Consider the following 113,789-nt stretch of genomic DNA (forward strand, 5'->3'; position numbering starts at 1 on the left):
CTCCACATCGGCGTCAGCGATCGTGCGGGGCCGCCCCGGGCGTGGCTCGTCCAGCAACCCTTCGAGCCGATCTGCGGCGAACCGGTTACGCCACTTAGTCACCGTGTTCCGGGAGACCCCGAGTTCCTCGGCGATCACCCCGTTCGGCGCACCGGCCGCATCCGCACAGGCCAGCACCACCCGCGACCGCATCGCAATCGCCTGAGCGCTCGACGGACGCCGTAACCAGGCAAGCAACTGCTCCCGCTCATCATCAGTGAGCACGATCGGCACAGCTATCGAGGACGGCATACCACCCACCGTACCCACTGACAACGATCTAACGACTCAGGACACTAGTGGGCCTCGCGCACGGTCAGGACGCCGGCCAGGTCGACGTCGGCCGACTGACCGCCGTAGCCGCTCTCGGAGATCAGGCGTGCACCGAAGACGGTGGTCCAGAAGGTGCGCGCCTCGATGGCGGCCGGACGGTCGATCACCCAGCCCCGGCGAGCGAGGACGTCGAGCAGATAGCGCTCGGCCTGGCGGAACAGCACGGACAGGCTCTGCTGGACCGAGGCGTGCAGTTCGGGCCGGAGCCGGCTGACCGCCATCGCGTGCACGGCGACGGGCACGGCGGGCAGGGCCAGCGCCGTACGGGCCAGCGCGATCCGGAACGACTCGGGTGTGCGCCGGCGCAGGCCGATCGGCTCCAGGCGCTGCGCCTGGTGGAGCAGGAGCCGGAACGCGGCCTCGACGAACAGGGCGTCCTTGGAGCCGAAGTAGTACGTGATCTGGTGCGGGTGGGCGCCGGCGGCGCCGGCGATGTCGGCCACGCTCACCGCGGCCAGGCCGCGCTCGGCGAACAGGTCCTCGGCTGTGCGCAGGATCGCATCGCGGGTGCGGCGGCCGCGTGCGCGTGGGGGCTCGGTCATAGTTGTACGCTATACAACTATGACGGATGTTGTGATCACCGGGCTGGGTGCGACCACCCCGCTCGGCGGGGATGTCGACTCGCTCTGGCAGGGCATGCTCGAGGGCCGCTCGGGTGTGCGGCGCATCGACGACGTGCTGGCCGGCTACGCCCACCTCGACGAGCTGCCGACCCGGATCGGGGCGCCGATGGCCGTCTCGCCCGACACGGTGCTCGAGCGGGTGCAGGCCCGCCGGATGGACCGCTGCCAGCAGGCGGCGCTGGTCGCGGCCCGGCAGGCCTGGTCCGACGCGGGCACGCCGGGCGTCGAGCCGGAGCGGCTGGCCGTGGTCATCGGCACCGGCATCGGCGGCGTCAACACGCTGCTCGACCAGGACGACGTGATCGAGGAGAAGGGCCCGCGCCGGGTCTCCCCGCTGACCGTGCCGATGATGATGCCGAACGGCGCCGCCGCGTGGATCAGCATCGAGCTCAAGGCCAAGGCCGGCGTCTACACGACCTCGGCCGCCTGCGCGTCCGGGGCCGAGGCGATCGCCCAGGGCGTGCGGCTGATCCGGTCGGGCGAGGCCGACGTGGTCATCGCCGGTGGCTCCGAGGCGTGCATCGCCCCGATCACGGTCGCCGGGTTCGCCCAGTCCCGCACCCTGTCCAAGCGCAACGACGAGCCGGAGCGGGCGTCCCGGCCGTTCGACGTCGACCGTGACGGCTTCGTGCTCGGCGAGGGCGCCGGGGTCGTGGTCCTGGAGCGGGCCGAGTTCGCCGCGGCCCGGGGCGCGCGGCCGGTGGCCCGGGTGGCCGGCTTCGGGGTGACCGCCGACGCGTACCACATCACCGGCCCCGAGCCGTCGGGCGAGGGACAGATCCGTGCTCTTCAGGCCGCGCTGCGCACGGCCGGCCTGGCCCCGGGCGACATCGACCACCTCAACTGCCACGCCACCTCGACCGTGGTCGGCGACGTGGGCGAGGTGGCGGCGATCCGGGCCGCGCTCGGCGACGACGTGGTGCTCACCGCGCCGAAGGGCGCGATCGGTCATCTGGTCGGCGCGGCCGGCGCGGTGGAGAGCATCATCACGGTGCTGTCGGTGGCCGAGGGGCTGATCCCGCCGACTCTGAACCTGGAGAACAAGGCGCCCGAGGTGACGCTCGACGTGGTCACCGGCGAGCCCCGCAAGCAGGCGATCAACGCGGCCATCTGCAACTCGTTCGGCTTCGGCGGCCAGAACGTGTCGCTGCTGTTCACCCCGGCCTAACCGGCCTCGCGGCGGGCCTTGGCCCGCCGCTTCCCCTCGTGCATGGCCTGCACGCGGGCGACCGGGATGGTGCGGCCCTCCTCGATGAGCCCGGCGTCGAGAGGCTGGGGAGCGGGCATGGCTTCGGCCCAGTCGTGCCCGCTCGCCAGCAGGCCCGGTGCGGTGTGGACGGTGAAGTCGGCGGGCGTCACGTCGTCGAGGTCGTCCCACGCGACCGGGAACGAGACGGGGACGCCGGGGCGCGCCCGGGGGCTGTAGGCGGCGGCCACCGTGGCGCCGCCCGAACGGGTGGCGTCGAGGAAGACCTTGCCGTGCCGGTCCTCGCGGATGAAGGCGGTCGTGGCCAGCTCGGGGTCGAGACGCTCGGCTCGCGCGGCCACGGCCCGGGTCGCCGCGGCGACCTCCTCGGCGTCGGCCTTGCCGTCGAGCGGGACGAAGACGTGCACGCCCTTGGAACCGCTCGTCTTCACCGCGCCCGCCATGTCGATCTCGGCCAGGGCGGCGCGGACGAGACGGGCGGCCTGCACGGCCTTGTGGAAGCCGTCGCCCTCCGGCGGATCCAGATCCATGATCAGGTGGGTCGGGTGGTGGTCGCCGGCGAGCATCAGCGCCGGGTGGTATTCGATGGCGCGCTGATTGCCGAACCAGAGCAGGGTCCGGCGGTCGTTGCACAGCGCGTACGTGATCTCGCGATGCGACGCCTCGGCCCACACCGCCGTCCGCGGCACCCAGTCCGGCGTGTATTTCGGCAGGTTCTTCTGCATGAACTTGTCCTGGCCGCGGAGCAGCCGGATCACCGACAGCGGGCGGTCGCGCAGCACCGGCAGCATGCGATCGCTGACCGCGTCGAGATAGTCGATCAGGTCGCGCTTGGTGGCGCCCGCGCCCTCGTACAACTCCTGATCGAGGTTGGTCAGCGTGACCCCGTCGCGTTCCTCGCCCTTGTCGGCCATGAGGCCATCGTGCCCCATCTTTAGCCGAGCTGGGCGATTCCGGCCGCCGGAAGAGCCATGAGCAGGGTGAGTACGACGTAAAGCCCACCCAGACCGAAACGGCCGTTCTTGGTGGCGAGGGCCGCGGCGGTGAACGGCAACGCGACGATCAGCACGGTGGCCAGGGTGAAGGCGCCGCCGGTGCCGGTGATCAGCCCGTACAGGACGACCAGCGGGACCACTACCAGCCAGGCCAGGGTGACCGCGATGATCCAGAGGTGGAGCGTCGTACGGCGTACGTCATCAGCCGGGTCTTTGTGCAGGGCGTAAGCCATGCGCGCGGCGAAGCCGTCGACGTCCTCGGTGGTCACGAACCAGAACCTTAGGGCCAACCGGGGCCGGGCGCTTCGCCCCGAATGGGTGAGAGACCAAACCTTCACCGGAACTTGTTGCTGGAGGCTTCCCGGCGTGCCTTTTGGTCGCGCCGGGAAGCCGTGCCGGGTTCAGCTCTTGACCGAGCCGGCCATCAGACCGCCGATGAACCAGCGGCCGAGCAGGACGTACACCACGAGGGTGGGCAGCGACGTGATCAGCGCGCCCGCCATCGAGGCCGCGTAGTCCGGCGACTGCGCGCCGGCCAGCGCGTTGAGCGCGATGGTGATCGGCCCGTTCCTGGTGTTCGACAGGAAGATCGCGAACAGGTAGTCGTTCCAGGCCGACGTGAACTGCCAGATCACCGTCACCACGAAGCCCGGGATCGAGATCGGCAGGATGATCCAGCCGAACGTGCGCAGCAGGCCCGCCCCGTCGACCCGGGCCGCCTCCACGAGCTCCTCCGGAACCGTGGTCGCGTAGTAGTTCCGGAAGATCAGCGTGCAGATCGGGATGCCGTAGACGCAGTGCACGAAGACCAGCGTCGGAATGCCGGGCGGGATGCCGATCGTCGTGACGATGTCGCGCAGCGGGATCATGACGGCCTGGTACGGGATGAACATGCCGAACAGGATCAGCGTGAACACCAGGTCGGCGCCGGGGAAGCGCCAGCGCGACAGCACGAAGCCGTTGGCCGCGCCGATCACCGACGAGATCAGGGCGACCGGGACGGCCAGCTCGAACGTGCGGATGAAGGACGCGTGCAGGGAGTCCCACGCCTTCTCCCACGACTTGAGCGTCCACGTCTCGGGCAGGTTCCACTGGCTCGTGACGCCGATGTCGGAGCCCGACTTGAAACTGGTCACGATCAGCACGTACATCGGCATCAGCACGATGATCAGGAAGAGCAGGACCAGCGCGTACTTGACGATCGAGCCCGGGCCGAAGGCTCGGCGCGGCTTGGTGCGCGGCTTGAGTTGCTCCAGCGCTTGCTGGGGTGCGGCGACGGCGGTCATGCGTTCTTCTCCGCCCGGTTGGTGTAGATCAGGTACGGGACGATGACGACCGCCACGAGCAGCAGCAGGATGATCGAGATCGCCGCGGCCTTGGCGTAGTCACTGGTCAGCAGCGTCTGCCAGACGTAGACGGCGGGCACCTCGGTGAGCCACTGCGGCCCCGAGACGCTCATGATCAGGTCGAACATCTTCATCGACATGTGCCCGAGGATGATCAGCGCGGAGAGCGCGACCGGCGTGAGCTGCGGGAAGATCACGTTGCGGTACAGCCGGTACGTGCTGGCGCCGTCCATGGCGGCCGCCTCGCGCAGCTCCTGCGGGATGCCGCGGAAGCCGGCCAGGAACAGGGCCATCACATAGCCGGAGAGCTGCCAGATGGCGGGCATCGCCATGGCGGCCATGCCCCAGTTCGGGTTGGTCCACCACTTGTTCTCGAGGAAGTCGAGGCCGAGCGCGCCGAACACGGCGTTCAGACCGCCCGCGTTCTCGCCCGTGTTCGGGTTCATCAGCCAGCGCCACACGACGCCCGAGGCCACGAAGGAAACTGCCATCGGGAACAGGTAGACCGTACGGAAAAAGCCCTCACCGCGAACGCCGCGCTCCAGCAGGAAAGCCCAGAGCAGGCCGAAGAACATCGCACCGACCAGGAACACCACCGTGAAGATCAGCAGGTTCTTCAGCGAGTGGGTGAAGCGGTCGTTGATGTCGTCGGTGAACAGCTTGGTGTAGTTCTCCAGGCCGACGAAACCCTTCGAACCCAGGGCGTTGTGCTCGTCGGAGACGGAGACCTTCGTGGTCCAGGCGATCAGGCCGTACACGAAGACGGCGAGCAGGATGAGCGAGGGGGAGAGCAGGAGCAGTCCCGGTCCCCACTGCCGGAGTCGGCGCATAAGGGCTCCTTGCAGGCGAAGGCGGGGCGGCTTCTCGCCGCCCCGCCCCAGATCTCTACTTCTTGACGAACTGCTGCGCGGCCGAGGCCAGGGCCTTCTGCAGCGCGGCGGCGTCCTGGTTGGTCGAGAACGCGCCGAGGGCCGAGTTGGCCGCGCCCTGCCAGCCCTGCGAGCAGGCCGAGCCGTGGGCGCAGGACGGGACCTGGGTCGCCGACTTCCAGTCGGCCATGGCGGCCTGCTGGTACTTGGGGTAGTCGGTGGGGTTCGCGTCCGTACGGGCCGGGATCGAGCCCTTCTTGGTGTTGAACGCCTTCTGGCCCTCGGCCGAGCCGACCGTCTTGAGCCAGCACTTGGTGCCGTCGGCGTTCTTGGCGCCCTTCGGCAGCACGAACGAGTCGGCGAGCCACTGGAAGGTGGTGCCGTTGCCCGGGAAGGTGAAGTAGCCGTAGTCGGTGAACTTCTTGGCGTCCAGGTCGGCCGCCTCCCAGTCACCCATCAGCTGGTACGCGGCCTTGCCGTCCATGACCAGCTTCTCCGCGTCCGTCCAGTCGAGGGCGTCGCGGTCGGTGTTGGTGTAGGTGAGCAGCTTCTTGAAGTCGTCGATCGACTTGGTGACGCCGGCGTCGTTCCAGTCGGTGCTGCCGTTCCACAGGCCGGTGAACTTCTCGGGGCCCAGGTCGGTGATCAGGACCGACTCGAACAGCATCAGCTGCGTCCAGTCCTTGCCGATGGCGAGCGGCGCCTTGATGCCCTTGGCCTTGACCTTGTCGAGGTCGGCGAAGAAGCCGGCCAGGTCGGTCGGGTCCTTGGTGATGCCGGCGTCGGCCACGACCTTCTTGTTGGTCCAGACCACGTTGGCGCGGTGGATGTTGGCCGGCACCGAGTAGATCTTGCCGTCGACCGTCAGGTTGTCGATCAGGCCCTTGGGGAACGCCTGCTTGAGGCCCCACGAGTCGTAGTCGGCGCTGATGTCCTCGACCTGACCGGCGTTGATGTAGTCCTGGAGCTCGGCGCCGGCGTGCGCCTGGAACGTGTCCGGCGGGTCGCCCTGCTGGAGCCGGGACGCGAGCACCGACTTGGCGTTCGCGCCGGCGCCACCGGCCACGGCGCCGTTCTCGAAGGTCTGCCCGGCGCACGCGGTGCCGAACTGGGCGACGAGGCCGTCGAGGCCGGCCTTCTCACCGCCGTCGGCCCACCACGTGAAGACTTCGACCTTCTTGGAGCCGGAGTCGCCGCCACTGTCGTCACTGGACCCACAGGCCGTGGCCGTCAGGAGCGCGGCGACACTGACGGCCGCCACGGCAGCCCGTCGAGTGAAGCGCATAGTTGTCTCCCATCGAGATATTGACATCGTTGTCACACGATTCGGGAGTACGGTGCCGCCTGAGCGCACAGGTGTCAACGACTGTTTCCGTGTCGTTACGTGCGAACACTGTGGATAGATGATCGTCTACCGCGGAGGGCGCTCGCCCGACCCTCTAGCAATGATGGATGTCGAAATAACGATCGTGCGAGCGGGCCCGGTGTGGCCACTGATCCGCTCATGCGCGAGCCGGGCCGCCTCCCGCCCGAGGGCGGTCATGTCGTGGGCGACAACGGTCGTGCCGAGCACGTCGGCCAGGTCGAAGTCGTCGAAGCCGACCAGTGCAGGCTGCTCCCGGATGTCCCGCATGCCGCGCAGGGCGCCGGTGGTCAGCCGGTTGTTCGTCGTGAAAATCGCGGTGGGCGGAGGGTCAAGGGCCAAGAGTTCCTGTACGGCGTGTTCGGCGTGCCGCACATCGTGCACGTCGGTGCGGACATACGGCTCCCACTCGTTGTTGCCCGCGGCGTGCATCGCCTTGACGAAGCCGTCGATGCGCCCTTTCTGCGGCGCCATCCGCTTGAGATCGGCGACGAGCGCGATCTTCCGGTGCCCGCGGCCCAGCAGATGCTCGGCGGCCGACCGGGCACCACCCGCGTTGTCTATCAACACGGCGTCCGCGGCCAGCCCGTCCGGCGGCCGGTCGAGAAAGACGAAGGGCACACCACGGTTGCCCTCGATGGACAAGTATTCGTGGTCGCTGCCGCTGGGAATGACGAGAAGAGCCCGCACCCGCCGTTCGAGAAAGGCGTCGACAAGGCTCCGCTCGAGGGCGGCGTCCTCATCGTTGTTGGCGGTGATCAGCAGAAGCCCGTGCTGGCGAAGCTCCCGCTCGATCCCACTGGCCACGGCCGAGTAGAACGGGTTGGTCAGATCACCGCTGACCAGCCCGACAAGAGCCGACGTGGCCCCGCGCCGCAGCTCCCGGGCGATCCCGTTGAGCCGATAGCCGAGCAGGTCGGCCGCGTCGAGCACCCGCCGCCCGGTCGAGGGCGCCACGTTGGGCTCCCGGTTGAGAGCACGCGACGCCGTCTTGAGGCTGACCCCCGCAAGCTCCGCGACCTGGGTCAACGTAGGCCGGCGCACACTCGCATCGTCGGCGGACATAGCGCTCCGAGCCTCTCAACCAGCGGGGACGCCCCAGTATGACATCGACACAGGTGCGATCCACCGTCCCAAGACCCCCGACTCACCCCCACGACCTCCCACACCACCCTTTCCGCCCCCAGGTTCCACCTCCGCGCCCCCGCCTTCCGCCCCCGCCTTTCGCCTCCGCGCGGCCTCGCCTTCCGACGACCAGCGGCGCGCCGGCGAGCGGTGTTCCGGCGTCTGCAGATGAGCGTTGCTCACTCCCTCTTTTGCAAGCGCGCGACGATCTCGGCGGGGGTGAGGTCGCGGTCGTTTTCGGGGTCGTCGTCGGCCAGGCGGGTGGAGGCTACGTCGGCGAAGACGGCGGCCATCGCGGCGAACAGATCAGGACTCAACCCCGCCTCGGCCTGGGTGGCGGACACCTCGCGCATCTCGTCGACGTAGCGATGCGCCTTGGTCGCGGCCCGAGCGACGCCGTCGCTGTCGGCCAGCCCGTTGCGCGCGAGATCGTCCACCACGGCATCGAGCACACCGTGCGCGCCGGCCGTGCGCATCGCCTGGGTGAGCAACCCCATCAATCCTTTGTAGACGCTTCCGGTGCACATCTTGAGCGCGCTGGCCGCCCCGACCCGATCACCGAGCACGACCGGCTCGACCATCCCCGCCCACGGCAGCCCGGCGATGATGGCGGCATCGGGCCCGGACAGATAGATCCGAGCCCCCGGCTTGACGCTGGGCGGCGGCCCCGAGATCGACCCGTCGACGACCCTCACCCCATCGAGCTCCCGCGCCACCCGCCCCATGGTTCCCGGCGACACAGCGTTGAGGTCGGCCACAACCAGCCCCGGCCGCCTACCGCCACCGGTGGCGGCGATGGAACGGGCGGCGTCGACGGCGGCGGCCGGTGGGGTGACGGAGAGGACTACGTCGGCGGCGGCCAGGGCGTCGGCGAGGGTGGGGAGGATTTCGAGGCCGGCCGACTCGGCCAGGCGGCGGGAGCGCTCGGAGCGGCCCTCGAGCGTGGTGACGACGCGGGCGCCGCCGGTGAGCAGGGCGGCGCCCAGGCCCGAACCCATGAAACCCGCGCTGACGATGGCAACGGTCGGCATCGAAGGACCCCTCTTCATTGATCGCTCAGGTGGCTGACAGGTCCAACCTAGGTCGGCTTGGTTGGCTGCTTCGAGCGGACGGCCGGTGACCTGGGCATACCGAACCCAGCCGGGGTCGTCGGCCGCCCGCTGCGGATGACTCCCGCCTTCGGCCTCCCAACACACCCGAAGGCGGGCCCGCGGCCGTGCCCCGCACCGGCTCACACCGCGCCGACCCGGGTCGCGCGGGCACGGCCCCGAAAATCAATCACCGGCCCGGCCGCCGCACCAGGGCCGTCTCGCCGACCCCGGCCGAGGCGTTATGTCGGGCGCGATGAGGTGGTGTCGCCGAAGCTTCAAGTCGGCCCGATGTGTCGCCGATCTGGTCGAAATGTCATGCCGGGCCACCGTTGGAGCGGGTCGTTACGCCAGTCTTGGTAGGTAGGCCGACCAGACCTTCTTGGGGACGACCATGCGCCAGGCGTCGAGTACCAGCTCGGTCATGCGTTGCTCGTCGAGAGGGTCCATCCAGGCCTGGACCCAGTTGAAGCGCATGTCGGACTCTCGGGGCAAGTGGAAGATCTTCGGCTCGGAGGCGACCAAGGCGGCCCGCTCCTCTTTGGGGAAGCCGAAACCCATGACTGTCTCGTCGCGGGAGAACGCCACGTAGACGATTTTGCCCACGCGGAACTTGACCCGGTCGTTTATCAGGTGCTCTGAGCTGCGGGGCAGGTCGCGCGCTACCTGCCGCACGTCGTCGACGGTGACCATGTGAGGACCCTACGGCGGGGGTGTGACACTTTCGGGGCGCTGAAAGATCAGGAGCGGCGGGGCTTCGGGACCGACAAGGGAGTGGTCGGTTCCTCGGGCAGCGGCTTGTTGTCGGGGACCTTCGCGCGGAAGACGCGGTCGGGTGGCAAGAGGTACGTCTTGGCCTGTACGAGTTCGTCCGGGACCGTGTGCCGCCCGGACGGCCTGGGTTCGGGTGCGCCGGCGGCGGGCGCCGGCGGCGGCGCGGGGCCCAGCATCGGAGCCGGGACGGGTGCTGTGTCCTGTTCGGGAACGGCCGGGCGAGGGTTGGGGAACGGCTGGTAGGTCACCCCGCCTACCGCGGCCGGTTCCACCCGCACGTGGGGCGGCGGAGGCGGTGGCACAGGAAAGCTGCCTTGGGAAGGTGCCACCGGTGGGCCCGCAGCTGGACGGGCCGCCGCTTGAGGTGCCGCGGCTCGAGGAACCCCCAAGGAAGGCGGCGCCACGAAAGGGCTTCCCACGGGCGGCGCCGTCATGGAAGGGCTTCCCACGGGCGGCGCCGTCATCGATGAGGGAGCAGCTTGGGAAGGGGCGGCCGGCTCGTTTGCGGCGGCGCGTGGGGGAGCGGGGCGGAACGGGCGGTTCGAGGCTTTCTCGTAGCCCTCCCGGTAGGCCTCTTCGCGGTCGTGTACCGACTGGCGTTTCTGGTGGGACCGGCCGGCCGCGTAACCGCAGCACGCGAAGAAGACGGCCACGAGAATGAAGATCAGCACTGAGTCGCCGGGCGCGGTCATGTACTGATTCTGACTAAAAGGATAGACCGGAAGCTATGGCCCGTTTGACGTACCCCATTCGAATTAACTGGAAGGCTCAACCATCAGCGCCGCCGCGCACGCCCGGACCTCCGCCGCGAACAGCGCCGGCTGCTCGAACGCCGCGAAATGCCCGCCGCGCCGGCTCGTTCCAGTAGCGGATGTCGGTGAAGCGCTGTGAAGCCCATCGCCGCGACGGCCGCGGGTTCTCCTTCGGGAAGATCGAGCACCCGGTCGGCACGGAAACCGTTTCGCCGCCGCCCGACCGGAACAGTTTCTGCACCTCGCCGAAACTCTCCCAATAGAGCCGCGCCGCCGACGCCCCCGTTCCCGGCAGCCAATACATCATCAGATTGTCCAGCAGTTGATCGCGGGTCAGAGGATCCCCGTCGGCCTCGAAGTCGTAGCCGGAAGCCCAGTAGTCGCACAGCTCCCGCGTATAAGACAACGGCGTCCCCTGCTCCCACCGGTGAAGGCTCCGGCCGCCGCGGCCGCCCCCGGAGATCGCCGATCGCCGCGGCGTCGAACGGCACCGAGAACGGCGTGATCATCGGGGTGGTCCCGCCGCGATCCGTTCGCGGATCTGCGCCATCCGTTCGGCGCTGTGATGTGGCATCTCCCACCGGGTTTCCATCCACCACGTGCAGCCCGCCTCTTCCCAGGCCGCGACGTCCGCCCCCGGCGTCTCCCCTTCCGCGATCACGTCGACCGTGGCGGCGGCGCCGTGGGAAAGCAGCCAGGCTCGCATCTCCCGTACGGACGCGGGCGTCATCTCCCCGCCCGGCACCACGCCGTCGCACTTCAGCACCCGCCGCATCGACTTGGGCCGCGGCCACACACCGACCACCCAGATCGGGATCCGCTCCTGGACGGGCCGCCCGGTGATCGCGAGATCGTTCCGCTCGACCGCGTACTGATAGTGCTGCCCGGAATAGTGGGACTCGCCGGCCCATAACGCCCGGATCAGGTCGATGCCCTCGTCCATCATCGACGCCCGTACCCGCAGGTCGGTCTCCTCGCCCGTCAGCGGAAGATCCGTCGTCAGCGCCCCCACACCCACCGTGAGGATCGCCCGCCCGCCGGAGAGCTGATCGAGCGTGGCCACCTGGCTCGCCACCTTCCAGGGCCGTCGCCACGGCAAAGGCGTCAACATCGTTCCCAGCCGTACGCGAGAGGTCGCCACCGCCATCGCCGACAGCAGACCCCAGGCGTCGACCCCGTACGCCGCCTCCCAGACGAAGACGCCGTCCCAGCCCGCCTGTTCCGCGAGCACTGCCTGCTCCAACTGCTCGGCCGCCGTGCCGCCGGGCAGGATCACCGCGTACCTGATGAGTCAGCCTCCGATCGTCTCCCCGGCCGCCACCGCCTCCTGGAGGCCGCGGGCGGCCAGACGGTCGGCCCGCTCGTTCTCCGGGTGGCCGGCGTGGCCCTTCACCCAGTGCCACTGCACGTCGTGCCGGCGGACCGCCTCGTCCAGGCGCTGCCACAGGTCGACGTTCTTGACCGGCTGCTTGGCCGACGTCTGCCAGCCGTTCGCCTTCCAGCGGGGCAGCCATTTCGTGATGCCGTCGCGTACGTAAATGCTGTCGGTGTAGAGCTTGACCGTCATCGGCGCCCGGTTGAGCGTCTCCAGCGCCCGGATCGGCGCCATCAGCTCCATCCGGTTGTTCGTCGTCGAGTCGGCGGAGCCGCCGCACAGGTCCTTCTCCTTGGCGCCGTACCGCAGCACCGCGCCCCACCCGCCCGGTCCGGGGTTGGGCGCGCAGGCCCCGTCGGTGTAGATCTCCACCACGCTCATGCCAGCACCTTATTAGCCCGCGAAGGCCGGGACGTAAGGTAGGGAAGTTGCGCTGAGTGAGGGTGTGCGGTTTTGACTGACGACGCGGTCCAGGTACGGGACGTGGTCGTGCGCTACGGCGACACGACCGCGGTCCACGGTGTGTCGCTGACCGTGCCCCGTGGCCGGGTTCTCTCGCTGCTCGGGCACAACGGCGCCGGCAAGACCAGCCTGCTTCAGGTGTGCGAGGGCTTCCGCCGGGCCGACGGCGGTCAGGTGCGGGTGCTCGGGCTCGATCCGATGGACGACCACGACGAGCTCATGCCGCGTCTGGGCATCATGCTCCAGTCGGGCGGCGTCTACCCGTGGGCCACGGCCGGTGAGATCCTGCGGCTTTTCGCCTCGTTCGCGGCCCAGCCGCTCGACGTCGACATGCTGCTCGACCGTCTGGGCCTGAGGCGCTTCGAGCGTACGAGGTTCCGGCGGCTCTCCGGCGGCGAGCAGCAGCGGCTTTCCCTGGCCATCGCGCTGGTCGGCCGCCCCGAGCTGGTCTTCCTGGACGAGCCGACGGCCGGCATGGACACCGAGGCCCGCCACACCACCTGGGAGCTGATCGAGGAGTTGCGCGCCGACGGCGTGTCGGTGCTGCTCACCACGCATCTGCTCGACGAGGCCGAGCGGCTGGCCGACGAGGTCGTCATCATGCGCAACGGCCTGGTCGCCGCGACCGGCACGCCGGCCGAGCTGACCGCCGCGGCCGGCATCGACCTTCTGGAGGTGCGGGCCGAGCCGGGGCTGGTTCCCGGCGACCGCCTTTCTCCTCTCAAGGTCACCGAGACAAGCCCGGGTGAGTACGCCGTCACGGGCGCCCTCGACGCGGCGACCATCGCCGAGGTGCTCGGCTGGTTCGCCGGCGTGGGCGCCACGGTCACCTCGCTGAACACGCGCCGGCGCACCCTCGAAGACGTCTACCTGGCCCTGACCAAAGCGGAAGCTTATCGATGAGTACCTTCGCACCGGCTCCGGGCCGGGCTCCCATGCGCACCGTGCTGTCCAGCCAGATCAAGATGGAGCTGGTGCTGACCGCCCGGCGCGGCGAGGCCGTCGTGCTCGCCATGGGCGTGCCGCTGCTGGTGCTGCTCGGCGCCGGCCTCACCAAGGTCACCAACGTGCCGGGCGACGACCGGCTGGCCTTCGTGGTACCGGGGGTGCTCGCGCTGACCGTGATGTCGACCGCCTTCACCGGCCAGGCCATCACCACCGGTTACGAGCGCAGCTACGGCGTACTCAAAAGACTCGGCGCCTCGCCGCTGAGCCGTCCCGGTCTGCTGTTCGCCAAAACCGCCGCCGTGCTCGGCCTGATCGTTCTCCAGCTGCTGGTGCTGGCCGTGGTCGGCGTCGCGGTCGGCTGGCGCCCGCACTTCGGGCAGATCCTTCCGGCGCTCGGCATCACCGTGCTCGCCACCGCGGCGTACAGCGGCCTGGCCCTGCTTCTGGCCAGTGTCCTGCGGCCGGAGACCACGACCGCCGCCGCCACCCTGATCTATGTTCTGATGCTCGCCGCCGGCGGCATCATGTTCGCCGCGCCCGACCTGGGCACGTTCGGCTGGTTCGTGCTGCCGCTGGCCGCGCACGCCGAGGCGCTGCGGGCCACGCTCTCGCACGACGCGCCGATCCCGCTGTCGATCTGGCTGAGCCTGGCCCTGTGGGCCGTCGTCTTCGTGACCGCCGCCGCCCGCAAGTTCAAATGGGAGTGAGTGTCTGTCCACCGATCGGTTGACACCTACTGACGGCCACCCGGTCGTTCCGGAGAGGCGACGGGAACAGCCACTATCAATGGCATGAACGCCATTGAAGTACGGGGGCTTCGCAAGTCCTACCGCGGCCAGGAAGTCGTCCGCGGGATAGATCTCGAGGTGGCCCGGGGCGAGGTGTTCGCTCTGCTCGGCCCGAACGGCGCCGGCAAGACGACGACCACCGAGATCCTCGAGGGGCATCGCAGGCGGGACGGCGGCGACGCGAGCGTGCTCGGCGCCGACCCGGCCACGGGGGGCCGGGAGTGGCGGGCCCGGATCGGCATCGTGCTGCAGGACGCCGACGACGCGGCGGACCTTTCCGTCGCCGAGATGGTGCGGCACATCGCCGGCTTCTATCCGGGCCCGCGCCCGGCGGCCGAGGTGATCGAGCTGGTCGGCCTGACCGCCAAGAGCAAGAGCCGCATCCGGTCGCTCTCCGGCGGTCAGCGCCGCCGCCTCGACGTCGCGCTCGGCATCGTCGGACGGCCCGAGCTGCTGTTCCTGGACGAGCCGACCACCGGGTTCGACCCGCAGGCGCGGCGGCAGTTCTGGGACCTGATCCGGGAGCTGGCCGCCGAGGGCACCACGATCCTGCTCACCACCCACTACCTGGAGGAGGCGGAGGCGCTGGCCGACCGGCTGGCCGTGCTGGCCGACGGCCGGATCCTGGCCGAGGGCACGCCGACCACCCTGGGCGGCGGAGCGCAGACCACCAAGGTGACGTGGCGCGACAACGGCGTACTCAAAGAAGAGCAGGTGACCGACCCGACCGAGCTGATCCGCAAGCTGGTCGCCACCGAGGCCGACCTGCGCACGCTGACCGTCACGCGGCCCACCCTCGAAGACATCTACCTGAACCTCATCAAGGGGGACAAATGAGCACGGCCACCATGGGGTTCAGCCGCGGGCACGTCGAGGTGCTGATGTTCCTCCGCGACCGCACCGCGGTGATCTTCACCTTCGCCTTCCCGGCGATGCTGCTCCTGCTCTTCGGCACGATCTTCGGCGACCAGTACACCGACGCCGGGGTCAGCGCCAGCAACGTCTTCTCGGCCAGCATGATCGCGTACGGCATCCTCTCCACCGCCTTCGTCACGATGGGCGCGGGCCTGGCCATGGACCGCGAGGACGGCACCCTGAAGCGGTTGCACGGCACACCGATCACCGCTACGTCGTACGTCCTCGGGAAACTGATCCTGGTCTTCGCCCTCAGCGTGGCCGAGGTGATCCTGCTGGTCGGCGTGGGCGCGCTGGTCTTCGACATGCCCCTGCCGGACGCGAGTCACTGGCTGACCTTCACCTGGCTGTTCCTGCTGTCGGTGATCACGTGCTCGCTGCTCGGCATGGCGGTCAGCGGCATCGTCAAGCACGCCCGCACGGCCGGCGCGATCCTGAACGTGCCCGTGGTGGCGCTCCAGTTCATCTCGGGCGTGTTCATCTACCCGGTGACGCAGCTGCCGTCGTGGCTGATCAACGTCGCGGCGATCTTCCCGGTGAAGTGGATGGCGCAGGGTTTCCGCTACGTGTTCCTGCCCGACGTGATGAAGGACCAGGAGCCGGCCGGCCAGTGGGAGCTGGGTCGCATCGCCTTGGTGCTGGGCGCCTGGTGTGTGATCGGATTGGTTCTGTGCCTGCTGACCTTCCGCTGGAGCCGCGACAAGTGACCTCCACCGAGGTTCACAACAGCTACCCCGGGGCTTGGGAGACCTTCCTCGGGGTGGTCACGGCGGTCGTCTCGCTTGCGGTCTTCTTGTCGTACGGCTTCTCGCTGTGGCAACGCCTCGTCGCGATCGGGGCGGTCGCCGCCATCGTGGTCCTGCACCTGGTGTGGGGCCGCGCGGTGATTCGCGGCGAGCGCGGCAACGTGCCGTTGCTGGCGGCCGAGCTGGCCCTGTTCGCGGTCGCCATCGTGACCGTGCCGGTGATGAACTGGCTGCTCTTCGCCATGATCCCGCTGATCTTCCAGATGGTCCACCTGCGCGCGGCCGTCATCGCGATCGTGGCGATCGTCCTGGTCCCGCCGGTGGCCGACCTGTTCCTGCGCCCCCAGCAGATCATCGCCGACCTGATCATCGCGGTCATCTCGGCCGCCTCCGGCATCTGGCTCGGCTTCTGGATCACCCGGGTGATCGAGCAGAGCATCGAGCGCCGCCAGCTGATAGCCGACCTGGAGGCCAGCCGCACGGAGATCGCCCGCCTGTCCCGGGAGGCCGAGCGCACCCACCTGGCGGCCGAGATCCACGACACGCTGGCGCAGGGCTTCACCAGCATCATCACCCTGCTCCAGTCGGTCGACCCGGCGCTGCGCGACGAACGCCTGGCCCTGGCCGTCCGCACGGCGAAGGAAAACCTGGCCGAGGCGAGGGCCCTGGTCGGGGCGCTGTCACCCTCGCCGTTGGCTTCGGCTTCACTGCCCGAGGCCGTACGGCGTCAGGCGTCCCGATTCGCCGAGGAGTCGGGAGTGCCGGCCACCTTCCGCACGAGCGGCGACGAGCGAACCCTCCCGACGGCGGTCGAGGTGGTGCTGCTCCGCGCGGCCCAGGAGGCGCTGACCAACGTACGGCGTCACGCCGAAGCCAACGAGGCGTCGGTGCTCCTGGCGTACACGCCGTCGTGCGTGCGCCTGGTGGTCCGCGACGACGGCCAAGGCTTCGTCCCGTCATCAGCGGACGGCTTCGGCCTGTCCGGCATGCGCCAGCGGGCCACCCAGATCAACGGCGACCTGCGGGTCCGCAGCACCCCCGAGGCGGGCACGACGATCGAGCTGGAGGTCCCCGCATGATCCGCATAGTCCTGGTCGACGACCATCCCGTGGTCCGTCACGGCTTGCGGGGAATGCTGGAGAGGGAGCCGGACCTGACGGTGGTGGGCGAGGCGTCATCGGGCCCGGAGGGCGTGGCGACGGCGTTGGCCCTGCACCCCGACATAGTCCTGATGGACTTGCGCATGCCCGGCGGCGACGGCGTGACCGCCACCGAACAGATCACGGCCAAGTCCACCGGCATCCGCGTCCTGGTCCTGACCACCTACGAATCCGACCGCGACATCCTCCGGGCCATCGAGGCCGGCGCCGGCGGCTACCTGCTGAAAGACGCGTCCCCGTCCGAGCTGGCCGACGCGGTCCGGGCGGCGGCCCGAGGCGAAACCGTGCTGGCCCCCAGCGTCGCCTCCACATTGGTCCGCCAGGTCCGCAAGCCACCCCCACCGGCCTTGTCGGCCCGGGAGACGGAGGTCCTGCGCTTGGTGGCAAAGGGCCTGACAAACGCCGACATAGGCCGCACGCTTTACATCTCCGAGGCCACGGTGAAGACCCACCTGCTACGAACCTTCACCAAGCTCGACGTCACCGACCGCACAGCCGCGGTAACCACAGCCATGGAACACGGCTTGCTCTGACCCGCCCCGCGGTCCCGGGGTGTCGCGCTTGTTCACCTCAGGCCTCGCGGTGGGCGGGTGGTCGGTCTGCTCGCCGCGGGGTCGGGGCGCGCTGGGACCCTGGCTTGCGGTGGGCGGGTGGTCGGTCTGCTCGCCGCGGAGCGCCGGGATCCCCGGCTTGCGCTGAGCAGATTCTTCGCAGCTATCTTCTTTGGCGTGGCTCCTCCTATCGCCATCTCCTGCTTCTGCTCTGTATCTTTCACCCTTTCGGTCCGCGGGTAAAGGGCGTCGCGCGGGAATTTCGCTGCGGTGGATGTGGTGAGGGAAGTTCCGAATTTGGCATGATCGGAAATGATTTGCGGATGGAATTTCTGGGCGGATGGCGGGATAATCAGTCATGCGTTACCGGCAGCTTGAACGATCCCCTTGAAGCAAATTGAAGCCGTGCGCGATCGCACGCTTGCGCGTAATCGATCGCCCGAGAAGGATGAGTTTCGCCGTGAGCGCGAGCGTCACCGGAGGTGCGGGCTAGCTCAGCGCCACGGCTTCAAGCTTCGATGTTGACGGCCTGAGCAGGAACGGCCCGCGCGACAGCCGGCCGAGGTCCGACAGGGCCTGAGCTCCGGCAGCGCGGAGGTCCGGCAGCGCGGAGGTCCGGCAGCGCGGAGGTCCGGCAGCGCGGAGGTCCGGCAGCGCGGAGGTCCGGCAGGGTCTGAGCTCCGGCAGGGTCTGAGCTCCGCGCCGAGGTCCGGCGGCGCCCAATTCGACGGGCGACCGCGAGAGCGGTGGCTTTCGGAATCCGCGGGCCCAGGCGCGCAGCCGGCAGAGCTCGACGTTGGGCGCGCCGATTGACGTGACAATTCTGTCATTGACGTCAAAGGTAAGTTTGGTGGATGGGTGTCCGTCTTTCAGCGTTCGTCTTTCAAGGGCTGAATGTCTTCCTTGCGCCTGACTCGACATTACCGCCGCGCCCTGAATGATAGCAATCCCGGCCGTCGGAATGGTGTCCCCTCGCCTCGGAAGCGCGCCCTTGTCGTTCGTTGTGCCGATGAGCTCCCACTCTCACAGCAACCCCCAAGGAGCCGCACAGGTCAGGGCGAGGGGGAACCCGCAACGTTGTTGAGGTGTCAAGCAATCACACGTTAGGGGGCTTGGGATGAAGCGGGAGACCGGACTGCGGCGCACCGCGCTGCTCACCGGCGTTCTGGTGGCGGCGTCGGCGGTGGGGACCGCGGCCGTGGCCGTGGCTGCTTACGCGTCGGACGACAGCCAGCAGACGACCACCACCGTCACCACCACTGACAATTCGGACACGACGACCGATGACTCACCGTCGCTGTCGACTGATCAAGGGAACACTGATCAAGGGAACAATGATCAAGGCAGCAGTGGCGCCACCTCGGGAGGCTCCTGATGCCTCTCGTCGAGACCCTTCCGGTCGGCGCCGACACCGCACAGTGGAGCGTCTGGGGCACCGTGGCCCGCGTCGTCGTCACTGATCCCGCCGCCACCGATGACGCGGCCGCCGTCGTCCGGGAGGAGCTGGCCGCCGTCGACCTCGCCTGCAGCCGCTTCCGTGCCGACTCCGAGCTGCGGCAGGTCACGCCGGGCCGCGCCGTCGAGGTCAGCCCGCTGCTGGCCGAGCTCGTCGCCGCCGCCCTGCGGGCCGCCCGTGAGACCGGCGGTGATGTCGATCCGACCGTGGGTGCCGCCCTCTGCGGCCTCGGCTACGACCGGGACTTCGCCGCCATCACCGGCCGCCGGGTCGCTCCGGCCGTCCGGGTCTTCGCCGCGCCCGACTGGCGCGCGGTTCGGCTGCGCGACGGCTACCTGAGTGTGCCCCTCGGTGTGCTTCTCGATCTGGGCGCCACGGCCAAGGCGGTTGCCGCCGACCGCTGCGCCGCCCGGGTCTCCGAGCGGCTCGGCGTGGGTGCGATGGTCGCGCTGGGCGGCGACATCGCCACGGCCGGGCCGGGTCCGGACGGCGGGTGGCGGGTTCTGGTTCAGGACAAACCCGGAGACCCTTCCCATGCCGTACGCCTGCCGCCGGGCTCGGCGATCGCAACGTCGAGCACCGCCAGTCGCACGTGGGGACATCTGCACCACATCCTCGACCCGCGCACCGGCCTGCCCGCCCCTCGCGTGTGGCGCACGGTGACCGTCGCCGCCGGCTCGTGCTTGCGGGCGAACACCCTGACCACGGCCGCGATCGTCCGCGGCCGGCGGGCCTCGAGCCTGCTCCGCGGCGTGCCGAGCCGGCTGGTCACCCCGGAGCTCGACGTCGTGCGGCTGGGCGGGTGGCCTTCGTGAGCGACGCCCTCTGGTATTTCGCGCGGGGCAGCGGCGTCGTGTCGCTGGTTCTGCTGACCGTCGTGGTCGCGCTGGGCATCGGAGCCCGATCCGGCCGTACGGCGTTCAATTTGCCCCGCTTCGCCGTGAACCTGTTGCACCGCAACGCCGCCCTGCTGGCCGTCGTGTTCCTGGTGCTTCACGTGGTCAGTCTGCTCTTCGACCCGTACGCCCAATTGAGGCTCTTTGACCTGGTCCTGCCGTTTGCCGGCAACTATCGGCCGCTCTGGCAAGGTCTGGGCACGCTCGGCCTCGACCTGATGATCGCGATCGTGGTGACGAGCCTGCTGCGGCACCGCATCGGCGCCCGGGCCTGGCGCGCCGTGCACTGGCTGGCCTATCTGTGCTGGCCGGTGGCGCTGCTGCACGGCCTGGGCGCCGGATCGGACAACGGCACCGTCTGGCTGTGGGCGATCTCGATGGTCTGCGTGGCCGTGGTGCTGGCCGCCGTGATCTGGCGGCTCACCCCCCACTTCACCCGTTTCCCGCAGCGCGCCGAGCGCAAGGTCGCCGAGCGGCTGCGCCCCTTGGAGGAGGTCCGATGACCGTTTTCGCGGAGGCGCACACGGGCGCCGTGCAACGTAGGCTGCTCGCCGACGGCGACCACGGCCCGCTGCCCACCCCGGACGCCGCCCAGCTGGTCGGCATGGCCCGCGACGCCGGCCTGACCGGTCGCGGCGGCTCCGGTTTCCCGTTGTGGCGCAAGCTCAACGCCGTCATCGCCTCCGGCCGCCCACCCGTGATCATCGCGAACGGCGCCGAGGGCGAACCGGCCTCGGGCAAGGACAAGGCGCTGCTCGCCTACCAGCCCCACCTGGTCCTGGACGGTCTGCAACTGGTGGCCCGCGCGGCCCGGGCGTCGACCGCTCACCTGTACGTCCCGAGGCCGTCCGCCCTGCGGGCCGTGCTGGCCGCCCGCCGCGACCCGATCCCGGTCACCCTGGTCGCCGCGCCCGACGCGTTCGTGTCGGGGGAGGAGTCGGCGGTGGCGTCCGCGGTCGCCGGTCGCGGAGCGGTGCCGGCCGACAAGCTGACCCGCCTGCCCGACACGGGAACCCTCGTGCAGAACGTCGAGACGCTGGCCCACCTGGCGATGATCGCCCGTTACGGCGCCGGCTGGTTCCGGGCGGCCGGCACGTACGACGAGCCCGGCACCTTCCTGGCCACGGTCAGCGGCGCGGTGGCCGCACCCGGTGTGCTCGAGGCGGGCTACGGCGTGACACTGGGTTCGCTGATCGCCGCCGCGGGCGGCCCGGCCGGGGCGTTGTCGGCGGTCCTGGTCGGCGGCTATCACGGCGCCTGGGTTCCGGCCGACCCGGAGTTGCCGATCAGCCGGGCGGCGCTGGCCCCGTTCGGGGCGTCACCGGGCGCCGGCGTGGTGATGGCCCTGCCGAGCGGCGCCTGCGGCTTGACGGAGAACGCCCGCATCGCCGGATGTCTGGCCGGCCAGTCCGCCGGCCAGTGCGGCCCGTGCGTCAACGGCCTCCCCCGCCTGGCCGCGACGCTGGCCGACCTGGCCGCGTTCCGCTCCCGCCCCGGCCTGCCGGCCGAGGTCGACCGCCTGACCCGCCTGGTGACGGGCCGCGGCGCCTGCCGCCACCCCGACGGCACGGCCCGCCTGATCGCCAGCGCGATGCGTGCCTTCTCAGCAGACGTGGCGGCCCATTTGTCCGGCCGCTGCCTGGCCACTTCCGGCCGCTTCTTGACGACGGAGGCCCGCGCATGACCCGCGCGCACACCTGTCCCGGCCGCTTCCCGACGCCTTCCGGCCGCTTCCCGACGCCTTCCGGCTGCTTCCTGGCGACCTCCGGCCGCTTCCCGACGACAGAGGCCCTCGCATGACCCGCCTGCACATCGACTGGACCGCCTGCGACGGCCGCGGTCTCTGCGCCGAGCTTCTCCCCGAACTGCTGGCCGAGGACGACTGGGGTTTCCCGATCGCCCGTGACGGCAGCCCGTCACCCGCCGTACCCGGCCCGCTGGAGCCCGCCGCCCAGCGCGCCGTCGACCGCTGCCCCGCTCTGGCCCTGCGCCTGCTCCGCGACACGCGGTGATTCGCCCGAGTTGTGGCGGGTCTTTACGATCAGCCGATGGCACGGGTGGTGCGCCTGGTTCTGGCGATGCTGATCAGCGCTGTCGCGCTGACCGGGGTGGTCCGGCTGGTTGCGCCCGCTGACGGTGATTCGGGCGTACGCCGGCAATTGGCCTTTCTGAAGCACGAGCTCGAGTCCGGCGCGGCCGAGGAAGCGCAGACCCAGTTTCCCGAGGGCTTCTTCTTCATGTACGCCCTCTATGGGCTCACCGCGGCCGACCTGAACGAGATCGACGAGGCTCGGTGGGCGCTGGAAAAGCTCGAGTCGGAGGCCGGGCGTGCGCCCTTCGGCGGCGACATGTCCTTGCCGTACGGCGTCTTCTACCGTGGCTGGACCAACTGGCTGCGCGGCGGCATCCTCATGCGGCAGCCTTCCGCCCAGCGCGACGCCGCGGAGCTCCGCCGCTTCGAGGACGACTCGGCCGCGATCGCCGCCGCCTTCGACGCGTCGCCGACGCCGTTCCTCGTCTCCTATCCGGGCCGGGCCTGGCCGGTCGACTCGACCGTGGCCATGGCCTCGCTGCGCCTGCACGACAAGCTGCTCACCCCGGCCTACGACACGACGGTGATCCGCTGGGTGGCCAACGTGCGGGCCCGCCTCGACCCGGCGACCGGCCTGATGCCGCACACGGCCGACGCCGACACCGGCGAGCCCACCTCGGGCGCGCAGGGCACGTCGCAGAGCATCATGCAGCGCTTCCTGCCCGAGATCGACCCGGAGTTCGCCCGGCAGCAGTACGGCTTGTTCCGCACCGAGTTCCTGTCGGCGCCCCTCGGCATCGGCCCGACCGTGCGCGAACACCCCAACGGCACCGACGGCCCGTCGAACGTCGACTCCGGCCCCCTGGTCCTCGGCGTGAGCCTCTCCGCCACGGTGGTCACCATCGGCGCGGCCAAGCTCCAGGGCGACGATTCCCTGGCCGACGGCCTGGCCAACTTCGGCGAGGTCGCCGGCCTGCCGATCTCGACCCCGTGGACCAAGAGGTACGCCTTCGGCGCCGCCCCCATCGGCGACGCATTCCTGGCTTGGTCGAAATCAGCCCGTCCCTGGGTCTTTGAGCCGCCTTCGCCGTCAAAGCGCGAGATATCCCATTTCTGGCGCCTGCCTTTGCTGGTCTTCTTTTTGGCCCTAGGAACCGCTCCGTGGCTGGTAGAAGCCGCGCGGCGTCGGCGCTCTTCGATGCTGTGATGCGCGGCTTAGGCCGATTTAAGCCGAAAAAAGCATTCCGCCGTTAACGGGGGGATACGCCGGTTAGATTACGGAAGGCGCGACCTCTCGCGTTGCTCAGACCGGCTTGGCCGGTCCCTCCGAACCGCCCTCAGGTGCGGTGCCCGAACAGGCAAACCCGTCGCAAGGCGGGGACGCAAAGCCAGGGGCCTCCCCCGACGGAGGCAGCCCAGCCGCCGAAGGAGAAAGAAAGACATGCGCTATTCCACAGCCCATGCAGCCACGAGCGGCTCGGTTCCGTTCATGCTGCGTGGCCCCAAGTCCGTGAGGCGAGCCATCGCGGTCGCCGTCGCGGGCGCGATCGGCTTCATGCCGGCCGTCATCTCTGCCTCGCCGGCGCAGGCCGCGCCCGGCACCGTCACGCTGGACGAGTCGTCGCTCGAGGTGACCGAGGGCGGCTCGCTGACCTTCAACCTCACCCGGAGCGCCGGCGGTGCGGCACTCGACGAGCTGCCCCTGACCTGGACCATCACCTCTGGTGACAACAACCAGGCGCATGCCGGCATCGATGAGAACGACGTCCGCACCATGTCGGGCGATCTGATCCTGCCGGCCGACTCCACTGATCCGTACGACGATCAGCGCCGCTCCATCACTGTCAACACCATCGACGACAGGCTCGATGAGGACAGCGAGTACTTCACCATCACGATCACCGGGTCGGGCATCAACAATGTCGTCGGCTACGGGACCATCCTCGACAACGATCCGGCACCGACCTACAAGCTGGTCGTCGACGATCCCAACCCGTCCGAGTCGGCCGGGTCGGTAAACGTCACGGCTGTGCTCGACGCGCCCTCCGGTAAGGAGGTGACGATCCCGGTCAGCTCCTCGTCGCCGAGCGGCCCGGGCAGCGCCAAGGCCGGTCAGGACTACACCGCCATCCAGCCCAACACCACGCTCACCGTGGCGGCCGGGCAGACCGAGAGTTCCCCGCTGCAGGTCGCGATCCTGACCGACGACCTCTACGAGGAGGCGAAGCAGACCTTCAACATCCGGGGTGGCTCCTCGACCACGGTCTCCGGCACGCCGACCGTGGCTGTCAACATCATGGATGACGAGGAGCAGCCGGAGATCACGGTCGCCAAGAAGACGGCCAACGAAGGCAGTCCGCTGGCTTTCGACGTCTCGCTCTCCGGCCCGTCGGAGCGGAATGTCACCGCGTCTTACAGCACGGCAGACGGACCGGGCAAGGACATGGACCCGACGCTGCTGACCGGGCGTGGCAAGGCGACTGCGGGCGCCGACTACACGGCCACCAAGGGGACCGTCACGTTCCCGGGTGTCACGACCACCGCGGGTCCCACGAACACCGCTCAGACGATCACCGTGCAGACCCGGACCGACAACATCTTCGAGCAGCCCGAGGACATGCACGTCACGCTGGCCGACCCCACCGTGGCCAAGCTGGGCGCGGACAGTGTGGCCACCGGCGGTATCACTGACCAGAACACGGCGCCCGTGGTCAGCCTGCTTCCGGTCAACACCAAGATCATGGAAGGTAGCAGCGGTCGCAAGGCCCAGACCTTCACGGTCAAGCTGAGCGGCCCGGCCGGTACGAAGATCGGCGTTGACTACGGCACGAGTGAGGTCATCCCTGGTCAGGACGAAGTTGCCGCCAAGCAGGGCGAGGACTTCATCATGACGTCCGGCACCCTGATGTTCAACCCGGGGGAGACGCAGAAGACGTTCACCGTCGACATCGTCGGCGACCGGATGTACGAGTACACGGAGGACCCCAACAACGCCGGCGTCGAGAACTACGAGAAGTTCGCGGTCGACCTGCACAGCGCGACCGCTCTTGTCCCGAACGCTGCGGATGTCACGGCCGGCGCCAACGCGACCCCGCCGGTAACGCTCGTCGCCGCGGACGAGACGATCTTCTCAATCGATGACGACGACGCCAAGCCGACCTACAGCGTCGGCACGGCCACCGTCAAGGAGGGCAACGACGCGACGGCCGTTATCGTGCCGATCAAGCTGTCCAACCCGTGGGCGGCCACCGCGACGTTCGTGACGACTGTGGATTCAAGCAAGACCACGGCCGACGACAGCGGTTCCGCTCCCGGCCTCCTGGACTACATCCGGCCGGCCGGCACCGCCAACATCGCGTACGGGGCGGACCAGGGTTACCTGTCCTTCCTCGTGACCGGTGACCAGGTGTACGAGAAGGACGAGAAGGTGACCGTCGCGGTCGCCCCCACGGGCCCCGAGTCGGAGGATCTCTTCGGCGCCCAGACCACCAAGGACGCGGTTGTCACCATCACGGACGACGACCCGAAGCCCACGGTCACCATCATCGACTCCACGGTCGAGGAGGGCGACACTGCCCGGATCAATGGTGTGACCGAGGGTGTCGCTCAGGCGCAGACCCCGCTCAACGTCTTCGTCAAGGGTGGGTCGGTCAAGGGCAGCGCCGCGGCGAGCCCGGCTGACTACGTCGACCCGGGCACCATCTCGGCCAACATCCCGGCGGGTGCCCTGCCGGGCACGACGGTCCCCATCGGCACGGTGGACACCGTCGACGACGACGTCAAGGAGCCGGCCGAGACGATCGTCGTCACCGGCTACGGCGTCGGTGACACCGCGACCGTCAAGGACGGCGTCATCACCATCGCCGCCAACGACGGTGCCGAGCCCACTGGCCCCGAGCAGCCGGGCGAGGCTCCCAAGCCGACCATCATGGCCCCGGCCACCGTTACCGGCACCGGCCCGGTGAGCATCACCGGTAAGGTCGCGGCGAACGCCACGGTCGAGCTGTGGGGTGCCCCGACCAGCGGCGGCGAGCTCGCCTGGATCGCGAACACCAAGGCCAGCGCGGCGGGCGCCTACTCGTTCTCGCGCTCGATCACGCAGGGCATGCGCTTCGTGACGCAGTCCCAGGAGATCAACTCGGCCGAGGTCCGGGTGACGGTTACCGTGGCGGCCACGCTGACGGCGACCTCGCCTTCGAAGGGCCGCGTCGCTGTGATCGTCAAGAGCAACCCGAACGCCGCCGGCCGTAAGGTCGTTGTTCAGCGCTGGACCGGTCCCAACACCTGGACCAACATCCTGGTGAGCAAGGCCAACGTGAACGGCGCCTACACCGCCACCACGACCGCGCCTTCCGGCGTCGTCGCGCTGCGGGCCTGGGTCGAGGGTGACTCGGACAAGGGCATCGTCACCGGCTGGTCGGCGATCGTCCGGCCGACCATCAAGTAAGCACCAGCAGTGGGGAAGGGGGGCGGCCATCCGGCCGCCCCCTTTCTCAATCCACTTCTGCCACTGCCTGGGCGAACTGCGCCGAGTACAGGCGGGCGTACGCGCCGTCGGCTGCGATCAGCTCGTCGTGGGTGCCCTGTTCGACGATTGCGCCGTGTTCCATCACCAGGATCACGTCGGCGTCGCGGATCGTGGACAGGCGGTGGGCGATGACGAAGCTTGTGCGGCCCTCGCGCAGCGTGGCCATCGCCCGCTGGATCAGGACCTCGGTGCGCGTGTCGACCGAGCTTGTCGCCTCGTCCAGGATCAGGATGCTCGGCTCGGCCAGGAACGCCCGGGCGATCGTGATCAGCTGCTTCTGGCCGGCGCTGACGTTCGAGCCCTCCTCGTCGATCACCGTGTCGTAGCCGTCGGGGAGCATGCGGACGAACGGGTCGACGTGGGCCGCCTCGGCCGCCTGCCGGACCTCGTCCATGTCGAACGAGTCGGCGCCGTACGCGATGTTCTCGGCGATCGTTCCCCCGAACAGCCACGTGTCCTGGAGGACCATGCCCATGTGCTCGCGCAGTTGCTCGCGGGGCATGGTCGCGATGTCCACGCCGTCCAGCGTGATCCGGCCCGACGTCACGTCGTAGAACCTCATCAGCAGGTTCACCAGCGTCGTCTTGCCGGCCCCGGTCGGACCGACGATGGCGACCGTCTGGCCCGGGCGTACGGCAAGGGAAAGGTCTTCGATCAGGGGTTTGTCCGGCAGGTAGCGGAACGAGACCTTCTCGAAGGCGATCTCTCCGCGGACCCGGCCCAGGTCGACCGGCGCCGGGTCGGGGCTCTGCTCGGGCGCGTCGAGCAGCGCGAACACCCGCTCGGCCGAGGCCACGCCCGACTGGACGAGGTTGGCCATGCTGGCGATCTGGGTGAGCGGTTGGCTGAACTGCCGCGAGTACTGGATGAACGCCTGCACCTCGCCCAGCGTCAGCGACCCGGAGGCCACCCGGAGGCCGCCGACGACCGCCACCAGCACGTAGTTCAGGTTGCTGATGAACATCATGGCGGGCTGGATGAGCCCCGACATGAACTGCGCCTTGAACGACGAGGCGTACAACTTGTCGTTGTGCTCCTCGAAGGTCTTGCGGGCCTCGTCCTCGCGGCCGAACACCTTGACCAGCGAGTGACCGGTGAACATCTCCTCGATGTGGCCGTTGAGGCGCCCGGTGGTGGCCCACTGCGCGACGAAGTTCGGCTGGGAGCGCTTGCCGATGGCCGTGGTGACCAGGATCGACACCGGCACCGTGATGAGGGCGATCAGCGCGAGGATCCAGGAGATCCAGAACATCGCCACCAGTACGCCCACGACCATCAGCAGCGCGGTCACGAGCTGGGCGAACGTCTGCTGGAGGGTCTGCGCGATGTTGTCGGTGTCGTTGGTGGCCCGGCTGAGCACCTCACCGCGCGGCTGCTGGTCGAAGTACGACAGGGGCAGCCGGGCCAGCTTGGCCTCGACCTGGTTGCGCAGCCGGTAGACGGCGGTCTGCACGACGTGCGCGGTGATCCGGCCCTGGAAGACGCCGAACAGCCACGCGCAGACGTAGACGACGGCGACCCAGGTCAGCAGGTGGAACAGCTTGTCGAAGTCGATGCCCTGCCCGGGCACGAAGTCGACCGCGGCCAGCAGGTCGGCCTGGGTGTTGTTGCCCGCGGCCCGCATAGCCGCGATCGCCTCCTCTTTGGTGGCGACACCGTGGATCGACTGGCCGATGAAGCCGGAGAAGATGATGTCGGTGCCCTTGCCCAGCAGATAGGGGCCGAGGACGGAGAGTACGACGCTGCACGCGCCGAACAGCAGCACGAGCCCGACGAGCGCCCGCTGCGGTTTGAGCAGGCCGAGGAGGCGTTTCGTGGAGCCCTTGAAGTCCTGCAATTTCTCGGGCGGCCCGCCGGCCGCCATCATCCTTGCCGCGGGCGGTCCTCCCATCGGAGGACCTGGGCGGCGCACGGGAGCGGTCATGCGGCGGCCTCCTGCTCGGTGAGCTGGGACAAGACGATTTCCCTGTACGTCGGGTTGGTGTCCATGAGTTCGGTGTGGGTGCCCGTGCCGACCACGCGGCCGTCATCGAGGACCACGATGCGGTCGGCGTCGCGGATGGTGCTCACCCGCTGGGCGACGATCACCACCGTGGCGTCGGCGATGTGATCGGTGAGCGCGGACCGCAGCGCCGCGTCGGTGGCGTAGTCGAGCGCCGAGAACGAGTCGTCGAACAGGTAGATCTCGGGCCGGTGCACCAGCACCCGGGCGATGGCCAGGCGCTGCCGCTGCCCGCCGGAGACGTTCGTGCCGCCCTGCGCGATCGGCGCGTCGAGGCCGCCCTCCATGCGCTCGACGAAGTCGCGGGCCTGCGCGATCTCCAGGGCCTCCCACAACTGCTCGTCGGTGGCATCCGGATTCCCGTACCGCAAATTCGATCCGATCGTCCCGGAGAACAGATAGGGCTTCTGCGGTACGAGCCCGACGGTCTTGGCGAGCAGCCCCGGGTCGAGATCACGCACGTCGACCCCGTCGACCAGCACCCGGCCGCCGGTGGCGTCGAAGAGCCGGGGGACCAGATTCAGCAGTGTCGTCTTGCCGCTGCCGGTGCTGCCGATGACCGCCGTGACCTCACGCGGCCGCGCGGTCAGGGCCACGCCGTTGAGCACGGCCGCCTCGGCCCCCGGGTAGTGGAAGTCGACGTTCTCCAGTTCGAGGTAGCCGTGCCGGCTGAGCTCGGTGACCGGCGCCGACGGCAGCTTGACGCTCGACTCGGTGCCCAGCACCTCCTCGATCCGCTCGGCGCACACCTCGGCCCGCGGGATCATCACGAACATGAACGTCGCCATCATGATCGACATCAGGATCTGCATGAGGTAGCTGAGGAAGGCGGTCAGCGCGCCGACCTCCATCGCCCCCGAGTCGATCCGGTGCCCGCCGAACCAGAGCACGGCCACGCTCGACATGTTCACGATCAGCATGACCGTCGGGAACATCAGCGCCATCAGCTTGCCGGCCCTGAGCGACACGTCGGTGAGCTCGTCGTTGGAGACCTCGTAGCGGTCGCGCTCGCGCTCGTCGCGGACGAACGCGCGGATCACCCGGATGCCGGTGATCTGCTCGCGCATCACGGTGTTGACCCGGTCGATCTTCACCTGCATCGACCGGAACAGCGGCCGCATCCGCACGATGATCACCGCGACCACGCCGACCAGGATCGGCACGATCACCAGCAGCATGGCCGACAGCGGCACGTCCTGCCTGAGCGCGAGCACGATGCCGCCCACGCACATGATCGGCGCCGACACCATCAAGGTGAAGGTCAACAACACCAACATCTGGATTTGCTGTACGTCGTTGGTGGTGCGCGTGATGAGCGACGGCGCCCCGAACTGGCCGACCTCGCGAGCGGAGAACTCCTGCACCCGCCCGAAGATGGAGGCGCGGACGTCACGGCCGACGGCCATGGCCGTACGGGCGCCGAAGTAGACCGCGACGATCTGAGCGGCGATCTGGGCGAGCGTGACGACGAGCATCCACCCGCCGATGCGCATCACATAGCCGGTGTCGCCCTTGACCACCCCGTTGTCGATGATGTCGGCGTTGAGGGTCGGAAGATAGAGAGTCGCGAGCGTCTGTACGAACTGGAAGAGCACCACCAGAGCGATGGCGCTCTTGTACGGCCGTAAGTGACCGCGGAGCAGTTGGATCAGCACTACTACTGAGCCCCCCGTGTGAGTAATCCGTCGAGCAGGAGCGAAACCGTCTCCGCCCCGCTGAAGTTCGTCGGGTCGCCGAACGGCCCGTACGTGTTGGCCCCGCAGAACATCAGGAGCAGGGTCGCCACCGCCCCCGGCGGCCGGCGCAGCTGCCCGGCGTCGGGTTCGATGACCGAGACGATGGCCGCGTGCAGCGCTTCGCGCCCGGCGGTCATCCGCTTGACGGTGTCCTGATCCTGCGCCGCGATGACCAGCTTGCGCGCCGCCGTCATGAGCTGAGCGTTCTTGGCGAACCGCTCATGCACGAGATCGGCCGCCGCGGCCAGCCGCTCCCGCAGGGGCGCCGCCAGGTCGATGGCCCCCAGCGCCTCAAGCGTCGGCTCCGGGTCCAGCGCCTTGACCACCGAACACACCACCAGAGACGTCTTCGTCTCGAACACCCCGAAGATCGTCCCCTCGGCCACCCCCGCCGCCTGGGCGATCTGCCGAGTGCTCACATCAACACCATGCTCATGCAGAAGCGGAATGGTCGCCGCGATCAGCGCCGCCCGCCGCTCCTCAGGCGCCATCGCAGGCACCCGCCGTCGTCTGGCCTCCACACGAGCCACCTTAATGAGCGAGCACTCACTCATCCACTGACATTTGTCATGGGTCTGCGACAGGGGCCGGCGGCGGTTTCTCTCAGGTTGCCGACTGGGGTGACGATCGGTGCGGCCGTGCGACGGATCGGGATGGATGACCACACCGCTGAGTACTGGGCGCGGCAACTGCGCCTCGGTGCCGGCATCGCGGTGGTGGTCACTGCTATCGGCGGGATTCGGATTGCTCTCGCCTGGGCGCCGGGGAGCCGATGGTGGCTGATTCCCGTGGCCGTCGTCGTCGTGCTTCAGGTGGCCACGTTCTGGGCGCCCTGGAACCGGATCGTCCGCGAAGACCTCAAACGGCGGCGGCTGCTCGCCTGGTGGTTCGGGCAGCTTCCCGTCCTGCTGCTGTTCGGGATGGCCGACCCGGACGGGTGGCTGCTCTATGTTCCCGCCGCCGTTCTCCTGCTCATCACCGGCATGGCGCTCTGGTCGCCCAAGGTGGTGATCTGGCTCGGTGTGCTGTCCGTCGCCGGCTACGCGGCCCTGCTGCCCACCAGGGGTGACGCCGACGCCGGGACCACCGTGCTTCTCGTCGCCATGATGGGCTGTGTCGTCGGGCTGACCGCCGTCGGCGCGCAGAGCCGGCGCCGGTTCGACGCCCGGCGGCAGATCGCCGAGCGGCGGGCCGAGACGCTGCTCAACGCCTCGGCCGACGCCGTTCTCGCCATCGGGCGCGATGGCATCGTCAAATATGTGAGCCCGTCCGTGGAGCAGCTTCTCGGGCTCCCGGTCAAGGATCTGATGGGCCGCCGCCTCGACGATGTCATGTCGGCCGAGCGGCGGGTCCGGGCCCGCGTGTTCTTCGCTGACGTGGCCGGGCTGCCGACCGGGCAGAGCGTGCGCACCGAGGCCGGCTTCAACGGGGTCGACGTCGACATCATCGCCACCAACTGGATGAACAGCCCGGACCTGCAGGCCGTCGTGGTCAGCCTGCGCGACATCAGCACGCGGCGGGAGCTGGAGCGGCAGCTCAGCCGGCAGGCCTACACCGATTCGCTGACCGGCATGCCGAACCGGGCCCGGTTCGCCGAACGTCTGCGGGAAGCCGTGGCCGAGGGGCGGCCGGTGACCGTACTCCTGCTCGATCTCGATGATTTCAAGCTCGTCAACGACAACCTGGGGCACAGCGCCGGCGACGAGCTGCTCGGCACGATCGCCGGCCGGCTGCGGCGGCACGTGCGGCCCGACGACCTGCTGGCCCGGCTCGGCGGTGACGAGTTCGCCATTCTGCTGCGTGACGTGCCCGTCGAGGATGTGGCCGCGCTGGCCGAACGGCTTCTCGGTGCCGTCCGTGAGCCCGTACGTCTGGGAAGCCGTGACGTCACCTGCTCCTTGAGCATCGGCATCGCGACCGAGGGTGCCGACGCCGAGCAGCTGCTCGGCAACGCCGACCTGGCCATGTACGCCGCCAAGCGGGCCGGCCGCAACGGTTTCGCGGTGTTCGACCCGACGATGACCTTGTCCGTGCTGGAGGAGGCCCAGCTGCGGGCCGACATCGAGCACGCGCTCGAGCACGAGGAGTTCGTCGTGCTCTACCAGCCGGTCGTCGACATGCAGACGCAGCGGCTGACCTCGGTCGAGGCGCTCGTGCGGTGGCAGCATCCCCGCGACGGGCTGCTGGGCCCGTACCACTTCATCGCCGACGCCGAGGCGAACGGCCTGATCGTGCCGTTGGGGCGCTGGGTGCTGCGGCAGGCCTGCGCGCAGCTGGCGAGCTGGCGCCGGGAGTCGCCCGCGGCGGCCGGGCTGCACGTCAACGTCAACCTGAGTGCCCGGCAGTTCCAGTACGCCGGTCTCGTCGACGACGTCGCGAGTGCCCTTCAGGACGCGGGCCTCGACGCGGCCAGCCTCACCCTGGAGATCACCGAGTCGATGCTGATGGCCGACATCGAAACGGCCAAGCAGACCCTGCACGCGCTGCGGGACCTGGGCGTCCGGCTGGCGATCGACGATTTCGGTACGGGTTACTCGTCGCTCAGCTACCTCAAGCAGCTCCCGGTCGACGTCATCAAGATCGACAAGACGTTCGTGGACGAGGTGGACGTCGACGCCGACGACGTGGCGCTGGTCGACGCGGTGGCCGGGCTCGGGCAGGCGCTGAAGATGAAGACGGTGGCCGAGGGCATCGAGACCGACGCCCAGTGGGCCACGCTGCGCAAGCTCGGCATCGACCACGGCCAGGGCTATCTGTTCGGCCGCCCGGCCGCCGCCGGCGAGATCGTGTCCCTGCTCACCCGTGCGGCTGACGTGGCCGCTTGAACCGATGTGGCCCGGCCGCCGTGTACCGGAAAGCAGGTACGTTACGGCGGTAAGGACTCTCATGAAGCACGCGCGCCGGGTCGGCGGCACAGCGCTCACCACGCTGGCCGCTCTCCTCGTCTTCCTGGCCCTGGTTCTCCCGGACCAGATCACCCGGCTGCCACCGGGCAACTTCTGGGGCACCGCCCTGCTGCGGGTGCCGATCGAAGCGCTGCTCGTGATCGCCGTGCTGCTGGCCCTGCCCGATCGGGCCCGGCGGATCACCGCGACCGTGCTCGGCGTGATCCTCGGCCTCCTGACCATCCTGAAGATCATCGACATCGGCTTCTTCGCCGTGCTGGCCCGCCAGTTCGACCCGGTGCTCGACTGGATTCTCTTCGAAGACGGCTACCACTTCCTCGAGGATTCGATCGGTGCCGCCGGCGCCTTCGGGGTCGCCGCGGTCGCGGTGGTCACGGCAGTCGCGTCGCTTGCGCTCATGACATTTGCCGTACGCCGGGTGAGCCGCGCCCTGCCCAAACGGCCGGCCGCCGTGAAGGCCGGCGTCACGGTGGCCGCGGTGGCCTGGGTGGCGCTGGCCGCGATGAGCTTCCAGCTGGTCGGCGGCATCCCGGTCGCCTCGACGAGCGCCACCGATTTGGCCCGCGACACCGTGCTCGCGGTGCCCAAGGACATCGCCGACCGTAAGGCCTTCGAGAAGGAGGTGCAGGTCGACGCGTTCCGCGACATGCCGCAGGACCAGCTGCTGGGCGCGCTGCGCGGCAAGGACGTGATCATCGGCTTCGTGGAGAGCTACGGCCGCGACGCCGTCGAAAACACCGACTTCAACCAGCCCGTCCTCAACCAGCTCGCGGCCGACGACAAGGGCCTGGCCGCCAAGGGCTTCCGGTCGCAGTCCGGCTATCTGACCTCGTCCACCTTCGGCGGCGGGAGCTGGCTGGCCCACTCGACCTTCCTGTCCGGCCTCTGGATCGACAACCAGAACCGCTACCGCAGCCTGGTGGCCACCGACCGGCTCACGCTGACCAGCGCGTTCAAGCGTTCCGGGCACCGCGCGGTCGGTTTCGAGCCCGGCGTCACCTACGCCTGGCCCGAGGGCGACTTCTACGGCTACGACCAGGTCTACGACTCGCACACGCTGGGCTACAACGGCCCGGCGCTGAGCTGGTCGACCATGCCCGACCAGTTCGTCATGAAGCAGGTACAGGCGTACGAGCACGGCAAGGCCAAGCGCCCGCCGCTGCTCATGGAGGTCACGCTCACCTCGAGCCACACCCCGTGGACGCCGGTGCCGCAGACGCTGCCGTGGGATCAGCTCGGCGACGGCTCGGTCTACAACTCGATGATCAAGGAGTCGGAGAGCCCGCAGAGCCTGTTCAAGGACCCGGAGCGGGTCCGGCGGGCGTACGCCGGGTCGATCGCCTACTCGGTCGACAGCCTCACCTCGTACGTCGAGAAATACGGCGACGAGAACACGGTGCTGGTCATGCTCGGCGACCACCAGCCCAACTCGGTCGTGGTGGGCTCGAACGCCAGCAAGGACGTGCCGATCTCGATCGTGGCCAAGGACCCGAAGGTCCTCCAGCGGATCACGAGCTGGGGCTGGACCGACGGCCTGAAGCCGGCACCGGACGCGCCGGTGTGGCCGATGAACGAGTTCCGCGACCGCTTCCTGACCGCCTACAGCCCGCAGGGCGAGCCGCACTGACCTCAGCTGCTCCAGCCGGCGTCGCGACAGGCCTTGAGCATCGCGTCGCCGGCCGACTTCCACTCGGCGTTCGACTCGTTGGCGGCGTCGCCGACCTTCATGGCCGCGTTGGAGATCGCGTCGTTGTCGGTCTTCATGGTGGAGGCGCTGACCTTGTCGGCCAGGGCGAGCCGGCTGCTCTCGCTCTTGGCCTTGGCATAGCCGGCGTTGAAGTCGCTGCAGGCCTGGGCGGCCGGGGAGTCGAGCGTGCCCGGCCCGTCGCCGCCGTCACGGCCGCGGCTCACCACCAGCGCGATGATCACCAGGGCCGCGATCGCGGCCACGGTGAGCACCCGTTTGTTCACTTTCACCTTCAGCGCCACACCCTGACCCTAGTCGGACATTGGTGATGAAGGCGCCTTCATTCATTTCGTACGGGGGCGAGCGCCCGGGACCGGCGCTCGCCCCCAGCTCTCAGTCGATGGTGCGAGGCAGGGACTGCGCGGCCTTCAGGGCCGCGGCGGCGCTGGAGTACGGGTTGTAGGTGTAGGCGCGCGACGGCGCGCCCGGGATCGTGAAGTAGGCGGCGGCCAGCTTGGCCGGGTCGGTCGCGATCTCGCCGCGGGCCGGCACGTCGTTGCCGTCGTCCCAGCCCCAGGGGGCGTTGGCCGAGTTGGTGCCGCAACCGTACGTGCCCGAGCCACACCCGCCGGTGGTGTCGCCGGCGAAGGTGCCGAGCGAGGCGAACAGGCTGGTGGTGGCCCGCTGCGCCCACAGGCCGCCGGAGGCGAAGATGTCGATCAGCTGGTAGCGCACGTCGCGGTCGTTCGTGCTGCTGGGCGACTCGGACACGGTGGCCGACGGGTAGTAGACGATGCCGTCGCCGTCGATCGTGTACTGCGGGTACGCCTTCAGGCCGTGCCCGCCGCGCTCCTGCGCGGTCACCGGGTGCTGGAAGCTGTCGTGCGGCGACGACTGGAGTTGCAGCGTCCCGTCGATCGTCTCGCCGCCGTTCTTCCAGGTGCTGCCGCTCGGGGCGTACGAGAAGAAATCGCTGTGCGCGACCGTCACCGCGGCCTTGAGCGAGCCGTAGTCCGAGCCGTCCTTCTCGACGATCTCGAGCAGGCCCTCGCCGTCGTTCTCGTGCTCGGTCTCGAAGAACGGGTGGTCGATCCAGTCGCGCGGGTGGAAGAAGAAGTACGTCAGGTAGTAGTGCGTCGAGGTCTCCAGCACCGAGTAGTAGACCGCGGCGTCAGTGTTCCGCCCGGCGTTGTCCCAGTTGTCCCGGCCGTTCAGATTCCCGTCGAAGTCGTATCGCGTGATGTAGTCGGATTTTCCGCCCAGCGCGTGCGCGCCCGTCGCGTCCACGTCCTGGTAGTGGATGGGCGCCCATCGCAGCGCCACCTCCGCCCGGGACGGCGCCGCCTCGGCCGGAGCCGCCAGGAGGGCCGCCACGAGCGCGCCCGCCAGTCCGAAAGCCACCTTGCGCATGCCTCTTCCTCTCATAGACACGCGTCTATGTAAAGGGAGCCGGGTGGCCGTGGGGCGACGGCGACGTTGCCGGGCGACTACTCTTCTGGGGTGTTCAAGGTCGATCTGGGTGGCGGGGGCGAGCTGCGCCCGCTGGAGCCGTGGCAGGCCGGCGAGTTCTTCGCCCACATGGAGCGGGCCCGGGAGACCGTCGACCCCTGGATTCCCTGGGCGAGTGTCAGCGCCGACCTTCCGTCGGCCCGCAAGACCCTGCAGAGGTACGCCGACAAGCGTGCCGCCGACACCGGGGGCATCTGGGGCATCTGGCTCGACGGCGTGCTGGTCGGCGGCACCATGTTCGTCGCCTTCGACGCGGCGTCGGGCGTGGCCGAGGCCGGCTGCTGGCTCGAGCCGGCCGGCACGGGCCGCGGCCTGATCACCCGGGCCACCGCGGTCATCATCGACTGGGCGTTCACCGAGCGCGGCCTCGACCGTGTCGAGTGGCACTGCCGCCCCGACAACGTGGCCAGCTCCAGCGTGGCCCGCCGGCTCGGCATGACCCTGGAGGGCACGCTGCGCTCCAACTACCCGTGGAAGGGCGTCCGCCACGACACGGAGATCTGGGCGGTCCTCGCCCCGGAGTGGAAACCGCCCACGTGGACCAGCCCGAGCTGACCCACCGCGACGAGGACGGCCGCACCCTGCCGCTGCTGGTCTGGCGGCTGCCGGCCCCGGCCACGGCCATCTCGTCGGCGGTGCTCGGCGGCGGCCTGGGCCCGTGCCGCTGGGTGGTGAACGCGACGGTACCCATGTCGTACGACCGCCACGACCCGGCCGAGCATCTGTCCACCCTCGCCGCCTCTCTCGGCCTGAGCGGCCCCGGCGTCGGCCTGCTGACCGGCGTCGACGTCTCCCAGGTCGTGCACGTGACCGACGGGGGAGTGCGGCTGTGGGCGACGGTCGGCTTGGGCACGCCGATCCAGGCCGCGGCCCCGGCCGACGGCTTCGCCGAGCGCGTCGGCACCGTCAACTTCGTGGCCTGGATCCCCCAGCGCCTCAGCGAGGGCGCCCTGGTCAACGCGGTCGCCACCATCACCGAGGCCAAGACCCAGGCGATCCGCGCCCGCGGCCTCGACGCCACGGGCACCGCCACCGACGCGGTAACTGTCCTCTGCCCACCGACCGGTCCCGTCGCCGCCTACGGAGGCCCGCGCTCGCAGTGGGGCGCCCCACTGGCCCGCGCCGCCTACGAGGCAGTCCTCCAGGCCGACCCAGCCCTCTGAACCGTTCCCGCCCGCGGGGCCGGCTTCTCGCTCTCGGCTGATCCCGCGCTCCCGGGCTTATCTCGCGCTCCGGGCTTACCTTGCGCTCCGGGCTTACCCCGCGCTGCTCGCTTATCCCGCGCTCCCGGCCTATCCTCCGCTCCCGGCCTATCCCACGCTTCTCCTGCGCTGCCGGCCTATCCCGCGCTCCCGGCTTCTCCTGCGCTGCCGGCCTATCCCGCGCTCTTGGCCGAGTCTGCGCTCTTGGTCGGGTCCGCGCTCTCGGCTGAGCCTGATCTGCGGGCCGCATCTGATCTGCCGTCCGAGCCTGATCTGCGGGCCGCGCCGGCCAGCAGGTCGGCGACCTGGACCCGTGGGTCCTGGCGGGAGTCGGCCATGGTCAGGCCGGCCAGTGGGGAAGGGCCGTCGCCGCCGGCCAGCGCCTGCTGCAGGCGGACGAGGCGGCCGGCGGTGAGTGCGCTCTGCTCGTCGTGGGTGACCAGCACCTGGCGGTCGCCGCGGCTCCAGAACAGCACGGTCTCGGCCAGGGCCGGCAGCAGCGGCTCCAGCGGCGGCGGAAGCGAGCGGTCATCACTGTCGAGCCTCGCCGCGAGCGTCCACACGCGATCGTCGGTGAGCTCGGACAGGACGGCGTGGCCGGGCAGCGCGTCCCGCGCTCGGAGGAAGCGCTCCACCGGCCGCCTCCGCTTCTCCCGCGCGAGATCGACGAACGCGGTCAGGAAAGCTGTCCAGTCGTCACCGGCTTCCCGCCCGGCCTGGTACAGGGCCAGCGCGGCCGAGCGATGCCGCTGGGCCAGGCATGTGCCCGCCGCATAGGAAGGCTCGCCCAGCAGCAGATCGACGATCCGGGTGACCAGGAAGAGCTCCTTGTCGACCGCGTGCACGTGGGAGCGGCCGTGCAGCGCGCCGAGAAACCACTCCAGCGCCTGCGGCCGCCGGAGAAACTTCCCGGACTTGAGCTCGTACGGCGCGAACGGGAACCGCCCCCGCACCTCGGCGATCAGTTTGACCGCTTCTCCGGTGCTCAGGTCGACACTCGCGTGGGTGATGACAGGGCTGGCCGGGTCGAGCAGATTGGTGCCCGAGAACCCGGACTCATCGCAGGCGATCTCGACGACGGCCCCCGGACGCGCGGCCGCCGGCAGCAGGCCGCCCTGCAGCACCCGAGCCATGCCGACCATGCTGGCCCCACCCGCCGCCCGGGACAACCGAGTTTGTCAGTGGTGTCGATGGGATGTGGCGCTGAGCTGCCGCCGGACGGCGGCGGTCACCCGGGGCTCGTCGCCGGTGGCCAGCAGGTCGAGCATGGCGCCGCGTAGGACGGCCAGGACCAGGGTGCGGCGGGCGGTGCCGTCGGCGGTGTTCCGTTCGGCCGGGGGCTGGCAGGCGGCCAGCAAGCCGAGCCAGTCGTCCACTGTGGCGCGGGCGAAGCCGGCCCAGGGGCCGTCGGGCTCGGTGAGGGAGCGGGCGTACGACTCGGTCCACAACCGCAGCAGCGGACGGTGCTCGGCCGCGGCCAGCCACTCCCAGATGCGTACGGCCGCCTGATCAAGGTCTTTTGTGTCGTCCAGCAGTGGCCGCTCGTCGGCCCGTGCTCGTTCCAGAAGGGCCCGGACCAGGCCGTCCTTGCTGCCGAACAGGAAGAGCAGAACGCGCGGGCTCGACCCGATCGCCGCCGCCAGCGGCCGCAGCGACAGATCGGCCAGCCCGTTGTCGAGCGCGTAGCGGTAGGCGGCCTCGAGGAGCTCGTCTTGCCGTGCGGTCATGGCGCTATCGTATCCTGGACTGAAACAGTCGTTTCAGTAACCGTGGGTGGAGGACCGATGACTTCGATACGCAGGGCCGACCGGCCGGGCGACCTGGGCTGGATCGTGATGGCGCACGGCGAGGTCTACCACCGCCAGTTCGGCTGGGACACGACCTTCGAGTCGCTGGTGGCGCAGGTCGTGGCGGCTTACGCGAGCGACCACGACCCGTACACCGAAAGCGCCTGGATCGCCGAGACCTCCACCGGCGAGCGCGCCGGCTGCGTCATGCTCGTCGCCGCCGACGAGCCCGGGGTGGCCAAGCTGCGCGTCCTGCTCGTCACCGAAGCGGCGCGAGGCCTGGGCCTGGGCGGCAAGCTGGTCACGGAATGCCTGTCGTTCGCCCGCGAGGCCGGATATCACCGGGTCGACCTGTGGACGGTCGACGAGTGCGCCTCGGCCCGCCGCATTTATCAGGCGGAAGGTTTCACCCTGCGATCCGAGTCCCCGCATCCCGGCTTCGGCCACCCGGTGACCGGCCAGACCTGGAGCCTCGGCCTCTCGAGGGATTGACCCGCGCCGAGAGGGCTCGCAGCCTGAAAGGGCTCGCCGTCGTCGACGGCTATCGGTTCCCGGCCGGTGTCCGCCACCGCTTCACCGCGGAGCACGGCGACCTCGACACCGCGGGCGTCGCTCTGGTGGAGGACGCCACCCGCCAGTGGTTCCGCCTGGCCGTGCGCCGCCCCCGAGCCCGTCTCTCCATGCCTTCGGTGGCAGTCGGCGACCTGTGGCACGAGATGACCCTCGACACTCGGGGCTACGCCGAATTCTGTGAGGCGACCCTGGGCTACTTCCTGCCCTGCGCCCCCGAGCAGGCCAGGACGCACCTGGCCGAAACGTTCCACCTGGCCCAGCGGGACGAGAGTTGCGGTCCCGAGACGCTGCCACTGCTGTTCCGCGTGGACCAGCAGCTGAAAATCAAGAACGGCCACCACTACTTGGCCGACTGCGGAGGCCGGGGCGTGTGTCACGAGCTGCCGGGCGCGATCTGCTTGCGCCACGTGGCGGGCACGGAGAACCCGAAACGCTGGCGCCCCAACCCGCGCCGAGACTCACCGGTGGTCGACGACCCCACCATCGGCGGCGGGGGCAACTAGGGAGTGCGGACGGCCAGGGCCAGGAAGTGGTCGTCGGGGTCGTCGTAGCGGGTCAAGGTCCAGCCGGTCTTGGTCAGCAGGGTGGTCAGGAGGCTTTCGTTCATGGGCTCGTCGGGGGACACCGTGCGGCCGTGGCGGGCGGCCAAGGCCTTGCGGCCGCTCGGGTGGAACAGGACCAGGCGGCCCCCGGGGCGGGTCACGCGGGCCAGCTCGGCCAGGCCGGCGGCCGGGTCGGGCAGGTGGTGGACCAGGCCGGCGGCGAAGACCACTGCGGCCCGGGCCGGGGCCAGCGGCAGGTGCAGGGCGTCGGCCTGGATCAGCGGGACCGGGGTGCGGCCGCGGGCCTGGGTCAGCATCTCCGGGGTGCAGTCGAGGCCGATGACCCGGCCGGTGGGGCCGACGGCGGCGGCCAGCGCGGGCAGGGCCCGGCCGGTGCCGCAACCCACGTCGACGGCCAGGTCGCCGGGGCGGGGGTCGGCCACGGCGACCGCCGCCGCGTACGCCGGGAGGTCGTCGCCGAAGCGCTTGTCCCAGCCGGCCGCCTTCGGGGCGAAGAATGCCCGGCTCTCCGAGAGGTACCACTGGGACGGGTCGGCCAGGCGCGGGTGCACGTGGCGGATCACCGGCCACTGGGGGTCGTGGTGGTCGATGACGATCTGCGCCCGGCGTTCGCCTTGGCCGGTGGTGCCGGTGCCGCGGGTGGAGCGCAGGTAGACGATGACGCGGTCGGCGGCCGGCTCCAGGACGTTCAGCGCCGAGTCCTGCACGCTGCCGGACGGGCCGGTCAGGCCGAGGACGGCGTCGACGCTCCAGGCCCGGGCCGAGGGTGGGAACGCGGCGGCCAGGTGGGCGGCGAAGGTGGCGGCGGCGCCGTGGTCGCCGCCGTCGACGATCACGGTCAGTGGGGCTCGGGGCGCGAGGACTTCCGCCAGGAACGCGGTGACCTCGGCAATCCTTTCAGGCACGCCACCCAGCATGCATGTGGATCTGTGACGGGGGCAACATCCGCCGCGGACGAGATCAAAAGTGTGAGCCCCGCATCTGCTAGGTCATATGGCTGGAGTTCCTGGCATCTGCGGCCATAGAGTGACGGGCATGACGACGTACCGCATCGGGGAGGCGGCTGAGCTGCTCGGCGTCAGTGTCGACACCGTGCGCCGGTGGGTCGACGCGGGGAGGCTGCCGGCCGATCGTGACGAGCACGGGCACCGGGCGATCGACGGGGCCGATCTGGCCGCGTTCGCCCGGGAGAGCGGCGACGACCCCGACCCGGGGACGGGCCGCTCGTCGGCGCGCAACCGGCTGCGGGGCATCGTCACCGCGATCGCCCGCGACACGGTGATGGCCCAGGTGGACATCCAGGCCGGCCCGTTCCGGGTGGTGTCGCTGATGAGCCGCGAGGCGGTCGACGAGCTGGGTCTCGAGGTGGGTTCGACGGCGGTCGCCGTCATCAAGTCGACCACTGTGGTCGTGGAGCGAGGAGACGACAGATGAGACGCGTCCTGGCCGGGCTCGCCGCGGTGGCCCTCCTGGCAACGGCAGGTTGTGGCGATAAATCCGATAAATCGGACAGCGCGGGAGGGGGTGGCGCGACGGGCGGCGCGACAGGGGCCGCGACGGGCGGCGCGACAGGGGGCGCGACGGGCGGGGGCGTGGCGCAAGCGAGCGGCGACCTGACAGTCCTGGCCGCAGCGTCACTCACCGAGTCTTTCAACAAGATCAGTGAGGACTTTCAGAAAGCCAACCCCCAGGTCAAGGTCACGATTTCGTACGGCGGAAGCTCCTCCCTGGCGCAGCAGATCACCTCCGGCGCCCCGGCCGACGTCTTCGCCAGCGCCAGCCCCAAGAACATGCAGACCATCGTCGACGCCGGCGACGCCAGCGGCACCCCGGCCGTCTTCGTCAAGAACCAGCTGGTCATCGCCGTGCCCAAGGGCAACCCCAAGGGCATCACCGGTCTGTCCGACCTGACCAAACCAGGCCTCAAGGTCGCCCTCTGCGCCGAGCAGGTGCCCTGCGGCGCCGCCGCCAAGACCGCCCTCGAGGCCGCCGGCGTCAAGCTCACCCCGGTCACCCTGGAGCAGGACGTCAAGGCCGCCCTGTCCAAGGTCAAGCTGGGTGAGGTCGACGCCTCGCTGGTCTACCGCACCGACGCCAGGGCCGCTGCCTCCGACGTCGACGGCGTCGAGTTCCCCGAGTCGGCCCAGGCAATCAACAATTATCCGATCGCTGTCCTGAAGAACGCCCCGAACCCCACCGCGGCCGCTGCCTTCGTCGCCTTCGTGCAGACCGAGCCCGAGATCAAGGTGCTCACCGACGCAGGGTTCCAGAAGCCCTGAGTCGTCTCAAGGTTCCTCTCGTCCTCGCGGTGCCGGCCGCGGCCGGCCTGGCCTTCCTGGTCCTGCCGCTGGCCGGCCTGCTGATCCGGGCTCCCTGGTCGACGCTGCCGGAGCGGCTCACCGAGCCCGGCATCCTGGCCGCCCTGCGGCTGTCGCTCGTCACGGCCACGATCGCCACCGCGGTGTGCCTCGTCCTGGGCGTACCCCTGGCCTGGGTCCTGGCCCGCACCGATTTCCCCGGGCGCCGCCTGGTCCGGGCGCTGGTGACCGTGCCCCTCGTGCTGCCGCCGGTCGTCGGCGGTGTCGCGTTGCTGCTGGTCTTCGGCCGGCGCGGGCTGCTCGGTGGCTGGCTCGACGCGACGTTCGGCGTCAGCCTGCCGTTCACGACGGCCGGGGTGGTGCTGGCCGAGGCGTTCGTGGCCATGCCGTTCCTGGTGATCAGTGTGGAGGGCGCGCTGCGCGGCGCCGACTCGCGTTACGAGGAGGCGGCGGCGACCCTGGGCGCGTCCCGGTGGACGGCTTTCCGGCGGGTGACGCTGCCGTTGATCGCGCCCGGCGTGCTGGCCGGCGGCGTGCTCTGCTGGGCCCGCGCCCTGGGCGAGTTCGGGGCGACGATCACCTTCGCCGGCAACTTCCCGGGCCGTACGCAAACCATGCCTCTCGCCGTTTATCTCGCCCTGGAGCAGGACGTCGACGCGGCGATCGTCCTCAGCCTGCTGCTGCTCGTGGTCAGCGTCGGCATCCTGGCCGCCCTCCGCGACAAGTGGGTGACGGCATGACGCTTGACGCGCATATTTTCGTTGAAAGGGACAATTTCGAGCTGGACGTCGCGCTGACTGCCGAGCCCGGCGAAGTCGTGGCGCTTCTGGGGCCGAACGGAGCGGGGAAGACGACCGCGCTGCGGGCCTTGGCCGGGCTTGTCGAGAACAACGGCGAAATTTGGATCGACGGTGTACGCGTCGATCGCGAACCGCCGGAGAAGAGGCGCATCGGTGTCGTCTTCCAGGACTACCTGCTCTTCCCGCATCTGAGCGCGCTCGACAACGTCGCCTTCGGGCCGCGCTGCCGCCACGTGCCGCGTCGGCAGGCCCGCGAGCAGGCGAAAGAGTGGCTGTCGCGGGTGGGGCTGTCCGACCACGTACGCAAGAAGCCCCGTCAGTTGTCCGGGGGGCAGGCCCAGCGGGTGGCGCTGGCGCGGGCGCTGGCCGCCGAGCCGAAGTTGCTGTTGCTGGACGAGCCGCTGGCCGCCCTCGACGCCCGGACCCGCCTCGACACCCGGGCTCAGCTGCGGCACCATCTCTCGGCCTTCCCGGGCGCGACCGTGCTGGTCACGCACGATCCGCTGGACGCGCTGATGCTGGCCGACCGCCTCGTCATCGTCGAGGAGGGCCGGATCGTGCAGACCGGCGACGCCGCCACCATCACCGCCCAGCCCCGCACCGACTACGTGGCCCGGCTGGTCGGCCTCAACCTCTACCGGGGGCGGGCCCAGGGCGGCACGGTCTTCCTGGCCGACGGCTTTCCGCTGGTCACCGCGGCCGCGCAGGAGGGGGAGGCGTTCGCCGCGTTCCCGCCGTCGGCGGTCGCCCTCTACGCGAGCCGGCCCGACGGCAGCCCCCGCAACACGTGGCCGGGCACGGTGACCTCGGTGGCCCGGCACGGCGACGCGCTGCGGGTCGAGATCGCCGGGGCGATCGCGGTGGCGGCCGACGTCACGCCGGCCGCCGCCGTCCACCTGGGGCTGGAGGTGGGCCGCGAGGTGTGGGCCAGCGTCAAGGCGACCGAGGTGCGTTCGTATCGCGCGTAGCGGATAGTGGGGCCCATGCGCGAGTGGGTTGATCATGCGATCTGGTGGCACGTCTATCCGCTGGGCTTCGGGCGCCTCGACAAGATCGAGAAGTGGCTCGACTACGCGGTCGAGCTGGGCGTGAACGGGCTGCAGCTGGGGCCGGTGTTCGCGTCCGAGTCGCATGGGTACGACACGCTCGACCACTTCCGGATCGATCCGCGGCTGGGGTCCGAGGAGGATTTCGACGCGCTGGTCGCCGCCTGCCAGGCGCGGGGTGTGCGGGTGTTGCTGGACGGCGTGTTCAACCACGTGGGGCGGGGGTTCGCCGCTCCGTCGTCCTCGTTCCTCCGCGGAACCGTGTTCGAGGGGCATTCCGGACTTGTCGAGCTGAATCACGACTCGCCCGAGGTGCTGGATTACGTGGTCCGCGTGATGAACCACTGGCTCGGCCGGGGCGCCGACGGCTGGCGGCTGGACGCGGCCTACGCGGTCCCGCCCCGCTTCTGGCGCGCGGCCCTGGACGAGGTACGCAAGGATCATCCGTCGTCGTGGTTCGTGGGCGAGGTGATCCAGGGTGACTACGTGGGCTACCTGCGCGACAGCGGCCTCGACTCGCTCACCCAGTACGAGCTGTGGAAGGCGATCTGGAGCAGCCTCAACGACGGGAACTTCTACGAGCTCGCGTGGGCTCTCGACCGGAACAACGACGTCCTCGACGCGGGGCTGCCGCTGACCTTCGTCGGCAACCACGACGTCACGCGCATCGCCAGCAAACTCACCGACGAACGGCACCTCGGGCACGCGCTGGCCGTGCTGTTCACCGTCGGCGGCTCGCCGAGCATCTACTACGGCGACGAGCAGGGCTACCGCGGCGTCAAGGAGGAGCGGGCCGGCGGCGACGACGAGATCCGGCCGCCCTATCCGGCGCTGCCGGGCGACCTGGCCCCGTACGGCTGGCCGGTCTACCGCCTGCACGAGAAGCTCATCGGCATCCGGCGCCGGCACGCCTGGCTGGCCCACGCGCGCACCACGGCCGTGCACCTGACGAACACGGCCGTGGCGCTGTCGTCCTCCGACGGCGAGCACCGGCTCGTGACGCTGCTCAACGTGGGCGACGAGCCGTACACCTTCGAAATCGACTCGCAGAGCCGGACCGTGCCCGCGCATGAGTGGTTCATCGTCTCGGACGAGTCGTAGGTTGGTGGGATGAACGCCTTGGAGCTGACCGACTATCGTGCCGCCGTCGCCCGGATGTATCTGGCCGACACCGACCTCAAGGAGTTCAGGGCCCAGCGCGACGAGCTGTTCGCCACGCATCCCCAGTCGGCGATCCCGCTCTCCGAGCGCTCGTCGTTCACCGGCCTGCGCTACCTGCCGCCGAACGACGACGTCATCGTCGAGGCCACCCTGCGCCCGGCCGACGGCGAGATCGACATCGACACGGGCGGCGAGGACGGCGTGGTGCACTACAAGCGCGCCGGCATTCTTGAGACCCCGTTCGGCGAGCTCTCGCTCTGGTGGATCGCCGCCTACGGGGGCGGGCTGTTCCTGCCGGTCCGCGACGCCACCTGCGGCCACGGCGCCTACGGAGGCGGGCGCTACCTCACCGACACCGTCAAGGGCACGCACGGGCGCGGGCTCGAGGTTCTCTCCGGCACGCGGGTGCGGCTCGACTTCAACTACCTCTACAACCCTTCTTGCGCGTACGACGACGCGTGGCAGTGCCCGCTGGCCCCCGCGGAAAACCGGATCTCCGCCGCTATCGAGGCGGGCGAGCTCACGTACCACTGACCAGCAGCCGCAGGCCCAGCTCGGCCGCGTCGAGCGCGACCAGGTCACGGTTGCGCTCGGCCCACCGCCCCGACTCCAGGTCGTCGCGCAGCTTGTCCACCGCCCGCCGCTCGGCCTCCGGACCGACCCGGGTCCACACCGAGACGGCGCGGCGGACATGCTCGTCCAGGTACGCCTCGGGCCGCCGCCAGTGCGCCTCGAAGAAGCCGTCGGCGCAGTCCCACGGCACCAGCACCGGCTCGGCTCGCCCGCCGACGGCCCGGGCCAGCTCGGCCAGCGACGGCCAGCCGGCCAGCAGGCCTGCGAACTCGGGCAGGTAGTCGCGGGTGAGCCAGAACCGCCGCCAGCTGGTCTCATCGGCGTCGTACGTGAACACCACCACCCGCCTGGCCACCCGGCGCATCTCCCGCAGCCCCGCCACCGGGTCGGGCCAGTGGTGAACAGTGCTGACCGCCATGGCCGCGTCGAACGACTGATCCTCGAACGGCAGATTGTCGGCCGTGGCGGCCACCGAAGGCGCGGCTCCGGCCGGCCGCTGCGCCCGCATGACGGCCGACGGCTCCACGGCCGTGACCTCCCGGTCCGGCGGCTCGTAGGAACCGGTGCCGGCACCCACGTTCAGAACGGTCCGCGCGTCACCGAGCGCCTCCCAGATCCGCGCGGCGATCCGCGGCTCGGTGCGCCGGGTGGCCGGATAGGCCGCCCCGATCGCGTCGTACAGCTGCGGCCCGAAAACCCGCAGCTGCTCCTCCGGTGTAGTCCTGATCCCCATCGCCCGTGCCTCCAACTCCCGGTCTATGGCCATCACCATGGCGGCGGCCTGATCGCGCTGCTCCACGAGCAGGCCTCGCAGGCGCCGAAGATGCGCGACCGCGTCGGTCGCCGGATCGTCGACGAGATCGGCGATCTCCCGCAGCCCGAACCCCAGCCGCCGATAGGCGAGCACCTCCCGAAGCCGTTCCACATCGCCCGGGGAGTAGGCCCGGTAGCCGCCCACGGTCCGCGCCGAGGGCCGCAACAGCCCGATCTCGTCGTAGTGATGCAGCGTCCGGACGGTGACGCCGGCCAGCTCGGCCACCCGTCCCACGGTGAGGTGCTCTTCCACGCCCCCGACTATCTGCCATCACGCCACGTGAGGCACAAGCCCGCGGGTGTGCGGCTCGGGGCGCCGGCTCAGCTCAGGGTGAGGTTGAGCAGCTCCAGGCCGGTCACCGGACGGAAGCCGAGCGAACCGTAAAGGGCCAGGGCCCCGGCGTTGTCCGTCTCGGTCTGGAGGGACACACGGAGCGCGCCGGCTGTGCGGGCTTCCACGATGACGTGCCGCAGGAGGGCCCGGGCGGTGCCCCGGCGGCGGCCGGCCGGGCGTACGTAAAGGTCGCGGATCATCCACGCCGTGGCCAGGCGCAGCGACGCCGGCTGGATCGCCACCGTGATGAAGCCCGAATCACCGGCGGCGTACGCCGTCAGCCGGCCCGACGTCAGGTGCTCCTCCAGCCAGGCCGTCGTGCGGGCCGGGAAGGGCGCCTCGCCGTAGTGGGCCCGGTATTCGTCGAAGAGCGGCGCCAGGTGGGCCGCCGTCGGCCGGACGATGTCAGAGGGCATCGAGATGCTCCAGCTCCGACTCCAGCCGGGCCGTCACGTAGGTCTGCCGGCGGTCGGTGGCCGGTATGCCCCGGCTGGGGCCCTCGGCCAGCATCAGCGTGTAGAGGTGGACGCGGTAGAGCGCCAGGCGGATCAGGGCCGCCCTGTCGAACGGCCCGGGGTCGTAACCGGCCAGGAACGGGTGGCCGGGCTCGTCCTCGATGCGGTGGAACAGGGCGGGGGAGACCAGGTCGAGCAGCGGGTCGCCGTACAGGTAGCGCTCCCCGTCGACCAGTCCGCTCAGCGCGCCGCCGGGCGCGACGAGCACGTTGCCGTCCCACAGGTCGAAGTGGAGCAGCGCCGGCGTGGTCACGGCTTTCAGGACCGGGGCGTGGCGCTCGACCGCGCCGTCCAGCGCCGCCGGCAGTGTGACATTCCACGAGCTGGCGTCCGTACGCAGGGACGCCATCATCGCGATGAAAGCGGTGGCCCAATCGTCGCCGGAGGGGCGGTCGCCCGTGTAGCCGAAACGGCTCCCGGTGACAGTGTGCACCCGGCGGACGGCGGCCCCCAGCGACGAGCGGGCCCGCGATGAGTCGGCCTCCGTGAGGGGCCGGCCCGGGAGCAGGGTCGTGATGATCCAGCGCGGGGAGACCGCCAGCACCGACGGCACGGGGGCCAGATCGGCGACGAGGCCGTAATACACGGCCTCGGCCGGGATCAGCTCACGTTCGTACGACAGAAGGCGAGCCGACGGCGGCGGCGCCACCTTGACCACCACCTGGCGCCCGTCGGTGAGCGAAGCGAGCCAGACGGCGGCGAAACCGCCCCCGCCCAGCTCGGACGCGGTCACGACGGAGACATCGAGGGCTTCCCGCACGATGGCGTCGATGTCGGGGACGGTCAACAGGGGCTGCGTGGGGCTGCGCATGCGCTGAGACTAGTGCTCAGACGGTCAGCGGGCGGGTGAGCAGCGGGGCCGTGCGGTGCTCGGCGAAGACCCGGTAGCGCCACAGGGCGAGGAACAGCCAGCTGAGGCTGATGACGGCCAGGACGATGTAGGTGAGGGTGCCGCCGAAGGTGTCCCAGCAGGTGTGCAGGATGACCGCGCCGATGAAGGTGCCGATGAACTCGAGCACGTGCTTGACGTTCGGGGTGGCCATCAGGGCCCACAGGGCGCCGGCGGTCAGGCCGGTCCAGGCGGTGTGGCCGGCGGGGGAGGTGAGGCCGCGGACGAAGAGGGTCTCCTCGACGCTGCCGATGTTGCCGCCCGAGGAGAGCAGCGCCGTGAAGGCGTACCCCATCGTCTCCAAGGCGGCGAAGCCCATGCCGGAGGCGACGCCGATGATCAGGCCGTCGGAGGGCAGGCGGCGCGAGTGCCGGGCCAGGATGGTGATCATCAGGATGAGCGGCACGATGAGCTTCGCCGACTCCTCGATCACCGCGACCAGCACCAGCGGCAGCACGCCGAGGCCGCGCAGCGTGTTGTATTCGAGGGTGCCGGCGACCACGATGCCGATGACGCCGCCGAAGAAGGCGGAGACGACAAGGGCCGACGTGGGCACCTGCCAGCGGCCCGTCCGGGCCTGGGCGAAGGTCAGGAACGACAGGGGTACGACCGTCGCGCCCAGCAGAAGAAGGGCGGGCACGAGGTTCGGGTTCTGCGTGTGTACGAGCGTTCGCAGCACAATGACGTAGAGGGCCAGACCGATGACTAGGACGCCTAGCCACGCCCACCGGCGGGAGAGATCACGCATAGCGCCGGGGTACCCGGCCCCAGAGATCACGTCACGAAAAAGCGACGCGCGTCGCAGTCGGTGCGACGCGGATCGCTTCCAGCGTCCGGTCGCCCGGCGGAGGGGACCCGGCTCAGGGTTGCTCGGCGGCCGGATCGGTGAGCCGGGCGGTCAGGGCCGCACGGGCGCGCAGCCGGACGTTGAGCGAGGCGACGGCGAGCCGCAGCGTTCCGGTGGTGCGCGTCAGCGCGGCGGTGAACGCGCCCGGCCAGCACGCACAGCGGGCCGACGGGCTGCCCGTCGGAGTGCAGCGGGACGCCGGCGTAGCTGCGCACCCCGGTGATCGTCACCAGCGGGTTGGCGGTGTGCGCGGGATCGTCATGCGTGTCGGCGATCAGCAGGGGCGCGTTCTGGCGTACCACCTGCGCGCACGGCGCCCATTCGGCGGGCATGCCGCCGGCCTCGGCCAGCCATCCCTGCACGCCGTGGGTGGCGAGCAGGATGCCGGCGTCGTTGAGGATCAGCGAGATGCCGGCGCAGGGCGCCTGGAGCACGTCGGCGACGTGGTCGATGAAGCTTCATAGGGCCTTCTGAACGAGCGGGTCACCGGCCGGTGCATTTCGGTCACCATCACCCGCGGCCGAGGCTGAGTGCTCTCGGGCAAGTTCCTGTGGCTTACCTGGGGGTGCTCGTGCCGTAACGGCGCGTTAACCGCTCGCAGGTACATTTCCGGCATGTCCGTCTTGAAGGTAATCCGTCATGACGTGCCGGCGTCGATCGTGGTCTTTCTCATCGCGATTCCGCTGTCCCTGGGTATCGCCGCGGCCTCGGGGGCGCCGCTGCTCGCCGGTCTCGTGGCCGCCGTGGTGGGCGGGGTGGTCGTGGGGGCCCTCGGCGGGGCTCCGCTGCAGGTCAGCGGGCCCGCCGCGGGTCTCACCGTGATCGTCGCGGGCACCATCGCGCACTACGGGTTCGCGGCCACGGCTGCCATTGTGGCGCTGGCCGGAGGCGTACAGATGCTGCTTGGCCTGGCCCGTCTGGGGCGTGCCGCCCTGGCCCTCTCGCCGGCCGTGGTGCACGGCATGCTGGCCGGCATCGGGCTGGTCATCGCGCTCAGCCAGATCCACGTCGTGCTCGGCGGGGCGCCGCAGAGCGACGCCTGGCACAACCTGCGGGAGCTGCCGGCCCAGATCGCCGGGATACACGGCGTCTCGGTGCTGCTCGGCCTGCTCACCATCGGGTTGCTGCTGCTCTGGCCGCGTCTCGTCCGCACCTCACTGCTGCCCGCGGCGCTGATCGCCGTCGTCGTCACCACCGTGGTGGCCTCGCTGATCGGGGCCGACGTGCAGCGGGTCGATCTGCCCGGCGACCCACTGTCCGAGCTCGTGACCCCGCGCTGGCCCGGCGCCGGACCCGGCGAGATCGCCCTGGCCGTGCTGACCATCGCCCTGGTCGCCAGCGTCGAATCGCTGCTCTCGGCCGTGGCCGTCGACCGCATGCACGACGGCCCGCGGGCCGACCTCAACCGTGAGCTGGTCGCCCAGGGCGCCGGCAACACCGTCTCCGGCCTGCTCGGCGGCCTGCCGATCACCGGTGTGATCGTCCGCAGCTCCACCAACGTCGGCGCCGGGGCCCGCACCCGCGCCTCGGCCATTCTGCACGGCGTCTGGGTGGCGCTCTGCGTGCTGCTGCTGGCCGGGCTGCTCGAGACGATCCCGATGGCCGCGCTCGCTGCGGTGCTGGTGGTGGTCGGTCTCCGGCTGATCAGTCTGGCTCAGATCAAGACTTATGTACGGCATCGCGAGCTGCCGACCTACCTCATCACCGCGGCCGGCGTGGTCGCCACCGACCTGCTCACCGGGGTGGCGCTGGGCCTGGCGGCGGCGGTCGCGGTGATGCTGTGGCGGGTCGCGCGCTGCGAGATCCGCACGGCCGAGCCCGGCCCCGGCGAAACGGTCGTCACGATCACCGGGACGCTCGCCTTCGTCGGCTCGGGCCGGGTCGCGCGGGCCCTGGCGGCGATCCCCGCCGGCCGGACGGTCGCGGTGGAACTGCACCTCGACTACCTGGACCACGGCGCGTTCCAGATCATCGACGACTGGCGCGAGGCGTACGGGAGAAGCGGCGGAACCGTCGCGGTCAGAGAGACCCACGACGGCTGGTTCCACCGGGCCACGAGCGGGCGCCTGGGCGCCGGCAAGACCACGCCGCGGCGCTTCGGGTCGTGGTCGCAGTGGCAGAGCCTGGACCGGCAGAAACGCGACGCCATGGCGGCCGGCATCCAGGAGTTCGAGCGCAGCGTGGCCCCGCTCGTGCGCCCGCATCTGGCCGGCCTGGCCCGCGACGGTCAGGCTCCCGAGCAGCTCTTCATCACCTGCGCCGATTCCCGCCTGGTCCCCAACCTGATCACCACCAGCGGTCCAGGAGATCTTTTCTGTGTACGCAACGTCGGCAACATCGTGCCTCCCCACGATCAGGGGGACTCGTCGGTCGGCGCGGCCATCGAGTTCGCGGTGCAGGCGCTCGACGTCAGCACGATCACGGTCTGCGGCCACTCCGGCTGCGGAGCCGTGCGAGCGCTGATGACCGGCGGCTTCGCCCCCGGAAGCTCCCTGGGCGCCTGGCTGCACCAGTCCGGCACCGACTTCACCGACTGCGACGACGAGGAACACTGCGTCACCGCCAACGTCGCCCAGCAGCTGGCCAACCTGCGCACCTACCCGGTGGTCCGCGAGGCCGAGGCCGCCGGCCGCCTCACCTTGACCGGCCTCTACTTCAACCTGGCCGAGGCCCGCATGTACACGGTCGACGATGCGGGCGCCACCCGCAGCCCGGTGCCGCCGGTGCTCGCGAGCTGACCTTCGGCGCTTCGATGCGGAAGGCCCCACCCGGGGTCTTCCGCATCAGGGGCTCCGTGGTCCGCTCATCGCTGAGCCGCGCGGCGAAATCGGCCATGTCGCGATACCAGACCCGCGACGGCAGCGGATCGACATGAACGAGTTCCTCGCGCGCCTCCTCGTCGAGCCCGTCCTCGTCGGTCCACATCGCCACTTCCCTGGTCGTCGGGTCGAGCAGCCATTGATGCTCGAGGGCGCTCTGATCCTGCAACGCCACGACGAGCATCTCCAGATCAACCCGGTCGATCGCCAGCATGCGGCCGTGCTCCGCCCTGAACTCGCGACATGCCACTGCGCAACGCGAAGATTTGATCCACCGAAGTTGTCGTACCCGGCTGGGACGATGCCGGGCATGAGGACGCTGGTGGGCAAGGTCGCCCTGGTGGCCGGCGCGACCCGGGCCGCGGGGCGGGGCATCGCCGTGGAGCTGGGTGCGCTCGGCGCGACCGTCTACGTCACCGGGCGGAGCACCGCCGCGGGGCGCTCCGAGATGGACCGGCCCGAGACGATCGAGGAGACCGCGGCGGCTGTCAGCGAGGCGGGCGGGGCCGGTATCGCTGTGCGGGTCGACCACAGCGATCCGGGCCAGGTCGCCGGCCTCGTCGCCCGCGTCGGCGCCGAGCACGGGCGGCTCGACCTGCTGGTCAACAACGTGTGGGGCGGTGACATGTTCACCGAGTGGGGCAAGACGGTCTGGGAGCACGACCTCGGGCGCGGCCTGCGCCTCCTCCACCAGGGCGTCGACACCCATCTCATCACCAGCCACCACGCCCTGCCCCTGCTGATCCGGCGCACGGGCGGCCTGGTCGTGGAGATGACCGACGGGAAAGGCGGCGACTATCGCGAGTCGATCTACTACGACCTGGTGAAGGCCTCGGTGATCCGCCTGGCCCAGGCGCAGGACTTCGAGCTGCGGCCGCACGGCTGCGCCGCCGTCGCGGTCACGCCCGGGTGGCTGCGCTCCGAGCGCATGCTCGACAAGTTCGGCGTGACCGAGGACGGCTGGCGCGCGGCCGTCGCGCGGGATCGGCATTTCGCCATGAGCGAGTCGCCCCGCTACGTCGGCCGGGGTGTCGCCGCCCTGGCCGCCGACCCCGGGGCGGGCCGCTTCGGCGGGCAGGCCCTCACCAGCGCCGACCTCGCCGTCACGTACGACCTCACCGATCTCGACGGCAGCCGGCCCGACTTCCCGCGCTACTACGACGAGGTGATGAAGCCCGGCTGAGTCACCAGCCGTCGGGGTTGGTGGCGGACTCCCGGGAGATGCCGGAGCCGGTGTCGGGGAAGTCGCCGAAGCGCTCGTTGTGCAGATGGGCGAAGAAGTACGGCATCGACTCGCACTCGGCGTCCTCGACGGCCCTCGCCGGGTCGGCGTCGACCGCGTAGTAGAAGTCGCGGCCGGCCGCGAGGATGAAGCCGCGGCAGTAGAGGAAGCCGTCGTCGGAGCCGTCGGTGTGCTCCTGGATCTCCTCGCGGTCGATGCGGAAGAGCAGCCGCTCGGCGACCCGGTCGAGGTCGGTCAGCTCGGCGCTCGACAGGCCGGCGCTCAGCGACCGCAGTCGCTCCAGGAACGTGTCGAGCCGGCTCTCGACCGTGAGAGCGCCGGACTGGTCGCGGTCGAGCAGGGCTTGGCGGGCGCGGGCGGCGCCGGGGCCGCAGGCCGCCCAGGCCGACTCGATCAGCGCCCAGAAACGGGCCTCTTCGGCTTCGGTGGGGACTCGGGTGGAGTGGGTCGTCGTCACGGGCGAGAACTTAGCGGGGGGCTACGACAAAATTCTTCAGCTGCTGGTAGAGGACCTTGTCGGAGACGGTGCTGGGGAGGGTGGGGCCGGCGCCCACGGGCACCACGTTGGGACAGGTGGCGGCGTCACCGAAGAGTTGTTTCTGCATGAGGCGGCGGCCGGTCGCCACCTCGTACAGGGAAAGGGTGTAGACGCCCCGGGCCAGCTGGAGGGTGTCGCACTTCTTGATCGCGGTGCCGTTCTTGGTCAAAGTCAGGCAGGCGACCAGCTGAGACTTCGTGGGGTCGCTGGGCAGCCAGGCGTCGCGCAGCGGCTTGGTCAGGCTGTGCGGGATGTCCAGCGCGGCCCGCATCCGGTGCGGGCCGCCGGTCAGCGAGTCGGTGACGCCGACGCTGATCTGGTGGGGTGCGCGGCCGGCGTAACGGGGGGACTTCGGGTAGTACAGGCCCTCGCAGACCAGGGCCAGGTCGTCGGCGCGCTTCACCGGGGAGGCGCTGGGGTGCGGGCCGGCCGGGGTGGAAGCGGAGGCCGCGGTGGACGGGCCGGTCCAGGCGGTGGGCGGCGCCTGCTCGCCGCTGCCGCCGGCGAGCACCTGATATCCGGCGAGGACGGTCACCAGCACGACGGCGACGGACACGACCGGGATGACCCAGCGCGGCGGGTGAGCCCACAGGCGTGCCGCCGCCCGCGCGGGCGCCGAGGCCGCCAACCGGCGCCCGGCCGCCCGCGCCGAAGCCGCGACCGCCGCCCACCGCCCGAGCAGCCCACCAGCCGAAGCCGCCGGCGAATCAGAAGGCCCGGCGGAAGCAGCGGGCGCGGCGGAAGCAGAGGGTGCGGCGGGAGCGGAGGGCGCGGCCGAAGCGGACGGCGCCGGCGAAGGGGAGGGCGCCGCCGCCGGAACGGATGGCGGCGGCGCCTGCTTGTCGTCCATTGCGCTGTCCCCGTCCTTGGTTACTACCGAGTAGGACGGTGACTGTACCCAATTCAGTGACGCACGTCTCAGAACGGGGTCAGGGTGATGCCGGCCTGGCGCGGGTCGCCGTCGTGCACCAGGGACTCCTGGTTCTGCACGTCGTCGAAGGCGAACGCGTACGCCTTGCCGTCGGTCATGTTCTCGTGGATCACCTTGGCGTACAGGTTGGCCGGATTGCCCTGGTAGAAGTCGGCCGCGGTGCCGCTCGGCTGGGTGTCGAGCCGGCCCAGCGTGGTGCGGGTCAGCGCCGCGCACAGGGTGCGGGCGATCGGGCCCACGACCTGGTCGTTGGGTGCGGCCAGGGCGCCGTCACATCCCCACACGTTGGCCGTCGACGGCTTGGTGAACGAGGCGACCGTCTTCCCCGAGGCGTCGGTGAAGTTCATGACGTTGCCACTGGTCCGGCCGGTGTAGCGCACCGACGGCTGGTCGGTGAAAGGCACAACGGTCAAATTCTTCGAGGTGTACGCCGTCCAGGCGCTCGAAATGTAGGAGTCCAGATAGGTCGGGCTCATCAGGCCGGCGTCGGCCGCCTTGCCGGGCGCCAGCACGCGCAGGACGGTGCCGTCGGCGCGGGTGACGACGCTCTTGGCGAAGTCGGGGGACGCCTTGACCGCGTTGATGACGGCCTGCCGGCCGCCCGCCTTGAGCTCGCCGGTCTTCGAGGTGACCCCGTTGCCGCCGGTGACGCTGACGATGTGCGGCACCGCGAACATGTCCACCTGCGAGCTGTTGAGCCACAGGCCGGAGTCGTTGAGGGTGAACTCGCTCCAGTCGAACAGGATGTCGCGGTTGGGGTCGCCGCCGGCCCACGGCGCCGGCTGGACCAGGCCGCCGGTGGTGAGCCGGAAGTCGAGCTTCTGCCCGAACGACATGTAGAGGCGCCCCGACAGGTTCTTCGGCACCTTGATCGTGGTGCTGGCGCCGTTGCCCGGCCCGGCGATGGCGACGTCCGGCGCGGGCACCGGAACGGCCCCGCCCCCGGTCCAGGCGGTGAACGTGCCGGCGCTGTTGACGTAGCCGAGCTTGCCGGTCGTCAGGTTCACACCGAGCACGTAGAGGAAGACCGAGTCACCCCGCCCTGTCTTGTTGCTCACCGTGACCGGCAGCAGGTTGCTCGCCGGGGGCACAGCGGTCGTTTCGTCGGCCTTGGGGGTGGTCGGCGCCTTTGTCGCGGGTGCCGTGGTCGGGGCCACGGTCGGCGCGGTCGTCGTTCCGCCCGCCACCGGCCCACTGCCGCCGGGGGAATTCGGATTTGTCGGATTTGCGGGTGAAGGGCTGGAGGCTCCGCCGGCAGTGTCGCCGGAGGTGCCGCCGGAATCGCCGCACGGCTGGCCGTTCAGCTTGCAGTTGGCCGGCTTGCCGCCCGAGCCGATGAAGCCGAAGGTCACCTTGGCGTCGACCGGCACGCTGCCGTTCCAGGAGCGGTTCGTGAAGGTGTGGTGCGTCCCGGCCGAGGACAGGGAGGCGTCCCAGAAGCTGCCGATCGTGGCGCCGGCCGGCAGGTCGAACTCGACCTTCCACGAGGACATGGCGGACGCGCCGGTGTTGCTGATCGTCACCTCGCTCTGCCATCCGGTGCCCCAGTCGGACACCGTCGTCACCGAGGCCGTGGGGGCGGCCGCCGAAGCGGGCAGGGCGAACCAGGCCGTCGCCGTGGCCGCCACCACGGCGACGGTGGTCAGGATCAACGTTCTCGTGCGGCGCATCGTCGGACTTGCCTCCGGTGTCACAGGGATGGGGGACGAGGCCCATCCTCGGAAGCGGTGCGGCGATCCGCCCGTACACCCAAGATCTTTATGGTTCCTTTAAGGGTCTTCTGCCCTTTTCTCGCGAGGCGATTACCCGCGACGCCACTTCTGGTTGGCGCCGCCCGTGCACTCCCAGAGGACCAGCCGGGCGCCGTCGTTGGCGTTCCAGGCGTCGATGTCCACGCACTTGTTGGCCTGCGGGTTGACCAGGTCGCCGGCGGCCGACAGGACGAACTGCTGGGCCGCGTTGCCGCTGCAGTTGGCGATCTGGATGACCGCACCGTTCGCGGTCGAGCCCCACGCCACGTCCAGGCACTTGTTGTTCGACGTCTGAAGCGTGCCGTTCACGAAGTTCCACTTCTGCGCGCCCGTCCCGTTGCATCCCCACATCTGCACCGGCACGCCGTCGGAGAAGTTCGAGTTCGGCACGTCGATGCACTTGTTGTTCAGGCTGCTGATCAGCGCGGAACCGGAACCGCCGCCGGTGGTGGTCAGCGTCAGGCCGTACACCGAGAGAATCTCGTTGACCGGCTGGAACCACATGGTGCCGCCGCTGGAGCAGTTGCCCGTGCCGCCCGACGTGACGCCCTGGGCCTGGTTGCCCGAGATCCACGAGCCGCCGGAGTCGCCCGGCTCGGCGCACGCGTTGCTGCGGGCCAGCCCGGAGACCGCGCCCTGCGAGTACACGATCGTCTCGTTGCGGCCGAGGATCGTGCCGCAGCGCCAGCCCGTCGTGCGGCCCGAGCGGCAGACCGAGCTGCCGATGGCCGCCTCCTGCGAGCCGGCCACGGTCACGTTGCCGCCGGAGTAGTTGTTCACCCACGGCTGAGAGGTCCAGTTGCCGTTCGTCCGGATCCAGGCGTAGTCGTTGCCCGGGAACGACGAGCCGGCGAACGTGCCCTGGGCGACGTTGTTGTAGCCGAGCGTCGGGCTGCCCGTGCCGCCGCAGTGCCCGGCGCTGACGAAGCCGCCGGCGACCGCGAAACCGACCGAGCACAGGGTGTTGCCGTTGATCACGTACTGGTCGCCGCCGCGGGTGTCGTAGAGCGGTTTCGGCTGTTCGGCCGCGACCACCGAGACCGCACCGGCCCCGGCGGCCTGCGCGAAGGCCGCGGCCTGCTTCTCCGAGCCGGGCGCGGCCATGACGACCATCCGGTTCGACGGCGTGTCGACGTACCACCCACGGACGATCGAGGGCCGGGCGGACGAGGCGTGCCGATCCAGCGCGGCGCGGGAGGAGGAGAGGCCGGCGGCGCTGCGGGACACGAGCGCCGGGGTCGCGCCTTCCGCCCGTACCGCCGGGAAAGCGGATGAATCGGTGACCGCGACCGTCAGGCGGGTTGCCCCGGAGGGGATCCAGGCCCCCGCGTAGGCCGAGCCGAGCCGGGTCTGGAGCCGGCGCTGCACGACCGGCGCGGCGGCCTCGGTGCGCAGCCGGGTCGCGATCTGGCCGTCGTCGAGTTTGAGGTCGCGCCGCATGGCGGCGAGCATGCCGTCGGGAAGGTCCGGGCCGTCGGGGGTTGCGGCATTTGCTGGTACGGGGGTGAGCAGCGTGATCGCCGCGGCGGCCACAGCGAGCCATCGTGCGCGCATGACAGCGTCCTTTCGGTGGGGATTAATCGGAGGCTGTCGATGCCTGACAACGCTGTCAAGAAACAATGAAGAAACCTGCCCGTATGAACCACGTGGCCTCCGTCGCCTCCTCTCGCCGACACCGGCCCGGGCGTGCAAGGCTGTGTTCTTCGACAAGTCGTTCGCAGCAGACGGGGTGTACAAGCAAATGGGCATGGTCAAGGTGGTCGGCCTGGTGCTGCACCCGCGGCGCGACTGCGGCTCCGCGATCGACGCGATCACACGCTGGGCGCAGCGGCGCGACGTCACCGTGCTGGGCCTGCACGAGGAGATCGACCGGATCGACTGCCAGGCCGAGGCGGTCAGCCCCGAGGAGATGGTCGAGCGGGCCGGCCTGCTCGTCAGCCTCGGCGGCGACGGCACCATGCTGCGCACCATGCGGCTGGTCGAGGGGCGCAAGACGCCCGTGCTCGGCGTCAACGTCGGCCGGCTCGGCTTCCTGGCCGAGGTCGATCTGCCCGATCTGCCCGAGGCGCTCTCGGCGATCGACGAGCACCGGTTCACCATCGAGTCGCGCACCGCGGTGCGCACCGTGCTGCCCGACGGCAAGGCCGTGTCGGCGTTCAACGACATCGCCATGGTCCGGGTGCCCGGCGACGGCCTGGCCGCGATCGGCATCTCGGTCGAGGGCAAGAACTTCGTCAACTACCAGGCCGACGCCGTCATCGTCTCCACGCCGACCGGCTCCACGGCGTACAGCTTCTCGGCCGGCGGCCCGATCGTCTCCCCGAACGTCGAGGGCCTGATCGTCACCGCCGCCGCCGCGCACTCCTCGTTCAACCGCCCGCTGATGCTGGCCCTCACCGAGCGTCTCGAGCTCGACGTGCTGGCCACCAGCGGCCGCCTGGCCATCGAGGTCGACGGCATCATCGAGGGCTACGCCCGCCCCGACGACCGGCTGGCCATCGAGCCCGTCCCGTCCGCGGCCAACGTGATCCGCCTCGGCGGCACCTCGTTCTACGAGCGGGCCCGGCGCAAGCTGCGGGTCGAGGGCAGCGCCCAGGTCGGCGTGCCCGACTCGGCCGACGCCGTCGTCGTCGACAGCTTCGAGCGCCAGCGCTACGAGGTGCTGCTCGGCGGCGAGGTGGCCGGCGTGCTCAACTACCGCCGCCACGGCGAGAAGATCGAGCTGATGCACACCGAGATCGAGCAGACGTTCTCCGGCCGCGGGCTGGCCAGCCGGCTGGCCTCGGCCGCGCTCGAGGACGCCCGCGGCCGCGCCACCCCGGTGGTCGTCTCCTGCCCCTTCGTCATCGGATATCTGGACCGCCACCCCGAGTACGCCGACCTGCTGAGCCAGAGCTGAGGTATTGACCCATGGGCCATCCCGCGATCCTCACCGTCGACGACGACCCTTCGGTCTCCCGGGCCATCGCCCGCGACCTGCGCCGCCGCTACGGCGACCAGTACCGGATCCTGCGCGCCTCCTCGGCCTCCGACGCGCTGGACGCCCTCAAGGAGCTCAAGCTGCGCGGCGGCCGGGTTGCCGTCATGCTCGCCGACTACCGGATGCCGCAGATCAACGGCATCGAGTTCCTGGAGCAGGCGATGGACCTGTTCCCGAACGCCCGAAGGGCCTTGCTGACCGCGTACGCCGACACGGACGCCGCCATCTCGGCCATCAACGTGGTCGACGTCGACCACTACCTGCTCAAGCCGTGGGACCCGCCGGAGGAGAAGCTCTACCCGGTGATCGACGCGCTGCTCGACGCGTGGCAGGCCACCGGCGACCGCGAGATCGAGGACATCCGGGTCGTCGGCCACCGCTGGAGCGAGCCGTCCTACCAGATCCGCGACTTCCTGGCCCGCAACCTGGTGCCCTACAAGTGGTACGGCGCCGACGAGGCCGAGGGCCGCCGCCTGCTCGAGGCGGCCGGTGTCGGCCCCGAGGCGATCCCGCTGGTGGTGACCGCCGACGGGCGGGCGCTGGCCCAGCCCAGCACCACCGAGGTGGCCGAGGCGGCCGGGCTCTCCACCGCGCCCAACCGCGACTTCTACGACCTGATCATCGTGGGCGGCGGCCCGGCCGGGCTCGGCGCGGCCGTCTACGGCGCCTCCGAGGGCCTGCGGACGCTGATGGTCGAGCGCCAGGCCGTCGGCGGCCAGGCCGGCCAGAGCTCCCGCATCGAGAACTACCTGGGCTTCCCCGACGGCATCTCCGGGGCCCAGCTCACCGACCGGGCGCGGCGGCAGGCCGGCAAGTTCTCCGCCGAGGTGCTCAACACCCGCGAGGTCACCGGCCTGCGGGCCGACGGCTCGGCCCGCACCCTCACCTTCGCCGACGGCGGCGAGGTGTCGGCACACTCGATCGTGCTCGCGACCGGCGTCGCCTACCGCCCGCTGGTGGCCGAGGGCATCGCCGACTTCACCGGCTCCGGCGTCTACTACGGCTCGGCCTCGACCGAGGGCCCGTCCTGCGCCGGCACCGACGTCTACATCGTCGGCGGGGCCAACTCGGCCGGGCAGGCGGCGCTCTTCTTCTCCCGCTACGCCCGGTCGGTCACCCTGCTCGTGCGCGGCGACTCGCTCGAGGCGTCGATGTCGTACTACCTGATCCAGCAGCTCAACCAGGTCGAGAACATCCGGGTGCGCACCCGCTGCGAGGTGATCGGGGCCCAGGGCAACGGCCACCTCCAGGCGATCACGATCTGCGACAGCAAAGAGGGCATGAGCACCACCGTCGAGTGCGGCTACCTGTTCGTCTTCATCGGCGCCGAGCCGCGCACGGACTGGCTGGGCACGGCCGTCGCCCGCGACGAGAAGGGCTTCGTCTACACCGGGCCCGACCTGCTCGCAAATGGGTCCCGTCCGAAGGGATGGGATCGGGACCGCGATCCGTTCTACCTGGAGTGCAGTGTTCCCGGCATCTTCGCCGCCGGCGACGTCCGGGCCAACTCGGTCAAACGGGTGGCCTCGGCGGTCGGCGAGGGCGCGATGGCCGTCACGCTGGTCCATCGCTACCTGGAGGCGCAGTGAGATGAGCGACACCGATCCGGTCACGCTCGTACCGTGTGAACCCGGCGCTCTGACGCCGGCCGAGCTCCGCACCCTGTTCCTGTTCGAGAAGCTGACCGACGAGCAGCTTCAGTGGATCTCCGATCACGGCTGCACCATGCACATGCCCGCGGGCGGCGTGGTGATCCAGGAGGGCGACCCCGCCGATCAGTTCTTCGTGCTTCTCAGCGGCACGATCGCGCTCAGCCGCAAGGTCGGCCAGGACGACGTGCAGACTTCCCGTACGGAGCAGCGCGGCGTCTACATGGGCGCCACCAACGCCTATCTGCGCGACGACGGCGTCCCCCGCCGGTACATGGCGAGCATGCGGGCCCTCGACGACTCCGACTTCTTCGTGATGAGCGCCGAGGACTTCGGCCACATCATGCGCGAGTGGTTCCCGATGGCGGTCCACCTGCTGGAGGGCCTGACGCTGGGGATGCGCAGCTCGCAGGCGGCGATCAGCGAGCGGCAGCGGCTCACCGCGCTCGGCGCGCTCTCGGCCGGCCTCATGCACGAGCTGAACAACCCGGCCGCGGCCGCCTCCCGGGCCACCGCCTCGCTGCGCCAGCGGGTCGCCGGCATGCGCCACAAGCTGGGCATGCTCGCCGCCGGCAAGGTGCCGACCGACCGCCTGGTGGCGCTGGTCGAGCTCCAGGAGGACGTGATCGAGCGGGCGGCGAAGGCGCCGGCCCTGACCGCCATGCAGGTCGCCGACCGTGAGGACGAGCTCGGCGACTGGATGGACGAGCGCAACGTGACCGGCGCCTGGGACCTGGCCGCGGTCTTCGCCCAGGGCGGCCTCGACATCGAGTGCCTCAGCGACATGGAGGCCCGGGTCGGCTCGCCGGAGCTGCTCGATCAGGCCATCCACTGGATCGGCTACGCGCTCGAGACCGAGCAGCTGATGACCGACATCGAGGACGCCACGAGCCGGGTGTCGTCGCTGGTCGCCTCGGCCAAGCAGTACTCGCAGATGGACCGGGCCGCGCACCAGTGGATCGACGTGCACACCGGCCTCGACAGCACCCTGGTCATGCTCACCCACAAGATCGGCACGGGGGTGAAGGTGGTCAAGGACTACGACCGCACGCTCCCGCAGATCCCGGCCCACCCGGCCGAGCTCAACCAGGTCTGGACCAACCTGATCGACAACGCGGTGCAGGCCATGAACGGCGCCGGCACCCTGACGATCAAGACCTACCGCGAGGACGACCACGTGATCGTCGCGGTCGGCGACACCGGGCCGGGCGTGCCCGACGAGCTGAAGAAGAGGGTCTTCGAGCCGTTCTTCACGACGAAGCCGGTGGGCGAGGGTACGGGCCTGGGCCTGGACATCTCCTACCGGATCGTGGTGAACGGCCACGGCGGCGACATCAAGCTGGAGTCGAAGCCGGGCGACACGAAGTTCAAGGTCCGGCTGCCGCTGAACGAGCCCGCCTCGGCCTGACTCAACTCGGATAGCGCAGGCCGTTGACGGTCAGATCGATGATCGCGGCGGCCTGCGCTTCCCGGCCGGCGGCGTCGTTGGCGAGGCTGATGCCGCTCAGGGCGTTGGCCAGCACGGCCGCTTCGATCCGCGAGGCGAAGATCCCGTCCCGATAGCCGGCGTCGAGAAACTTCTGCAGGGCGGCATAGACCTCGTCGTGCGTGGCGGCCAGCCCTTCGGCGTCGGTGGCCTTGACGATCGACTTGAGGGCCATGGCCAGGCCGGGCTTGCCCTGAGCGTTGCCGATGAATCGCCGCATCCAGGCTTTCATGGCCTCGTCGGCGGGCATGGCGGCCAGCAGTTCATCGGCGCCACCGCAGAGCCGGCCGATCTCGTGCCGGTACGCCCCGGCGATCAGAGCCTCGCGCGTCGGAAAGTGCCGGTAGAGCGTGGCGATGCCGACGTTGGCCCGGCGAGCCACCTCGTCGAGCGCGATCTCGACGCCACGCTCCCGAAACACCTCAACGGCGGCCGCGATGATCGCCTCCCGCTTGCGGCGAGCATCCGCCCGCATCGGCTTCTCCTGCGTCACTGTCGCCTACCCTTCGCTCGTCCGTGCTGGCTGAGACCGCTCTCAGGCAATCTTGCGAAGTGGAGGATTCCTCCATATCTTAGGTGGAGTAATCCTCCACTTACCTTAGCAGGCAGGTTGCGATGTCTTTGCTTTCGGAATTCCTTCGTCGCCCGTGGGAAGTCGGCGCCGTCGCGCCGAGCGGGGCCGCCCTGTCCGAGCTCGCCGTCGCGCCGATCCCCAGCACGGGTGAGCCGGTCGTGGTCGAGCTCGGGCCCGGCACGGGGCCGTTCACCGAGGCCATCCAGCGCCGCCTGGGCGGCCGCGGGCGGCACCTGGCCATCGAGATCAACCCACGCCTGGCCGAGCAGCTCGCCGCCCGCCACCCCAAGGTGGAAGTGATCACGGCCGACGCCGGCGCCCTGCCCGAACTGCTGGCCGAGCGGGGCCTGGCCGGCGCCGACGTCATCGTCAGCGGGTTGCCGTGGGCCGCCTTCGCCCCCGACCGTCAGCGCGACATCCTGGCCGCCGCCGTGCGGGCCCTCGCGCCGGGCGGCGCTTTCACCACGTTCGCCTACGTGCACCTGCGCTGGGCGGCGCCGGCCCGCCGCCTGCGGGGCGCGCTCGACAGCTGGTTCGACGAGGTCCTGCTCGGCCGCACCGTGTGGGCCAACCTGCCACCGGCCCTCGTCTACTACTGCCGCCGCCCGGCCCTGGCCCCCGTCACCCGCTCAGCGGCCCCGGCCCGGCGCCGCTGCCGCCAGCTCGCCCCGCTCGGCGCCTGACGGCCGGGGTCAGAGCAGGCCGCGGACGTAGGCGGCCTGGCCCGCGTGCTGGGCGTCGTCGTCGTAGACGCTCACCAGGCGTACGCCCAAAGTCACCGGGGGATCCCAGCGCTCGTCGACCACCCGGTCGAGGTCGGCCTCGGAGAGGCCGGCGAGATAGCCGAGCGTGCGCTCGTGCACCGCTGTGTAGTAATCCACGAGCGCCTGGGCGCTCTCCGGCGCCACCGCGGCCACCTGGGCCGCGTCGTGGCCGTAGCCCGTCTCGGTGGCGTCCTTCAGGCCGAAGCGGGGAGCCCAGTCTCCGGTGGCGTAGATCTGCTCGGCGCCCATCACCTCGGCCACGTGGTCGTCCTGGACCCGGGTGAGGTGCCAGATCAGCCAGCCGATCGAGTTGGCCTCCTCGGCGGGACGGTGGCGCAGCTGCTCGGGGGTGAGGCCGTCGACGGCCGTGTGCACCAGCTCGGGCAGCCGCCCGAAAGCCTCGGTGAGGATGTCCTTGGCGTCCATTACTCTCCCGACTGTGCGGTGGGTCCGGCGTCACCCTGCTGCTGCGGGGTCTGCCCGTCCTGCTGAGTGTCCCCGTCCTGGGGCTGCTCGTCAGCCGGGGCCGGCGCGTCAGTGGTGGGTGCGTCGGTGGTCGGCGCGTCCGTGGGCTCCTCCGTGGACCCGTCAGCCGGCGCGGGCGACTCCGTGGTCGTCCCCGACTGCTCCGGCGCGGGCGACTCGGCCGGTCCGGTCTGGTCCTTCTGGTCCGGCGTCTCCGAAGGGGAAGCCGACTCCGCCGGCACCGGCGACTCATCCGACTTGTTGGATTTGTCGGAGTGGGTGGAGCGGAGCGGAATGCCGATCGTCGAGCTCGAGCTGGCCTTGTTCTGCACCACGTCGGCGGCGCTCCGGCCCGCGACCAGCTCGAAGGCGGTCAGTGAGCCGATCGCCAGCACGAAGAACGCGCCGGCGACCATGGCCACCCGCTGCCAGCGGATCCTCGGAGGGGGCCCGGAAGGGCTCTCCTCGGCCGCGGCGGCGACCTCGGGCGTGCCGATCGCGGCGGGGGCGGTCACGAAAGTCGACTTGATCCGCTCGGTGCCCCGGTTGAGCCAGCGCTGGTAGAGCTCCGTTCCCACAGAGCCGACGATGCTGGCCACGGCGGCCCCGATCAGGGTGCCGGCCACGCCCAGGAACGATCCCAGGAAGGCCGCGGAAACCGCGGCCAAGGTGCCGGCGATGGTCTTCGTCACGTCGATGCCGGGCCGGTGGCCCGGTGCTTGCTCGGTCATGTCCTCCTCAGTCCGTCTCTCCTGCTTTGTCAGGCCTTCGCCTTTACCTCCCGGCGGATCGCTAAACCCCGTCGCTCGGCGATCACCTGACGGAGCGGGCGGACCACGATGCCCTCCTCGGCCATCCGCAGCCGGGCCAGCCTGCGCGTACGGAGGATGCCGGCGAGACCGACGGCCATGAACACGTACTGGACCGCCATGGCGATTTTGAAGTCGGCGATGTCGTAGTCCGCCGAGCCGCCGGTGCGGGCGTCCAGGATCAGCCCGATCAGCTCGATCGAGAGCAGCGAGGCGACGAAGCCGCCAACGTTGACCACGCCGGTCGCCGTGCCGAGGCGGTGCGGCGGGTTGAACGTACGAGCGTAATCGAACCCGATCATCGAGCCCGGACCGCCGATGCCCAGGGCGACGATCAGCAGCACCAGCACCGCCATCGGCGCGTGCCCGGGCCAGGCCAGCACGAGGCCCCAGCCGGCCGCGTTGGCGAAGACGATGCCCAGCACCAGGTACGACCGGCGCAGCGGATAGCGCTGGACCAGCACGCCCAGCAGCGGGCCGGCGGCCATGCCGACCAGCACGAAGAGCGTGAGCAGCGTGCTAGCCGTCTCGCGGGCCAGGCCCTGCCCGGCGATGAGGAACGGGAAGCCCCACATCAGCGCGAACACCGTACCGGTGAACTGGGTCGTGAAGTGGGTCCACAGCCCGAGCCGGGTGCCCGGGTGCCGCCAGGCGCTGCTCAGGTCGGAGCGCAGCTGGGAGAGGGTGAGCGCCTCGCCGCTGCTGATCTTGCGCTCGGGGGTGTCGTGCAGGGCCGCGAAGGCGACCACCGCCACGAAGACGCCGAGCCCGGCCGCCGACAGGAACGCGGTGCCCCAGCCCGGGCCGGCCAGCAGGGCGGCCAGCGGCACGGCCGAGAGCACCTGCCCGGCCTGCCCGACGATGCCGGTGAGCTGCGTGACCACCGGCACCCGCCGGGCCGGGAACCACTGCGGCACCAGCCGCAGGACGCTGATGAAGGTCATCGCGTCGCCGGCGCCGACCAGGACGCGGGCCGCGATGGCCCCGCCCACGCTGTCGGTGGTGGCCATCAGGGCCTGTCCCGCCGCCATCAGCACGCCGCCGGTGACGATCAGCCGCAGCGAGCCGAAGCGGTCGAGCAGCAGGCCGACCGGCACCTGGAGGCCGGCGTAGACGAGAAGCTGGAGGACGGCGAACGAGGCGAGCGCGCCGGCGCCGATGTGGAAGCGGTCCTGCGCGTCGAGCCCGGCGACACCGAGCGACGTGCGGTTGAGGACCGCGAGAACGTACGCGGCGAGGCCGACGGCCCACACCGCCCAGGCCCGGGCTCCGGGACGCAGGGCCATGGTCCGCCTTTCACTGGTTCCTTACACGTACGCCGTCAACACAACTCCTCCTCGGCGGCATCGACAACGTGTGTACGGTCACTACCAGCACAGACGTCAAATGCATTTCCACCATTCGGTGTATCTGTGAGGACTGTTACGGCCCGGAAGAATTGGTGCCGCAGACAACTTGTCACTAGTCATGCAATCTCCTGGTGATCTCCTGCCCGCCGGCCGCAGGCTCCGGATCGTTCTCGTTCTCGGATTCCTGTCCGCGCTCGGGCCGCTGACCATCGACATGTACCTTCCGTCCCTACCGACGATCACCACGGACCTGCACACCACCGACGCCGCCGTGCAGCTCACGCTCACCGGCACCCTGGTCGGCCTGGCGCTCGGTCAGCTGATCGTCGGCCCGCTCTCCGACGCCGTGGGCCGCCGCCTGCCGCTGCTGGCCGGCGTCGGCGTGCACATCCTGGCCTCGGTGCTCTGCGTGGTCGCGCCCAACCTGGCCGTCCTGGGCACGCTGCGCGTCCTTCAGGGCCTGGGCGCCGCGGCCGCCGCCGTCATCGGCATGGCGATCGTCCGCGACCTGTTCACCGGGCTGGCCGCGGCAAAGCTCTTCTCGCGCCTGATGCTGGTCATCGGCGTCGCCCCGATCCTGGCCCCGACCATCGGCGGCACGGTCCTCAACTGGACCTCGTGGCGCGGCGTCTTCGTCGTGCTCACCCTGGCCGGCGCGGCCATCATGACGGCCACGGCGCTGGTGCTGCCCGAGACCCTGCCGGTCGAGCGGCGCCGCAACGGCGGCCTGGTCGGCACGCTGCGCGACTACGGACGGCTGTTCACCGACCGGGCGTACGTCGGGCTCATCCTGGTCGCCGGGCTCGCGTTCTCGGCGCTCTTCGCGTACGTCAGTGGCTCGTCGTTCGTGAATAAATTCAAAGTGCAAAGGTTCGCGTGATCGAAGGTCGCTGGAGCGGCGGTCGACTCGCGCCAGCCGCTCGCAACCATGGCGGGCAGGTAATACCAGGAGACTGCCACCGTTCGACACTCACTAGCAGTCGTCCACTTCAGACGCGTACCGGTGTAGCATGCGGCGGTCGGGACCTGCGGGTTTCGACCGCGCACCGCTTCGGCGGCCCGAAATTCCGGGCGTTGCAGCACCTTGAGCTGCGGCGTTGTGCGATGTCTGGCCTCGCCTATCGGCGGGTATCCCGGCTGCCTGCGTTGGGGCCGGCGGACCAGATGTCGCCCCGGACAGACGGCAACACCGAGCCGGCCGACGATCGACCCTAGAAAAATGATCTAGGCGTTGACGTCGGATGGATGCCTGCCTTCATTGGCGGCGGCGGGGTCGGGGCCAATGTCGCGTCTCGGCCTGCAGCCTGGCTGCACGCGCGTAGGACCGTTGAGAGGCGGCTTACGTGGCAACTCCGAAGTTCGATCCCCAGGACGGCCCCGCGGACAAGAACCGCGGCGACAGCTCGTTCCCCGCGCTTAAGCACCGGCCGGCCAAGGCGGTACCGCCCGCCGTGGCGAAGACCCTGGCCCCGGTTCGTACCGCGCTGCTAAAGAACCCGTACGTGAACCTGCCGGACGAGGCGGCCGGGGTGATCACCGCCGGACTCACCGACCCGGTTCGGTTCCGGATGCTGACCGAGACCCACCCCGCTCCGGATGGCAGCCCCACCTCGCTTCTCAACCGTAAGAGCGTCAGCGAGGGCACCGCGTTCGTCACCCCGCAGCACGACCGGTACATCGAGATGGGCTGCATTCCCGACCTCGCTGGCGCCCGCTGGCAGTACACGCTGCACAACCAGCTCGATATCGAGAGCAACGAACTGCCAGCGGTGAAGATGGGCACCGCGGTCGGCCCGCACGGCTATTGGGCCATGCTCGAACTTGAGGTCGACGACCACCACGAGTTCGCTGCGCGGATCCGGGAGGCGTTCGTCAAGACGGGCCCGGACGGGCCGGCCGTGAAGAACGACTACACCGACAGCATCCTGCAGTCCGGGGTGAAAGAAGCCCTATTGCTCGTCCCGATCCGGATCCGGTTCAGGGATGGCTCCGACGACGAGTACTACCTGGTGATTATCGACGGGAACTCACGGTTCGTTTCCATGTGGAAGGCCCGTACCGGGGGGAACGTCGACGAGGCGGCCGCGGCATGCATCGCGGCGGTAGTCGGCGTGCCGGCCGGCAACGCATGGAAGCGTGCCACTCAGCGCCAAGTCCGCGAGGCCATCACCGACCGGGTCGACATCATCAACCAGGGCCTGCTTGAAGACACCCTGACCGAGAACACGATTCGACTGGGGCACACCCTGACGGCTCCGACCATCATCGTGGTCGGCGGGCGGCGCGCGAGCGATGACACACCGCTGACCGACCTTGTCGCCGCCCGCGAGGACCTGATCGCGACGATTCACACAGACGCGACCCCGTGGGATGACGCGGCCCAGGCGGAGCAGGGCATGGCTCGGCTGCTGCGCCGCGCGGTCAGCATGGGATATCTGACGGCCGACCAGCGGAGGGTGATCGAGGGCCGGTGCAGCGTGCAGGAGATGCACGCGCTGCTCGGGCTGCCGCCGCATCGGCTGTGGGCCGCGGCGCTGACGGTGCAGGCCGTTCTCAATCCCTGGTACGACGGCATGAGGTCGCTGTTCCGGGAGGAGTTCAACAGCCGCAACCCGACCCGGCTGCTGGTGGGTCGGCAGATCGCCTCCACCGCGCTGTCCGGGTACCGGTCGTCACCGACCATCACCGTCGCGATCAACGCCTTCAGCGACGGCGGTCCGATCGCCGACCGGGTCTGGGACTACAAGTGGGCGCTTACCGGTGGAACCTCGGCCATCGAGGTTCTTGACGACCTGCTCAAGAATGCGCTGGGCGGCGACACCAACGCGATCGCTCAGCTGTGTGTGCTCGGCGGCACCGCTGGGATGCTCGGCGGCTTGATCACCCGGGACCGGGGGTCCAAGCAGACCAGCGATGGCAAGCGTGCCATGCGCACCGTGCCGTTCCGGACCCGGCCGTACCGGGTCGTCGAGATGCTCGCCGGCACGGCCGGAGGACTGCGCACGCTGCACTCGCTGGCGGTCTCGCACGTGACTGGCAAGCCCGCGAAGCGGTTCTACTCCCAGGACGCGCCGGACGGTTCGTACGCTGACGGTGACCCGGTCCGCGACGCCAACGGCACCCAGGTCAGCGTGGAGATGGAGTGGGACGTCGTCGTCACCGCCGACCCCGTGAAGGCCGCGACCGAGATCGCCGCGGCTGGGGCGAATGTGCCGGATACGCAGGCCAAGCCCGAGCCGCAGCGGCTGCGGGAGCAGCTGCACGGGAGCGCCCGGTCCGCGCTGGATGCCGTCGACCGGCTCATCCTGTTGGCCCAGTCCAGCGGGGTCGATGTGTTCGGTAGCTACGACTCGATCACCATGATCAAGGGGCAGCTGCAGGACGCCCGGGACAAGCTGAACGCGCACGGTCCCTCCGAGCCGCTGATCCTCGACGACGACGAGGACGACGAGGCTCTTGAGGACGAGCAGTGAGGCCGCACGCGGCCATGGTCGCAAAGATCGATACAGCCGTTCAGGTCGCTGCTCCGGTGTTGTCTGGGCTGCCGATCACCATGACGGTCCGAGCCGGTGAACGTGCGTCGGTCACCCCTTCAGCGGCGGTGTATGTGGTCTGGGACGTATACGGGCGTTGCCGGTATGTCGGGAGCGTCCGCCGGCTGAGGTCACGGGCCGCCGTCCGCGATCGGTTGCGCGAGCACCTCGTTGGCCACGTCGATCGGCGGGCAGACTGGTATGCGTTGACGGTTCTTCCTTTGCGTTCTGACCTGGAGGTTGAGGTCGTGCGCCTCTGCGAGGGCTGGGTAGCGTATGCGCTTAGCCCATCTTGTGGCTCAGCGCACCCGATGATTGTTCCGGATCGGCCGTTGGCGATGACGCTCCCAAGTTAGCCCTGCCCCTGCGGGCCGGCCACGAGACTGAACCGTAGCCTCGTGGCCGGCCCATGGCTGGACGGACCTTCACCGACGCAGTGGCTCGGGTCGCCTCTTAGCTCTTAGGGGATCCGGCCGAGTGGTCACCGTCATCGTGGCCGTCGTGGGCCGACGCTCTGGGGCCGCCCCAGCGCTCCCGGCTGAGCCTCCACTCTCGCGAGAATCGCCTGCTGCACGTCCCATCGCAGCCGCCGCTGCACTTCGGCAAGAGCTCGATCGACAACCTCGTCGCGTCTCCTGACCGCCTCAGGCTGCGCCGTCTCCACCTCGGCAAGCAATTCCCTGAGCTGCCCGGTGATCATCCCCCAAACCTCCGGCTGGGCCTGCGTCGGTACGTCGGACACGAACTCGGCGATCTGTTCTCGGAGGCGGATGGCGGATGGTGACGCGGGCATGAGGTTGATGAGCGATCGGCTGGATTCGATCAAGTCGGGCAGCCTCGACTTGGCAATGGTCAAGTCCGCCATCCGGCGCTGCAGCTCGCCGCCGTTCTCGAAGCCCACCGCCGCCATGACTTCGGCGAAGTCGCCTGCGGCGGCAAGCTGGTCCCAAGATTGCAGGCGCGCCGACAGCAGGTTCAGGCGAAACTCGTACCCGCGCAGCACGGCTGGTTCCTTCAGAGCGCGCTCCGCCAGACCGTTGTCGAGGTCCTTCGCCAACTCCCGGAGCAGCTCTAGCTCGAACACGCGGCGCCGCTCGGTGGTGACCGCTTGGTCAGCTGTCCGCTGAGCACGCACCGCGATGACGATCGCCACGATCGCTGCGACGAACCCGCCCGTGCCAGACAACCCGTTCCACCAGTCGAATCCGTCAGGCACGACGTCAACCTGAGGCACCACAGCGAGCAACATCCGCCTAGGGTAGAGACCACTCAGCGGGATCATCGCGCCACCTCGCGGGACTCAACTGGATGTGGATCCGGCCTAGGTACGGGGGTCCGTGATGAACTTGATGAACTGAGCTGCCAGGTCCGACGTGACCGGCTGGTACATGCCGTTTCCGCTGATCATGCCGTTGAGGTTGCCGATCCGCACGAGGCCGGCGTTCGAGAGATCACGCACGATCAGGTCGTTGAACTCGTCTTGTCCCGCGAAGTCAGGGATGCCCTCTTCGATGACCTTGCGTCGAGATCCGGAGAGGACGTCCTTCCTGGTGGGGATGCCTCGCTGGGCGTACCACCCTTGCGGGTCGTTTAGAAGGGTGAGCATTTGGAGGTGGGCTGCGGTGTAGTCCTCGATCCAGCGAAGGAAGATCAACTGCATGTCGGCGTCTGGCGCGCCCGGGAGCGCGCTGTTGAGCACGGCGTTACGAAGTGCGGCGATCTTTAAAGCCTGATGGGTTCGGGTGGCGGCTTGCGTCGCGGACGCTACGGCGTCGACGAAGTTGTCGTTACCTGCCAGGTTCTCAAGGTCCATGCCGTCGACTTGTTCGGCGAGATCGTCTACGGCCTCTGCCAGGTCCTCAAGCCACTGGGTCATGCGGCGGTTGTAGGTGAAGCTCACGGCGTAGGCGAACGCCACGCCCAAAGGGCCGCCCGCGAGAGGTACTAGATTTAGGCCAGCCTCGATGGCCTTCTCGGTTGCTTCGCGGCCAGTGCTTTTCGATGGGGGCTTCTCCACGGCGTCACAGTAGCCAGTCGCCCCACATCGAGGGTTGTTGAGGCGCCGGAGCTGTCGTGCCTGTCGGCTGCCGCCTATTGATAGCTGGTAACGGGATCCAGCCCAGCGGCAGATCTTGCGCACGATGGCAGTCCGTTCGGAAGCCACAACGGCGGCCGGTCCTCGATACCGACCGCCGTTCCGGGCATGCCCTAGTGAACGAGCGCGACGACCGTTTCCGGCTGCTCGACGGGCAGGCGGTGCGGTTGGACTACCAGGAAACAGACGAGGGTAGCGGCGAGCATGCCGCCGAAGACCACGACGGCCATCGCGATTGCGCCAACGCCGAGGACACCGACCAGCGGTGCGGCAAGAGCGCCGACACCGAACTGCACGGCACCGAGCAGCGCGGCGGCGGTGCCGGCAGCCTCGCCATGGCGGGACAGGGCCAGAGCGGGGGCGTTGGGCATGGCTAGCCCGACCATCGCGAGGACCAGCCATAGCGGGATCAGGATGCCGACCAGGCCGCCGATCTCGGTGACGGACAGGATGAGTAGTACGAGGCCAAAGGCGAGGCCTGCCAGCAGTGAGGTGGCCAGAATCTGCTGGGGTGTCCAGCGGCGCAGTAGCCGCACGTTGAACTGGGTGGCGCCGATCAGGCCGACAGCGCCGCCGGCGAAGACGTACGCGAATTGCTGTTCGCTGAGGCCGAAGTCGTCCTGCAGAACGTAAGAGGAGCCACTGACGTAGGCGAACAGGGCTGCCATCGCCAGGCCGGCCACCAGGATCAGGCCGACGTACACCCGGTCGGTGAACAGACGGCCGTAGTCGCGGATGGTGCCGGCGATCCCGCCGTTGCGGCGGCGTTCGACAGGCAGGGTCTCGGGCAGCACGATCGCGGTGGCCGCCATGATCGCGGCCGCAGCGAGGGTCAGCACGACAAACACGCCCCGCCACGAGGTGAACTGCAGGGTTTGCCCGCCGATGGTGGGGGCGAGGATCGGGGCGACGCCCACCACCAGCATGAGCCGAGAGAACAGCCGAGCTGCGGCGAACCCGCTGAACAGGTCACGCACGACCGCCATCGCCACCACCGAGGCCGCCGCCGCGCCGAGGCCTTGCAGAACGCGCAGCGTGCCGAGGGTTGCCAGGTTGGGTGCGATGACGCATAGCAGGGAGGCGATCAGGTGGACGCCGACCCCGGCGAGCAGCGGCACCCGCCGTCCGACCGCGTCCGAGAGCGGGCCGACCAGAAGCTGCCCGAACGCGAGGCCGACCAGGGTGCCGGTCAGGGTGAGCTGGACAGCGGCCGCGGTGGCGCCGAAGTCGTCGGTGATGGTTGGCAGTGCAGGCAGGTACATGTCGATGGTGAGCGGACCGAGCGCGGTCAGGAATCCGAGCACGAGAACAATCCGGAACCGGCGTCCCGAGGGAAGCAGCTCTCCGGGTGACAGGTCGTCTTCGGGCGGGGTTACGGTGCGAGTTTCGGCCACAACTGCGACAAGCCGTCGAGCGCCTAGGTTCTTCCGTCAGAGGGGCGGTTGGTAATAACGGTCACAAGATCGGGATTTGGCCTCCTAGCAGCTGATATTCCGCTTGCGCTCGTGCCGCGCGCCGGTGGTCTCGCGGTGTCGAACGCTCGGTTGTCAGGGCGCCGGGTCGATCGTGGGCTGAGCCCACTTGTCGGCCGGCTGGATCTTGCCGGGCATGACGAGCACGTGGTGCAACACGGCGGCCAACGCGTCGCGGTGCTCGGCGGGTAGCAGCTGGTCCCAGTCGGCGTTAAGCCGCACGAGTGCCTGGTCGAGGTTGTCGCCGGCGGCTGGTTGCTGTTCGAGGATGGCGACCGCGCGCTGGCCGAGGTGCTGGATCGCGGCCCCGATCTCGTCTTTGATCGCCCGGAACTCGGTTCGGGTGATGTCGCCGTCGGTGTAGACGTCAGTCAGCCGATACCGCTCTTGCCTGAGCCGCTCGATCTGCGTGTCAAGCTCTTCGAGGTCGTTGGCGGCGGCACGGTAAACGGCCAGCGCACCGTTTCGATCCTGGTGGCTCTGCTGGATGGCCGCCCATGCCCGCACGTCGGTCATGGCACGTCGATTCGAGACCGAGTTGAACGCGTGGGTCCGTTGGTCTCGGGCACGGGGGCACACCCACGAGTGGGTCTTGTTCCGGCCCGCGTACGTGGTGACCATCCGGGCGCCGCATCCGTCGAACCCGCAGCGCAGCAGTCCGGACAATGGGTGCACCACCGCCGTGACGCGTCCGCCCGCGGCCGGCCGAGCACGTCGGCGTTCCAGATATCGCCGCCAGAGGTCGAGGCCGATGATCGGCTCATGAGCGCCGGGACGCCAGCAGACTGACGCGGTGCTCCCCCTGCGGGTGCCCGCGGCTATCGCAGGGTCGGGGCGCTCGCGGATGAGGCCGGCGGCGAAACCGGTATCCATCATCCGCGCCAGCGACTGCCCGGACCACAAATTGCCGACGGCGGTACGCAGGCCGGCATCGTTCCAGCGCAACGCGAGAGCCCGATGAGAGACGCCCTCGATATAGCAGGTGTAGGCGTCGAGCAGATGCCCTGCGGCTGCAGAGTCGATCACGTATCGGCTGTCGCGGTACTCATAGCCCCAGCGGGGGCCGCTGGTGTGGGGCAGACCGGCACGGCGGCGCTGCTCATGGACTTCTTTCCAGCCGTCCGCGATCAGATCCGACTGCAGCTCGGCGATCGACAACAGTTCGTCACGGGTAAACCGGCCGAACCCGCTGCGCTGATCGAGATCTTCCGTAACCGAGCGTACGACGCCACCGGCCGTCTCTATCCGGTCGAGGTAAACCAGGCTGTCGCGAAGGTTCCGGCCCCACCGCGACCACTTCCAGAGCAGCACACACGACCACCGCCCGGCCGAGACGCCGTCGACGATCGCGTCGATCCGGCGGTTCTGGAACGCCCGACCGGACGCGTCGAGCTCGATGACCCACTCGACGACCGTGATCCGGTGCCGTGCCGCGTACTGCTCGATCGCGTACCGCTGCAACTCCGGCGACAACAACCCATCACCACGACCACAGACATCTGACACCCGGACGTAGCCGACCGCCATCCTCTCGCCGAGTTCATCGCCCCATATGCGGCTCCGCATCGCGCAGCGTTACCCAGCCTCGGATGGCTGGCCGCTATCAAGCAACCTCGGCTCTAGGAGACGCTCGAAGAGTTGAGCAATTTCTGGCCAATGGTTATTCTGATGGATTCCGGGTTTGCGCGGAACCTCACCGGTGAAAGGATGATCTTCAACAAGACTAATAAAATTACTAAAGGCTTCTGCCGGAGAGTACCAGTTGCCGTAATCGTCAGGAACAAGACGATCGTCGGCGTGCTCGAGTACTTCGTACATGTCAGTACGTTCACGAACGGCTCTGTCACCTTCCCGCCACGCCTCAATAAGCGTAACGGCAGATTCGCGCACGATCTCTTCCACGCGCTCCGCTGCTCCAGAATCGAACCAATCATGATGCTCCAGTGCAGCAATCGCATCTCGAGCGCGAATAGCTGAATCCCAGTCGATAGCGCTCTCTTCAATCTTTCGCAGCAAGGCCACCCCAAGCTCATCTGGCAAATATGGGTACTCCTCGTTGGCGAACTCAGACTCTGAAACGACTTCAAGGAGAGCGACCAGGGAGTCAAGGTTGTGACAGTCATCCACCACCGAATCAACGTCGACGGAGAGTCGCTCAAGCACAACGAGCGCTAAAGACTGTGGTCCGATACTATTTGCAACCTGCAGTAACGTTGCATAACGCTCGGGCAGCGCCTCCACTAACGCCCCAACCAGTGGAGGACGGTCTATCAGTTCCATAAGACGCCGACTAATCAGATCCTGCGGTCTAGTCACAGGCGGAGACGCTATCGAGCGGCATGCGATGGAGAGAATCTGCACCTGCTCGAAGTGGACTGCGCTACGAAGCAGCGGCTCTAGAACGTCGACGTCTTCAGTGATATGCCGATCCATATAGTCTCGCAGGGAGGGATTGGTGAACGAAACCGTCGACTCATGATTCAGTCCGCCGATTCGTATAAGCGTTCCCTCCAGAACCTCAAGGGCATTGCGGAATCGCGATGCCCCAACCGAAAGACCCTTTTGTTTACAGAGATCCGTCCAGGCATTACGCAACCTATCCACCGTCGCTGCCGGCAAACAGTAAAGCGCCTCAAGCACGGAAACCTGGTGTTCGTCAAGCTGGAATCGGATAACGTGTTGCCAGAGCTTGTTCGGGTTATCCAGGCCTCCTCGTAACGAGTGAAAGGCACTGCCAGTTGAAGTCACAGCGTTCGCCAGGGCTAGGGATATCAAGCGAGGACTGAAGTTCGGGTGTTCAAGAATGGCGCGATGGCGTGCCGGTTCGACAAATTCGGTAAGTTGACGTTCGGCGAGGTTCGCGAAGTAGAGATGGTTGTAAAGGACTTTAGCCCTGACCAGGTCATTGTAATCGTCTAGTTCGATCACGCAAGTGAACGGATCGAAGTCCGCGTTCGCTAGGCGCTCATATCGCTGACGGGCATGCTCAAGAATATACTCGCGAGTCGTTAGGACAATGCGTTTGTTGGCACTTCTTTCGACCTTCCGAAAGAAGTTTATGAGACGAACATCTTGATTTGCCCCCAGCTTGTCATCCAGCGTTGTCTGTCCAAGAAAATCGTCGTAGTAAAATATTTGCGGTTTATGGTCGACCCATACCTCTAGAGCCTGTTCAATGTCTCCACCTATGTCGACAAGTTCGAATCCGTCGCGTATGTATGCTGCAGCAAGAGCTTGCGCAAGGGTTGTTTTACCCACGCCAGGGATGCCAGCAATGATGCAGACATGCCGCTGCCGGAGTACGGCGACAGCTCGGGGGAATCCTTCGTTTGGCACGAAGGTCCGCAAGTTGTCCTCGAGTTCTTCCTGAACCATGGACGAACGCATTCGAGTACTCCGGGTCAGCATGGCTTGGAGCACCGTGGCGCTGTTAATCCAGAGACGCATGTGCCGCTGCACCACCTCATCCCGCTGTCGCAGCTCCTCGATGAGGTCTTTACTCCCCCAGATGTCGCCAGTGGTCGCGACATGCGGCTTGAGAACTTCTTGAAGACTTTGCTTATTGCCCGGCGTGAGATCTGCTGAAGTTGCGAGAAGGTACCTTTCGGGATTTAGACGGTCGACCTTTGCTTTCTCTTTCTGCCTGACAGACCTAATGAGCGCGTCAGCACCGGATCGCCACCAGTGTTTACATTGGACAATCCAGACACCGCCGCCCGGTTCGGTATATTTAAGGTCAATCCCACCATCGCGGCCTTGCGCGTATATTTCGAACCGAACGCCGTGAACCTCTCCGAGAAGGTCCTTACATAGGGCCTCGAAATCAACATCGGTCAGCCGCCGCACATCGAACGCGTCCACTCAGCCAGCGTACGAGACCGATGATCCAGAGGGGCTCAGTGAGCTTGTCCCAGCTCGCTGACTGGGCATCTCGACCAAGGCCAACTATCGGAGGTCCGCCGCCGGCGACGCAGCAAACCCAAACCAACGGCTGGGCTCGCACGCGGCAACGAAATTGCCAGCTCAGCGTGGCTGGAGTCAGATCGAGCTTCGATACACAATCTTCTATGTGACTGATGACTTGAGGTTGGCGCCAGGATCCGTTGTAATCTTCGAAGGCCTTGATCGTGCCGGTAAGAGCACGCAGCTGGCCATGCTCGAGCAAGTTCTGGAACCGTCGTGCGCGCAGCTGGTCCACATGCCGTCAGGGGTGACGTCGTTTACTCAGGGAGTCTATTCGTTACTCGAGAACGACCGCCCTGATTCGGGGCTCGCGACGCAGCTCGCCCATCTTGCCTGCCACGCTGAGAATCACGAAGTTCTCCTTGCCGCCGCGGAGAGCAAGGCACTGATATTGGACCGCTGGTGGTGGTCAACCATGGCCTACGGCTGGTATGGCGGCTCCGTGCAGCAGTCCGGTCTGTCTGAGGCTGATTTCAGCCGATTGATCAATGCTGTATGGGCGCCGATCGACGCCGCCGTCGTTTTCGTCTTCCTAGATCCTCACGCCGACGACGCCAACAACTCTGATGCCGTCGCGTCGGGCTACCGCGCGCTGATGCGTCGGCACTCGGATGTGGCGGTCGCCGTTCCGGATCTACCGGTTGATCAGGTGCACGCCTTCATCATCGAGGAGCTGGTGGCGCGTGGACTGACCCCACGCGCCTGACCCTCTCGCAGCGAGGCAACCCGGTATAGGTAGCTAGTCGGGCATCGCTTCTGTGACTTGCTGGAGGGCGTGCCACAGGTCACCTACTTGGACCTCGTAGTGCAACACAGACCGTGGACCACTCTCTCGCGGCTGGGCAGCGAGTGTGCCGGCTGACTGCAGCCGGAGCATTACTGGCCGCACGATGCTGTCGCTCAGGCCTGCATGGCGGGCGACCATGCGAGTGGTGACCAGACTGTTGTTCATCCGGGTCAACTCCACGATCGCGCGGATGACGTCCACGACGGCGCGGTTGCCGAAGATCGCAGCCGAAACTGAACGGCGGTCGACCGCTACCTCGTTGTGCATACCGGTATAGTGCAACACGTAACGCGAATCGCGTCACGAAAGGCGGCCGAGATGATCACCGCGACGGCGCCCACCGCGCTCGGACGGAGCCAACACGTTCGCCTGTCTCCACACCAAGGGCAGGCCACGGCGGGCGAACGCCCTCCGGACATCAGGATCGCGGGCCGCCGGTTCTCCCCCAGCGTGGTCTTCGACACCTACTGGAGATTCGCGGCAGCCCGGCAGGAAATCTACGAGGCTCGAGTCGCTGGTACGCCCGGACCATGGACCAAAGACCCGATCTTGAGTCGGCACCGTTTCACGAACTGTTATCGGGCCGCCGACCGGGTCAGCCAGTACCTCATCACACACGTCTCATATTCCGGATCACAGGACGTCGAGGAGGTGTTCTTCCGGACGCTGCTGTTCAAGATCTTCAACAAGATCTCGACATGGGAGCTGCTGACTACTGCGTTCGGTGAACCATCCTGGAAGAGCTACACCTTCGATCGGTACAACGCGGTGCTCAGCGAGGCGTTCGCCGGCAAGCAACGCCTGTACTCAGCCGCCTACGTGGTGCCTCCCCCATCTTTGGGCGAGGCCCGTAAGCATGGCAACCACCTGCGTCTGCTCGAGATGCTAATGCGCACCAGCGCACCTCACCGGGTACGAGGCGCCGGGTCGTTAGGATCCGCCTTCAGCGTCCTACGCGGATATCCGGCCATCGGTGACTTCCTTGCCTATCAATATCTGATCGATCTGAACTACTCCGCCGCTTACAACTACAGCGAGATGGATTTCGTTGTGCCCGGGCCCGGGGCGCGTGACGGCATCCGGAAATGCTTTGGGACCGCAGCGGTCGGCATGGAAGCCGACATCATCCGCTACATGGCCGACCACCAAGAGGAACACTTCCAGCGACTGGGACTTAGCTTCCGCGGGCTGCGGGGCCGGCCGCTGCAGCTGATCGACTGCCAAAACTTGTTCTGCGAGGTAGACAAGTACGCGCGCGTCGCGCACCCCGAGATTTCGGGTTTGAGCGGCCGGACCCGTATCAAACAACGGTTCCAGGCCGTTGCCGAGAAGACGCCCACCTGGTTCCCGCCGAAATGGGGCATCAACGCTGCCGCCTCCGGCCCGAACGCGCGCTGACGGTTGATCTTCTGCCCTCTGACCTCGTCAGGCCGCCAGCATCGGAGCGGTCTGGCTCAGCAGTGGCACCAACAGCTTGATCGCACTGCCATCTAGCTGGGCGTACCCGGCCGTGACGGTTAACGTGCCCGGCTCAAGATCGCTCTGGTGTGCAACGTAGGCCAGCAGCGCACCGAGGCCAAGGTAGTTGCCGTACGCCTTCTCTACCATGTAGTGGCTGCGATACAGCGCGGCAAGATGCAACTGCCGGGTGCGATTGTCGAGCTGGAAAGAGCAGTGACTCAGGCACGGGAATCTCATGATGCCGTTGTCTTTTCCCGGTACGCGGATGGGCGTGGACGTGGTCCAAGGCTCTCCGTCATCGTCTGTCCACGGATCGACGAAGTTGGCTTCGTAACATGCTGATTTGGGATTGGCTTTCTCCGTCTGCAGACGGAGCTGGCGGATGACCTTGCCGATCTGGTCCACCCCGTGGGCCGCGCCGGGGTAGTCGATCAGCCGGTGAAAGTAGGTGCCCAAGTCATTGTTCTTATGCATGCGCTTCAGCGCTGGGTAGAGGTTCTTGTACCGGTTGACCAGGTCGCCGTGTGACGCCGAGTTGGCCGCAAGCGCTGCGGGAAAGATAGTGTTGGCTACGGTGCGAACCGGCTGTAGGCCTTTAGCGGCGAGGATTCGATCGAGTTCTGCGCGTACCGCCGGGTCGTCGTGCTGCGGGTCGAGGATGCGGACGACAGTGTGGAAAGCCCGGTGGTTACGGATGTCGAGCAGTGAACGGCAGGCGCGGACCCATGCGGTGGAGACGTCCGGCGCTTGGACGGTGAAGGTTTGCATGCCAGCTCCTTAGTCGCGGTCGGCCGATGTAGGTGTCTCGACATCGGCGCCGGTCCCCCAGGCGACGTCAGCGCCGCGGCGGCGGACAGGGGCCATCACGCTGACGGGGTACGAGTCCGCGTCAGCCAGGACAATGACGATTTCGCACGAGCGGCGGAACTGTTCGGTGACCTCCAACGCAGCACATGCGGTGTCGTCCGGGTCGGTCGGCCCGGCCGAGGTGCTGTCACTGGGCCACTCAACAGATTCCACCGCAACCAGGCCCTCTGGGACATCGGCTGCGCGGGCGCCTGGCGGCAAAAGCAGCAGGTCGCCGACAGCGACGTGCAGAAGCCCGTTGCGAGCCGAGGGCCGGAGAAGGAACAAATGCGACTTCGGCCGTTGCAAGGTGGCGCGGTGTATGCGTGCCCTCAAACGCTGCGGAGCGACCTGCGGCCACGACGTAGCCACCCTCGCGCTGATCTTCTTCAAGCGGCGCAGGTGACGGACCGTTCCGGCGTAGGACGTTCCGAGCCAGCGTGCCAACTCGTAGGCCTGCTCAGGCTGTCGCACCTGGTCAGTCCCGATACGCTGCAGGGCGGCATCTACCGCCGGCAGAGGCATGAGAAACCAAGCTGCGAAGCTTTCGGCCTGTTTCTCGACCGCCGTCCATTGCCGCTGAGGTTGCAGTCCGGCGATGTCGAGCTCGGTGTCCGCCCGACTGCCATGCCCGAAGACGTGGTGACCGAGTTCATGAGCCGCGGTATGACGCAGATTGACCTCGTCGAGAGACGCGTTGAGCAGGACTGCCGGCCCGTCGTCGTCAGGGCCGACGTAGAACCCGAACAGTTTCGACAGGTTCTGCGCCATGCATTCAATCCCAGCGGCACGTAGCGCAGCAAACACATCGACGTAGCCGCTTCGGTCAATACCCAGGTCACGATGCACCTGAGGAGCACGCAGCATCGCGGTGGCGTTGGCGGTCTGCCAGTTCATGACAGCCTACGACTCGGCGGTGTCATCGGTGGCGTTCCTCTCTGCGATGCGCTTGAACCGCAGGTACTTGGCATACTCCATGACTTCAGCTACGTCGCCGTCCGTCAAGCCAGCGAGCGCTCGGGGAAGACCCGCGAGGGCATGCTCGCCCACGTCGGCGTCGGCTTTCTCGTCCAGAAAATAGGTGGTAGGTAGGCTATATAGCCGGGCGATCTTCTTGAGTTCCAGGCTGTCCACGCGTCGCAACCCACGCTCGATGTCGCTTACCGCGCTCCGCGGGATTCCGGTATTTTGGGACACGTACTGCTGCGACATGTGCAGATACTCACGGGTCGCCTTCAGTCGCTCTCCAAGACGAAGCAGTTCGGTATCTGTTGTCCGAGTTTCTGGCTGTTCCATGGCTATGAACTTTCTGTGATGATGCGATGGACGGTCTCTGCGAAGGTGAGCACCGAACGCGCGGATCGCGCGGCTTCCGCATCCGCAGCGACGTTGATCTGATACTTGGCTTCGATGTCGGTGAGAATCTCTGCAATGAAGATCGAATCAATGGGTAGCTCCCGCCCTTCGGCGGAGAGCCGTGCCTCCAGTTCGTCGGCAGGTTCTTCCAGTCGCACGGCAAGCGCGTTGATGATCGCGGACATCACGTCGCCTACCGTGGGGTTGATGTCGCTCGTTGCCCTCACCTCATCGAACTGTCGTCAAATCTGACCCCGTGTGTCATCATACGACAACGGCCGTCTGAAAACCAGACGGAACGTCGGATGATCAGACAGGGGTGTCATGGACTTCGGTCGCTATCAGAAGGCGGCGGTCAAGACTCTGCAGGGCACGCAAACAGAACAGGACTCCGTCGTCGTCCCGCTGCTTGGCCTACTCGGCGAGGCCGGCTCAGTGGCCACCGCCTACAAGAAGCACCTGCGCGACGGAGCCAGCCGCCCTCTCGGGAAGCAAGAGATCCGCGAGGAACTCGGCGACGTCCTCTGGTACGCCGCAAACCTGGCGAACAGCTACGGCCTTGACCTCGACGATGTCGCAGCGGCGAGCCTCGAGAAAGCTAAGCAACGCTGGCGGCCCTCCGACCCGCACGAGCCTTTGCTGGATGAGCATTTTCCGGTCACCGAACAACTTCCGCGGCGCACGACGTTCACCTTCACTCCCACCGTACGGCCTACGGATGGACGAACCGTAGTCAAGATCAGCCGCGACGGTGCGCCGATCGGTGACCCCTTGACCGACGCTTCCACCATTGACGACGACTACCGCTACCACGACGCTTTCCACCTCGCATACCTTGCCGTGCTGGGGTGGTCGCCGGTCATGCGCGCACTGCTGAAGCTCAAGCGAAAGAGCGACCCCGCGACTGACGAGGCCGAAGACGGTGGCCGCGCCATTGCCATCGAAGAAGGCGTGTCAGCTCTAGTGTTCGCATACGCGTCCCGCCACGGCTTCTTCGACCACCTACAGCATGTCGACAACGAGCTGCTTCAGACCGTCATGACCATGACGGCACACCTCGAAGTCAGCAACTGCCGACCCGCCGACTGGGAACAGGCAATCCTGACTGGCTACCGGTGCTGGCGAACACTCACCGCCCAGAACGGAGGCATAGTGGAGATCAATATGGAGGAGCGCACGATGCAGGTCCTCCCTGCCGAGTGAAACAGCAGTAGGAGCAACGCCCTTGGCCCCGCCCGACATGAAGGCCCTATGCCTTCCCAGCATGGAGCGCAGAGCACGGACTCGCCTGAAAACAGCGCGGGCGTTACTGATCCCTTCGCGGGGTCAGTAACGCCCGCACATTCGTCTTCCAGGACGAGTACGGCATGAGCGAGCAGCAGTTCGCGTACGTGTTCGCCGGCGGCGCGGTCGGCCTGATCGGCGCCACCCAGCTCAACGTGCGGCTGCTGCGCCGGTGGCAGCCGTCCCAGATCCTGGGCTTCGCCCTGGTCGTCGGCGTGCTCGGCGGTGTGGCCCTGCTGGCCGTGGCCGAGACCGGCTTCGGCGGGCTGTGGGGGCTGCTGATCCCGCTGTGGATCGTGCTGGCGGCGGTGGGGCTGGCCATGCCGAACGCGCCGGCGCTGGCCCTGTCCCGGCACGGCGAGGCCGCGGGCACGGCGGCGGCCCTGCTCGGCGCGGTCCAGTTCGGGGTGGGCGCGCTGGCCGCGCCGCTGGTCGGCGTGCTGGGCAACGGGTCGACCGGGATGGCGATCATCGTCTTCGGCGGGATGGCGGCCGCGAACGTGGTGCTGTGGCTGGTCGTACGGCCGATGTCGTTGCCGGTCGAGGAGCCATCGGCCGATGTTCTGGTCGCCGTTCACTAGACAGCCCTGGTACGCCGACAACCCGCGCCGTGGTCATCCACAGCGCGGGTTGTCGTCCACAGGCCGTCAGGCGGTGGGCTTCCAGACGTCCTGGTTGGCCTCGTACATCTCGCGCAGGATGGCCGGGACGTCGTAGGTGAGCTTCCAGTCGGGGTAGTGCTGTTCGAAGCGGGCCGTGCTGCTGATCCACCACTGGTGGTCGCCGGTGCGGGCCTGGTCGACGTAGTCGGTCTTCGCCTCGAGGCCGGTGATCTCGGAGGCGATCTGGAAGGCCTCGATGTGGCTGCAGTTGGAGTAGCGGCCGCCGCCCATGTTGTAGACCTCGGCCACCCGCGGCGCCTTGTGGAACGCCTCGAACGCGGTGACCAGGTCGTGGGAGTGGATGGCGTCGCGGACCATCTTCCCCTTGTAGCCGTAGATGTGGTACGTCCGCTGTTCCATGACGCAGCGCATCACGTACGCCAGGAAGCCGTGCAGTTCGGCCGCCGAGTGGCCGGGGCCGGTCAGTGTGCCGCCGCGGAAGATGGCCGTCGGCATGTCGAAGTAGCGGCCGTACTCCTGGACCATGACGTCGGCCGCGACCTTCGAGGCGCCGAAGACCGAGTGCAGGGTCTGGTCGATCGACATCTCCTCGGTGATGCCGTCGTAGAACTCGTGACCGACCGGGAGCTCGTACCGCGAGGCCTCCTCGACCAGCGGCAGGCGGTTGGGCGTGTCGCCGTACACCTTGTTGGTCGACGTGAAGATGAACGAGGCGTTCGGAGCGTGCTGGCGCACCGCCTCCAGCATGTTCAGGGTGCCGCCGGCGTTGACGTCGAAGTCGGTGAACGGCTCCTTGGCCGCCCAGTCGTGGCTGGGCTGGGCCGCCGCGTGGATCACCAGGCCGATGCTCTTGCCGTAGCGGGCCAGCAGGGCGGCGATGCCGTCGCGGTCCCGGATGTCGATGTTGTGGTGCGTGTAGCGCTCGCCGACCTCTTTGACCAGGCGGTCGAGGTTCCACCGGGTGGAGCCGTCGGTGCCGAAGAAGTACTGCCGCATGTCGTTGTCGATGCCGACCACGTCCATGCCGAGACCGGCGAAGTGCCGGACGGACTCGGAGCCGATCAGGCCGGCGGAGCCGGTCACCACGACGACATTGCTCATCAAAACCTCCCGGTGAGAGAACGGGGCCGAGATTACAGGGTGTGCGCACGAGCCTGAGGTCGCGGGACGCGGATGTTCGGCGCGAGCTGGAAATGGGCACGGAACAGGATCGGCACATGTGATGGCGAGGCTCGGGGTCAAGTCGGGCTAGGAACAAGGCGGTCTCATGACAGAATCTCTGAGCGTCACGGCGAGCGAGGCACACCGGGCCGAGGAGCTCACCCTCGGTGTCGAGGAGGAGCTGCACGTCGTCGACCTGGTCACCCGGGAGCTGGTGCCGCGGGCGCAGGAGGTGCTCGACCAGCTCGACCCGTCGAAGTTCTCGGCCGAGCTGCACCGCTCGGTGGTCGAGACGAACACCCCGGTCAGCAACACTCTGGACGATCTGCGCGAGGGCATCGCGGGACGCCGTCGTGAGGCGATCACGGTCGCCGAGTCGCTCGGGCTGGGCCTGGTCGCGGCGGGTACCGTGCCGCTGGTCGACCTGGAGTCACTCCCCGTGACGCCGACGTCGCGCTACCGGCGGATGTTGGACGACTACCAGCTCCTGGCCCGCGAGCAGCTGATCTGCGGCGCCCAGGTGCACGTGGGCGTGCCGGACCGGGACGAGGCGGTCGCGGTCGCCCAGCGGGTCACCTCGGCGCTGCCCACGCTGCTGGCGTTGTCGACCAGTTCGCCGTACTGGATGGGTGAGGACTCGGGCTATGCCAGCGTGCGCTCGCTGGTGTGGCTGCGCTGGCCGACCGCCGGCGACCCGGGGGTGCTGAACTCGGCCGCCGAGCACGATCAGCTGGTGGCCGACCTGATCGCCTCGGGCACCATCACCGACCCCAAGATGGTCTACTTCGACGTCCGCCCGTCGGCGCACGTGCCGACCGTGGAGCTGCGGGTCACCGACTCCAGCCCGGACGTGGACACGGTCGTGCTGCTGGCCGGGCTGTTCCGGGCGCTGGTGCTGCGCGCCCGCGAGGAGTATCGAGCCGGCCTTGAAATCAAGAAACCACAGCCGCCACTGCACCGGGCCGCCATGTGGCGAGCCGCCCGTTCGGGGCTGGAAGGTGACCTGCTCGACCTGCGCCGCGGGCCCGAGCCGATCCCGGCCGCGCTCGCGGTGGAGCAACTGGTCGGCGAGCTGCGGCCCGAGCTGGAGCAGCTGGGCGACTGGGAGCAGGTCTTCGACCTGTCGGTGCGGGCGCTCAGCCGGGGCAGCTCGGCCGCACGCCAGCGCCGGGCCATGACCCGGCGCGGCCGCATCTCCGACGTGGTCGACCTGCTGGTGGCCGACACGCGGGGCGGGGCCACCGGCATCGGTCCCGAGGGCCAGTCGGTGCCGGCGGGGCTGTTCCCGTACGCGCGGACCGGTGATGAGGCTTTCGCGGACGGTGAGCCCACGCAGGCGTACGCGGGCGTGGTCAATGTCTTGAAAGCTCTCGGCTCGGCGGGTCTGCGGCGCCGCGAGGACGCGCGCGACGACGAGCAGCGCCAGCGGGGCATCACGTTCAGCGTGGCCGGCGAGGCGGCGACCCGGCTGTTCCCGTTCGACCTGGTGCCGCGGATCGTGCCGGCCGAGGACTGGAGCGGCCTGCGCGGCGGCCTGGTCCAGCGGGTGCGGGCTCTCGATCTTTTCATTCAGGATGTGTACGGGGACCGGGAAGTGGTCCGCGACGGCGTCGTGCCCGAGTGGGTGATCGACGGGTCGCCGGAGCTTCGGCCCAGCGGCGCGCTGGTCGCCCACGAGGGCGTGCGGGCCCAGGTGGCCGGCGTCGACCTGGTCCGCAACCAGGCCGGCGAGTGGTGCGTGCTCGAGGACAACCTGCGGGTGCCGTCGGGCATCGCGTACGCCATGCAGAACCGCCGCCTCACCCACAGTGTCCTTCCGGAGCTGCCCGAACCGCCCGGCCTGATCTCGGTCGAGGACACCCCGGCCCTGCTCAAGCGGGCGCTCATCGAGTCGGCCCGCCCGGCCGCGGGCGATGACCCCAAGGTCGTGGTGCTGAGCCAGGGCCCGGACGACTCGGCCTGGTTCGAGCACCGGATGCTGGCCGAGGAGATGGGCGTTCCGGTCGTGCGCAGCACCGAGCTGTTCGTGGACGACGGCGTCGTCTACCGGATGCGCGACGGCAAGCGGCGCCGGGTCGACGTCATCTATCTTCGGATGGGCGAGGACAGCCTGGTGCACTCGCCGGGTGCCGACGGGATGCCGCTGGGCCCGAGCCTGATCACGGCGCTGCACGCGGACACCGTGGTGCTGGCCAACGCGCTCGGCAACGGCATCGGCGACGACAAGGCCGTGTACGCGTACGTGCCCAAACTGATCGAGTACTACCTGGGCGAGAAGCCGCTGCTGGCCGACGTGCCGACCTACCTGTGCGGCATCCCCGAGCAGCGGGCCGAGGTGCTCGACCGGCTCGACCAACTGGTCTGCAAGCCGGTGGACGGATACGGCGGCGACCGGATCGTGATCGGTCCCCATGCGACTCCGGAGGACCTTTCCGCCGTACGGCGTCAGATCCGCACCGCGCCGCACCGCTGGGTGGCCCAGGAGGTCGTGCAGCTGTCGACGCACCCGGTCTTCGACGGCCACCAGCTCGCCCCGCGCCACGTCGACCTGCGCGCCTTCATCTTCACCGGCCGCGAGTCGGTGGTCGCTCCGGCCGCGCTGACCCGGGTGGCGCCCGCGGGCAGCATGATCGTCAATTCCTCGCGCGGCGGCGGCTCCAAGGACACGTGGCTGCTCGGCTAAACGACAGGGGAGGTTCTGTATGTGTGGGATCGCCGGTGAACTCCGGTACGACGGCCGGACGGCCGAGGTGGAAGCCGTCCGGCGGATGTTGCCGTGCCTGGAGTCGCGCGGTCCGGACGGCGAGGGGCTGTGGGCCAACGGGCCGGTCGCCTTCGGCCACCGCCGCCTGAAGATCATCGACCTGTCGGAGGCCGGCGGGCAGCCGATGACCGACGAGGAGCTGGGCCTGACCCTGGTCTTCAACGGGTGCATCTACAACTACCAGCAGCTCCGGGACGAGCTGCGGGGACACGGCTACAAGTTCTTCTCCACCTCGGACACCGAGGTGATCATCAAGGCGTACCACCGCTGGGGCGCCGACTGCGTGACCCGTTTCCTCGGCATGTTCGCCTTCGCCATCGGCGAGCACGACTCGGGCACGGTGACGCTGGCCCGCGACCGGCTCGGCATCAAGCCGCTCTACCTGGCCGAGACGCCGGGCCGGGTGCGCTTCGCGTCGACGCTGCCGGCGCTGCTCGCCGCGGGCGACGTCGACAAGTCGATCGACAAGGTCGCGCTCCAGCACTACATGACGTTCCACTCGGTGGTTCCGGCCCCCAGGACCATTGTTTCGGGTGTACGGAAACTCCCGCCGGCCACCGTGCGCGTCATCCGCGCCGACGGGTCGTCGACCGACCGGGTCTACTGGGAGGCGTCACACACGCGGCGCCCGGACATCGCCGACGCCGACTGGCCGGAGCTGATCCACGAGAAGCTCAAGGTGGCGGTCGAGCGCCGGATGGTGGCCGACGTGCCGGTCGGCGTGCTGCTGTCGGGCGGCATCGACTCCAGCTACATCGTGGCGCTGCTGGCCGAGCAGGGTCAGCGCGGCCTGACCACGTTCAGCATCGGGTTCGAGGCCGCGGGCGGTGAGACCGGCGACGAGTTCGCGTACTCCGACATCATCGCCAAGCAGTTCGACACCGAGCACCACCAGATCCGCATCGGCCGGGACCGGTTCCTGCCCGCCGTCGACCGGACCGTGGCGGCGATGGCCGAGCCGATGGTGAGCCACGACTGCATCGCGTTCAACCTGCTCAGCGAAGACGTGTCGAAGCAGGTCAAGGTCGTACAATCGGGGCAGGGCGCGGACGAGATTTTGGCGGGTTACAGTTGGTATCCGCCACTGGCGAACGTGCCTCTCGATCGCGCCGTCGACGCGTACGCCAAAGAATTCTTCGACCGTCCCCACCACGTCCTGGCACAGCAGCTCAACCCGGACTGGCTGATCGACGAGGACGTGAGCCGCGCGTTCGTGGCGGCGAGCTTCGGGCGGCCCGGGGCCGAGACCGCCGTCGACGCGGCGTTGCGGCTCGACTCTCAGGTGATGCTGGTCGACGATCCGGTCAAACGGGTCGACAACATGACTATGGCGTGGGGCCTGGAAGCGCGCGTACCGTTCCTGGACCACGAGTTGGTCGAGCTGGCCGCGGCCTGCCCGCCCGCTCTGAAACTCGCGCACGGGGGCAAGGGGGTTCTCAAACAGGCGGCCCGCGGGGTCGTGCCCGACGAGGTGATCGACCGGACGAAGGGATACTTCCCGGTACCGGGCATCCGGCACCTCGAGGGAGCGATGCTGGACAAGGTCCGCGACGCGCTCACCGCGCCGGCCGCACGGGAGCGGGCGTTGTTCCGCCAGGACTACGTCGACTCCCTGCTGGCCGACCCGAACACCCCGCGCACGACGCTCGGCGCGAACCAGCTGTGGCAGCTCGCATTGCTGGAGATGTGGCTGCAGGACAAGGGAATCTAGCCATTCGAGGGAGGAACCGTATGACCGGTCAGCTCAACCGTGTCGACGTCACTGTGCTGCCCGTTGGGTTCTCCCCTCTCACGAAACCGTTCCCGTCGGAAGTCTCCGGCAGCTGGTCACCCACGCTGTCACCGGACGGTCGGCACTGCGCGTACGTCTCGGACCGCGGCGGCCGCCCGCAGGTCTGGGTGCAGCCGGTCGGCAGCGACCTGGCGTTCCTCGTCGACACCGGCGAGGCGCCGGTCGCGGCCGTCCAGTGGTCGACCGGCGGCGGCTGGCTGGCCTGCTCGGTCGCGCCCGGCGGCGCGCCCCGCCACGAGGTGTGGCTGGTCCGGCCGGACGGCTCCCAGCTGCACCAGGTGGCCGGCTTCGGCGCGGACACGGCGGACAACATGCGCTGGCTGCCGGGGCGCTCGCTGCTGGCGCTGACCGAGAACCTGACCACCGCCCTGCTCGTCGACCCGGTCAGCGGCGACCGGACGGTCGTCGGCACGGGCGAGTTGATCTCGCTGCTGGACGTCGCGGAAGGCCGTGCGCTACTGCGGGTGGGTCCGCGCGGGAGCCGGCACATCGCGGTCCGCGACCTGGCCACCGGCGTCGACTCCTATGTGACGGCGGGGGAGCAGGCGGTCTTCGGGCCGGACGGCACGACGATCTACGCGCGGAGCGAGACCGGCGAGTTCCCGGTGCTCATCCGGGTCGTCGACGGCGCGGTCGAGGTGGTCGCCACCTCGGAGAACGCCGAGGCCGAGTCCTTCACGATCACCTCCGACGGGCGCCGGGCGGCGGTGCTCTGGAACGTGCGCGGCGGCGAGTCCGAGGTATCGCTGATCGACCTGCTCGGCGAGGAGATCACCTGGCAGCGGTTGGCGCCGCTGCCCGGCGCGGTGGTCAGCGGGCCGGCCTGGAGCCATGACGGGTCGGCGCTGGCCTTCACCGCCGAAGGACCCGGCCAGCCGCACGGGGTATGGGTTTCCGGTGCCGACGGCATCGTGCCGGTTTCGGCCGAGCCCGCCGCGCCCGACGCCGTACGGCCGACGCTGGAGACCTTCCCGGCCCACGACGGGCTCACGCTCACCGGCTGGCTCTTCCGCCCGGCCGGCCCGGGGCCGCATCCGGCAGTCCTGTGGTTCCACGGCGGTCCCGAAGCCCAGGAGCGGCCCGGACACGGGCCGCTCTTCCAGTCGCTGGTGGCGCGCGGCATCGCCGTCTTCGCCCCCAACGTCCGCGGCTCGTCGGGTTTCGGGCGCAACTTCGTCAACGCCGACAACCTCGCGCTTCGCCACGACGCGATTGAGGATGTACGCACGTGCGCGGCCTACCTGGTCGACGCGGGCATCGCCTCGCGCCTGGGGATCATGGGCCGTTCGTACGGCGGCTATCTGACCCTGGCCGCGCTGGTGACGTTCCCCGACCTGTTCGAGGCCGGCATCGACGTCTGCGGCATGTCGAACTTCGCCACCTTCTACGAGCACACCGAGCCGTGGATCGCCGCCGCCGCCGTCTCGAAATACGGCGACCCGGTGGCCGACCGCGACCTGCTGGCCGACCTGTCGCCGATCACCCGGATCGACCGGCTGCGCACCCCGCTGATGGTCGTGCACGGCGAGAACGACAGCAACGTGCCCCTCATCGAGGCGGAGCAGGTGGTCGCGGCGCTGGCGGCCCGGGGCGTACCCCATAAGTTCCTGCTCTTCCCCGATGAGGGCCATGAGCTGCTGCACCGATCGTCGCGCGCTGACTACCTGCGCGAGACGGTCGACTGGCTGACCACCTATCTTTCGTGACCGGGTTTCTCTTGTGACCGCGTCGCCGCCGGATGTCGAGAACGGCCCGACGGCTCCGTCCCCGATGTGAACTCAACGGAGGGATCAGCGTGGCGCTCAAACGGATGGACAACGTTCTCATCGTGGTCGAGGAGCTCGACCCGGTCATCGCCTTCTTCGTCGAGATCGGCATGGAGCTGGAGGGCCGGGGGCCGGCCGAAGGACGCTGGGTGGAGCGGGTCATCGGGATCGACGGCGTGCGACAGGAGGTCGCCATGCTGCGGATCCCGGGCGGAGCCGGCCGCATCGAGCTGGCCCGGTTCGACGCGCCGGCGGCGATCCGGTCCGAGCCACCCGGCGCCCCGGTCAACACCGTGGGACTTCGGCGCGTCATGTTCGCCGTCGACGACATCGACGACGTCGTCGCCCGCCTGCGCACTCACGGCGCCGAGTTGGTCGGCGAAATCGTCCAGTACGAGAACGTCTACCGGCTCTGCTACGTCCGCGGCCCCGAAGGCATCGTCGTCGGCCTGGCCGAGGAGCTGGGCTGAGACCGGGCGGCGCGGCCTCGCGGTTCTGTGGCGCGCCGCCCTTCTCCGCTTAGTTGTCGCTGCCCCGGGCCCAGCCGCGGGCGCTGCGAGCGGCGGAACCGACCAGGTCGGCGGTGCCGTTGGCCGCCCGGCGGGCGATCCGGACGAGCGGGTCGCTGGAGTCGCGGAAGGTGTCGCGGTAGCTGGCCGCGGCGGCCTTCACGTCGGCGGTGACCGAGGCGTCCCGGTCGTCGTCGCGGCGCGGGTAGTCGCCGCCCAGGATGCGCGCGTAGTCGCCCGAGTCGACCCACTTCTGGAGCTCGGCGGCCCGGGCCACCGGCACCGGCTCGGCGCTGAACGCGGTCATGCCGATCTTGTGGATGCTGTCCCGCAGGTCGCCGCCACCCTCGTACTCGGCGGCCTGCGCGAGGAACGCCGCGGTGTCGATCTGGGAGAGGTCGCCGCCACCGGCCTGCTTCATGAACAGCCGCAGCGACGCCGCCGGATCCTGCGCCGCCAGCAGCGCCGCCCGGTCGGCCGACAGCTCGGCTTTGCGCCACCACTCGTACATGGCCGCGATGATCGCCCGCAGGGCGATGGCACCGACCGGCAGCCAGCTGACACTGGTCACCCACCGCGTCAAAACGGTCATGATGGTCTGGTAGACCGCGTGCCCGCTGCGCACGTGCCCGATCTCGCGCCCGAGCAGCGTACGAAGCTCATCGTCGTCGAGCTTCTCCACGGCGGCCGTGCTGATCACCACGAACGGCCGGTCCATCCCGATCGCCTTGCTGGTGATGATCGGCGACTGGCTGACGTACACCTCGGGCAGCTCGGTGACGTCGAGCGACGCCGCCGCTTCCCCGAAGAGGGTGTGCACCCGCGGATACTGCCCTTGACCGACCCGGATCGCCCCGGCCAGATACGACAGGCGGAAGCCCCGCTCGTTCCACATGCCGAACAGCCCGCGCACCACGTCGTCGAAGCCCCGCAGCTCCCGCAGAGCCGTCAGAGCCCCCCGGTCAGCCGGATGCTCCCAGGCCCGCGAACTGATCCCCGTCAGCACCACCCGGCTACGGCTGGGCAGATTGTCGTCGTCGATAGTCATCGTGACCCTCTCTCCGGTGACCGCTTGTCTCCGTGATCGAGAGTCCCGCACCGCACCGCCCCACACATCAGCTCAGAGCCGGAAACCGAACCCCACCACTACGACTTTCGGCCGACTCACAGAGCCGAGAGCAGCGCAATCGTGCCCGTGATCAACCCGATGACACTGAAGACCAGCGTCAAGACAGCCGCCACACTCAGCCGCGATTCGGCCCGAGCCGAGTCCTCCTTGCGGACCAGCTCGAAATCGTCGGCGTGCAGAGTGACCGCGGGTGGTTTCGTGTTCGCGCTCGCGATGATCAGGAACAGGATGGAGTTCCCGCGATTGACCAGGGTCTTCGGCGCTTGAACGCGCCGTGCGGAGAGGTCGGCCGCCGCGTCTTCCAGCACCTCCAGCTGCGCGTCGGAGTTGCTGATGCGACCCACTTTCGCCTCGATGAGCTCCCCGTCGGCCAGGGTCGCCGTGAAGGGCTTGTCGGTATCGACGGGCGTGAGGGTCTTGCGCCCGACGTTGGTGCACTTGATCCGGTAGAGCGTCGCCGGCTCCAGAGGGCTTCCGTCGTGGGTGAGGCCGAGCCGGTCGAAGGTGAGGCGCTCGGGAAGCAGGGCCGCCTCCTCCATCTCGACGAGGATCTGCCGATGGCGATCCTTGCGCTTGTCGAAGTAGTTGACCGAGAAGCTGGCGACGGCCGCCAAGGAGGACACGGCCGCCGCATAGGCGCTGATTGCCATGTCGTCACCTCCAGCAAGCAAGAGTGAGCGGGAATGTTTCGGGCACGGTTCGATGGCCGCCGGACAGGCATCCGGCGAGCCGTATCAGCATCAGTTCGATGGGCAGATCATTCTGCGAGATGGCGACGTCGCCGTTCTCGATGCGTATGACCTTGCTGAGCGACCACTCCATCTCATCGGCGACCTGTACTTGGGTGACGTCAGCCGCCTCGCGAGCTTCACGGAGCGCGATGCGCATGCGCGGGCGTGCGATCGTCGGCGAATCGCCGTCGGCCATGAGTCCTTCATCGTTGAAGCAGCCGGATGGAGTGGAACGCAGAACGCTGCCTCGCTGAGCCCATGGGACATTCAGCGAGGCAGCGAGCAAGCATTACGTCGTACGTGTATGTATGGCCCACCTGATATGCGAAGAGTCGAGCGCGGCACCCGGTTGCCGCCGGGTGCCGTTGTCGGCAATCGCCTCAGCGAGGCGACCACCTGTCTTGAGGTGAGTAGAGCACGTCACACTTCTTCCCCGCCACACTTCAATCTGCCATGTAGCAGATAGCGCAGGTCGTCAGTCCTGACGGGTGAGGAGCGTGGCCAGCGAGGTCGCCGGGTGGCCGGTCAAGGTGGGGATGTCGGCGGTGACCTGGGACAGCTCTCCGGCGGCTATAGCGGTGTAGGTGCTCACCCACGCGTCCAGCTGCCAGTCCGGAGCGTTGTATCGGCGCCTCGACTCGTACGCCTCTTCGAGGGTCTCGTTGTGGAAGCGGGCCGGGCGGCCGGCCGCGGTCAAGGCGGCCGCGGCCTCGGTCATGGTCAGGGCCTCCGGGCCGGTCAGCGTGTAGGTGTGGCCGGCGTGCGGGGTGGGGTCGCGCAGGACCGCCGCCGCGGCGTCGGCGATGTCGTCCTGGGCCACGAAGGCGGCCCGGCCGCCGGCGGCGGGGCCGCGGATGACGCCGTCGTCGCCGGTCATGAACGGGAGGAAGTCGGCGTAGAGGCTGTCGCGCAGGAACGTGAAGGGCAGGCCGCTCTCCTCGATGTGCTGCTCGGTCGCCCAATGGTCGCGGGCCAGGGTGAAGGTCGCGGTGGGCGACGCCCCGGCGAACGAGATGTAGACCAGGTGGCCGATGCCGGCGGCCGCCGCGGCGTCGATGAAGGTGATGTGCTGGGCGACCCGGGCGGGGGTCTCGGCGCCCGACACCATGAGGACCGTGCCGGCGCCGGTCAGGGCCCGCCGGACAGCCTCGCCGTCGTCGTACGACGCGACCGCGACCTCGTGGCCGGCCGGCGCCCGGGAGGCGTCCCGGACCAGTAGGCGCAGGGGACCATTCAGGCGTTGCACGACTCGGCCGCCGAGGCGCCCGGTCGCGCCCGTCACCACGATCATGGGTCCAGCCTACGAGCCCAGGTAGCGCAGGATGGCCAGGACCCGGCGGTTGTAGTCGGGCGCGGCGGCCAGGCCGAGCTTGTCGAAGATGGCGTTCACGTGTTTCTCGACGGCGCTCAGCGAGACGAACAGGCGCTCGGCCACGGCCACGTTCGTATATCCCGCGGCCATCAGGCGCAGGACATCGTTTTCGCGCGGGGTGAGACGGGTCAAACCCGAAGACCCGGACATCAGTTGCCGTACGACCTCAGGGTCGAGCACGGTCGAGCCGTCCGCGACCCGGTCGAGGGCGTCCAGGAAGTCTCCGACCTGGGCCACCCGGTCCTTCAGCAGGTAGCCGACCCCGTCCGGCCGGTCGGCCAGCAGTTGCGAGGCGTAGCGCTTCTCGACGTACTGGGAAAGTACTAGTACACCGACCTGCGGCCGGCGCCGGCGGATCTCCAGGGCCGCGCGCAAACCGTCGTCGGTGTTGGTGGGCGGCATCCGGACGTCGGTGATCACGACGTCCGGCCGGGCCGCTTCGACGGCCGGCACCAGGTCGACGGCGGAAGCGACGGCGGCCACCACGTCGTGGCCTTCCTCGGCCAGAAGCCGGACCAGGCCTTCGCGCAGCAGCGTGGAATCCTCGGCGAGCACTATCCGCACGGCAGCGAGACCCGGATCGTGGTGCCGCCGCCGGGCGGGCTGTCGAGCTCGAACCGGCCGTCCAGCGCGGCCACCCGATCGGCCAAGCCGCGCAGCCCGGACCCGTCGAGCGAGGCCCCGCCGGCGCCGTCGTCGCCGATCACCATCCGCACCCCCGGGCTCAGCCGCACGGTGATCACCGTAGCCCCGGCGTGCTTGGCCGTGTTGGTGATGGCCTCGCACGCGACGAAGTAGAGAACGGTCTCGATCGGGCGAGGAGGGCGTTCGACCAGGTCGTACGTGACACGGACGGGCACCGGGGAGCGCTGGGCGACCATGGTCAGCACGTCCTCGAGGGTGCCGTGCTCCAAAGCGGACGGATAGACCCGCCACGCCACCTCGCGCAGCTCGTCGATGGCCCGTTGCGCGTCCTCGTGGGCCTGCGCGAGCAACTCGGCGGCCCGGTCGGGCGACCGGCGGGCCCGCCCCAGCAGCATGCCGAGGGCGACCAGCCGTTGTTGCAGCCCATCGTGCAGGTCACGCTCGATGCGACGGCGCTCGGCGTCGACCGCGTCGATCACCCCGGCCCGGCTGACGGTCAGTTCGGTGATGCGCCGTTCCAGCTCTTCACGGGTGCCGGCGGCCAGCAGCGTGCGCAGCAGCCGCCGGTCCAGCGCCACCGTGCTGGCCATCGCCTGCAGGTCGAGCAGCAACAACGCGGACCCGAACAGAATCTGCTCCAGCAGCCCCACCACCGACATCTCACCGACGGCGACCGCGTGCACGACAATGCCGGCCAGCACCAGCCCAACCAGCAGCATGCCAACGGTCAGCAGCCCGAGGAACGCCGGCAGCAGCCGCGCCGCCAGAAACCGAAACGCACGCCGCGCATCGAAGCGAACCGGCTCGACCCCAAGCCGGCGACGTTCGAATTCGGCAAGCCTCAGCGCGTACGGATGAAGCCCCACCCGAAACCCCGACACCACCGCCACCAGGAGAAAAAGCCCTTCGGCCACCCCACTCAGCACACCACCCGCAACCGTGCCGACCAGCCGAAGAACCACCCGCCCCCAGCCACCTACCGCCCGCCCCCGCCCCGAGCCGCCCGGGCTTCGGGGCCAGCCTCGCCAGGTGCGTACCCGGCCGCGCGGGGGCCGGGTGGGGGATCGATCGGCGGGCACGTCAGTCATTCTGCCTGCGCAACAATCGATTTCCGACGAAATAAGCGACCAGCAGGGCGCAAGCGGCGATCACGACGTTCTGGAAGGTACCCACATAGGACTCGATGGCGGTCCAGTTGGCGCCGAGCGCGTAGCCGGCCAGCACGAAAGTGGCGTTCCAGATCAGGCTGCCGAGCGTGGTGCAGAGCAGGAACGTGCGGAGCCGCATCCGTTCGACGCCGGCCGGGACCGAGACGAGGCTGCGGAAGATCGGGATCATGCGCCCAAAGAAGACGGCCTTGGTGCCGTGGCGGCCGAACCAGGCTTCCGTACGGTCGAGATCTTCGACCTTGACCAGCGGCAGCCGCGCGGCGATGGCACGAACGCGGTCGCGGCCGAGCGCGGCGCCGATGTAATAGAGCGCGACGGCGCCGATGACCGAGCCGAGCGTGGTCCACGCGATGGCGGCGGCGACGTTCATGCGCCCCTGACCGGCGATGAAGCCGGCCAGGGGAAGGATCACTTCACTTGGGATGGGCGGAAACAGGTTTTCCAGGGCTACGGCGAGGCCCGCGCCGGGCCCACCGAAGCGCTCCACCAAGTCGGTGACGAAAGAGGTCATGGGAACGACCGTAGAAATCGGGCGATCCCCGGACCATGAGGGCGGCCGCCGACCTTACCTGGGGAAAACCGCAGGGTGTACGGAGTCGTCGAGCACCCGGGCGGTGGCCAGCGAGTCAGCGAAGCGTCCCGGATCGAGATCGAGCCCGCCGGGAACCCAGGAGAGGGGCCTCGAGATCCGCAAGGGGCCGCCGCCAGGTGAGGACGCGTCGGCCGAGGTTCGAGAGGGGTGGCCGCTGGGGGAGGAGGCGTCGGGCGAGATCTGCGGGTGGGTGTCGCGTGTCGAGGTGTGGTCGGCCGAGGCCTGCGAAGGGCTGCTCGGGGTCAGCGGGAGGTCGGCGGTCATGGCGACCAGGATCTCGTGGGGGGTCATGCCGGCCGACTGGAGAAGGCGGATCTCCCGGGGGTTGATCGCGGGTGGGAGAGGGCCGTTGCCGAGGTCGGTGCCGTAGCGGACGTGACCGCCGTACGACAAGAAGAGCCGGAGGTTGGCGACGGCCGTGACCGACTCGGGGGTCGGCCGGCCCCAGCCGTGGATGTCGAGGGTGCTGATCCAGGTCATGCGGGTGGCGCAGTCGCGGGCGAGGCCGGGGTCGAGTGGCTCGGTCCACGGGGTGTGCGCGAGGAAGGAGGCGCCGGACTCGAGGGCGAGCCGGACGGTGCCGGGGCCTTCGGCGTGGACCACTACGGGAACGCCCTCGCCGGCGACGGCGGCCATGATCTCGGGGGAGAGCAGCGGGCCGCCGGCGTGGGCGGTGACCTTGATGAGGGTCGCGCCGAGGGACTTCGCCTCGGCCACGGCCTCGACGGCGTCGGCGGGGGAGCGGAGCTCGCGCCAGCTGCCGGCGGGCGCCCAGGAACGATCGCTCGGATAGCCGCCAGGCGCGGTGAGAAAAGGACCGGCATATCGGATTTGCGGCATCTTGCGACGCTCGTGGTCGGCGGCCAGGGCGGCCACTGTGGACGGCTCGCCGCCGAGATCCCAGACGCCGGCGATGCCCCCGGCCCGCACCGTGGCGAGATCGACCAGCGCGGAGTGCACGTGAGCGTCGACCAGCCCGGGCAGCAGCGTCCCCGGAAGGCGCCGGGTGTCACCGGGAAAGTCCACCACGAGGGAAAATTCGGAAATGTCCGAGTGGGAGTGGGTGGACACCGCGGGTTGGAAGCGGGCGCTGGGGTGCGGGGCGGTGCTGGGGTGTGCGGCGGTGCTGGAGTGCGCGGCGGCGCTGGGGTGTGCGGCGGCGCTGGGGTGTGCGGCGGCGCTGGAGTGTGCGGCGGCGCTGAGGTGCAAGGCGGCGGCTGGGGGTGGGGCGGTCGGCGGTGTGCCGGCGGCATGGTGGAGGGCGGCGCCCGTGTGGAGGTGGCCGTTCCACCAGATGGAGTCGGCGGTCAGGTGTGGGGTCACAGGAGGGTGCGCAGGGTGGACAGGCCGTGGTGGACCTCGGCGAAGCTGGTGCTCAGGGGGGCCGGGCCTATGCGCAGGCCGTCGGGGCGGCGGTAGTCGGGGATCACGCCCGCGGCCCAGAGCGGTTCCAGGAGCTGTTCGAAGCCGGGGCGCTTCAAGGTGATGTGCCCGCCCCGGCGGGCCGGAGTGCGCGGGCTGACCACCTCGACGCCGTGCGGTACCAGCCACTCGTCGGCCAGGTCCAGGGCGTAGGAGGTCAGGAGCAGGGATTTCGCCCGTACGGCCTCGATGGTCGCCTCTTCCAGAACGTCCAGGTTGGCGTGCAGCGGGACCATGGCCAGGATCGGCGGGGTGCCGCTGAGCAGGGCCCGTGAGCCCTTCGCCGGCTCGTAGCCGGGGCCCATCTCGAAGGACGCCCGGTGGCCCATCCAGCCCTGGATCGGCTGGTGGAGCTCGCCGAGCAGGTCGGCCCTCATGTAGGCGAAGGCCGGAGCGCCGGGGCCGCCGTTGAGGTATTTGTACGTGCAGCCCACGGCCAGGTCGACGCCCCACGCGTCCAGCTCGATCGGCACCGAGCCGGCCGAGTGGCAGAGGTCCCACATGGTCAGGGCGCCGGCCTCGTGGGCGATCCGGTTGATCTCGGCGACGTCGGCCAGCCAGCCCGAGCGGTACGCGACGTGGCTGAACAGGACCATCGCCGTGCGCTCGTCGACGACCTCGGCGACCTGTGCCGGGTCGACGCCCTCCTCGGGCGAGACGGAGATCCACACCAGCTCGAGGCCGCGTTCGGCGGCGATGCCCTCCAGCACGTACCGGTCCGTCGGGAAGTTGTCGGTGTCCAGCACCACGCGGCGGCGGCCGGGGCGGGCGTCCACCGCGGCCCGGGCCAGCTTGTAGATGAGCACGGTGGTGGAGTCGGCCACCACCACCTGGCCCGGCGCCGCGCCCAGGGCGATCGCGCCCAGGCGGTCGCCCAGCGTGAGCGGCCACTCCAGCCAGCCGTCGGTCCAACCCTGGATCAAACGATTCGCCCATTGCCTACGGATGAACTCGTCCATCAGGTCGGCGGTGGCCTTCAACGGCCGGCCCAGCGAGTTGCCGTCCAGATAGGAGGCGACCCCGTCGGCCGCCAGGAATCGGTCGCGGAAGTGCGCCAGCGGGTCGGCCGCGTCCAGGGCGAGAGGGTCGGTCAACTTGTGGCTCCGATTTCCGTGCGTACGGCGTACAACTCGGGAAAGAACGTCAGATCCAGCGCCTTGCGCAGGAAATCGACGCCGCTGGACCCACCCGTGCCCCGTTTGAAGCCGATCGTGCGCTCCACCGTCTTGAGGTGGCGGAAGCGCCAGAGCTGGAAGTTCTCCTCCAGGTCGACCAGTTCCTCGCAGGCCTCGTAGGCCTCCCAGAACCGCTCCGGATCGCTGTAGATCCGCACGAAGACCGGCACGAGGTCCTCGTCGAAGTGGTGGGGCTCGGCGACGTCGCGGTGCAGCTGCTCGGCCGGGATGTCGTGGCCGTGACGTGACAGATAGCGCAGGAACTCGTCGTACACACTCGGGGTTTCCAAGGCCTCGACGAGCAGCTCGCGGGCCGACTGGTCGTCGTCGAAGAGCGACAGCATGCGGCGGTCCTTGTTGCCGAGCATGAACTCGACCGCGCGGTACTGGTACGACTGGAAGCCGGACGATGTGCCCAGGAAGGAACGGAACTCCGAATATTCGCTCGGGGTGAGCGTGGCCAGCACCGACCACTGCTCGGTGAGGGTGCGCTGGATGTGTTTGACGCGGGCCAGGCCCTTCAGCGCCGGGCGCAGGTCGTCCTTGGCCAGGTACCGCTGCACGGCGCGCAGCTCGTGCAGCACCAGCTTGAGCCAGAGCTCGGAGGTCTGGTGCTGCAGGATGAACAGCAGCTCGTCGTGGTGCTCGGGGACGCTGACCGGGTGCTGGGCGCCGAGGATCTCGTCCAGGTGCAGATAGCGGCCGTACGAAAGGTTGACCTTGAAGTCACGGACGATGCCGTCCTCCATCGGTCGCTGGTCAGGTGCCATCCCTGAAGGGAATCACACGACCTCAGACATTGGCGAGTGACCCGTTGGTAAGGATCGGACCCCAGTAGACCCACTGACCGTCGTGGCGCACGAAACGGCTGCGCTCGACCATGTCGCCGGGCTTGCCGCGATCGGTGTAGTGGGCACGGAACTCGACGACGCCCTCGGTGTCGAACATGCCGCCGCGCTCGGTCTCGATGATCTCCAGGCCGGTCCAGCGCAGGTGCCGGTCGGGCTCGATGCGCTCGGGGCGGGTCTTGGGATGCCAGGACCGCAGGACGTACGCGTCGTCGTCGCGCGCGAAGGCGGAGAACCGTGACCGCATCAGCGCCTCGGCCGTGGCCGGCTTTCCGCCCCGGTGGATCGGCTCGCAGCATTCCGCGTAAGGCAGGCCGCGCCCGCACGGGCACGCGGTGGTCGTCTTCTTCGCCATGGCTCCATTTAACCGCTGATCATCTTTTGACAACGTTCCAGCTCGGCGATGGTCTTCTCCACGGCCTCGACGGCGGTGGCGGTGCCGGTGCGGATGCCGTCGACCTCGGCGTCGATCCGGTTGGTGGCGGTGGCGGTCTGGCTGGCCAGCTGCTGCACCTCGCCGGCGACGACGGCGAAGCCCTTGCCCGCCTCGCCGGCCCGGGCGGCCTCGATGGTGGCGTTGAGGGCGAGCAGGTTGGTCTGCTTGGCGATGGTGGCGATGAGCTGGACGACCTGTTCGATCTCGGCGCTGCTCACGGCCAGCCGTTCGATCACCGAGGCGGCGTCGCGCGCAGCACGCACCGCCGCCTCGGTGGCGCTCGCCAGATCACCGGCGAGCCGCTGATCCGCATCGGTCATCGCGCCTCCCCTTGCGGCTCCTACGGTGCCACTGGCGGGGCCGCGTCGTAGGGGATTCCGCGCGATTGGAGCGCTTTGCGCGCCGCTTTGGCCACGACAGCCGACGAATCCCGCGTCAGCGGCCCCACATCGGCGGCGCGGAGGCAGTCGATGGCGGCGAGCGCTTTGACCGCCGCGGCCCGCACACGCGGCTCGCCGTGCCGCAGGAGCGGAACGAGAAGCGCTTCGTCGGCGTAGCGGCCGACCTCACCCAGCCCAGCCACGGTCGCCGGGACGGGGCCGGTGGACACCGCGGCGCGGTAGTGGGCGAGCGGGTCGGTGGCGCGGCTGCGGGCGTAGGCGCGGACGATCGGCGCCGGGTCGTCCATCAGGGCGGTCACCTCGTCGTCCAGGCCCAGGCGGGCCAGGCCGACGAGTGCGCTAGCCCGGACGCCGGAGAAGCGGGACCGCACGAGGAGGCGCAGCGTGGCGACGTCGGCGGTGGCGCTGACGGCGTCGACGCTGCGCAGCCGGATGATCGGGTCCTTGGCGTGCACGGCGAAGTGCACGAGGTCGTCGTGGCTCCAGCGGCCGAGATCGGCCCCGATCTCATAGGCGAGGCGCCGCTCGCGCTGGTTGCGCGAACGGACCAGGGCGCGTCCGAGCTCGTCGAAGCGCCCGGCGAGCGCCTCGCGGAGGTGGGTCATGGCCCAGCCCCCGCGACGGCGCGAAGCCGTGTAGGCGGCCATGGGGAGAACGGCGGGCAGGTGGCGAGCGAGATCCGCGTCGAGGATCCGGGCGACGGCCGCGCGGGCGGCTTCGCGGACCTGGCGGACCCAGTCGCCGCAGCGCAGCACGAGGAAGGGAAACAGTGATGTCTCGGAAGCGTCGGCCAGGGCGACCACGGCGCTCTCGCGGATGTGGCCGTCGCGGCTCATCGTGGCCAGGGCCGCGGTGAGCGGGGAGGGGCGGTCGAGGAAGTAGGACTCGGGGGCGATGACGGACTCCCGCAGGTACGAGCGGCAGCGTGCGTCGAGGTCGGCGAGCAGCCGAGGGCGGCGGACCAGCTCGGTCACCTCGACCCGGCGGTCGGCCAAGGCGGGCAGCAACTCGTCCAGGGCTTCGCCGCCGCGCCGCGCGGCCCGGCGCAGGATCTCGTCGGAGGCGAGCGCGGACGGCGATGTGTCGGTCATCGCGACATCGTGGCGCACGGGCGGGGCGGCCGTCCGCTGGTTTTCGGGGGCCGGCGTTATGGAACCGTGGTGCAAGGGATGACTGGGAAATCTCAGCGGAGAGCGATCACTTAACCGCTTCACGGCGCGGATCTTCGATACGGGGCGCAACAATGTCGAAACATGATCGACTCATGTGATGACGGGATCTGAAATTCTCGACGTCGCCCGCTGAAAAATCTGCAACTGGCCGTTCAGAAATTGCAGCGGCCTGACGTAGGCTGTCGGGCGTGACCAAACGTCTGGCCGAGGTGGCCAAGAAGGCGGGCGTCAGTGAGGCGACCGTCAGCCGGGTGCTCAACGGGCGCAGTGGCGTCTCCGAGGCCACGCGCGCGTCGGTGCTGACGGCCCTCGATGTCCTGGGATATGAGCGGCCCACCAAGCTGCGCGGTGAGCGCGGGCGGCTCGTCGGGCTCGTGCTGCCCGAGCTGCAGAACCCGATCTTCCCGGCGCTGGCCGAGGTGGTGACCGCCTCGCTCGCGCAGCGCGGGTTCACGCCGGCTCTCTGCGCACGGACCATCGGTGGTGTGCCGGAGCGCGACTACATCGAGATGCTCCTCGACCACCAGGTCTCCGGTGTCGTCTTCGCCGGTGGGTCCTATGCGCTGGCCGAGGCCGAGCACGGGCACTACAAGGCGCTGACCGACCGGCGGATGCCCGTCGTCATGGTCAACGCCGGCGTCAACGACCTCGGCTTCCCGCACATCTCCACCGATGACGCGGTGGCGGTCGAGCAGGCGTACGGACATCTCAAATCCCTGGGTCACGAGCGTGTGGGCATGGTGATGGGGCCGGAGGACCACATGCCGTCGCGCCGCAAGCTGGGGGCGCTGGTGAAGATCGCCGGGCCCGAGGGGGAGGACTGGTTCGTCGAGCGGACCAACTTCTCGATGGAGAGCGCCCGGCTGGCCGCGGCCAAGCTGATCGAGCGCGGCGTGACCGGCATGATCTGCGCCAGCGACGTGCTCGCGCTCGGGTCGATCCGGGCCGCGCGCCGGCTCGGGCTCGACGTGCCGGCCGACGTCTCGGTGGTCGGCTTCGACGACTCGGCGCTGATGACCTGCACCGATCCGCCGTTGACGACGGTGCGGCAGCCGATCGAGATGATGGGGCAGGCCGCTGTCGACCTGCTGGTCAACCAGATCGAGGGCAGCGGCGTCGAGCCGGACGAGCTGCTCTTCGAGCCGGAGCTGGTGGTCAGGGGATCGACGGCGCCGGCGAAGCGGTAGCAAGCGGACGGAACAAAAAGGGCGAGCCCGTGAGGGCTCGCCCTTTTTGCATGCCCAGGAGTGTCTGGGCTCACAATCTCGACATCTGCCGGTGTTGCAGTCGTGTTTTTTCAGCGAACGATCGAAACCTTGCCGAAACAGGTCGGTCTCGTTACAGTGACTCCACTCACTTCCCAAACCCGCAATCTATCGATAGCCACGGATACACCCGTTCCTGAAGGGATGGACAGATGTCCACACCGCAGTACCGGAAGGTCGCGGCCCTGGCGCTCGCGACCGGCCTGGGGCTCAGCAGCCTGGTGGGTTGCTCCACGAAGAGCGACGACGACTCCGGGACCGACGCCGCCGGCAAGACCACGATCACCGTCGACTGCCAGCCCGTCGGCGCGCAGAAGGAGCTGCTGGCGAACTGGAACGCGGATGTCGCGGCGTTCGAGAAGGACAACCCCGACATCACGATCAAGAGCGTCAGCGTCGGCGAGCAGTGCAACAACCCGCCGGACTTCACCGCCCGTCTGGCCGGCGGCACGATGACCGACGTCTTCTACGGATATATGACCGACCTGTCGCAGGTGCTCGACTCCGGTCAGGCCATGGAGATCACCTCGCTGGCGAACAAGGACACCATCCCGACCTGGGACAGCGTCGACCCCGCGCTCAAGGAGGTCTTCACCGACGGCGGCAAGCTCTACGCCGTACCGGTGAAGAACTACTCGATGGGCCTGGTCTACAACAAGGCGCTGTTCAAGAAGGCGGGCCTCGACCCGGCGGCTCCGCCCAAGACGTGGGCCGAGGTCCGTACGGCGGCCAAGAAGATCTCCGCCCTCGGCGGCGGCATCGCCGGCTTCTCCGAGTACAGCGCCGGCAACACCGGCGGCTGGCACTTCACGGCCGAGATCTACTCGCAGGGCGGCCAGGTCCTCAGCGAGGACGGCAAGAAGGCCGACTTCAACAACGCCCAGGGCAAGCAGGTCCTGCAGAACCTCAAGGACATGCGCTACGGCGACAACAGCATGGGCAGCCGTCAGCTGCTCCAGTGGGGCGACCTGCTGACCAACGCCGGCGCCGGCAAGGTCGGCATGTTCATCGGCGCGCCCGACGCCACCCAGGCCATCGTCAGCCAGTTCCAGGGCAAGTACGAGGACTGGGCGATGGGCCCGATGCCGGGCCAGGACGGCGCGGCCAAGGCGACCCTCGGCGGCGGCGAGGGCTACTTCTTCAAGAAGGGCCTCACCGACGACCAGGTCAAGGCCGGTCTGAAGTGGCTGGCGTACCAGAAGCTCACCCCGGGCAAGGGCCAGTTCGACTACGCGCGGGCCAAGCCGCAGAACTACCCGGTCGGCCTGCCCCAGCCGCTGCTGTTCACCAACGGCAGCGAGGCGCAGAAGCAGGAGCTCGACCTGCGCAAGGCCAACGCCAACCTCGACACGGCCAACTTCGCGCCGTTCGAGCAGAACCCGGTCCCGATCAAGGGTGAGCCGCGCAACGCCCAGGCGATCTACGCGGTGCTCGACTCGGCGATGTCGGGTGTGCTGACCAACCCGAACGCGAACATCGGCGAGCTGCTCAAGACGGCCGAGACCAAGGTCAACCAGCTCCAGGCCGCCGGTAGCTGATTCACCCGGGCGCGAGAGCGCAAGCTCTCGCGCCCGTCGAAAAGGAGTTCCCCTTGACGATCGTGGCGCCGCACATCACGAAGCAGCCCACCCCGCCCGCGCCGGTACAGAGGACAAAACGGGGACGGAAGCTCAGGGACAACCTCACCGGCCACGCTTTTCTGATCGGGGCGGTCGCCTGCTTCGCCCTCTTCATGTGGTTCCCGATGATCCGCGGCATCGTGATGAGCTTCCAGCGCACCCGCCGCGGCGAGACGACCTGGGTCGGCTGGGACAACTACACCCGCATCATCGCCGACCCGAGCTTCTGGATCGCCTGGAAGAACACGTTCGTCTTCACCCTGCTGGCGCTGGTCCTGGGCTATCTGCTGCCGTTCTTCGTGGCGATCCTGCTCAACGAGTTCCGGCACTTCAAGGGCTATCTGCGGGTCCTGGTCTACCTGCCGGTGATGCTGCCGCCGGCCTCGGCGCTCTTCCTGTTCAAGTACTACGCGTACGACCCGAGCGAAGCCGGTCTCTTCAACGCGATCCTCGCGTTCTTCCACCTGCCCACCTCGGAGTGGATGCAGTCGCCGAGCATGACGATCCCGGCCATGGTGATCGCCTCGACGTGGATGAACATGGGCGGCGCGGTGCTGATCTATCTGGCGTCACTGCAGAACATTCCGGGTGAGTTGTACGAGGCCGCGGAGCTGGACGGCGCGGGAATCGCGCGCCGCGTCTGGAACGTGACGATCCCGCAGACCCGGCTCATCCTGGCCCTGCTGGCGATGCTCCAGATCGTCGCCACCATGCAGCTGTTCATCGAGCCCCTGATCCTGGCCAACGGCGCCGGCACGCAGGACTCGGCGACCTCGGTGGCCTACCTGATCTACCAGCACGGCTTCTTCCAGAACGACCTCAACGGCGCCGCGGCCCTCGGCGTGATCATGCTGCTGGTGCTGGGCGCCTTCAGCGCGGTCTACGTGCGACTGACCACGAAACAGGACTGAGACGATGACCCGTACCCTCATCTCGCAGGCGCAGCTCCGGCGGGGCCGCGGCCGGTTCCTCTACTGGGCGGTCCTCGGCGTCGTGGTCCTCGGCTTCACGCTGGTGTTCCTCGGGCCGCTCTACTGGATGGTCACCGGCGCCTTCAAGTCGGGCCAGGAGATCGCGCAGACCCCGCCGACGTTGTGGCCGCGCGATCCGGAGCTGCAGAACTACGCCGACGCGTGGAACAACCTCGAGCTGGCCAAGCTCATGTTCAACACCTTCTACTACGCGGCCGGCGCGGTCTTCTTCCAGCTCGTCTTCGACACCGCGGCCGCGTACGCCCTCTCGAAGCTGCGGCCCGCGTTCGGCAACGTGATCCTGGCCGCGATGCTGGCCACGCTGATGATCCCGGCCATGGTCCTGATCGTCCCGCAGTACGTGACGGCGATCGACCTGCCGATCATCCACGTGAACCTGCTCGACTCGCCGTGGGCCATCTGGCTGCCGCTGGTCGCCAACGCCTTCAACATCTTCCTGCTGAAGCGGTTCTTCGACTCGATCCCCGAGGACCTGATCGCGGCGGCCCAGGTCGACGGCGCGTCGCCACTGCGCACGCTGTGGTCGATCATCCTGCCGATGTCGCGGCCCATCCTCGGCGTGGTGTCGATCTTCGCGGTGACCGCGGTCTGGAAGGACTTCCTCTGGCCCAAGCTGGTCATGCCGTCACCGGAGACGCGCACGCTCAGCGTCGGCATCTACGCCTTCGCCGGCGGCACCCCGCAGAACGTGGTGATCGCCGCCTCGGTCATCGCCGCGATCCCGACCGTGATCATCTTCCTGATCTTCCAGCGCAACATCATGTCGGGTCTGACGACCGGCAGCCTCAAAGGCTAGAAAATCCACGTAAAACGGGCGGTTTGCCAAAACCGTCAGCCTCAGCGTGCACAGAAAGCGGGCAAAAAGTGTCTCACCAAGACTCCCAGTGGTGGCGCGACGCGGTGATCTATCAGGTCTATCCGCGCAGCTACGCCGACGCGGACGGCGACGGCGTGGGCGACATCGCCGGCATCCGGGCCCACCTGGGACACCTGGCCGACCTGGGCGTCGACGCGATCTGGATGAGCCCCTGGTACCCGTCGCCGATGGCCGACGCCGGCTACGACGTGGCCGACTTCCGCGACATCGACCCCGCCTTCGGCACGCTGGCCGAGGCCGAGGCGCTGGTCGAGGAGGCGCACGCGGCCGGCATCCGGATGATCGTCGACATCGTCCCGAACCACATCTCCAGCGAGCACCCGTGGTTCAAGGCGGCCCTGGCCTCGCCGGACGCCCCGGAGCGCGACTACTTCTGGTTCCGTCCGGGGCGGGGGCCGAACGGTGACGAGATGCCCACCGACTGGGTCGGCGAGTTCGGCGGCACCACCTGGACCCGGGTCCCCGACGGCCAGTGGTACCTGCACCTCTTCACGCCCGAGCAGCCCGACCTCAACTGGGACCACCCGGACGTGCGGGCCGAGTTCGAGAGCATCCTGCGGTTCTGGTTCGACCGTGGCGTCGACGGCATCCGCATCGACTCCGCGGCCCTGCTTCTCAAGGACGAGAGCCTTCCCGAGGTACGCGACGGCGAGCCCCACCCCTTCCACGACCTCGACGGCGTGCACGACGTGTACCGGGCCTGGCGCCGCGTCGCCGACGAGTACGGCGGTGACCGCGCCCTGATCGGCGAGGTCTGGATGCCGGAGGTCGAGCGGTTCGCGAACTACCTGCGCCCGGACGAGCTGCACGCCGCGTTCAACTTCGACTTCCTCGGCTGCGCCTGGGATCCGGCCCTGATGCGTGAGTGCGTCGACCGCACCCTGCACGCGCACAAGGCGATCGGCGCCCCGGCCACCTGGGTGCTGTCCAATCACGACGTCACCCGGCACGTCACCCGCTACGGCCGCCAGGACACCACCTTCAGTTTCGACAACAACCTCGACGGCACCCCGGTCGACCTCGAGCTGGGCACCCGCCGGGCCCGGGCCGCCGCCCTGCTGTCGCTGTCGCTGCCCGGCGCCACCTACATCTACCAGGGCGAGGAGCTCGGCCTCTGGGAGAACGAGAACATCCCGCCCGAGCAATATCAGGACCCGATGTGGGGCCGGCGCGGCCACAGCCGTGACGGCTGCCGCGTCCCGCTGCCCTGGACCGGCGACACCGAGCCGTTCGGCTTCACCACCGGTTCCCCGTGGCTTCCCCAGCCCGCCGAGTGGAAGGACCGGACCGTCCAGGCCCAGACCGGCGACCCGAGCTCGATGCTCGAGCTCTACCGATCCGCGATCGCCCGGCGCCGTACCGAGGAGGGCCTGCACCAGCCGGCCATGTCCTGGATCGACGCCGGCGAGAACGTGCTCGCCTACACCCGCGGCGACAGGTTCGCCTGCGTCGTCAACATGTCCGGCGCCCCGATCGCCCTGCCGGACCACGAGTCCCTTCTGCTCGCCAGTGGCCCTCTCGACGGTGACCGCCTCCCCCCGGATACCGCCGTCTGGCTGCGCCTGCTCTGATCCCCGGCGGTCGGCTGCCGGGGATCCACCCCCTCGGCAGCCACCGACGAGCAGAAGAAGGGGGCCTTTCACGGATGAAAGGTTCGCTCCCGAGATGAAGAAACGGCTCCTGGCCGCCTTAGCGGCGGCCGGCATCGTCGCCACCGTCCTCGTCGCACCTTCCCCCGCCAGCGCCGCCGGCCCCAACCTGGCCGTCGGCAAGACCTTCAGTGCCAGCAGTTATACCGACGTCTACCCGGCCGGCAACGCCGGCGACGGCAACGCCAACTCGTACTGGGAAAGCAACAACAACGCCTTCCCGCAGTGGCTCCAGGTCGACCTCGGCACGGCCACGCAGGTCAACCAGGCCGTGCTCAAGCTGCCACCGGCCACCGCGTGGGCGACCCGCACGCAGACCCTGACCGTCCAGGGCAGCACCGACGGTTCCTCGTTCAGCACCCTCAAGGCCAGTGCCGGCTACACCTTCAACCCGGCCACCGGCAACACCGTCACCATCGACTTCACCGCGGCCGCGGCCCGCTTCGTCCGGCTGACCATCACCGGCAACACCGGCTGGGCGGCCGGTCAGATCTCCGAGCTCGAGGTGTACGGGCCGGTGTCCGGCACCGACACGCAGGCGCCGTCCGCTCCGGGCAACCTCGCCTACACCCAGCCCGCCTCGGGCCAGATCCGGCTCACCTGGGGCGCGTCGTCCGACAACGTCGGCGTCACCGGCTACGACGTCTACGCCAACGGCGCGCTGCGTACCAGCGTCGCCGGCAACGTGCTGACCTACACCGACTCGCAGCCGGCCGGCGCGACCGTCTCGTACCAGGTGCGGGCCAAGGACGCCGCGGGCAACGTGTCGGCCGCCAGCAACACGGTGACCCGCACCGGCACATCCACCCCGGGCAGCAACCTGGCCCTGGGCAAGCCGATCGAGGCGTCGTCGGTGGTGCACACCTTCGTGGCCACCAACGCCAACGACGACAACACCGCCACCTACTGGGAGGGCAGCGCCTATCCGGCCACGCTGACGGTCAAGCTCGGCGCGAACGCGGCCGTGTCGTCGGTCGTGGTCAAGCTGAACCCGGACAGCTCGTGGGGCACGCGGCAGCAGACGTTCGCGATCCTCGGGCGCGACCAGAGCTCGTCGGCCTACACGACGATCGCCGGCTCGGCGACGTACACCTTCAATCCCGCCTCCGGCAACACCGTGACCGTCCCGGTCAGCGCAACCACCGCTGACCTGCGTCTGTCCTTCACCGCCAACTCGGGCGCGCCGAGCGGACAGGTCGCCGAGCTCCAGGTCATCGGCAACGCCGCGCCGAACCCGGACCTCACCGTCACCGCCACCTCGGCCTCGCCGGCCTCGCCGGTCGAGACCGACACGGTCACCCTCTCGGCGACCGTGCGCAACGCGGGCACGGTGTCCAGCGGAGCCACCACCGTCAACTTCTACCTGGGTACGGCGAAGGTCGGCACCGCCAATGTGGGCGCCCTGGCGGGCGGCGCGTCGGCGACTGTCACCGCCTCCATCGGCGCTCGCGACGCCGGCACGTACCAGATCGTCGCCAAGGTCGACGAGGCCAACACGGTCTTCGAGACCAACGAGGCCAACAACTCGGCCACGGGTTCGCTGACCGTCACGCCGGTCAGCAGCTCGGACCTGATCGCCTCGGCGGTCTCCTGGTCGCCGGGCAACCCGACGGCCGGGCAGACGACGACCTTCTCCGTCACCTTGAAGAACCAGGGCTCGGCGGCCTCGGCCGGCGGCGCGCACGGCGTCACCGTCACGATCCTGAACGGCTCGACCGTGGTGAAGACGCTCACCGGGTCGTGGAGCGGCACCCTCGCGGCGGGCGCGTCCTCACCGGCGATCAGCCTCGGCACCTGGACGGCGGTCAACGGGCGCTACACGGTCCGCACGGTCGTCGCCGACGACGGCAACGAGCTGCCGGTCAAGCAGGCCAACAACACCAGCGAGAAGTCGTTCTTCGTGGGCCGCGGCGCCAACATGCCGTACGACTACTACGAGGCCGAGGACGGCCAGACCGGTGGCGGCGCGGCCGTCGTCGGCCCCAACCGCACCGTCGGCGATCTCGCCGGTGAGGCGTCGGGCCGCAAGGCCGTGACCCTCAACCAGACCGGCGCGTACGTCCAGTGGACCACCCGCGCGGCGACCAACACCGTCGTCGCCCGGTTCTCCATCCCGGACGGCACCACCAGCTCGGTCAACGTCTACGTCAACGGCTCGCTCAACAAGACGCTCCCGCTGACCTCCAAGTACGCCTGGCTCTACGGCAACGAGACCGCGCCGCAGAACTCGGGCACCGGCCCGCGGCACATCTATGACGAGGCGAACATCCTGCTCACCGGCTCGTTCCCGGCCGGCAGCACTCTTCGTTTGCAGAAGGACGCGGCGAACTCCGGCAACATCGCGATCGACTTCATCAACCTGGAGCAGGTCGCCCCCAAGGCCAATCCGGACGCCTCCAAGTACGTCGTGCCGACCGGCTTTGATCAGCAGTCGGTGCAGAACGCCCTGGACACCGCTCGCCAGGACTCGTCGAAGATCGGCGTCTACCTTCCGGCCGGCGACTACCAGACCTCCAACAAGTTCCAGGTGTACGGCAAGTCGATCCGCGTGGTCGGTGCGGGCCCCTGGTACACGCGCTTCTACACCCCGTCCACGCAGTCCGAGACCGACGCCGGCTTCCGGGCCGACAGCACGGCCAACGGCTCGACGTTCGCCGACTTCGCGTTCTTCGGCAACTACACGATCCGCATCGACGGGCCGGGCAAGGTCTTCGACTTCGCCAACACGGCCAACATCACCATCGACAACATCTGGACCGAGCACGTGGTGTGCCTCTACTGGGGCGCCAACACCGACAACATGGTCATCAAGAACGCCCGGATCCGGAACACCTTCGCCGACGGCATCAACATGACCAACGGCAGCACCGGCAACCTGGTCGACAACAACGAGGCCCGGGCCACCGGCGACGACAGCTTCGCGCTGTTCTCGGCGATCGACGCCGGCGGCGCCGACGAGATCAACAACACCTTCTCCAACCTCACGTCGATCCTGACGTGGCGGGCGGCCGGTCTCGCGGTCTACGGCGGCTACGCGAACACGTTCAAGAACATCTACATCGCGGACACCCTGGTCTACTCGGGCATCACGATCAGCTCGCTGGACTTCGGCTACCCGATGAACGGGTTCGGGGCCAACCCGCCGACGGTCTTCGACAACATCTCGATCGTCCGGGCCGGCGGCCACTTCTGGGGCGCGCAGGTCTTCCCGGCGATCTGGGTGTTCAGCGCGTCGAAGATCTTCCAGGGCATCCGGGTCTCGAACGTCGACATCGTCGACCCCACGTACTCGGGAATCATGTTCCAGACCAACTACGTGGGCGGGCAGCCGCAGAACATCGTCCAGGACACGGTCTTCACCAACGTGACCATCAGCGGTGCCCAGCGCAGCGGTGACGCCTACGACGCCAAGTCCGGGTACGGCATCTGGGCCAACCCGATGCCCGAGGCCGGACAGGGCCCGGCGGTCGGCTCGGCCACCTTCACCAACCTCCAGTTCAGCAACAACTACCGGGACATCGAGAACCCCACGAGCACCTTCACCATCATCCGGAACTGACCCTCTCCCTTTGGGGCCCGCGATCCGTCCCCCGCGGGCCCCATTCCGGCTGTTTGATGCGTATGTTCGGGTTGTGGAGCGAATCGACCTGCCGGACGGGCGCACGATGGAATACCTCGTCGAGGGGCCGACCGGCGGGCTGCCGCTGGTCTTCCACCACGGCACGCCGTCGGGGGCGGTGCGCTACGAGCCGGTCTTCGCCTCGGCGGTCCGGCACGGCCTGAGGATCATCATGCCGAGCCGGGCCGGGTACGCGGGGTCGTCGCCCCATCCGGGGCGGCGGGTGGCCGACGTCGCGGGCGACGTGGCCGCGCTGCTCGACGGGCTCGAGGCG

The 113,789-nt window shown here is 69.1% G+C and carries 109 protein-coding genes and 1 riboswitch (1 of these 110 running past the window's edge); of the genes, 49 read left to right on the forward strand and 60 right to left on the reverse strand.

The features are described from left to right. A partial coding sequence (locus CRP55_RS31740; protein WP_143235029.1) for a helix-turn-helix domain-containing protein occupies positions 1–291 on the reverse strand: 291 nt, incomplete at its 3' end. A 44-nt stretch (positions 292–335) separates the two neighbouring features. Next, complete coding sequence (locus CRP55_RS31745) at positions 336–914, reverse strand: TetR/AcrR family transcriptional regulator (protein ID WP_097324870.1); 579 nt, start codon at positions 912–914, stop codon at positions 336–338. Between the two features lie 19 nt (positions 915–933). On the opposite strand from CRP55_RS31745, the gene CRP55_RS31750 reads away from it, so the two are divergent. Next, positions 934–2,163 carry a beta-ketoacyl-[acyl-carrier-protein] synthase family protein gene (locus CRP55_RS31750; RefSeq protein ID WP_097324872.1) on the forward strand — a complete coding sequence of 410 codons (1,230 nt, stop codon included), beginning with the start codon at positions 934–936 and terminating at the stop codon, positions 2,161–2,163. Here CRP55_RS31750 and ligD read toward each other — a convergent pair. The 12 genes from ligD to rnhA form a co-directional block, all read right to left on the reverse strand. Next, positions 2,160–3,116, reverse strand: a complete 957-nt coding sequence (gene ligD, locus CRP55_RS31755) for a non-homologous end-joining DNA ligase (protein ID WP_097324874.1) — start codon at positions 3,114–3,116, stop codon at positions 2,160–2,162. The genes CRP55_RS31750 and ligD overlap by 4 nt on opposite strands. 20 nt (positions 3,117–3,136) lie before the next feature. Further along, the gene (locus tag CRP55_RS31760) at positions 3,137–3,466 is read right to left on the reverse strand and encodes a hypothetical protein (protein WP_097324876.1); all 330 of its coding nucleotides are present in this window, start codon (positions 3,464–3,466) and stop codon (positions 3,137–3,139) included. Positions 3,467–3,598: 132 nt separating this feature from the next. Next, complete coding sequence (locus CRP55_RS31765; protein WP_245923530.1) at positions 3,599–4,354, reverse strand: carbohydrate ABC transporter permease; 756 nt, start codon at positions 4,352–4,354, stop codon at positions 3,599–3,601. Positions 4,355–4,479: 125 nt separating this feature from the next. Continuing rightward, the gene (locus tag CRP55_RS31770; RefSeq protein ID WP_097324880.1) at positions 4,480–5,373 is read right to left on the reverse strand and encodes a carbohydrate ABC transporter permease; all 894 of its coding nucleotides are present in this window, start codon (positions 5,371–5,373) and stop codon (positions 4,480–4,482) included. 55 nt (positions 5,374–5,428) lie between these two features. Then, positions 5,429–6,697 (reverse strand): ABC transporter substrate-binding protein, encoded by a 1,269-nt coding sequence (locus tag CRP55_RS31775; RefSeq protein ID WP_097324882.1) that lies wholly within the window; start codon positions 6,695–6,697, stop codon positions 5,429–5,431. 126 nt (positions 6,698–6,823) lie between these two features. Beyond that, complete coding sequence (locus CRP55_RS31780) at positions 6,824–7,819, reverse strand: LacI family DNA-binding transcriptional regulator (protein WP_245923510.1); 996 nt, start codon at positions 7,817–7,819, stop codon at positions 6,824–6,826. 260 nt (positions 7,820–8,079) lie between these two features. Next, complete coding sequence (locus CRP55_RS31785) at positions 8,080–9,135, reverse strand: NAD(P)-dependent oxidoreductase (RefSeq protein WP_438865830.1); 1,056 nt, start codon at positions 9,133–9,135, stop codon at positions 8,080–8,082. A gap of 198 nt (positions 9,136–9,333) precedes the next feature. Continuing rightward, positions 9,334–9,681 (reverse strand): MmcQ/YjbR family DNA-binding protein, encoded by a 348-nt coding sequence (locus CRP55_RS31790; protein WP_097324888.1) that lies wholly within the window; start codon positions 9,679–9,681, stop codon positions 9,334–9,336. Between the two features lie 47 nt (positions 9,682–9,728). Continuing rightward, positions 9,729–10,010 (reverse strand): hypothetical protein, encoded by a 282-nt coding sequence (locus tag CRP55_RS31795; RefSeq protein WP_097324890.1) that lies wholly within the window; start codon positions 10,008–10,010, stop codon positions 9,729–9,731. Positions 10,011–10,530: 520 nt separating this feature from the next. Next, positions 10,531–10,920, reverse strand: a complete 390-nt coding sequence (locus CRP55_RS31800) for a hypothetical protein (RefSeq protein ID WP_218854749.1) — start codon at positions 10,918–10,920, stop codon at positions 10,531–10,533. A 99-nt stretch (positions 10,921–11,019) separates the two neighbouring features. Further along, entirely contained in the window at positions 11,020–11,790 is a 771-nt protein-coding gene (locus tag CRP55_RS31805) for an LLM class flavin-dependent oxidoreductase (protein WP_245923511.1), read from the reverse strand. 15 nt (positions 11,791–11,805) lie between these two features. Continuing rightward, entirely contained in the window at positions 11,806–12,270 is a 465-nt protein-coding gene (rnhA, locus tag CRP55_RS31810; RefSeq protein WP_097324894.1) for a ribonuclease HI, read from the reverse strand. Positions 12,271–12,342: 72 nt separating this feature from the next. On the opposite strand from rnhA, the gene CRP55_RS31815 reads away from it, so the two are divergent. From CRP55_RS31815 to CRP55_RS31875, 13 genes are all read left to right on the forward strand, one after another. After that, positions 12,343–13,254: an ABC transporter ATP-binding protein gene (locus CRP55_RS31815; protein ID WP_097324895.1), complete on the forward strand. Its 912-nt coding sequence runs from the start codon at positions 12,343–12,345 to the stop codon at positions 13,252–13,254. Then, positions 13,251–14,006 (forward strand): ABC transporter permease, encoded by a 756-nt coding sequence (locus tag CRP55_RS31820; RefSeq protein WP_097324897.1) that lies wholly within the window; start codon positions 13,251–13,253, stop codon positions 14,004–14,006. Before CRP55_RS31815 ends, CRP55_RS31820 begins: the two co-directional genes overlap by 4 nt. An 84-nt stretch (positions 14,007–14,090) precedes the next feature. Then, entirely contained in the window at positions 14,091–14,924 is an 834-nt protein-coding gene (locus tag CRP55_RS31825) for an ABC transporter ATP-binding protein (RefSeq protein ID WP_179855409.1), read from the forward strand. After that, positions 14,921–15,709: an ABC transporter permease gene (locus CRP55_RS31830; protein WP_097324899.1), complete on the forward strand. Its 789-nt coding sequence runs from the start codon at positions 14,921–14,923 to the stop codon at positions 15,707–15,709. The genes CRP55_RS31825 and CRP55_RS31830 overlap by 4 nt, the downstream gene beginning before the upstream one ends. Further along, positions 15,706–16,827: a sensor histidine kinase gene (locus tag CRP55_RS31835; RefSeq protein WP_245923512.1), complete on the forward strand. Its 1,122-nt coding sequence runs from the start codon at positions 15,706–15,708 to the stop codon at positions 16,825–16,827. Before CRP55_RS31830 ends, CRP55_RS31835 begins: the two co-directional genes overlap by 4 nt. Beyond that, positions 16,824–17,441 carry a response regulator gene (locus CRP55_RS31840; protein ID WP_097324901.1) on the forward strand — a complete coding sequence of 206 codons (618 nt, stop codon included), beginning with the start codon at positions 16,824–16,826 and terminating at the stop codon, positions 17,439–17,441. The genes CRP55_RS31835 and CRP55_RS31840 overlap by 4 nt, the downstream gene beginning before the upstream one ends. A gap of 1,135 nt (positions 17,442–18,576) precedes the next feature. Then, on the forward strand, positions 18,577–18,834 hold the full coding sequence (locus CRP55_RS31845; protein WP_097324903.1) for a lipase chaperone: 258 nt from the start codon (positions 18,577–18,579) through the stop codon (positions 18,832–18,834). After that, on the forward strand, positions 18,834–19,730 hold the full coding sequence (locus CRP55_RS31850) for an FAD:protein FMN transferase (protein ID WP_097324905.1): 897 nt from the start codon (positions 18,834–18,836) through the stop codon (positions 19,728–19,730). Before CRP55_RS31845 ends, CRP55_RS31850 begins: the two co-directional genes overlap by 1 nt. Then, positions 19,727–20,314 (forward strand): ferric reductase-like transmembrane domain-containing protein, encoded by a 588-nt coding sequence (locus CRP55_RS31855; RefSeq protein WP_245923513.1) that lies wholly within the window; start codon positions 19,727–19,729, stop codon positions 20,312–20,314. The genes CRP55_RS31850 and CRP55_RS31855 overlap by 4 nt, the downstream gene beginning before the upstream one ends. Next, positions 20,311–21,495 (forward strand): NADH-ubiquinone oxidoreductase-F iron-sulfur binding region domain-containing protein, encoded by a 1,185-nt coding sequence (locus tag CRP55_RS31860; RefSeq protein WP_097324909.1) that lies wholly within the window; start codon positions 20,311–20,313, stop codon positions 21,493–21,495. Before CRP55_RS31855 ends, CRP55_RS31860 begins: the two co-directional genes overlap by 4 nt. A 112-nt stretch (positions 21,496–21,607) precedes the next feature. Next, positions 21,608–21,823, forward strand: a complete 216-nt coding sequence (locus CRP55_RS31865) for a ferredoxin (RefSeq protein ID WP_097324912.1) — start codon at positions 21,608–21,610, stop codon at positions 21,821–21,823. A gap of 36 nt (positions 21,824–21,859) precedes the next feature. Next, the gene (locus tag CRP55_RS31870) at positions 21,860–23,050 is read left to right on the forward strand and encodes a hypothetical protein (protein WP_143235031.1); all 1,191 of its coding nucleotides are present in this window, start codon (positions 21,860–21,862) and stop codon (positions 23,048–23,050) included. Positions 23,051–23,190: 140 nt separating this feature from the next. After that, a riboswitch (cyclic di-GMP riboswitch) is annotated at positions 23,191–23,270 on the forward strand. A gap of 14 nt (positions 23,271–23,284) precedes the next feature. Next, on the forward strand, positions 23,285–26,290 hold the full coding sequence (locus tag CRP55_RS31875; protein ID WP_097324916.1) for a Calx-beta domain-containing protein: 3,006 nt from the start codon (positions 23,285–23,287) through the stop codon (positions 26,288–26,290). 46 nt (positions 26,291–26,336) lie between these two features. Here the strand turns inward: CRP55_RS31875 and CRP55_RS31880 are convergent, their stop codons facing one another. Genes CRP55_RS31880 through CRP55_RS31890 form a run of 3 tightly spaced genes read right to left on the reverse strand, consistent with a single transcriptional unit; the run spans position 26,337 to position 30,663 of the window. Beyond that, positions 26,337–28,295 carry an ABC transporter ATP-binding protein gene (locus CRP55_RS31880; protein WP_097324918.1) on the reverse strand — a complete coding sequence of 653 codons (1,959 nt, stop codon included), beginning with the start codon at positions 28,293–28,295 and terminating at the stop codon, positions 26,337–26,339. Then, a complete protein-coding gene (locus tag CRP55_RS31885; RefSeq protein WP_097324920.1) occupies positions 28,292–30,028 on the reverse strand; it encodes an ABC transporter ATP-binding protein in 1,737 nt (578 codons plus the stop codon). Before CRP55_RS31885 ends, CRP55_RS31880 begins: the two co-directional genes overlap by 4 nt. Positions 30,029–30,030: 2 nt before the next feature. After that, positions 30,031–30,663, reverse strand: a complete 633-nt coding sequence (locus CRP55_RS31890) for a TetR/AcrR family transcriptional regulator (RefSeq protein WP_281260825.1) — start codon at positions 30,661–30,663, stop codon at positions 30,031–30,033. Between the two features lie 99 nt (positions 30,664–30,762). On the opposite strand from CRP55_RS31890, the gene CRP55_RS31895 reads away from it, so the two are divergent. Next, positions 30,763–32,934: a putative bifunctional diguanylate cyclase/phosphodiesterase gene (locus CRP55_RS31895; RefSeq protein ID WP_245923515.1), complete on the forward strand. Its 2,172-nt coding sequence runs from the start codon at positions 30,763–30,765 to the stop codon at positions 32,932–32,934. 61 nt (positions 32,935–32,995) lie between these two features. Further along, a complete protein-coding gene (locus CRP55_RS31900) occupies positions 32,996–34,642 on the forward strand; it encodes a sulfatase-like hydrolase/transferase (RefSeq protein ID WP_097324924.1) in 1,647 nt (548 codons plus the stop codon). 2 nt (positions 34,643–34,644) lie between these two features. Here the strand turns inward: CRP55_RS31900 and CRP55_RS31905 are convergent, their stop codons facing one another. Together CRP55_RS31905 and CRP55_RS31910 are read right to left on the reverse strand one after the other, a co-directional pair. Further along, on the reverse strand, positions 34,645–35,004 hold the full coding sequence (locus CRP55_RS31905) for a hypothetical protein (protein ID WP_097324926.1): 360 nt from the start codon (positions 35,002–35,004) through the stop codon (positions 34,645–34,647). A 91-nt stretch (positions 35,005–35,095) separates the two neighbouring features. After that, complete coding sequence (locus CRP55_RS31910; RefSeq protein ID WP_097324928.1) at positions 35,096–36,112, reverse strand: hypothetical protein; 1,017 nt, start codon at positions 36,110–36,112, stop codon at positions 35,096–35,098. Between the two features lie 90 nt (positions 36,113–36,202). Between CRP55_RS31910 and CRP55_RS31915 the strand changes: the two genes are divergently transcribed. Together CRP55_RS31915 and CRP55_RS31920 are read left to right on the forward strand one after the other, a co-directional pair. Beyond that, complete coding sequence (locus tag CRP55_RS31915; RefSeq protein ID WP_097324930.1) at positions 36,203–36,766, forward strand: GNAT family N-acetyltransferase; 564 nt, start codon at positions 36,203–36,205, stop codon at positions 36,764–36,766. Continuing rightward, positions 36,748–37,374, forward strand: coding sequence for an adenosylcobinamide amidohydrolase (locus tag CRP55_RS31920; protein WP_097324932.1), 627 nt, complete (start codon positions 36,748–36,750; stop codon positions 37,372–37,374). Before CRP55_RS31915 ends, CRP55_RS31920 begins: the two co-directional genes overlap by 19 nt. A 212-nt stretch (positions 37,375–37,586) precedes the next feature. Here CRP55_RS31920 and CRP55_RS31925 read toward each other — a convergent pair whose 3' ends face one another. Together CRP55_RS31925 and CRP55_RS31930 are read right to left on the reverse strand one after the other, a co-directional pair. Continuing rightward, a complete protein-coding gene (locus CRP55_RS31925) occupies positions 37,587–38,546 on the reverse strand; it encodes a DUF3800 domain-containing protein (protein WP_143235032.1) in 960 nt (319 codons plus the stop codon). 45 nt (positions 38,547–38,591) lie between these two features. Continuing rightward, positions 38,592–39,140, reverse strand: coding sequence for a TetR/AcrR family transcriptional regulator (locus CRP55_RS31930; RefSeq protein ID WP_097324936.1), 549 nt, complete (start codon positions 39,138–39,140; stop codon positions 38,592–38,594). 57 nt (positions 39,141–39,197) lie between these two features. Between CRP55_RS31930 and CRP55_RS31935 the strand changes: the two genes are divergently transcribed. Both CRP55_RS31935 and CRP55_RS31940 read left to right on the forward strand, forming a co-directional pair. Continuing rightward, a complete protein-coding gene (locus CRP55_RS31935; protein WP_097324938.1) occupies positions 39,198–39,692 on the forward strand; it encodes a GNAT family N-acetyltransferase in 495 nt (164 codons plus the stop codon). Then, positions 39,689–40,276 carry a UCP032817 domain-containing protein gene (locus CRP55_RS31940; RefSeq protein WP_097324940.1) on the forward strand — a complete coding sequence of 196 codons (588 nt, stop codon included), beginning with the start codon at positions 39,689–39,691 and terminating at the stop codon, positions 40,274–40,276. The genes CRP55_RS31935 and CRP55_RS31940 overlap by 4 nt, the downstream gene beginning before the upstream one ends. On the opposite strand, the gene CRP55_RS31945 is transcribed toward CRP55_RS31940, so the two are convergent. Continuing rightward, the gene (locus CRP55_RS31945; protein ID WP_218854750.1) at positions 40,273–41,241 is read right to left on the reverse strand and encodes a methyltransferase domain-containing protein; all 969 of its coding nucleotides are present in this window, start codon (positions 41,239–41,241) and stop codon (positions 40,273–40,275) included. The genes CRP55_RS31940 and CRP55_RS31945 overlap by 4 nt on opposite strands. Positions 41,242–41,371: 130 nt before the next feature. Between CRP55_RS31945 and CRP55_RS31950 the strand changes: the two genes are divergently transcribed. Genes CRP55_RS31950 through CRP55_RS31975 form a run of 6 tightly spaced genes read left to right on the forward strand, consistent with a single transcriptional unit; the run spans position 41,372 to position 46,195 of the window. Further along, a complete protein-coding gene (locus tag CRP55_RS31950) occupies positions 41,372–41,770 on the forward strand; it encodes a TOBE domain-containing protein (protein ID WP_097324943.1) in 399 nt (132 codons plus the stop codon). Continuing rightward, a complete protein-coding gene (gene modA / locus CRP55_RS31955; RefSeq protein WP_097324945.1) occupies positions 41,767–42,615 on the forward strand; it encodes a molybdate ABC transporter substrate-binding protein in 849 nt (282 codons plus the stop codon). Before CRP55_RS31950 ends, modA begins: the two co-directional genes overlap by 4 nt. Beyond that, positions 42,612–43,394 (forward strand): ABC transporter permease, encoded by a 783-nt coding sequence (locus CRP55_RS31960; protein ID WP_097324947.1) that lies wholly within the window; start codon positions 42,612–42,614, stop codon positions 43,392–43,394. The genes modA and CRP55_RS31960 overlap by 4 nt, the downstream gene beginning before the upstream one ends. After that, on the forward strand, positions 43,391–44,422 hold the full coding sequence (locus CRP55_RS31965) for an ABC transporter ATP-binding protein (RefSeq protein WP_097325202.1): 1,032 nt from the start codon (positions 43,391–43,393) through the stop codon (positions 44,420–44,422). The genes CRP55_RS31960 and CRP55_RS31965 overlap by 4 nt, the downstream gene beginning before the upstream one ends. Positions 44,423–44,437: 15 nt before the next feature. Beyond that, positions 44,438–45,601 carry an alpha-amylase family protein gene (locus CRP55_RS31970; protein ID WP_097324949.1) on the forward strand — a complete coding sequence of 388 codons (1,164 nt, stop codon included), beginning with the start codon at positions 44,438–44,440 and terminating at the stop codon, positions 45,599–45,601. Between the two features lie 9 nt (positions 45,602–45,610). Further along, a complete protein-coding gene (locus tag CRP55_RS31975; RefSeq protein ID WP_097324951.1) occupies positions 45,611–46,195 on the forward strand; it encodes a DUF1684 domain-containing protein in 585 nt (194 codons plus the stop codon). Here CRP55_RS31975 and CRP55_RS31980 read toward each other — a convergent pair. The 5 genes from CRP55_RS31980 to CRP55_RS32000 all read right to left on the reverse strand — a co-directional run bounded on the left by CRP55_RS31980 (position 46,182) and on the right by CRP55_RS32000 (position 50,084). Beyond that, a complete protein-coding gene (locus tag CRP55_RS31980; RefSeq protein ID WP_097324953.1) occupies positions 46,182–47,300 on the reverse strand; it encodes a MerR family transcriptional regulator in 1,119 nt (372 codons plus the stop codon). The genes CRP55_RS31975 and CRP55_RS31980 overlap by 14 nt on opposite strands. Before the next feature lie 68 nt (positions 47,301–47,368). After that, the gene (locus CRP55_RS31985) at positions 47,369–47,797 is read right to left on the reverse strand and encodes a GNAT family N-acetyltransferase (RefSeq protein ID WP_097324955.1); all 429 of its coding nucleotides are present in this window, start codon (positions 47,795–47,797) and stop codon (positions 47,369–47,371) included. Continuing rightward, entirely contained in the window at positions 47,787–48,707 is a 921-nt protein-coding gene (locus tag CRP55_RS31990) for a phosphotransferase family protein (RefSeq protein ID WP_097324956.1), read from the reverse strand. The genes CRP55_RS31985 and CRP55_RS31990 overlap by 11 nt, the downstream gene beginning before the upstream one ends. Before the next feature lie 16 nt (positions 48,708–48,723). Beyond that, a complete protein-coding gene (locus tag CRP55_RS31995; RefSeq protein WP_097324958.1) occupies positions 48,724–49,533 on the reverse strand; it encodes a PrsW family intramembrane metalloprotease in 810 nt (269 codons plus the stop codon). Between the two features lie 26 nt (positions 49,534–49,559). Then, positions 49,560–50,084 carry a GAF domain-containing protein gene (locus CRP55_RS32000; RefSeq protein ID WP_097324959.1) on the reverse strand — a complete coding sequence of 175 codons (525 nt, stop codon included), beginning with the start codon at positions 50,082–50,084 and terminating at the stop codon, positions 49,560–49,562. Between the two features lie 162 nt (positions 50,085–50,246). Between CRP55_RS32000 and CRP55_RS32005 the strand changes: the two genes are divergently transcribed. Then, positions 50,247–52,370 carry a bifunctional SulP family inorganic anion transporter/carbonic anhydrase gene (locus tag CRP55_RS32005; RefSeq protein WP_097324961.1) on the forward strand — a complete coding sequence of 708 codons (2,124 nt, stop codon included), beginning with the start codon at positions 50,247–50,249 and terminating at the stop codon, positions 52,368–52,370. Here the strand turns inward: CRP55_RS32005 and CRP55_RS52350 are convergent. Continuing rightward, a complete protein-coding gene (locus CRP55_RS52350; protein WP_143235034.1) occupies positions 52,288–52,665 on the reverse strand; it encodes a hypothetical protein in 378 nt (125 codons plus the stop codon). The two genes, CRP55_RS32005 and CRP55_RS52350, sit on opposite strands and share 83 nt — an antisense overlap. 96 nt (positions 52,666–52,761) lie before the next feature. Here CRP55_RS52350 and CRP55_RS32010 point away from each other — a divergent pair, with 96 nt between their 5' ends. Next, positions 52,762–53,634 (forward strand): SDR family oxidoreductase, encoded by an 873-nt coding sequence (locus CRP55_RS32010; RefSeq protein ID WP_218854751.1) that lies wholly within the window; start codon positions 52,762–52,764, stop codon positions 53,632–53,634. Between the two features lies 1 nt (position 53,635). On the opposite strand, the gene CRP55_RS32015 is transcribed toward CRP55_RS32010, so the two are convergent. From CRP55_RS32015 to CRP55_RS32030, 4 genes are all read right to left on the reverse strand, one after another. Further along, complete coding sequence (locus CRP55_RS32015) at positions 53,636–54,151, reverse strand: DUF4240 domain-containing protein (RefSeq protein WP_097324966.1); 516 nt, start codon at positions 54,149–54,151, stop codon at positions 53,636–53,638. Between the two features lie 10 nt (positions 54,152–54,161). Continuing rightward, the gene (locus tag CRP55_RS32020) at positions 54,162–55,082 is read right to left on the reverse strand and encodes a hypothetical protein (protein ID WP_143235036.1); all 921 of its coding nucleotides are present in this window, start codon (positions 55,080–55,082) and stop codon (positions 54,162–54,164) included. Between the two features lie 68 nt (positions 55,083–55,150). Continuing rightward, positions 55,151–56,833, reverse strand: a complete 1,683-nt coding sequence (locus CRP55_RS32025) for a beta-1,3-glucanase family protein (RefSeq protein ID WP_097324970.1) — start codon at positions 56,831–56,833, stop codon at positions 55,151–55,153. 132 nt (positions 56,834–56,965) lie between these two features. Next, entirely contained in the window at positions 56,966–58,468 is a 1,503-nt protein-coding gene (locus CRP55_RS32030) for a ricin-type beta-trefoil lectin domain protein (protein WP_245923516.1), read from the reverse strand. Positions 58,469–58,643: 175 nt separating this feature from the next. Here CRP55_RS32030 and CRP55_RS32035 point away from each other — a divergent pair, with 175 nt between their 5' ends. Genes CRP55_RS32035 through CRP55_RS32045 form a run of 3 tightly spaced genes read left to right on the forward strand, consistent with a single transcriptional unit; the run spans position 58,644 to position 62,951 of the window. Continuing rightward, the gene (locus tag CRP55_RS32035; protein WP_245923517.1) at positions 58,644–59,813 is read left to right on the forward strand and encodes an NAD(+)/NADH kinase; all 1,170 of its coding nucleotides are present in this window, start codon (positions 58,644–58,646) and stop codon (positions 59,811–59,813) included. 11 nt (positions 59,814–59,824) lie between these two features. Then, positions 59,825–61,483 carry an NAD(P)/FAD-dependent oxidoreductase gene (locus CRP55_RS32040; protein WP_097324975.1) on the forward strand — a complete coding sequence of 553 codons (1,659 nt, stop codon included), beginning with the start codon at positions 59,825–59,827 and terminating at the stop codon, positions 61,481–61,483. Position 61,484: 1 nt separating this feature from the next. Beyond that, positions 61,485–62,951 (forward strand): ATP-binding protein, encoded by a 1,467-nt coding sequence (locus CRP55_RS32045; protein WP_097324977.1) that lies wholly within the window; start codon positions 61,485–61,487, stop codon positions 62,949–62,951. Between the two features lies 1 nt (position 62,952). Here CRP55_RS32045 and CRP55_RS32050 read toward each other — a convergent pair whose 3' ends face one another. Beyond that, on the reverse strand, positions 62,953–63,504 hold the full coding sequence (locus CRP55_RS32050) for a TetR/AcrR family transcriptional regulator (RefSeq protein ID WP_143235038.1): 552 nt from the start codon (positions 63,502–63,504) through the stop codon (positions 62,953–62,955). 140 nt (positions 63,505–63,644) lie between these two features. Here CRP55_RS32050 and CRP55_RS32055 point away from each other — a divergent pair, with 140 nt between their 5' ends. After that, positions 63,645–64,286 (forward strand): class I SAM-dependent methyltransferase, encoded by a 642-nt coding sequence (locus CRP55_RS32055; protein WP_097324980.1) that lies wholly within the window; start codon positions 63,645–63,647, stop codon positions 64,284–64,286. 9 nt (positions 64,287–64,295) lie between these two features. Here CRP55_RS32055 and CRP55_RS32060 read toward each other — a convergent pair whose 3' ends face one another. Genes CRP55_RS32060 through CRP55_RS32070 form a run of 3 tightly spaced genes read right to left on the reverse strand, consistent with a single transcriptional unit; the run spans position 64,296 to position 66,927 of the window. After that, on the reverse strand, positions 64,296–64,793 hold the full coding sequence (locus CRP55_RS32060) for a mycothiol transferase (RefSeq protein ID WP_097324982.1): 498 nt from the start codon (positions 64,791–64,793) through the stop codon (positions 64,296–64,298). Continuing rightward, positions 64,793–65,563: a hypothetical protein gene (locus CRP55_RS32065; protein ID WP_097324984.1), complete on the reverse strand. Its 771-nt coding sequence runs from the start codon at positions 65,561–65,563 to the stop codon at positions 64,793–64,795. Before CRP55_RS32065 ends, CRP55_RS32060 begins: the two co-directional genes overlap by 1 nt. A 29-nt stretch (positions 65,564–65,592) precedes the next feature. Continuing rightward, on the reverse strand, positions 65,593–66,927 hold the full coding sequence (locus tag CRP55_RS32070) for an MFS transporter (protein ID WP_097324986.1): 1,335 nt from the start codon (positions 66,925–66,927) through the stop codon (positions 65,593–65,595). Between the two features lie 181 nt (positions 66,928–67,108). Between CRP55_RS32070 and CRP55_RS32075 the strand changes: the two genes are divergently transcribed. After that, the gene (locus tag CRP55_RS32075) at positions 67,109–67,870 is read left to right on the forward strand and encodes a Bcr/CflA family efflux MFS transporter (protein ID WP_245923518.1); all 762 of its coding nucleotides are present in this window, start codon (positions 67,109–67,111) and stop codon (positions 67,868–67,870) included. 463 nt (positions 67,871–68,333) lie between these two features. Further along, positions 68,334–70,463: a hypothetical protein gene (locus CRP55_RS32080; protein WP_097324988.1), complete on the forward strand. Its 2,130-nt coding sequence runs from the start codon at positions 68,334–68,336 to the stop codon at positions 70,461–70,463. Between the two features lie 547 nt (positions 70,464–71,010). Here the strand turns inward: CRP55_RS32080 and CRP55_RS32085 are convergent. The 5 genes from CRP55_RS32085 to CRP55_RS32105 form a co-directional block, all read right to left on the reverse strand. Beyond that, a complete protein-coding gene (locus tag CRP55_RS32085) occupies positions 71,011–71,772 on the reverse strand; it encodes a hypothetical protein (protein WP_143235040.1) in 762 nt (253 codons plus the stop codon). 72 nt (positions 71,773–71,844) lie between these two features. Continuing rightward, positions 71,845–72,540 carry a hypothetical protein gene (locus CRP55_RS32090; protein ID WP_143235042.1) on the reverse strand — a complete coding sequence of 232 codons (696 nt, stop codon included), beginning with the start codon at positions 72,538–72,540 and terminating at the stop codon, positions 71,845–71,847. Between the two features lie 191 nt (positions 72,541–72,731). Next, a complete protein-coding gene (locus CRP55_RS32095; protein ID WP_097324992.1) occupies positions 72,732–74,012 on the reverse strand; it encodes a multidrug effflux MFS transporter in 1,281 nt (426 codons plus the stop codon). Positions 74,013–74,165: 153 nt separating this feature from the next. Continuing rightward, a complete protein-coding gene (locus CRP55_RS32100) occupies positions 74,166–75,617 on the reverse strand; it encodes a recombinase family protein (protein ID WP_179855412.1) in 1,452 nt (483 codons plus the stop codon). A gap of 48 nt (positions 75,618–75,665) precedes the next feature. Continuing rightward, the gene (locus tag CRP55_RS32105; protein ID WP_097324996.1) at positions 75,666–77,951 is read right to left on the reverse strand and encodes an nSTAND3 domain-containing NTPase; all 2,286 of its coding nucleotides are present in this window, start codon (positions 77,949–77,951) and stop codon (positions 75,666–75,668) included. A gap of 208 nt (positions 77,952–78,159) precedes the next feature. Between CRP55_RS32105 and CRP55_RS32110 the strand changes: the two genes are divergently transcribed. Beyond that, positions 78,160–78,759 carry a nucleoside/nucleotide kinase family protein gene (locus tag CRP55_RS32110; protein ID WP_143235044.1) on the forward strand — a complete coding sequence of 200 codons (600 nt, stop codon included), beginning with the start codon at positions 78,160–78,162 and terminating at the stop codon, positions 78,757–78,759. A gap of 33 nt (positions 78,760–78,792) precedes the next feature. On the opposite strand, the gene CRP55_RS32115 is transcribed toward CRP55_RS32110, so the two are convergent. Further along, positions 78,793–79,107 (reverse strand): hypothetical protein, encoded by a 315-nt coding sequence (locus CRP55_RS32115; RefSeq protein ID WP_143235046.1) that lies wholly within the window; start codon positions 79,105–79,107, stop codon positions 78,793–78,795. A gap of 51 nt (positions 79,108–79,158) precedes the next feature. Here CRP55_RS32115 and CRP55_RS32120 point away from each other — a divergent pair, with 51 nt between their 5' ends. Beyond that, a complete protein-coding gene (locus tag CRP55_RS32120; RefSeq protein ID WP_179855413.1) occupies positions 79,159–80,238 on the forward strand; it encodes a nucleotide kinase domain-containing protein in 1,080 nt (359 codons plus the stop codon). Between the two features lie 27 nt (positions 80,239–80,265). Here CRP55_RS32120 and CRP55_RS32125 read toward each other — a convergent pair whose 3' ends face one another. The 4 genes from CRP55_RS32125 to CRP55_RS32140 all read right to left on the reverse strand — a co-directional run bounded on the left by CRP55_RS32125 (position 80,266) and on the right by CRP55_RS32140 (position 82,691). Beyond that, positions 80,266–81,069: a thymidylate synthase family protein gene (locus tag CRP55_RS32125; RefSeq protein ID WP_097325001.1), complete on the reverse strand. Its 804-nt coding sequence runs from the start codon at positions 81,067–81,069 to the stop codon at positions 80,266–80,268. A 9-nt stretch (positions 81,070–81,078) separates the two neighbouring features. Beyond that, positions 81,079–82,044, reverse strand: coding sequence for an ImmA/IrrE family metallo-endopeptidase (locus CRP55_RS32130; protein ID WP_097325002.1), 966 nt, complete (start codon positions 82,042–82,044; stop codon positions 81,079–81,081). A gap of 6 nt (positions 82,045–82,050) precedes the next feature. After that, the gene (locus CRP55_RS32135) at positions 82,051–82,359 is read right to left on the reverse strand and encodes a helix-turn-helix domain-containing protein (RefSeq protein WP_218854752.1); all 309 of its coding nucleotides are present in this window, start codon (positions 82,357–82,359) and stop codon (positions 82,051–82,053) included. Between the two features lie 86 nt (positions 82,360–82,445). After that, entirely contained in the window at positions 82,446–82,691 is a 246-nt protein-coding gene (locus CRP55_RS32140; RefSeq protein ID WP_143235048.1) for an acyl carrier protein, read from the reverse strand. A 136-nt stretch (positions 82,692–82,827) separates the two neighbouring features. On the opposite strand from CRP55_RS32140, the gene CRP55_RS32145 reads away from it, so the two are divergent. Both CRP55_RS32145 and CRP55_RS32150 read left to right on the forward strand, forming a co-directional pair. After that, positions 82,828–83,706 carry a nucleoside triphosphate pyrophosphohydrolase family protein gene (locus tag CRP55_RS32145; RefSeq protein ID WP_097325006.1) on the forward strand — a complete coding sequence of 293 codons (879 nt, stop codon included), beginning with the start codon at positions 82,828–82,830 and terminating at the stop codon, positions 83,704–83,706. A 164-nt stretch (positions 83,707–83,870) separates the two neighbouring features. Continuing rightward, positions 83,871–84,368, forward strand: a complete 498-nt coding sequence (locus CRP55_RS32150; protein WP_498368172.1) for an MFS transporter — start codon at positions 83,871–83,873, stop codon at positions 84,366–84,368. Positions 84,369–84,434: 66 nt separating this feature from the next. On the opposite strand, the gene CRP55_RS32155 is transcribed toward CRP55_RS32150, so the two are convergent. After that, complete coding sequence (locus CRP55_RS32155) at positions 84,435–85,511, reverse strand: NAD-dependent epimerase/dehydratase family protein (protein WP_097325008.1); 1,077 nt, start codon at positions 85,509–85,511, stop codon at positions 84,435–84,437. A 166-nt stretch (positions 85,512–85,677) separates the two neighbouring features. Here CRP55_RS32155 and CRP55_RS32160 point away from each other — a divergent pair, with 166 nt between their 5' ends. The 4 genes from CRP55_RS32160 to CRP55_RS32175 all read left to right on the forward strand — a co-directional run bounded on the left by CRP55_RS32160 (position 85,678) and on the right by CRP55_RS32175 (position 92,363). After that, positions 85,678–88,254: a carboxylate--amine ligase/circularly permuted type 2 ATP-grasp protein gene (locus CRP55_RS32160; RefSeq protein WP_097325010.1), complete on the forward strand. Its 2,577-nt coding sequence runs from the start codon at positions 85,678–85,680 to the stop codon at positions 88,252–88,254. Positions 88,255–88,273: 19 nt separating this feature from the next. Next, the gene (locus tag CRP55_RS32165; protein WP_097325013.1) at positions 88,274–90,046 is read left to right on the forward strand and encodes an N-acetylglutaminylglutamine amidotransferase; all 1,773 of its coding nucleotides are present in this window, start codon (positions 88,274–88,276) and stop codon (positions 90,044–90,046) included. 20 nt (positions 90,047–90,066) lie between these two features. After that, on the forward strand, positions 90,067–91,833 hold the full coding sequence (locus CRP55_RS32170; RefSeq protein ID WP_097325015.1) for a S9 family peptidase: 1,767 nt from the start codon (positions 90,067–90,069) through the stop codon (positions 91,831–91,833). 89 nt (positions 91,834–91,922) lie between these two features. Next, positions 91,923–92,363, forward strand: a complete 441-nt coding sequence (locus CRP55_RS32175; protein WP_179855414.1) for a VOC family protein — start codon at positions 91,923–91,925, stop codon at positions 92,361–92,363. Positions 92,364–92,412: 49 nt separating this feature from the next. Here the strand turns inward: CRP55_RS32175 and CRP55_RS32180 are convergent, their stop codons facing one another. The 13 genes from CRP55_RS32180 to CRP55_RS32240 form a co-directional block, all read right to left on the reverse strand. Further along, a complete protein-coding gene (locus tag CRP55_RS32180) occupies positions 92,413–93,450 on the reverse strand; it encodes a M48 family metallopeptidase (RefSeq protein WP_097325020.1) in 1,038 nt (345 codons plus the stop codon). 116 nt (positions 93,451–93,566) lie between these two features. Beyond that, positions 93,567–94,145 carry a hypothetical protein gene (locus tag CRP55_RS32185; RefSeq protein WP_143235050.1) on the reverse strand — a complete coding sequence of 193 codons (579 nt, stop codon included), beginning with the start codon at positions 94,143–94,145 and terminating at the stop codon, positions 93,567–93,569. Positions 94,146–94,185: 40 nt separating this feature from the next. Then, entirely contained in the window at positions 94,186–94,458 is a 273-nt protein-coding gene (locus CRP55_RS55065; protein WP_245923520.1) for a helix-turn-helix domain-containing protein, read from the reverse strand. Positions 94,459–94,737: 279 nt separating this feature from the next. Beyond that, a complete protein-coding gene (locus tag CRP55_RS32195) occupies positions 94,738–95,553 on the reverse strand; it encodes an NmrA family NAD(P)-binding protein (protein ID WP_097325024.1) in 816 nt (271 codons plus the stop codon). 9 nt (positions 95,554–95,562) lie between these two features. Then, positions 95,563–96,198: a response regulator gene (locus CRP55_RS32200; protein WP_097325026.1), complete on the reverse strand. Its 636-nt coding sequence runs from the start codon at positions 96,196–96,198 to the stop codon at positions 95,563–95,565. Next, the gene (locus CRP55_RS32205; RefSeq protein WP_245923521.1) at positions 96,189–97,241 is read right to left on the reverse strand and encodes a sensor histidine kinase; all 1,053 of its coding nucleotides are present in this window, start codon (positions 97,239–97,241) and stop codon (positions 96,189–96,191) included. The genes CRP55_RS32200 and CRP55_RS32205 overlap by 10 nt, the downstream gene beginning before the upstream one ends. A 118-nt stretch (positions 97,242–97,359) precedes the next feature. Further along, positions 97,360–97,959, reverse strand: a complete 600-nt coding sequence (locus CRP55_RS32210; protein WP_097325030.1) for a DedA family protein — start codon at positions 97,957–97,959, stop codon at positions 97,360–97,362. A 54-nt stretch (positions 97,960–98,013) separates the two neighbouring features. After that, positions 98,014–99,363 (reverse strand): amidohydrolase family protein, encoded by a 1,350-nt coding sequence (locus CRP55_RS53355; RefSeq protein ID WP_179855408.1) that lies wholly within the window; start codon positions 99,361–99,363, stop codon positions 98,014–98,016. Then, entirely contained in the window at positions 99,360–100,556 is a 1,197-nt protein-coding gene (kynU, locus tag CRP55_RS32220) for a kynureninase (RefSeq protein WP_097325032.1), read from the reverse strand. The genes CRP55_RS53355 and kynU overlap by 4 nt, the downstream gene beginning before the upstream one ends. Beyond that, on the reverse strand, positions 100,553–101,407 hold the full coding sequence (locus CRP55_RS32225; protein WP_097325034.1) for a tryptophan 2,3-dioxygenase: 855 nt from the start codon (positions 101,405–101,407) through the stop codon (positions 100,553–100,555). Before CRP55_RS32225 ends, kynU begins: the two co-directional genes overlap by 4 nt. A gap of 22 nt (positions 101,408–101,429) precedes the next feature. Further along, complete coding sequence (locus tag CRP55_RS32230) at positions 101,430–101,840, reverse strand: YchJ family protein (protein WP_097325036.1); 411 nt, start codon at positions 101,838–101,840, stop codon at positions 101,430–101,432. An 8-nt stretch (positions 101,841–101,848) separates the two neighbouring features. Next, a complete protein-coding gene (locus CRP55_RS55780) occupies positions 101,849–102,241 on the reverse strand; it encodes a methyl-accepting chemotaxis protein (protein ID WP_097325038.1) in 393 nt (130 codons plus the stop codon). A gap of 20 nt (positions 102,242–102,261) precedes the next feature. Then, positions 102,262–103,413: a hypothetical protein gene (locus CRP55_RS32240; RefSeq protein WP_097325040.1), complete on the reverse strand. Its 1,152-nt coding sequence runs from the start codon at positions 103,411–103,413 to the stop codon at positions 102,262–102,264. Between the two features lie 269 nt (positions 103,414–103,682). Between CRP55_RS32240 and CRP55_RS32245 the strand changes: the two genes are divergently transcribed. The 7 genes from CRP55_RS32245 to CRP55_RS32275 form a co-directional block, all read left to right on the forward strand. Further along, complete coding sequence (locus CRP55_RS32245; protein WP_097325043.1) at positions 103,683–104,681, forward strand: LacI family DNA-binding transcriptional regulator; 999 nt, start codon at positions 103,683–103,685, stop codon at positions 104,679–104,681. 230 nt (positions 104,682–104,911) lie between these two features. Further along, complete coding sequence (locus tag CRP55_RS32250) at positions 104,912–106,297, forward strand: ABC transporter substrate-binding protein (protein ID WP_097325045.1); 1,386 nt, start codon at positions 104,912–104,914, stop codon at positions 106,295–106,297. Between the two features lie 59 nt (positions 106,298–106,356). Then, complete coding sequence (locus tag CRP55_RS32255; protein ID WP_438865831.1) at positions 106,357–107,289, forward strand: carbohydrate ABC transporter permease; 933 nt, start codon at positions 106,357–106,359, stop codon at positions 107,287–107,289. A gap of 4 nt (positions 107,290–107,293) precedes the next feature. After that, on the forward strand, positions 107,294–108,166 hold the full coding sequence (locus CRP55_RS32260) for a carbohydrate ABC transporter permease (protein ID WP_097325049.1): 873 nt from the start codon (positions 107,294–107,296) through the stop codon (positions 108,164–108,166). Between the two features lie 68 nt (positions 108,167–108,234). Beyond that, positions 108,235–109,818 carry a glycoside hydrolase family 13 protein gene (locus tag CRP55_RS32265; protein WP_097325051.1) on the forward strand — a complete coding sequence of 528 codons (1,584 nt, stop codon included), beginning with the start codon at positions 108,235–108,237 and terminating at the stop codon, positions 109,816–109,818. A gap of 94 nt (positions 109,819–109,912) precedes the next feature. After that, on the forward strand, positions 109,913–113,455 hold the full coding sequence (locus tag CRP55_RS32270; protein WP_097325053.1) for a discoidin domain-containing protein: 3,543 nt from the start codon (positions 109,913–109,915) through the stop codon (positions 113,453–113,455). 73 nt (positions 113,456–113,528) lie between these two features. Then, a protein-coding gene (locus CRP55_RS32275) for an alpha/beta fold hydrolase (RefSeq protein WP_097325055.1) crosses the window boundary here: on the forward strand, positions 113,529–113,789 show its beginning. 612 nt of this gene lie beyond the right edge of the window; 261 of the gene's 873 nt are visible here — the first part of the coding sequence; its start codon is at positions 113,529–113,531; the stop codon falls past the right edge of the window.

Origin of the sequence: Paractinoplanes atraurantiacus, from assembly GCF_900215205.1 — a bacterium.
GTDB lineage: Bacteria > Actinomycetota > Actinomycetes > Mycobacteriales > Micromonosporaceae > Actinoplanes > Actinoplanes atraurantiacus.

What these genes read in the sequence shown, in the direction of transcription:
- CRP55_RS31950 (WP_097324943.1), top strand. Translation starts at nt 41,372, where the DNA reads ATGACGACGTACCGCATCGGGGAGGCGGCTGAGCTGCTCGGCGTCAGT.
- CRP55_RS31895 (WP_245923515.1), top strand. Translation starts at nt 30,763, where the DNA reads ATGGATGACCACACCGCTGAGTACTGGGCGCGGCAACTGCGCCTCGGT.
- CRP55_RS55780 (WP_097325038.1), bottom strand. Translation starts at nt 102,241, where the DNA reads ATGACCGATGCGGATCAGCGGCTCGCCGGTGATCTGGCGAGCGCCACC.
- CRP55_RS32025 (WP_097324970.1), bottom strand. Translation starts at nt 56,833, where the DNA reads ATGCGCCGCACGAGAACGTTGATCCTGACCACCGTCGCCGTGGTGGCG.
- CRP55_RS32030 (WP_245923516.1), bottom strand. Translation starts at nt 58,468, where the DNA reads ATGCGCGCACGATGGCTCGCTGTGGCCGCCGCGGCGATCACGCTGCTC.
- CRP55_RS31790 (WP_097324888.1), bottom strand. Translation starts at nt 9,681, where the DNA reads ATGGTCACCGTCGACGACGTGCGGCAGGTAGCGCGCGACCTGCCCCGC.
- CRP55_RS31825 (WP_179855409.1), top strand. Translation starts at nt 14,091, where the DNA reads ATGAACGCCATTGAAGTACGGGGGCTTCGCAAGTCCTACCGCGGCCAG.
- CRP55_RS32005 (WP_097324961.1), top strand. Translation starts at nt 50,247, where the DNA reads ATGTCCGTCTTGAAGGTAATCCGTCATGACGTGCCGGCGTCGATCGTG.
- CRP55_RS31965 (WP_097325202.1), top strand. Translation starts at nt 43,391, where the DNA reads ATGACGCTTGACGCGCATATTTTCGTTGAAAGGGACAATTTCGAGCTG.
- CRP55_RS31875 (WP_097324916.1), top strand. Translation starts at nt 23,285, where the DNA reads ATGCGCTATTCCACAGCCCATGCAGCCACGAGCGGCTCGGTTCCGTTC.
- CRP55_RS32065 (WP_097324984.1), bottom strand. Translation starts at nt 65,563, where the DNA reads ATGACCGAGCAAGCACCGGGCCACCGGCCCGGCATCGACGTGACGAAG.
- CRP55_RS32100 (WP_179855412.1), bottom strand. Translation starts at nt 75,617, where the DNA reads ATGGCGGTCGGCTACGTCCGGGTGTCAGATGTCTGTGGTCGTGGTGAT.
- ligD (WP_097324874.1), bottom strand. Translation starts at nt 3,116, where the DNA reads ATGGCCGACAAGGGCGAGGAACGCGACGGGGTCACGCTGACCAACCTC.
- CRP55_RS32165 (WP_097325013.1), top strand. Translation starts at nt 88,274, where the DNA reads ATGTGTGGGATCGCCGGTGAACTCCGGTACGACGGCCGGACGGCCGAG.
- CRP55_RS32260 (WP_097325049.1), top strand. Translation starts at nt 107,294, where the DNA reads ATGACCCGTACCCTCATCTCGCAGGCGCAGCTCCGGCGGGGCCGCGGC.
- CRP55_RS32020 (WP_143235036.1), bottom strand. Translation starts at nt 55,082, where the DNA reads ATGGACGACAAGCAGGCGCCGCCGCCATCCGTTCCGGCGGCGGCGCCC.
- CRP55_RS32145 (WP_097325006.1), top strand. Translation starts at nt 82,828, where the DNA reads ATGGACTTCGGTCGCTATCAGAAGGCGGCGGTCAAGACTCTGCAGGGC.
- CRP55_RS32230 (WP_097325036.1), bottom strand. Translation starts at nt 101,840, where the DNA reads ATGGCGAAGAAGACGACCACCGCGTGCCCGTGCGGGCGCGGCCTGCCT.
- CRP55_RS32250 (WP_097325045.1), top strand. Translation starts at nt 104,912, where the DNA reads ATGTCCACACCGCAGTACCGGAAGGTCGCGGCCCTGGCGCTCGCGACC.
- CRP55_RS31840 (WP_097324901.1), top strand. Translation starts at nt 16,824, where the DNA reads ATGATCCGCATAGTCCTGGTCGACGACCATCCCGTGGTCCGTCACGGC.
- CRP55_RS31990 (WP_097324956.1), bottom strand. Translation starts at nt 48,707, where the DNA reads ATGCGCAGCCCCACGCAGCCCCTGTTGACCGTCCCCGACATCGACGCC.
- CRP55_RS32070 (WP_097324986.1), bottom strand. Translation starts at nt 66,927, where the DNA reads ATGGCCCTGCGTCCCGGAGCCCGGGCCTGGGCGGTGTGGGCCGTCGGC.
- CRP55_RS31995 (WP_097324958.1), bottom strand. Translation starts at nt 49,533, where the DNA reads ATGCGTGATCTCTCCCGCCGGTGGGCGTGGCTAGGCGTCCTAGTCATC.
- CRP55_RS32055 (WP_097324980.1), top strand. Translation starts at nt 63,645, where the DNA reads ATGTCTTTGCTTTCGGAATTCCTTCGTCGCCCGTGGGAAGTCGGCGCC.
- CRP55_RS32240 (WP_097325040.1), bottom strand. Translation starts at nt 103,413, where the DNA reads ATGACCGACACATCGCCGTCCGCGCTCGCCTCCGACGAGATCCTGCGC.
- CRP55_RS31775 (WP_097324882.1), bottom strand. Translation starts at nt 6,697, where the DNA reads ATGCGCTTCACTCGACGGGCTGCCGTGGCGGCCGTCAGTGTCGCCGCG.
- CRP55_RS31770 (WP_097324880.1), bottom strand. Translation starts at nt 5,373, where the DNA reads ATGCGCCGACTCCGGCAGTGGGGACCGGGACTGCTCCTGCTCTCCCCC.
- CRP55_RS32115 (WP_143235046.1), bottom strand. Translation starts at nt 79,107, where the DNA reads ATGCACAACGAGGTAGCGGTCGACCGCCGTTCAGTTTCGGCTGCGATC.
- CRP55_RS31880 (WP_097324918.1), bottom strand. Translation starts at nt 28,295, where the DNA reads ATGACCGCTCCCGTGCGCCGCCCAGGTCCTCCGATGGGAGGACCGCCC.
- CRP55_RS32050 (WP_143235038.1), bottom strand. Translation starts at nt 63,504, where the DNA reads ATGCGGGCGGATGCTCGCCGCAAGCGGGAGGCGATCATCGCGGCCGCC.
- CRP55_RS32060 (WP_097324982.1), bottom strand. Translation starts at nt 64,793, where the DNA reads ATGGACGCCAAGGACATCCTCACCGAGGCTTTCGGGCGGCTGCCCGAG.
- CRP55_RS31925 (WP_143235032.1), bottom strand. Translation starts at nt 38,546, where the DNA reads ATGGCTCGGGTGCTGCAGGGCGGCCTGCTGCCGGCGGCCGCGCGTCCG.
- CRP55_RS31900 (WP_097324924.1), top strand. Translation starts at nt 32,996, where the DNA reads ATGAAGCACGCGCGCCGGGTCGGCGGCACAGCGCTCACCACGCTGGCC.
- CRP55_RS32160 (WP_097325010.1), top strand. Translation starts at nt 85,678, where the DNA reads ATGACAGAATCTCTGAGCGTCACGGCGAGCGAGGCACACCGGGCCGAG.
- CRP55_RS52350 (WP_143235034.1), bottom strand. Translation starts at nt 52,665, where the DNA reads ATGCTGGCGATCGACCGGGTTGATCTGGAGATGCTCGTCGTGGCGTTG.
- modA (WP_097324945.1), top strand. Translation starts at nt 41,767, where the DNA reads ATGAGACGCGTCCTGGCCGGGCTCGCCGCGGTGGCCCTCCTGGCAACG.
- rnhA (WP_097324894.1), bottom strand. Translation starts at nt 12,270, where the DNA reads ATGAGCGTGGTGGAGATCTACACCGACGGGGCCTGCGCGCCCAACCCC.
- CRP55_RS31750 (WP_097324872.1), top strand. Translation starts at nt 934, where the DNA reads ATGACGGATGTTGTGATCACCGGGCTGGGTGCGACCACCCCGCTCGGC.
- CRP55_RS32180 (WP_097325020.1), bottom strand. Translation starts at nt 93,450, where the DNA reads ATGACTATCGACGACGACAATCTGCCCAGCCGTAGCCGGGTGGTGCTG.
- CRP55_RS32270 (WP_097325053.1), top strand. Translation starts at nt 109,913, where the DNA reads ATGAAGAAACGGCTCCTGGCCGCCTTAGCGGCGGCCGGCATCGTCGCC.
- CRP55_RS32135 (WP_218854752.1), bottom strand. Translation starts at nt 82,359, where the DNA reads ATGTCGCAGCAGTACGTGTCCCAAAATACCGGAATCCCGCGGAGCGCG.
- CRP55_RS32155 (WP_097325008.1), bottom strand. Translation starts at nt 85,511, where the DNA reads ATGAGCAATGTCGTCGTGGTGACCGGCTCCGCCGGCCTGATCGGCTCC.
- CRP55_RS31890 (WP_281260825.1), bottom strand. Translation starts at nt 30,663, where the DNA reads ATGAGTGAGTGCTCGCTCATTAAGGTGGCTCGTGTGGAGGCCAGACGA.
- CRP55_RS32225 (WP_097325034.1), bottom strand. Translation starts at nt 101,407, where the DNA reads ATGGCACCTGACCAGCGACCGATGGAGGACGGCATCGTCCGTGACTTC.
- CRP55_RS31865 (WP_097324912.1), top strand. Translation starts at nt 21,608, where the DNA reads ATGACCCGCCTGCACATCGACTGGACCGCCTGCGACGGCCGCGGTCTC.
- CRP55_RS55065 (WP_245923520.1), bottom strand. Translation starts at nt 94,458, where the DNA reads ATGGCCGACGGCGATTCGCCGACGATCGCACGCCCGCGCATGCGCATC.
- CRP55_RS32120 (WP_179855413.1), top strand. Translation starts at nt 79,159, where the DNA reads ATGATCACCGCGACGGCGCCCACCGCGCTCGGACGGAGCCAACACGTT.
- CRP55_RS32010 (WP_218854751.1), top strand. Translation starts at nt 52,762, where the DNA reads ATGAGGACGCTGGTGGGCAAGGTCGCCCTGGTGGCCGGCGCGACCCGG.
- CRP55_RS32195 (WP_097325024.1), bottom strand. Translation starts at nt 95,553, where the DNA reads ATGATCGTGGTGACGGGCGCGACCGGGCGCCTCGGCGGCCGAGTCGTG.
- CRP55_RS31975 (WP_097324951.1), top strand. Translation starts at nt 45,611, where the DNA reads ATGAACGCCTTGGAGCTGACCGACTATCGTGCCGCCGTCGCCCGGATG.
- CRP55_RS31830 (WP_097324899.1), top strand. Translation starts at nt 14,921, where the DNA reads ATGAGCACGGCCACCATGGGGTTCAGCCGCGGGCACGTCGAGGTGCTG.
- CRP55_RS32150 (WP_498368172.1), top strand. Translation starts at nt 83,871, where the DNA reads ATGAGCGAGCAGCAGTTCGCGTACGTGTTCGCCGGCGGCGCGGTCGGC.
- CRP55_RS31970 (WP_097324949.1), top strand. Translation starts at nt 44,438, where the DNA reads ATGCGCGAGTGGGTTGATCATGCGATCTGGTGGCACGTCTATCCGCTG.
- CRP55_RS31860 (WP_097324909.1), top strand. Translation starts at nt 20,311, where the DNA reads ATGACCGTTTTCGCGGAGGCGCACACGGGCGCCGTGCAACGTAGGCTG.
- CRP55_RS31985 (WP_097324955.1), bottom strand. Translation starts at nt 47,797, where the DNA reads ATGCCCTCTGACATCGTCCGGCCGACGGCGGCCCACCTGGCGCCGCTC.
- CRP55_RS32170 (WP_097325015.1), top strand. Translation starts at nt 90,067, where the DNA reads ATGACCGGTCAGCTCAACCGTGTCGACGTCACTGTGCTGCCCGTTGGG.
- CRP55_RS32075 (WP_245923518.1), top strand. Translation starts at nt 67,109, where the DNA reads ATGCAATCTCCTGGTGATCTCCTGCCCGCCGGCCGCAGGCTCCGGATC.
- CRP55_RS31910 (WP_097324928.1), bottom strand. Translation starts at nt 36,112, where the DNA reads ATGCGCAAGGTGGCTTTCGGACTGGCGGGCGCGCTCGTGGCGGCCCTC.
- CRP55_RS32125 (WP_097325001.1), bottom strand. Translation starts at nt 81,069, where the DNA reads ATGCAAACCTTCACCGTCCAAGCGCCGGACGTCTCCACCGCATGGGTC.
- CRP55_RS31870 (WP_143235031.1), top strand. Translation starts at nt 21,860, where the DNA reads ATGGCACGGGTGGTGCGCCTGGTTCTGGCGATGCTGATCAGCGCTGTC.
- CRP55_RS31845 (WP_097324903.1), top strand. Translation starts at nt 18,577, where the DNA reads ATGAAGCGGGAGACCGGACTGCGGCGCACCGCGCTGCTCACCGGCGTT.
- CRP55_RS31765 (WP_245923530.1), bottom strand. Translation starts at nt 4,354, where the DNA reads ATGCCGATGTACGTGCTGATCGTGACCAGTTTCAAGTCGGGCTCCGAC.
- CRP55_RS32085 (WP_143235040.1), bottom strand. Translation starts at nt 71,772, where the DNA reads ATGTTGCTCGCTGTGGTGCCTCAGGTTGACGTCGTGCCTGACGGATTC.
- CRP55_RS32210 (WP_097325030.1), bottom strand. Translation starts at nt 97,959, where the DNA reads ATGACCTCTTTCGTCACCGACTTGGTGGAGCGCTTCGGTGGGCCCGGC.
- CRP55_RS31820 (WP_097324897.1), top strand. Translation starts at nt 13,251, where the DNA reads ATGAGTACCTTCGCACCGGCTCCGGGCCGGGCTCCCATGCGCACCGTG.
- CRP55_RS31935 (WP_097324938.1), top strand. Translation starts at nt 39,198, where the DNA reads ATGACTTCGATACGCAGGGCCGACCGGCCGGGCGACCTGGGCTGGATC.
- CRP55_RS31930 (WP_097324936.1), bottom strand. Translation starts at nt 39,140, where the DNA reads ATGACCGCACGGCAAGACGAGCTCCTCGAGGCCGCCTACCGCTACGCG.
- CRP55_RS32045 (WP_097324977.1), top strand. Translation starts at nt 61,485, where the DNA reads ATGAGCGACACCGATCCGGTCACGCTCGTACCGTGTGAACCCGGCGCT.
- CRP55_RS31850 (WP_097324905.1), top strand. Translation starts at nt 18,834, where the DNA reads ATGCCTCTCGTCGAGACCCTTCCGGTCGGCGCCGACACCGCACAGTGG.
- CRP55_RS31745 (WP_097324870.1), bottom strand. Translation starts at nt 914, where the DNA reads ATGACCGAGCCCCCACGCGCACGCGGCCGCCGCACCCGCGATGCGATC.
- CRP55_RS32130 (WP_097325002.1), bottom strand. Translation starts at nt 82,044, where the DNA reads ATGAACTGGCAGACCGCCAACGCCACCGCGATGCTGCGTGCTCCTCAG.
- CRP55_RS32040 (WP_097324975.1), top strand. Translation starts at nt 59,825, where the DNA reads ATGGGCCATCCCGCGATCCTCACCGTCGACGACGACCCTTCGGTCTCC.